The 111,282-nt window shown below is 72.9% G+C and carries 115 protein-coding genes and 1 riboswitch (2 of these 116 running past the window's edge); of the genes, 80 read left to right on the forward strand and 35 right to left on the reverse strand.

Annotated elements, in window-relative coordinates; translation table 11 throughout:
- A protein-coding gene (locus tag NYO98_RS00540; RefSeq protein WP_268109565.1) for an aldehyde dehydrogenase family protein crosses the window boundary here: on the forward strand, positions 1–440 show its 3' portion. 679 nt of this gene lie to the left of the window's left edge; only the last 440 of its 1,119 coding nucleotides appear in the window; its start codon lies off the left edge, out of view; it ends in the stop codon at positions 438–440.
- A 14-nt stretch (positions 441–454) separates the two neighbouring features.
- Here NYO98_RS00540 and NYO98_RS00545 read toward each other — a convergent pair whose 3' ends face one another.
- The 3 genes from NYO98_RS00545 to NYO98_RS00555 are packed head-to-tail and all read right to left on the reverse strand — an operon-like array spanning position 455 to position 2,504.
- Positions 455–1,123 carry a hypothetical protein gene (locus NYO98_RS00545; protein WP_268109566.1) on the reverse strand — a complete coding sequence of 223 codons (669 nt, stop codon included), beginning with the start codon at positions 1,121–1,123 and terminating at the stop codon, positions 455–457.
- 47 nt (positions 1,124–1,170) lie between these two features.
- Positions 1,171–1,608 carry a GNAT family N-acetyltransferase gene (locus tag NYO98_RS00550; protein WP_268109567.1) on the reverse strand — a complete coding sequence of 146 codons (438 nt, stop codon included), beginning with the start codon at positions 1,606–1,608 and terminating at the stop codon, positions 1,171–1,173.
- A complete protein-coding gene (locus NYO98_RS00555; protein ID WP_268109568.1) occupies positions 1,605–2,504 on the reverse strand; it encodes an alpha/beta hydrolase in 900 nt (299 codons plus the stop codon). Before NYO98_RS00555 ends, NYO98_RS00550 begins: the two co-directional genes overlap by 4 nt.
- Before the next feature lie 34 nt (positions 2,505–2,538).
- Positions 2,539–2,648: riboswitch (TPP riboswitch) on the forward strand.
- On the opposite strand from NYO98_RS00555, the gene NYO98_RS00560 reads away from it, so the two are divergent.
- The 4 genes from NYO98_RS00560 to NYO98_RS00575 all read left to right on the forward strand — a co-directional run bounded on the left by NYO98_RS00560 (position 2,639) and on the right by NYO98_RS00575 (position 7,489).
- Entirely contained in the window at positions 2,639–3,730 is a 1,092-nt protein-coding gene (locus NYO98_RS00560; RefSeq protein ID WP_268109569.1) for a thiamine ABC transporter substrate-binding protein, read from the forward strand. It overlaps the preceding riboswitch by 10 nt.
- Positions 3,727–5,418: an ABC transporter permease gene (locus NYO98_RS00565; protein ID WP_268109570.1), complete on the forward strand. Its 1,692-nt coding sequence runs from the start codon at positions 3,727–3,729 to the stop codon at positions 5,416–5,418. The genes NYO98_RS00560 and NYO98_RS00565 overlap by 4 nt, the downstream gene beginning before the upstream one ends.
- Positions 5,402–6,415, forward strand: a complete 1,014-nt coding sequence (locus tag NYO98_RS00570) for an ABC transporter ATP-binding protein (RefSeq protein ID WP_268109571.1) — start codon at positions 5,402–5,404, stop codon at positions 6,413–6,415. The genes NYO98_RS00565 and NYO98_RS00570 overlap by 17 nt, the downstream gene beginning before the upstream one ends.
- A gap of 27 nt (positions 6,416–6,442) precedes the next feature.
- Positions 6,443–7,489, forward strand: a complete 1,047-nt coding sequence (locus NYO98_RS00575; protein ID WP_268109572.1) for a phosphatase PAP2 family protein — start codon at positions 6,443–6,445, stop codon at positions 7,487–7,489.
- A gap of 113 nt (positions 7,490–7,602) precedes the next feature.
- Here NYO98_RS00575 and NYO98_RS00580 read toward each other — a convergent pair whose 3' ends face one another.
- Positions 7,603–8,565, reverse strand: a complete 963-nt coding sequence (locus NYO98_RS00580; RefSeq protein WP_268109573.1) for a hypothetical protein — start codon at positions 8,563–8,565, stop codon at positions 7,603–7,605.
- Positions 8,566–8,884: 319 nt separating this feature from the next.
- Between NYO98_RS00580 and NYO98_RS00585 the strand changes: the two genes are divergently transcribed.
- Positions 8,885–10,504 (forward strand): C40 family peptidase, encoded by a 1,620-nt coding sequence (locus NYO98_RS00585; RefSeq protein ID WP_268109574.1) that lies wholly within the window; start codon positions 8,885–8,887, stop codon positions 10,502–10,504.
- 97 nt (positions 10,505–10,601) lie between these two features.
- Here NYO98_RS00585 and NYO98_RS00590 read toward each other — a convergent pair whose 3' ends face one another.
- The gene (locus NYO98_RS00590; RefSeq protein WP_268109575.1) at positions 10,602–11,480 is read right to left on the reverse strand and encodes a sulfotransferase domain-containing protein; all 879 of its coding nucleotides are present in this window, start codon (positions 11,478–11,480) and stop codon (positions 10,602–10,604) included.
- A 36-nt stretch (positions 11,481–11,516) separates the two neighbouring features.
- On the opposite strand from NYO98_RS00590, the gene NYO98_RS00595 reads away from it, so the two are divergent.
- The 6 genes from NYO98_RS00595 (at position 11,517) to lon (ending at position 18,901) form a co-directional block, all read left to right on the forward strand.
- On the forward strand, positions 11,517–13,580 hold the full coding sequence (locus NYO98_RS00595; protein ID WP_268109576.1) for an acyl-CoA dehydrogenase family protein: 2,064 nt from the start codon (positions 11,517–11,519) through the stop codon (positions 13,578–13,580).
- Entirely contained in the window at positions 13,577–14,152 is a 576-nt protein-coding gene (locus NYO98_RS00600; RefSeq protein ID WP_268109577.1) for an alpha/beta fold hydrolase, read from the forward strand. The genes NYO98_RS00595 and NYO98_RS00600 overlap by 4 nt, the downstream gene beginning before the upstream one ends.
- 1 nt (position 14,153) lies before the next feature.
- Positions 14,154–14,840: a class I SAM-dependent methyltransferase gene (locus tag NYO98_RS00605; RefSeq protein WP_268109578.1), complete on the forward strand. Its 687-nt coding sequence runs from the start codon at positions 14,154–14,156 to the stop codon at positions 14,838–14,840.
- A gap of 86 nt (positions 14,841–14,926) precedes the next feature.
- A complete protein-coding gene (locus NYO98_RS00610) occupies positions 14,927–15,508 on the forward strand; it encodes a carboxymuconolactone decarboxylase family protein (RefSeq protein ID WP_268109579.1) in 582 nt (193 codons plus the stop codon).
- Between the two features lie 56 nt (positions 15,509–15,564).
- Complete coding sequence (locus NYO98_RS00615; RefSeq protein ID WP_407673854.1) at positions 15,565–16,374, forward strand: RNA polymerase sigma-70 factor; 810 nt, start codon at positions 15,565–15,567, stop codon at positions 16,372–16,374.
- Positions 16,375–16,516: 142 nt separating this feature from the next.
- Positions 16,517–18,901 (forward strand): endopeptidase La, encoded by a 2,385-nt coding sequence (gene lon, locus NYO98_RS00620; RefSeq protein ID WP_268109581.1) that lies wholly within the window; start codon positions 16,517–16,519, stop codon positions 18,899–18,901.
- A gap of 97 nt (positions 18,902–18,998) precedes the next feature.
- Here lon and NYO98_RS00625 read toward each other — a convergent pair whose 3' ends face one another.
- Positions 18,999–19,565: an inorganic diphosphatase gene (locus tag NYO98_RS00625; protein ID WP_456094050.1), complete on the reverse strand. Its 567-nt coding sequence runs from the start codon at positions 19,563–19,565 to the stop codon at positions 18,999–19,001.
- Positions 19,566–19,664: 99 nt separating this feature from the next.
- On the opposite strand from NYO98_RS00625, the gene dacB reads away from it, so the two are divergent.
- The 12 genes from dacB to NYO98_RS00685 all read left to right on the forward strand — a co-directional run bounded on the left by dacB (position 19,665) and on the right by NYO98_RS00685 (position 30,747).
- A complete protein-coding gene (gene dacB / locus NYO98_RS00630; protein ID WP_268109582.1) occupies positions 19,665–21,128 on the forward strand; it encodes a D-alanyl-D-alanine carboxypeptidase/D-alanyl-D-alanine endopeptidase in 1,464 nt (487 codons plus the stop codon).
- A 111-nt stretch (positions 21,129–21,239) separates the two neighbouring features.
- On the forward strand, positions 21,240–22,256 hold the full coding sequence (locus tag NYO98_RS00635) for a zinc-dependent metalloprotease (protein WP_268109583.1): 1,017 nt from the start codon (positions 21,240–21,242) through the stop codon (positions 22,254–22,256).
- The gene (gene tilS / locus NYO98_RS00640; protein ID WP_268109584.1) at positions 22,253–23,227 is read left to right on the forward strand and encodes a tRNA lysidine(34) synthetase TilS; all 975 of its coding nucleotides are present in this window, start codon (positions 22,253–22,255) and stop codon (positions 23,225–23,227) included. The genes NYO98_RS00635 and tilS overlap by 4 nt, the downstream gene beginning before the upstream one ends.
- A gap of 103 nt (positions 23,228–23,330) precedes the next feature.
- The gene (gene hpt / locus NYO98_RS00645; RefSeq protein WP_268109586.1) at positions 23,331–23,882 is read left to right on the forward strand and encodes a hypoxanthine phosphoribosyltransferase; all 552 of its coding nucleotides are present in this window, start codon (positions 23,331–23,333) and stop codon (positions 23,880–23,882) included.
- Positions 23,883–23,996: 114 nt separating this feature from the next.
- A complete protein-coding gene (ftsH, locus tag NYO98_RS00650; protein ID WP_407673838.1) occupies positions 23,997–26,054 on the forward strand; it encodes an ATP-dependent zinc metalloprotease FtsH in 2,058 nt (685 codons plus the stop codon).
- Between the two features lie 38 nt (positions 26,055–26,092).
- Positions 26,093–26,668, forward strand: coding sequence for a GTP cyclohydrolase I FolE (folE, locus tag NYO98_RS00655; protein ID WP_268110671.1), 576 nt, complete (start codon positions 26,093–26,095; stop codon positions 26,666–26,668).
- Positions 26,669–26,706: 38 nt separating this feature from the next.
- Positions 26,707–27,510 carry a dihydropteroate synthase gene (folP, locus tag NYO98_RS00660; protein ID WP_268110672.1) on the forward strand — a complete coding sequence of 268 codons (804 nt, stop codon included), beginning with the start codon at positions 26,707–26,709 and terminating at the stop codon, positions 27,508–27,510.
- The gene (gene folB / locus NYO98_RS00665; protein ID WP_268109588.1) at positions 27,507–27,881 is read left to right on the forward strand and encodes a dihydroneopterin aldolase; all 375 of its coding nucleotides are present in this window, start codon (positions 27,507–27,509) and stop codon (positions 27,879–27,881) included. Before folP ends, folB begins: the two co-directional genes overlap by 4 nt.
- Positions 27,874–28,443, forward strand: coding sequence for a 2-amino-4-hydroxy-6-hydroxymethyldihydropteridine diphosphokinase (folK, locus tag NYO98_RS00670; protein WP_268109589.1), 570 nt, complete (start codon positions 27,874–27,876; stop codon positions 28,441–28,443). Before folB ends, folK begins: the two co-directional genes overlap by 8 nt.
- 13 nt (positions 28,444–28,456) lie before the next feature.
- Positions 28,457–28,960 carry a DUF3180 domain-containing protein gene (locus NYO98_RS00675; protein ID WP_268109590.1) on the forward strand — a complete coding sequence of 168 codons (504 nt, stop codon included), beginning with the start codon at positions 28,457–28,459 and terminating at the stop codon, positions 28,958–28,960.
- A gap of 10 nt (positions 28,961–28,970) precedes the next feature.
- Positions 28,971–29,588, forward strand: coding sequence for a hypothetical protein (locus tag NYO98_RS00680; RefSeq protein ID WP_268109591.1), 618 nt, complete (start codon positions 28,971–28,973; stop codon positions 29,586–29,588).
- A gap of 61 nt (positions 29,589–29,649) precedes the next feature.
- Positions 29,650–30,747, forward strand: coding sequence for a GNAT family N-acetyltransferase (locus NYO98_RS00685; RefSeq protein WP_268109592.1), 1,098 nt, complete (start codon positions 29,650–29,652; stop codon positions 30,745–30,747).
- Positions 30,748–30,951: 204 nt separating this feature from the next.
- Here NYO98_RS00685 and NYO98_RS00690 read toward each other — a convergent pair whose 3' ends face one another.
- Entirely contained in the window at positions 30,952–31,935 is a 984-nt protein-coding gene (locus NYO98_RS00690; protein WP_407673839.1) for an ABC transporter ATP-binding protein, read from the reverse strand.
- A gap of 3 nt (positions 31,936–31,938) precedes the next feature.
- On the opposite strand from NYO98_RS00690, the gene NYO98_RS00695 reads away from it, so the two are divergent.
- The 3 genes from NYO98_RS00695 to NYO98_RS00705 are packed head-to-tail and all read left to right on the forward strand — an operon-like array spanning position 31,939 to position 34,408.
- Positions 31,939–32,637, forward strand: coding sequence for an ABC transporter permease (locus tag NYO98_RS00695; RefSeq protein ID WP_268109593.1), 699 nt, complete (start codon positions 31,939–31,941; stop codon positions 32,635–32,637).
- A complete protein-coding gene (locus tag NYO98_RS00700; protein ID WP_268109595.1) occupies positions 32,634–33,398 on the forward strand; it encodes an ABC transporter permease in 765 nt (254 codons plus the stop codon). The genes NYO98_RS00695 and NYO98_RS00700 overlap by 4 nt, the downstream gene beginning before the upstream one ends.
- A gap of 53 nt (positions 33,399–33,451) precedes the next feature.
- Positions 33,452–34,408, forward strand: a complete 957-nt coding sequence (locus NYO98_RS00705) for an ABC transporter substrate-binding protein (RefSeq protein ID WP_268109596.1) — start codon at positions 33,452–33,454, stop codon at positions 34,406–34,408.
- Positions 34,409–34,547: 139 nt separating this feature from the next.
- Here the strand turns inward: NYO98_RS00705 and NYO98_RS00710 are convergent, their stop codons facing one another.
- Entirely contained in the window at positions 34,548–35,660 is a 1,113-nt protein-coding gene (locus tag NYO98_RS00710; RefSeq protein WP_268109597.1) for a glycosyltransferase family 2 protein, read from the reverse strand.
- Positions 35,661–35,715: 55 nt separating this feature from the next.
- Between NYO98_RS00710 and NYO98_RS00715 the strand changes: the two genes are divergently transcribed.
- The 14 genes from NYO98_RS00715 to NYO98_RS00780 all read left to right on the forward strand — a co-directional run bounded on the left by NYO98_RS00715 (position 35,716) and on the right by NYO98_RS00780 (position 51,778).
- Positions 35,716–36,834 (forward strand): sulfotransferase family protein, encoded by a 1,119-nt coding sequence (locus tag NYO98_RS00715; protein WP_268109598.1) that lies wholly within the window; start codon positions 35,716–35,718, stop codon positions 36,832–36,834.
- Positions 36,831–37,781 (forward strand): glycosyltransferase, encoded by a 951-nt coding sequence (locus NYO98_RS00720; RefSeq protein ID WP_268109599.1) that lies wholly within the window; start codon positions 36,831–36,833, stop codon positions 37,779–37,781. The genes NYO98_RS00715 and NYO98_RS00720 overlap by 4 nt, the downstream gene beginning before the upstream one ends.
- A gap of 216 nt (positions 37,782–37,997) precedes the next feature.
- The gene (locus NYO98_RS00725) at positions 37,998–38,939 is read left to right on the forward strand and encodes a MetQ/NlpA family ABC transporter substrate-binding protein (protein ID WP_268109600.1); all 942 of its coding nucleotides are present in this window, start codon (positions 37,998–38,000) and stop codon (positions 38,937–38,939) included.
- Positions 38,940–38,967: 28 nt separating this feature from the next.
- Complete coding sequence (locus NYO98_RS00730) at positions 38,968–39,996, forward strand: methionine ABC transporter ATP-binding protein (protein WP_268109601.1); 1,029 nt, start codon at positions 38,968–38,970, stop codon at positions 39,994–39,996.
- Positions 39,993–40,658 (forward strand): methionine ABC transporter permease, encoded by a 666-nt coding sequence (locus tag NYO98_RS00735; protein WP_268109602.1) that lies wholly within the window; start codon positions 39,993–39,995, stop codon positions 40,656–40,658. Before NYO98_RS00730 ends, NYO98_RS00735 begins: the two co-directional genes overlap by 4 nt.
- A gap of 135 nt (positions 40,659–40,793) precedes the next feature.
- The gene (locus NYO98_RS00740) at positions 40,794–41,726 is read left to right on the forward strand and encodes a Rossmann-like and DUF2520 domain-containing protein (protein ID WP_268109603.1); all 933 of its coding nucleotides are present in this window, start codon (positions 40,794–40,796) and stop codon (positions 41,724–41,726) included.
- On the forward strand, positions 41,723–42,661 hold the full coding sequence (gene panC, locus NYO98_RS00745; protein WP_268109604.1) for a pantoate--beta-alanine ligase: 939 nt from the start codon (positions 41,723–41,725) through the stop codon (positions 42,659–42,661). Before NYO98_RS00740 ends, panC begins: the two co-directional genes overlap by 4 nt.
- Entirely contained in the window at positions 42,661–43,077 is a 417-nt protein-coding gene (panD, locus tag NYO98_RS00750; protein WP_268109605.1) for an aspartate 1-decarboxylase, read from the forward strand. The genes panC and panD overlap by 1 nt, the downstream gene beginning before the upstream one ends.
- Positions 43,078–43,086: 9 nt before the next feature.
- On the forward strand, positions 43,087–44,760 hold the full coding sequence (locus tag NYO98_RS00755) for an L-aspartate oxidase (protein WP_268109606.1): 1,674 nt from the start codon (positions 43,087–43,089) through the stop codon (positions 44,758–44,760).
- Positions 44,757–45,659 (forward strand): carboxylating nicotinate-nucleotide diphosphorylase, encoded by a 903-nt coding sequence (gene nadC / locus NYO98_RS00760; protein ID WP_268109607.1) that lies wholly within the window; start codon positions 44,757–44,759, stop codon positions 45,657–45,659. The genes NYO98_RS00755 and nadC overlap by 4 nt, the downstream gene beginning before the upstream one ends.
- Positions 45,656–46,426: a type III pantothenate kinase gene (locus tag NYO98_RS00765; protein ID WP_268109608.1), complete on the forward strand. Its 771-nt coding sequence runs from the start codon at positions 45,656–45,658 to the stop codon at positions 46,424–46,426. The genes nadC and NYO98_RS00765 overlap by 4 nt, the downstream gene beginning before the upstream one ends.
- Positions 46,427–46,500: 74 nt before the next feature.
- Entirely contained in the window at positions 46,501–48,477 is a 1,977-nt protein-coding gene (locus NYO98_RS00770; protein WP_268109609.1) for a hypothetical protein, read from the forward strand.
- Between the two features lie 230 nt (positions 48,478–48,707).
- Complete coding sequence (locus NYO98_RS00775; protein ID WP_268109610.1) at positions 48,708–49,043, forward strand: histone-like nucleoid-structuring protein Lsr2; 336 nt, start codon at positions 48,708–48,710, stop codon at positions 49,041–49,043.
- 161 nt (positions 49,044–49,204) lie between these two features.
- The gene (locus NYO98_RS00780; RefSeq protein ID WP_268109611.1) at positions 49,205–51,778 is read left to right on the forward strand and encodes an ATP-dependent Clp protease ATP-binding subunit; all 2,574 of its coding nucleotides are present in this window, start codon (positions 49,205–49,207) and stop codon (positions 51,776–51,778) included.
- A gap of 103 nt (positions 51,779–51,881) precedes the next feature.
- Here the strand turns inward: NYO98_RS00780 and NYO98_RS00785 are convergent, their stop codons facing one another.
- Positions 51,882–52,763 (reverse strand): HhH-GPD family protein, encoded by an 882-nt coding sequence (locus NYO98_RS00785; RefSeq protein ID WP_268109612.1) that lies wholly within the window; start codon positions 52,761–52,763, stop codon positions 51,882–51,884.
- Between the two features lie 67 nt (positions 52,764–52,830).
- Here NYO98_RS00785 and NYO98_RS00790 point away from each other — a divergent pair, with 67 nt between their 5' ends.
- Positions 52,831–53,640, forward strand: coding sequence for a hypothetical protein (locus tag NYO98_RS00790; protein ID WP_268109613.1), 810 nt, complete (start codon positions 52,831–52,833; stop codon positions 53,638–53,640).
- Between the two features lie 70 nt (positions 53,641–53,710).
- The gene (locus tag NYO98_RS00795) at positions 53,711–54,076 is read left to right on the forward strand and encodes a hypothetical protein (protein WP_268109614.1); all 366 of its coding nucleotides are present in this window, start codon (positions 53,711–53,713) and stop codon (positions 54,074–54,076) included.
- A 142-nt stretch (positions 54,077–54,218) separates the two neighbouring features.
- Here NYO98_RS00795 and disA read toward each other — a convergent pair whose 3' ends face one another.
- Positions 54,219–55,301 (reverse strand): DNA integrity scanning diadenylate cyclase DisA, encoded by a 1,083-nt coding sequence (disA, locus tag NYO98_RS00800; protein ID WP_268109615.1) that lies wholly within the window; start codon positions 55,299–55,301, stop codon positions 54,219–54,221.
- A 130-nt stretch (positions 55,302–55,431) separates the two neighbouring features.
- The gene (gene radA / locus NYO98_RS00805) at positions 55,432–56,829 is read right to left on the reverse strand and encodes a DNA repair protein RadA (protein WP_268109616.1); all 1,398 of its coding nucleotides are present in this window, start codon (positions 56,827–56,829) and stop codon (positions 55,432–55,434) included.
- A 146-nt stretch (positions 56,830–56,975) separates the two neighbouring features.
- On the opposite strand from radA, the gene NYO98_RS00810 reads away from it, so the two are divergent.
- The 3 genes from NYO98_RS00810 to NYO98_RS00820 all read left to right on the forward strand — a co-directional run bounded on the left by NYO98_RS00810 (position 56,976) and on the right by NYO98_RS00820 (position 59,865).
- Positions 56,976–58,019, forward strand: a complete 1,044-nt coding sequence (locus tag NYO98_RS00810) for a LacI family DNA-binding transcriptional regulator (protein WP_268109617.1) — start codon at positions 56,976–56,978, stop codon at positions 58,017–58,019.
- An 83-nt stretch (positions 58,020–58,102) separates the two neighbouring features.
- Entirely contained in the window at positions 58,103–58,612 is a 510-nt protein-coding gene (locus NYO98_RS00815; RefSeq protein ID WP_268109618.1) for a SigE family RNA polymerase sigma factor, read from the forward strand.
- Positions 58,609–59,865, forward strand: a complete 1,257-nt coding sequence (locus NYO98_RS00820; protein ID WP_268109619.1) for a hypothetical protein — start codon at positions 58,609–58,611, stop codon at positions 59,863–59,865. The genes NYO98_RS00815 and NYO98_RS00820 overlap by 4 nt, the downstream gene beginning before the upstream one ends.
- On the opposite strand, the gene NYO98_RS00825 is transcribed toward NYO98_RS00820, so the two are convergent.
- The 10 genes from NYO98_RS00825 to NYO98_RS00870 all read right to left on the reverse strand — a co-directional run bounded on the left by NYO98_RS00825 (position 59,859) and on the right by NYO98_RS00870 (position 69,203).
- The gene (locus NYO98_RS00825) at positions 59,859–60,542 is read right to left on the reverse strand and encodes a class I SAM-dependent methyltransferase (protein ID WP_268109620.1); all 684 of its coding nucleotides are present in this window, start codon (positions 60,540–60,542) and stop codon (positions 59,859–59,861) included. The genes NYO98_RS00820 and NYO98_RS00825 overlap by 7 nt on opposite strands.
- Positions 60,543–60,609: 67 nt before the next feature.
- On the reverse strand, positions 60,610–61,248 hold the full coding sequence (locus tag NYO98_RS00830; RefSeq protein WP_268109621.1) for a VOC family protein: 639 nt from the start codon (positions 61,246–61,248) through the stop codon (positions 60,610–60,612).
- Positions 61,249–61,307: 59 nt separating this feature from the next.
- Positions 61,308–62,678 (reverse strand): alkaline phosphatase family protein, encoded by a 1,371-nt coding sequence (locus NYO98_RS00835; RefSeq protein WP_268109622.1) that lies wholly within the window; start codon positions 62,676–62,678, stop codon positions 61,308–61,310.
- Between the two features lie 40 nt (positions 62,679–62,718).
- Positions 62,719–63,888 (reverse strand): metabolite traffic protein EboE, encoded by a 1,170-nt coding sequence (gene eboE, locus NYO98_RS00840; protein ID WP_268109623.1) that lies wholly within the window; start codon positions 63,886–63,888, stop codon positions 62,719–62,721.
- 2 nt (positions 63,889–63,890) lie between these two features.
- Positions 63,891–64,769 carry a TatD family hydrolase gene (locus NYO98_RS00845; protein ID WP_268109624.1) on the reverse strand — a complete coding sequence of 293 codons (879 nt, stop codon included), beginning with the start codon at positions 64,767–64,769 and terminating at the stop codon, positions 63,891–63,893.
- A complete protein-coding gene (locus NYO98_RS00850) occupies positions 64,769–65,416 on the reverse strand; it encodes an EboA domain-containing protein (protein WP_268109625.1) in 648 nt (215 codons plus the stop codon). Before NYO98_RS00850 ends, NYO98_RS00845 begins: the two co-directional genes overlap by 1 nt.
- Positions 65,413–66,300: a sugar phosphate isomerase/epimerase family protein gene (locus NYO98_RS00855; protein ID WP_268109627.1), complete on the reverse strand. Its 888-nt coding sequence runs from the start codon at positions 66,298–66,300 to the stop codon at positions 65,413–65,415. The genes NYO98_RS00850 and NYO98_RS00855 overlap by 4 nt, the downstream gene beginning before the upstream one ends.
- Positions 66,297–67,160, reverse strand: a complete 864-nt coding sequence (locus NYO98_RS00860; protein ID WP_268109628.1) for an SCO3242 family prenyltransferase — start codon at positions 67,158–67,160, stop codon at positions 66,297–66,299. The genes NYO98_RS00855 and NYO98_RS00860 overlap by 4 nt, the downstream gene beginning before the upstream one ends.
- On the reverse strand, positions 67,157–68,353 hold the full coding sequence (locus NYO98_RS00865; protein ID WP_268109629.1) for an inositol-3-phosphate synthase: 1,197 nt from the start codon (positions 68,351–68,353) through the stop codon (positions 67,157–67,159). Before NYO98_RS00865 ends, NYO98_RS00860 begins: the two co-directional genes overlap by 4 nt.
- A gap of 67 nt (positions 68,354–68,420) precedes the next feature.
- A complete protein-coding gene (locus tag NYO98_RS00870; protein ID WP_268109630.1) occupies positions 68,421–69,203 on the reverse strand; it encodes a hypothetical protein in 783 nt (260 codons plus the stop codon).
- Between the two features lie 46 nt (positions 69,204–69,249).
- Between NYO98_RS00870 and NYO98_RS00875 the strand changes: the two genes are divergently transcribed.
- The 5 genes from NYO98_RS00875 to NYO98_RS00895 are packed head-to-tail and all read left to right on the forward strand — an operon-like array spanning position 69,250 to position 73,148.
- Positions 69,250–70,194 (forward strand): Ppx/GppA phosphatase family protein, encoded by a 945-nt coding sequence (locus NYO98_RS00875; RefSeq protein WP_268109631.1) that lies wholly within the window; start codon positions 69,250–69,252, stop codon positions 70,192–70,194.
- A gap of 2 nt (positions 70,195–70,196) precedes the next feature.
- Positions 70,197–71,000 (forward strand): sugar phosphate isomerase/epimerase family protein, encoded by an 804-nt coding sequence (locus NYO98_RS00880; protein WP_268109632.1) that lies wholly within the window; start codon positions 70,197–70,199, stop codon positions 70,998–71,000.
- A 7-nt stretch (positions 71,001–71,007) separates the two neighbouring features.
- Positions 71,008–71,628: a TetR/AcrR family transcriptional regulator gene (locus NYO98_RS00885; RefSeq protein WP_268109633.1), complete on the forward strand. Its 621-nt coding sequence runs from the start codon at positions 71,008–71,010 to the stop codon at positions 71,626–71,628.
- A 51-nt stretch (positions 71,629–71,679) separates the two neighbouring features.
- Positions 71,680–72,399, forward strand: a complete 720-nt coding sequence (locus NYO98_RS00890) for an ABC transporter ATP-binding protein (RefSeq protein ID WP_268109634.1) — start codon at positions 71,680–71,682, stop codon at positions 72,397–72,399.
- Positions 72,396–73,148: an ABC transporter permease gene (locus NYO98_RS00895; RefSeq protein WP_268109635.1), complete on the forward strand. Its 753-nt coding sequence runs from the start codon at positions 72,396–72,398 to the stop codon at positions 73,146–73,148. Before NYO98_RS00890 ends, NYO98_RS00895 begins: the two co-directional genes overlap by 4 nt.
- On the opposite strand, the gene NYO98_RS00900 is transcribed toward NYO98_RS00895, so the two are convergent.
- Positions 73,129–73,515: a hypothetical protein gene (locus tag NYO98_RS00900; RefSeq protein ID WP_268109636.1), complete on the reverse strand. Its 387-nt coding sequence runs from the start codon at positions 73,513–73,515 to the stop codon at positions 73,129–73,131. The genes NYO98_RS00895 and NYO98_RS00900 overlap by 20 nt on opposite strands.
- 96 nt (positions 73,516–73,611) lie before the next feature.
- Between NYO98_RS00900 and NYO98_RS00905 the strand changes: the two genes are divergently transcribed.
- The 7 genes from NYO98_RS00905 (at position 73,612) to NYO98_RS00935 (ending at position 79,371) form a co-directional block, all read left to right on the forward strand.
- The gene (locus NYO98_RS00905) at positions 73,612–74,547 is read left to right on the forward strand and encodes a proline dehydrogenase family protein (protein ID WP_268109637.1); all 936 of its coding nucleotides are present in this window, start codon (positions 73,612–73,614) and stop codon (positions 74,545–74,547) included.
- A 31-nt stretch (positions 74,548–74,578) separates the two neighbouring features.
- Positions 74,579–75,379 carry a pyrroline-5-carboxylate reductase gene (gene proC / locus NYO98_RS00910; protein WP_268109638.1) on the forward strand — a complete coding sequence of 267 codons (801 nt, stop codon included), beginning with the start codon at positions 74,579–74,581 and terminating at the stop codon, positions 75,377–75,379.
- Positions 75,380–75,408: 29 nt separating this feature from the next.
- The gene (locus NYO98_RS00915; protein ID WP_268109639.1) at positions 75,409–76,590 is read left to right on the forward strand and encodes an acetoin utilization protein AcuC; all 1,182 of its coding nucleotides are present in this window, start codon (positions 75,409–75,411) and stop codon (positions 76,588–76,590) included.
- A 178-nt stretch (positions 76,591–76,768) separates the two neighbouring features.
- Complete coding sequence (locus NYO98_RS00920; protein ID WP_191194381.1) at positions 76,769–76,975, forward strand: helix-turn-helix domain-containing protein; 207 nt, start codon at positions 76,769–76,771, stop codon at positions 76,973–76,975.
- A gap of 118 nt (positions 76,976–77,093) precedes the next feature.
- A complete protein-coding gene (locus NYO98_RS00925; protein ID WP_008356322.1) occupies positions 77,094–77,195 on the forward strand; it encodes a 30S ribosomal protein bS22 in 102 nt (33 codons plus the stop codon).
- Positions 77,196–77,207: 12 nt separating this feature from the next.
- Positions 77,208–78,185, forward strand: coding sequence for an NAD-dependent epimerase/dehydratase family protein (locus NYO98_RS00930; protein WP_268109640.1), 978 nt, complete (start codon positions 77,208–77,210; stop codon positions 78,183–78,185).
- A complete protein-coding gene (locus tag NYO98_RS00935; RefSeq protein WP_268109641.1) occupies positions 78,178–79,371 on the forward strand; it encodes a lysophospholipid acyltransferase family protein in 1,194 nt (397 codons plus the stop codon). Before NYO98_RS00930 ends, NYO98_RS00935 begins: the two co-directional genes overlap by 8 nt.
- A 27-nt stretch (positions 79,372–79,398) precedes the next feature.
- Here NYO98_RS00935 and NYO98_RS00940 read toward each other — a convergent pair whose 3' ends face one another.
- The 3 genes from NYO98_RS00940 to NYO98_RS00950 all read right to left on the reverse strand — a co-directional run bounded on the left by NYO98_RS00940 (position 79,399) and on the right by NYO98_RS00950 (position 82,538).
- Complete coding sequence (locus tag NYO98_RS00940; protein WP_268109642.1) at positions 79,399–80,676, reverse strand: DUF5667 domain-containing protein; 1,278 nt, start codon at positions 80,674–80,676, stop codon at positions 79,399–79,401.
- 79 nt (positions 80,677–80,755) lie between these two features.
- Positions 80,756–81,565: a sigma-70 family RNA polymerase sigma factor gene (locus NYO98_RS00945; RefSeq protein ID WP_268109643.1), complete on the reverse strand. Its 810-nt coding sequence runs from the start codon at positions 81,563–81,565 to the stop codon at positions 80,756–80,758.
- Between the two features lie 85 nt (positions 81,566–81,650).
- A complete protein-coding gene (locus tag NYO98_RS00950) occupies positions 81,651–82,538 on the reverse strand; it encodes an HAD family hydrolase (RefSeq protein ID WP_268109644.1) in 888 nt (295 codons plus the stop codon).
- Between the two features lie 31 nt (positions 82,539–82,569).
- On the opposite strand from NYO98_RS00950, the gene NYO98_RS00955 reads away from it, so the two are divergent.
- The 9 genes from NYO98_RS00955 to hemB all read left to right on the forward strand — a co-directional run bounded on the left by NYO98_RS00955 (position 82,570) and on the right by hemB (position 92,109).
- Positions 82,570–84,138, forward strand: coding sequence for a class I adenylate-forming enzyme family protein (locus NYO98_RS00955; protein WP_268109645.1), 1,569 nt, complete (start codon positions 82,570–82,572; stop codon positions 84,136–84,138).
- Positions 84,135–84,374 carry a glutaredoxin family protein gene (locus tag NYO98_RS00960; RefSeq protein ID WP_268109646.1) on the forward strand — a complete coding sequence of 80 codons (240 nt, stop codon included), beginning with the start codon at positions 84,135–84,137 and terminating at the stop codon, positions 84,372–84,374. Before NYO98_RS00955 ends, NYO98_RS00960 begins: the two co-directional genes overlap by 4 nt.
- Before the next feature lie 49 nt (positions 84,375–84,423).
- The gene (locus tag NYO98_RS00965; RefSeq protein ID WP_268109647.1) at positions 84,424–85,392 is read left to right on the forward strand and encodes an MsnO8 family LLM class oxidoreductase; all 969 of its coding nucleotides are present in this window, start codon (positions 84,424–84,426) and stop codon (positions 85,390–85,392) included.
- 135 nt (positions 85,393–85,527) lie between these two features.
- Complete coding sequence (locus NYO98_RS00970) at positions 85,528–86,088, forward strand: hypothetical protein (RefSeq protein ID WP_268109648.1); 561 nt, start codon at positions 85,528–85,530, stop codon at positions 86,086–86,088.
- Between the two features lie 425 nt (positions 86,089–86,513).
- Entirely contained in the window at positions 86,514–87,188 is a 675-nt protein-coding gene (locus NYO98_RS00975; RefSeq protein ID WP_268109649.1) for a redox-sensing transcriptional repressor Rex, read from the forward strand.
- Entirely contained in the window at positions 87,185–88,474 is a 1,290-nt protein-coding gene (locus NYO98_RS00980) for a glutamyl-tRNA reductase (protein ID WP_268109650.1), read from the forward strand. Before NYO98_RS00975 ends, NYO98_RS00980 begins: the two co-directional genes overlap by 4 nt.
- Entirely contained in the window at positions 88,471–89,424 is a 954-nt protein-coding gene (gene hemC, locus NYO98_RS00985) for a hydroxymethylbilane synthase (RefSeq protein ID WP_268109652.1), read from the forward strand. The genes NYO98_RS00980 and hemC overlap by 4 nt, the downstream gene beginning before the upstream one ends.
- Positions 89,421–91,073, forward strand: coding sequence for a bifunctional uroporphyrinogen-III C-methyltransferase/uroporphyrinogen-III synthase (locus NYO98_RS00990; protein WP_268109653.1), 1,653 nt, complete (start codon positions 89,421–89,423; stop codon positions 91,071–91,073). Before hemC ends, NYO98_RS00990 begins: the two co-directional genes overlap by 4 nt.
- Before the next feature lie 52 nt (positions 91,074–91,125).
- Positions 91,126–92,109 carry a porphobilinogen synthase gene (gene hemB / locus NYO98_RS00995; RefSeq protein ID WP_268110674.1) on the forward strand — a complete coding sequence of 328 codons (984 nt, stop codon included), beginning with the start codon at positions 91,126–91,128 and terminating at the stop codon, positions 92,107–92,109.
- A 10-nt stretch (positions 92,110–92,119) separates the two neighbouring features.
- On the opposite strand, the gene NYO98_RS21850 is transcribed toward hemB, so the two are convergent.
- Positions 92,120–93,343 carry a lytic transglycosylase domain-containing protein gene (locus tag NYO98_RS21850; RefSeq protein WP_326494408.1) on the reverse strand — a complete coding sequence of 408 codons (1,224 nt, stop codon included), beginning with the start codon at positions 93,341–93,343 and terminating at the stop codon, positions 92,120–92,122.
- A 194-nt stretch (positions 93,344–93,537) separates the two neighbouring features.
- Between NYO98_RS21850 and hemL the strand changes: the two genes are divergently transcribed.
- The 6 genes from hemL (at position 93,538) to ccsB (ending at position 99,557) form a co-directional block, all read left to right on the forward strand.
- Positions 93,538–94,866 (forward strand): glutamate-1-semialdehyde 2,1-aminomutase, encoded by a 1,329-nt coding sequence (hemL, locus tag NYO98_RS01005; protein ID WP_268109654.1) that lies wholly within the window; start codon positions 93,538–93,540, stop codon positions 94,864–94,866.
- Between the two features lies 1 nt (position 94,867).
- Entirely contained in the window at positions 94,868–95,545 is a 678-nt protein-coding gene (locus NYO98_RS01010) for a histidine phosphatase family protein (protein ID WP_268109655.1), read from the forward strand.
- A 113-nt stretch (positions 95,546–95,658) separates the two neighbouring features.
- Positions 95,659–96,114, forward strand: a complete 456-nt coding sequence (locus tag NYO98_RS01015; RefSeq protein ID WP_268109656.1) for a TlpA family protein disulfide reductase — start codon at positions 95,659–95,661, stop codon at positions 96,112–96,114.
- Complete coding sequence (locus NYO98_RS01020; protein ID WP_268109657.1) at positions 96,107–96,856, forward strand: cytochrome c biogenesis CcdA family protein; 750 nt, start codon at positions 96,107–96,109, stop codon at positions 96,854–96,856. The genes NYO98_RS01015 and NYO98_RS01020 overlap by 8 nt, the downstream gene beginning before the upstream one ends.
- Entirely contained in the window at positions 96,853–98,511 is a 1,659-nt protein-coding gene (gene resB, locus NYO98_RS01025) for a cytochrome c biogenesis protein ResB (protein WP_268109658.1), read from the forward strand. Before NYO98_RS01020 ends, resB begins: the two co-directional genes overlap by 4 nt.
- Positions 98,508–99,557, forward strand: a complete 1,050-nt coding sequence (gene ccsB / locus NYO98_RS01030) for a c-type cytochrome biogenesis protein CcsB (protein WP_268109659.1) — start codon at positions 98,508–98,510, stop codon at positions 99,555–99,557. The genes resB and ccsB overlap by 4 nt, the downstream gene beginning before the upstream one ends.
- Here ccsB and NYO98_RS01035 read toward each other — a convergent pair.
- A complete protein-coding gene (locus NYO98_RS01035; protein WP_268109660.1) occupies positions 99,474–99,650 on the reverse strand; it encodes a hypothetical protein in 177 nt (58 codons plus the stop codon). The two genes, ccsB and NYO98_RS01035, sit on opposite strands and share 84 nt — an antisense overlap.
- Before the next feature lie 36 nt (positions 99,651–99,686).
- Between NYO98_RS01035 and NYO98_RS01040 the strand changes: the two genes are divergently transcribed.
- Positions 99,687–99,950 (forward strand): DUF4229 domain-containing protein, encoded by a 264-nt coding sequence (locus tag NYO98_RS01040; protein ID WP_268109661.1) that lies wholly within the window; start codon positions 99,687–99,689, stop codon positions 99,948–99,950.
- Positions 99,951–99,986: 36 nt separating this feature from the next.
- Positions 99,987–101,048 (forward strand): DNA glycosylase AlkZ-like family protein, encoded by a 1,062-nt coding sequence (locus NYO98_RS01045; RefSeq protein ID WP_268109662.1) that lies wholly within the window; start codon positions 99,987–99,989, stop codon positions 101,046–101,048.
- On the opposite strand, the gene NYO98_RS01050 is transcribed toward NYO98_RS01045, so the two are convergent.
- The gene (locus NYO98_RS01050; RefSeq protein ID WP_268109663.1) at positions 101,035–102,291 is read right to left on the reverse strand and encodes a GNAT family N-acetyltransferase; all 1,257 of its coding nucleotides are present in this window, start codon (positions 102,289–102,291) and stop codon (positions 101,035–101,037) included. The two genes, NYO98_RS01045 and NYO98_RS01050, sit on opposite strands and share 14 nt — an antisense overlap.
- A gap of 291 nt (positions 102,292–102,582) precedes the next feature.
- Between NYO98_RS01050 and NYO98_RS01055 the strand changes: the two genes are divergently transcribed.
- On the forward strand, positions 102,583–103,023 hold the full coding sequence (locus NYO98_RS01055; RefSeq protein WP_268109664.1) for a transposase: 441 nt from the start codon (positions 102,583–102,585) through the stop codon (positions 103,021–103,023).
- Positions 103,024–103,321: 298 nt separating this feature from the next.
- On the opposite strand, the gene NYO98_RS01060 is transcribed toward NYO98_RS01055, so the two are convergent.
- Positions 103,322–104,197 carry a 1,4-dihydroxy-2-naphthoate polyprenyltransferase gene (locus tag NYO98_RS01060; protein ID WP_268109665.1) on the reverse strand — a complete coding sequence of 292 codons (876 nt, stop codon included), beginning with the start codon at positions 104,195–104,197 and terminating at the stop codon, positions 103,322–103,324.
- Between the two features lie 12 nt (positions 104,198–104,209).
- Positions 104,210–105,562, reverse strand: a complete 1,353-nt coding sequence (locus NYO98_RS01065) for an MFS transporter (protein ID WP_268109666.1) — start codon at positions 105,560–105,562, stop codon at positions 104,210–104,212.
- Between the two features lie 87 nt (positions 105,563–105,649).
- Here NYO98_RS01065 and NYO98_RS01070 point away from each other — a divergent pair, with 87 nt between their 5' ends.
- Positions 105,650–105,832: a hypothetical protein gene (locus NYO98_RS01070; RefSeq protein ID WP_268109667.1), complete on the forward strand. Its 183-nt coding sequence runs from the start codon at positions 105,650–105,652 to the stop codon at positions 105,830–105,832.
- 177 nt (positions 105,833–106,009) lie between these two features.
- Here the strand turns inward: NYO98_RS01070 and NYO98_RS01075 are convergent, their stop codons facing one another.
- From NYO98_RS01075 to NYO98_RS01095, 5 genes are all read right to left on the reverse strand, one after another.
- Positions 106,010–106,375 carry a hypothetical protein gene (locus tag NYO98_RS01075; RefSeq protein WP_268109668.1) on the reverse strand — a complete coding sequence of 122 codons (366 nt, stop codon included), beginning with the start codon at positions 106,373–106,375 and terminating at the stop codon, positions 106,010–106,012.
- A 69-nt stretch (positions 106,376–106,444) separates the two neighbouring features.
- Positions 106,445–106,690 (reverse strand): hypothetical protein, encoded by a 246-nt coding sequence (locus NYO98_RS01080; protein WP_268109669.1) that lies wholly within the window; start codon positions 106,688–106,690, stop codon positions 106,445–106,447.
- A gap of 151 nt (positions 106,691–106,841) precedes the next feature.
- Positions 106,842–107,009 carry a hypothetical protein gene (locus tag NYO98_RS01085; protein WP_268109670.1) on the reverse strand — a complete coding sequence of 56 codons (168 nt, stop codon included), beginning with the start codon at positions 107,007–107,009 and terminating at the stop codon, positions 106,842–106,844.
- Between the two features lie 42 nt (positions 107,010–107,051).
- On the reverse strand, positions 107,052–107,393 hold the full coding sequence (locus tag NYO98_RS01090; protein WP_268109671.1) for a DUF1801 domain-containing protein: 342 nt from the start codon (positions 107,391–107,393) through the stop codon (positions 107,052–107,054).
- A gap of 22 nt (positions 107,394–107,415) precedes the next feature.
- Complete coding sequence (locus NYO98_RS01095; protein WP_268109672.1) at positions 107,416–107,703, reverse strand: DUF1330 domain-containing protein; 288 nt, start codon at positions 107,701–107,703, stop codon at positions 107,416–107,418.
- Positions 107,704–107,796: 93 nt separating this feature from the next.
- Here NYO98_RS01095 and NYO98_RS01100 point away from each other — a divergent pair, with 93 nt between their 5' ends.
- The 3 genes in view from NYO98_RS01100 to menD are tightly spaced (at most 11 nt apart) and all read left to right on the forward strand, a layout consistent with a single transcriptional unit that may run on beyond the window.
- Positions 107,797–108,816: an AMP-binding protein gene (locus NYO98_RS01100; protein WP_268109673.1), complete on the forward strand. Its 1,020-nt coding sequence runs from the start codon at positions 107,797–107,799 to the stop codon at positions 108,814–108,816.
- Positions 108,817–108,827: 11 nt separating this feature from the next.
- The gene (locus tag NYO98_RS01105) at positions 108,828–109,778 is read left to right on the forward strand and encodes an o-succinylbenzoate synthase (protein WP_268109674.1); all 951 of its coding nucleotides are present in this window, start codon (positions 108,828–108,830) and stop codon (positions 109,776–109,778) included.
- A protein-coding gene (menD, locus tag NYO98_RS01110) for a 2-succinyl-5-enolpyruvyl-6-hydroxy-3-cyclohexene-1-carboxylic-acid synthase (protein ID WP_268109675.1) crosses the window boundary here: on the forward strand, positions 109,775–111,282 show its 5' portion. It continues 94 nt past the right edge of the window; the window shows 1,508 of its 1,602 coding nt (coding positions 1–1,508); it begins with the start codon at positions 109,775–109,777; its stop codon lies off the right edge, out of view. The genes NYO98_RS01105 and menD overlap by 4 nt, the downstream gene beginning before the upstream one ends.

The raw sequence follows: 111,282 nt of genomic DNA on the forward strand, positions 1-111,282 counted from the left end.
TCCGCCTGGACGTCGGCGGGCCGAGCCCCGTCCGGGTCGGCGACGACGAGGACCTGGAGGCGGTCGTCTCCGCTGCGGCGTACGACGTCGCGGCCAACGCCGGCCAGGGCTGTCGGCTGCCGGCCAGCGTCGTCGTACCCGTGCACCGGCACGCCGAGGCGATGAAGGTGGCCGTCGAGGCGATGGCGGACGTCAGGGTCGGCGATCCGGGCGACCCCGCCACCCGGTGCGGGCCGCTGCGCTCGGTCGTCGCCCGCGACCGGGTGCGCCGCTACGTCGACCTCGCCCGCTCGGAGGGCGGTGACGTCGCCCTGGGCGGTCAGCCGCTCGACCGGCCCGGCTGGTGGTTCGCCCCCACGGTGGTCGGAGGCCTCGCGCCCGGCTCGCGGCTGGTCCGCGAGGAGGTGCTGGGCCCGGTGCTGATGGTCGTCCCGGGCTGAGGCGCGGATCGGCCTCACTCGTCCGCGTCGAGGTGCGGGTCGGCGAGCAGGTACTGCGTGAGCCGGCCCTGGTGGGTCCGGTCGTGGTGGCGCACCGGCTCCGGGACCATGCGGCCCTCCGCGGCGTCCCAGAAGCGGTCGACCCGTCGGGCGACGACGCGGGCCAGGTGGCCCGTCACGCCCTGGTGCGGGATCCACGGGTGCGGTCGCGTGGGCGAGGCGAGCTCGGCGTGGTGCAGCCGGGCGCCCAGGTCCTGCGGGCCGTCCCCCGTGTGGTCGTCCTCGGCGAGCAGCGCCTCGGCGAGCCGGAGCTCGAGGGCGCACACCGCCTCGAGCTCGCGGTGCACCTCCGCCCAGATCCCGGGCCAGGGCCGGCCCACGGCGTAGATCGAGCCGTAGAGCCTGGCCTTCACCAGGGCGAGGGCCTCCTCGTAGCTGCGGCTGGCGGCGAGGTACTCGTGCGCGAGGTCGTGGCCCCCGGGGAGGTCGCGCACGAGGGGGGCGATCGCGTCGACCATCGCGGCGTTGTGGCGGCTCGCGATGGCGAGGAAGGTGTCGATGGCCGTGTAGTGGTCGCGGGGACGGCCCAGGTTCGGCCGCGCGCTGCTGGCCAGGTCCAGCCGGCGCCGGAGGTCCTGGTGGGTCATGTCGAGGTCGTGGGCGAGCGTGATCACGGCGATCATCTCCTCGGAAGAGCCGTGTCCCTCCAGTCTCCCTCGCCCGGCACCGATCACAAGGTCGCGGGACGGGCCATCGGGACGTGCATGACGCCGTCCTCGTCGAACTCCGGCCCCGTCACCACGAAGCCGTAGCCCTCGTAGAAGGCGGTGAGCCCGGTCTGGGCGTCCAGCCGCACCTCGCGGTCGCCGCACAGGACCATCGCCTCGACCATCATCACGGCGGCCAGGCCGCGCCCGCGCGCGGACGGGGCGACGACCACACGGCCGATGCGCGCCCACCCGCCGTCGTCGAGCACGCGCAGGGTGCCGACCACCGTCTGCTCGTCGTCGAGCAGCACGACGTGGCGGGTGGCGTCCTCGAGGTCGCGGCCGTCGAGGTCGGGGTAGGGGCAGTCCTGCTCCACGACGAACACCTGCTGGCGCAGCCGCCACACGTCGTACGCCGTGCGCGGGGGCAGCTCGTCGAAGCCCGCGACCAGCACCTTCACCGGAGGAAGTCCGTCACCTGGCGGAGGGCGCGGGCGCCCTCGGGGACGAGGGGGAGCAGGCCGTAGACGTGGATCAGGTCGGGCTCCTCGATGGCGGTGAGGTCCCAGCCGGCCTCCGCGGCCCGGCGGGCGAGCAGGCGGCAGCCGGGCGCGAGCAGGTCGCGGGTGCCGTAGAGCATCAGCGCCCGCGGCAGCCCGGTGAGGTCGCCGAGCGCGGGCGACACCTCGGGGCGGCCGAGGTCGGCGTCGGACCCCGCCCACCACGCGGCGTACGCCTGCACCTTGCCGATGAACAGCCACGGGTCGATCGCGTCGGCGGCGAAGGTCTCCGGTGTCGAGGTGGTGAGGTCCACCCAGGGTGCGTGCAGCACGAGCGACGACGCCTGCGCGAGCCCGCGGTCGCGCATCGACAGCGCCATCGCCAGCGCGAGCCCGCCGCCTGCGGAGTCGCCGGCCAGCACCGCCCCGCCCTCCGAGGCGGCCCACCGCGCGGCGTCGTCGACGAGCGCGTCGTGGGAGTCCTTCCACGTGTGCTCGGGTGCGAGCGGGTAGTCGGGCATCACGACGCGGGCGCCGATGCCGTCGGCCAGCCGCGTGGCGTAGCGGACGTGGAACGGGTCGATCGGCGCCATGTAGCCGCCGCCGTGGACGTAGTAGAGCGTCCGCGTCACCGGGCGTCCGCGCGGGGTGAGGACGTGGCACGGGAAGCCGATGTCGCTGACCGTCGCCTCCCAGCGCCTGGTGAAGCGGGGAACGACGCGGGTGGGGAGCGTGCGGTCGAGCGTGCGGTGCCACGCCTCGACGCGCGCCCGCTCGGTCGGCTCGTCCTCCAGCTCGCGCGAGCGGCGCACGGCGGGCACGAGGCGGGCGAGGAGGTCGTGGCGGCGGCTCGGCATGGGAGGCAGCGTAGGTGGAGGGCTAGGGTGGGACCTACGAAGACAGGGGAGCACGTGCAGGCGTGCTGAGAGTGCGGACCAGCCGCAGACCCTCCGAACCTGATCCGGTTAGCACCGGCGCAAGGGAGTCACACATGTCGCACGCACGCAGCCGCGCTGCCCTCACCACCTCGACGCTCGCCGCGGCGACGGCACTGGCCCTCGCGGGCTGCAGCCTCGCCGGCGGCGACGGGTCGACCGCCACCGAGCCGTCGACGTCCTCCTCGGACACCGGGCAGGGCGGCGGCACGGTCGTCCTGGCCACCCACGAGTCGTTCCACCTGCCCAAGAAGCTGGTGAGGGCGTTCGAGGCCGAGACCGGCTACGACCTCGAGGTCCGCGCCGCCGGGGACGCCGGCACGCTGGCCACCAAGCTCAGCCTGACCGCCGACAACCCGATCGCGGACGCCGCCTTCGGCGTCGACAACACCTTCGCGTCGCGGCCGCTCGGCGAGGGCGCGTTCGCCGAGGTCACCACGACGGCGACCCCGCCCGCGGAGTACGCCCTGCCCGAGGGCGGCGACCGGCTGGTGCCGGTCGACTCGGCCAACGTGTGCGTCAACGTCGACACCGCCTGGTTCGAGCGGGAGGGCCTCACGCCGCCGACGACGCTCGAGGACCTGGCCGACGACCGCTACCGCGACCTCTTCGTCACACCGGGCGCCTCGACGAGCAGCCCCGGGATGGCGTTCTTCCTGGCCACCGTCGCGGCCTTCGGCGACTCCTGGCCGGACTACTGGACCGACCTGCTCGACAACGGCGCCAAGGTCGTCGACGGGTGGGAGGACGCCTACTACGGCGACTTCACCGCCGGCTCCGACAACGGCACCCGCCCGATCGTCGTGTCGTACGACTCGTCCCCGGCGTTCACCGTCAGCGGCGGGCGCACCACGACGGCGGCGCTGCTCGACACCTGCTTCCGCCAGGTGGAGTACGCCGGCGTGCTCGAGGGCGCCGACAACCCTGCGGGCGCCGAGGCGCTCGTCGACTGGATGCTGTCCGACGAGGTGCAGAGCGCGCTGCCGGAGTCGATGTACGTTTTCCCGGTGATGCCGGGGGCCACGGTCCCGCCGGACTGGGCGGAGTTCGCGCCGCAGCCGACCGACCCCTACGAGGTCGACCCCGCCGAGATCGACGCCAACCGCGAGCAGTGGCTGACCGAGTGGACCGACGTCATCTCGCGATGAGTCTCGATACGCCCGGGCTCGTTCCTCGCCCGGCCACTCGACCACCGAGGGCTGCGCGCCGCGTCGCCGGCCTCCTGGCCATCGCGGCCGCCCCCGTCCTGGTGCTGGGCGTGCTCTTCGTCCTGCCGGTGGCCGGCATGGTCGCCGAGGGGTTCGTGGTGGACGGGCGGTTCGCGCCCGGCGCGGTGCTCGACGTCCTCGCGCGCCCGCGCGTGCACCGCGTCGCCTGGTTCACCGTGTGGACCTCCGGGGTCGCGACGCTGCTCGCGGTCGTGCTCGGGCTGCCGGCGGCGTACGCGCTCCACCGGCTCGCGCTGCCGGGGCGAGCGGTCGTGCGGGCGGCGCTGCTCGTGCCGTTCGTGCTGCCGACGGTCGTCGTCGGCGTCGCGTTCCGCCAGCTGCTGGGCGAGGGCGGGCCGCTGGGCTTCCTCGGCCTCGACGGCACGCCCGTCGCGATCGTGTGCGGCCTGGTCTTCTTCAACGTCGCCGTCGTGGTGCGCACCGTCGGCGTGGCGTGGGAGTCGCTCGACCCGCGCCCGGGGCAGGCGGCGGCCGCGCTGGGCGCCTCGCCGTGGCAGGTGCTCCGCACCGTCACCCTGCCGGCGCTGCGGCCCGCGATCGTCGGCGCCGCGAGCATCGTCTTCCTCTTCTGCGCGACCGCGTTCGGCGTCGTGCTGACGCTCGGCGGCGTGCGCTACTCGACGGTCGAGACCGAGATCTACCTGCTCACCACCACCGTCTTCGACCTGCAGGCGGCAGCCGCGCTGTCGGTGCTGCAGATCGTGGTCGTCGTCGCGCTGCTCGCCCTCGCCGCGCGGCTGCGGGCGACCCCCGACCCGACGGCCCAGCGCGCCGTGGCGCCCGCCCGGGCCGTACGCCGCTCCGACGCACCCGTCGTCGTCGCGACGCTGCTGGTGCTGGCGGCGATGCTGCTGCCGATCGTCACGCTGGTGCTGGGGTCGCTGAGCGTCGGCGACGGCTGGGGGCTCGACAACTACCGCGCGCTCACCACCGCCGGCGACGACCAGGCCCTGCTGGTGCCCGTCACCACGGCGCTCCTCGTGAGCCTGCGCACCGCCGTCGACGCCATGTGGATGGCACTGCTCGTCGGGATCGTGGTGTCGCTGATCGTGACGCGGCGCTCGCACTCGGTCGGCGAACGTCGGGTCCGCTCGACCCTCGACGGCTTCTTCATGCTGCCCCTGGGCGTCAGCGCGGTGACGCTCGGGTTCGGCTTCCTGATCACCCTCGACCGGCCGCCGCTCGACCTGCGCGACTCGCCGCTGCTGGTGCCGATGGCCCAGGCGCTGGTCGCGCTGCCACTCGTCGTGCGCAGCCTCACCCCGGTGCTGGGCGGCATCGACGACCGGCAGCGCCAGGCCGCCGCGTCGCTGGGCGCCTCGCCGTGGCGGACGCTGCTGACCGTCGACCTGCCGGTGGTCTGGAAGCCCGTGCTCGCCGCCTGCGGCTTCGCCTTCGCGGTGTCGCTGGGGGAGTTCGGCGCGACGTCCTTCCTGGCCCGCGACACGAACCCGACCCTGCCCGTCGTGATCTTCCGGCTGATCGGGCATCCCGGTGAGGCGAACTACGGCATGGCGCTGGCGGCCTCCGTCGTCCTCGCCGTCGTCACCGCGGTGGTGGTCCTGGGCGTCGAGCGGCTACGCGTGCCGGGTGTGGGAGCGTTCTGAGGTGCTGGCCCTGCGGGACGTGACCGTGCGCTACGGCGACGCCACGGCCGTCGACGACGTCTCGCTCGACCTCGCGTCGGGACAGGTGCTGGCCGTGCTCGGTCCCTCGGGCTGCGGCAAGTCCACGCTGCTGCGCGCGGTCGCGGGCCTCGAGCCGCTCGAGTCGGGGTCGATCTGCTGGGACGGCGAGGACCTGGCCGGCACGCCCACCCACAAGCGCGGCTTCGCGCTGATGTTCCAGGACGGGCAGCTCTTCGCCCACCTCACCGTCGCCCGCAACGTCGCCTACGCGCTCCGGCTCCGGCGTACGCCGGCCGCGCGTGTCGCCGCGCGGGTGCGCGAGCTGCTCGACCTCGTGGGGCTCTCCGGGTACGACGACCGGCTGCCCGGCACCCTGTCCGGCGGCGAGCGGCAGCGCGTCGCGCTCGCGCGGGCGCTGGCCGTCGAGCCGCGGCTGATCCTCCTGGACGAGCCGCTGTCGGCGCTCGACGCCACCCTGCGCGAGCGGCTTGCCGGCGACCTGCGGTCGATCCTGCACGCGGCGGGGACGACCGCGCTGCTGGTCACCCACGACCACGAGGAGGCGTTCGCGCTGGCCGACCGGTTGGCGGTGATGCGCGGGGGCCGCGTCGTGCAGCAGGGCGCGATCGACGAGGTGTGGCGCGAACCGGTCGACGAGGAGACCGCCCTGTTCCTCGGCTACGCGCGCGTGCTGCGCGACGCCGCCGCACGCCGCGTGCTGGACGCCGCCGCGCTGCCACCGGCGTACGCCGTCGCGCTCCGCCGCTCCGCGCTGGTCGTCGACGACGAGGGCCCGCTGCGCGCCGTCGTCGAGTCGGCGCGCGTGACGCCTGAGCTGGTGCGGCTCGTCGTCGGCGCCGAGGGGGTGGGCTCGGTCGACGCGGTCGCGCCGCTGGGCGGCCGGGTGGCCCCCGGTGACGAGGTGTCGCTGCGCGTCGACGTGACACGTCTCGCGGTGCTGGCGATCACCCCCTGAGGTGGACCCGTCCCTAGACTGGCGTCCGTGTACAGACCGGCCTATGCCCTGCTCGTGGGAGTCGCCGCCACCATGGGCGCGCTGGCTGTCACGGCCGCGCTCGTGCTCGACCGGCCGCTGGTCGACCCGGAAGGCTTCCTCGGTCCGTCGTGGCTGCGGCTGCCGCTGCTGATCCTCGGTGCCTTCCTGCTCGACATCCTGCCCCGGACGCTGTGGTACTCCCGGATGAAGCCGGCGCTGATGCCCGACATCGCCCGCGAGCGCATCCGTGAGCACTGGGACCGCGAGCGGATCACCCTCGTGGTGCTCGGGCTCGTGTCCTTCTACATCACCTACGTCTGCTACCGGAACCTCAAGTCGTTCCTCCCCTTCATCATGGGCGAGGACAAGTACGACCGTGAGCTGCACCTGATCGACCGGGCGCTGATGTTCGGCCACGAGCCGGCGACCATCCTGCACACCATCTTCGGCACCGGCTTCTCCGCGCACATCCTGTCCACGATCTACCTGTGGTTCCTCCCGCTGGTGCCGCTGGCCCTCGCGGCGTGGCTGGTGTGGTCGCGCAACATCACCTTCGGCTACTGGTTCGCCACCTCGCAGTGCCTGGCCTGGTCGCTCGGCACCGCGTCCTACTACGCGCTGCCGACCCTCGGCCCCGGCTTCCAGTACAGCTACCTCTACGCCGACCTCCCCGACACCGGGTCGAGCGCGCTGATGGAGTCGTTGTTCTACGGCCGCAAGGGGGTCATCCGTGACGGCGCGGAGGGGGCCGTGCAGTCCGTGGCCGGCTTCGCCTCGCTGCATGTCGCGATCACCCTGCTGGTCGCGCTCATGGTGCAGTACACGCTCCGCAACAAGGTCCTGCACATCGTGTTCTGGACCAACTTCGCCATCACCGTCGTCGCCACCCTCTACTTCGGCTGGCACTACATCGCCGACGACCTCGCCGGCGTCGTGATCGCCCTCTTCTCCTTCTGGCTCGGCGGGCTCGCCAGCGGGCAGAAGTTCGACAGACGCGGGTTGTCGAGCCATCCGACCTCGACGACCAGCCAGGTCCCCGTCGACGCCGACTGACCGGCGTACGCCGTCTGCTGCTGCCCGCTCGCGAGTCACCGGATATCCGGTGACCGACCTGCTTACAGGTACAGATCTCTACCTGTAAGCAGGCAACTGGGGTGCACAGCAGCTCAACCGATGCTCCGACCGCGAGCCCGGAGCACTCCGCGGATTCGCGCCGCAAGCAGCTCGGGGCGGCCGAGGTCCGACCACGTGACCCGGATGCAGGTCCAGCCGGTCAGCAGGCACACGAGCTCCTCGCGCTTCTTCTCCCGCATCAGGAACTCCTCGAGAGTCTCGCCCTCGCGTCGGTGCAGCTCGTACTTGATGCGCCCGTCGAACTCGACGAACACCTCGAGCTCCGGCCATGCGAAGTCGGTGCGAGCGACGAGCCGACCGCGCTCGTCGCGGATCTCCATCTGAGGCTCGGGCACCGGCAACCCGTGCCGATGGACGACGAACCAGAATCGATCCTCGCCCACTGACTCCAGCCGGCCGTCGGCCATGCGTAGGACGAGGTTCGCGGTGAGTCTGCCGGGCCAGTAGGCATGGTCCCGCATCTGCTTACGGAAGTCGTCGATGGTCATCGCGCCCATGTGCAGGAGCCTGTTGACCGCGACGAGCCCCGCCTCGACGCCGACCACGGTCGTCAGCTCGAACGCCGCCCTGGCCGCTGTGCTGATGGGCACGCCGTTGAGCACTTCGGTGTCACCCGGCCCGATCAGGCCGCGATGGGGCACCCAGTCGTCCTGTCGGCGTCCGGCACGCTCGGGTTGTTCACGCGTGGTGTGGACGACGTCGAGGGGCACACCCCAGAGCGGAACGCCGCGCTCGACCAACGACGACACGTGGGTCAGGACAGTCGCCTCGTGGGCCCTTGCCAGCACCGCGCGCGCCCGCAGGCGGTGCTGGTCCTCGGCGCTGCAGGCCTCCCAGACGTCGTACGGCACGTAGGCGCCGTACCGGACGCGATGCAGTCGTCGCGTCCTCACCAGACAGTCGATCTGCGTGTCGGTCATGCCGTCGGAGAGCAGCTCGCGACGGAGGCGCACGACTCCTGTCAGGTCGCGGGGCTTCGCAGGCGGTCGGTTCATGCGCGACGTCTGCCCGCTGACGACGACGGTCACGCACGGTCGTCGGGATCTGTGGACAACCGTCGGTCGGGGGTGCGCACCCGAGTTTCGGGCTTCGCGTCCGAGATCCGTACCTCGAAGCAAGGCGGTCACCGGATATCCGGTGACCCCGCTGCAGCCGCACATAGAACTACATCGTTGTAGTTCGCAAGTCGACACGCCGGGCGATGGTGAAAAAGTTGAGGAAACTGTTCCTTGTGTGACCAAAGTTCACTAACGTGCCTCGAGTTGCCCGTGCGAAGGGGAAGTCGCACGGGCCCGAGACCACCAGGGGAGCCCCGTGCCCGTCGCAGCACCGCAGGACCGCGAGCCGCAGCGGCGTACGACGTCGCGCTGGGCGAGCGCGGTCGTCCTCGTCGCCGGGCTGGCCATCGGCGGCGGCCACGCGGCGTACGCCGATGGTGACCCCACACCCAGCAAGTCCGACGTCGCCGCTGCGAGGGACCGCGCCGACGCGAAGGGACGCGACGTCGCCGCGGTGCAGGCCGACCTGATCCGCGCCGACCTCGCGCTCGAGACCGCCGGCGACCGGGCCGCGCAGGCTGCGGAGGCGTGGAACGGCGCCCGGTGGCGAGCCGAGCAGGCCCGGGCCGACGCCGACGAGGCCGACGAGGCCGCGGAGACGGCCCGTGAGGACGTCGAGTCACAGCGCGAGCTCTACGCCGCCACGGTGGTGCAGTCCTACGAGGACGCCACCCAGGTGCAGGGGCTGGCAGCGGTCGTCGAGGCCGACGGCATCGAGTCGCTGGTCGACCGCACGGTGACGATGGGCAACACCTCGGACGCGCTGAACCACCAGTACGACGCCTTCCTCGCCTCGTCGGCCGTCGCCGACGTCACCGCGTCGACCGCCGCCCAGGCATCAGAGCGAGCTGCGGCGGCCGAGGCCGAGGCCGAGGCTGCGTACGACGCCGCCGCTGCCGCGGAGGCCGCCGCCGGAGCGGAGGCGCAGTCGGTGTCCGCCACCAAGGCCGACCTCATCGCCGAGCTCGCCGAGCTCGAGGGGATCAGCGTCCGCCTGGCCGAGAAGCGGCAGTCCGCACTGGAGCGTGAGGCCGCGGAGGCTGCCGCGGCAGCAGCCCAGGCCGAGGCACAGGCCCAGGCGGAGGCAGAGGCGGAGGCAGAGGCCCAGGCTCAGGCAGCGGCACAGGGCCAGCAGGAGCAGGCCGAGCAGGAGCAGCCGACGCCGACGCCGTCCGCGCCCGCGACGCCGACACCCACGGTTACGTCCACACCCACGGTCACGCCGACCCCCACGGCGGCGCCGACACCGACTCCGCCCCCGACGCCGCCCCCGACGCCGACCCCGTCGTCGACACCGACTCCGGTCGATACCCCGAGCGCGACGCCGACCCCGACGGCGGCGCCGACGCCCACACAGAGCCCCACAACGACGACGACGCCCTCGCAGAGCCCGACAGCAACGCCGACACCCACTCCCGCGCCGACCCCAGCCCCGACCCCGGAGCCCGCTCCGACGGAGCCGCCGACCCCGACGCCCACTCCGCCCCCGACGCCCACTCCGCCGCCGGTGGCGACCGGTGCCGCGGCCGCGATCTCGTTCGCCACCGCGCAGATCGGTGAGCCGTACAAGTGGGGCGCCGCGGGCCCGAGCGCCTGGGACTGCTCGGGGCTCACCTCCGGAGCCTGGGCCTCCGCCGGCAAGGCGCTGCCCCACTACTCCGTCGCGCAGTACACGCAGTCCACCAAGATCACCGCCGCCCAGCTCGCGCCGGGCGACCTCGTCTTCTGGGGATCGTCCAGCAACCCGAGCTCGATCTACCACGTCGCCCTCTACGTCGGCGACGGCCAGATCATCCATGCCCCGCGTACGGGCCGGCCGGTGAGCCGGGAGTCGATGTACTACTGGCGGGCGCCGAACTTCTTCGCCCGCCCCTGAGGTTCGCACCCGAGTTACGTGCTTACAGGTGGAGATCTCTACCTTTAAGCAGGTCGGTCACCGGATATCCGGTGACCGCGAGCCAGCGACGGCCGCCTCAGCGGACCTTCCGCGCGAAGCGGGCGGCGAGCTCGCCGGGGTCGAGCTGCCCGTCGAGGATGAGGCGGGTGGGCCAGGCGGAGGTGTCGATGTCGGAGAGCTCCTCGAAGAGCGCGAGGTCCTTGGCGTAGACCTCGGCGACGTGGGCGAGGTCGTCGGCGGTCGGCGCGGTGCCCGGGACCTGCTCGGCGCCGGCGTGCCAGTTCTGCAGCGGCGGCACGCGCTCGAAGCGGGGCAGGTCGAGGAAGTCGGTCGTGCGGTCGACGGTGGCCGGGAAGTCCGCGAGCATCGCGCGCAGCTCGAGCAGCAGCCACTGCCGGCGGTCGAAGAGCTCGAAGCCGCGCTGGAGCTGCTCGCCGTAGAACCCGCGCGCCAGGCCGGTCATGTGCCGCCACCGCATGGTGCGTACGACGGCGGGGTCGGGCACCTCGTCCGGCAGCGAGGTGTGCGGCCACTCGGTGAGGAAGTCGGGCCAGTCGGGCCAGGCGAGGTTGCGCGAGCGCAGCATCACCCAGTGCGAGAACAGTCGCTCGAGCGGATCGCGGAACACGGCGACGAGCGGCATGTCGGGCTTGTAGTCGCGCATCCGCTCGAGCGCGTGGGGCCAGTAGAGGTAGGTGGGCGAGGCGTCGCCGAGCAGCCGGTGCACGCGGGCGCGACGCGGCGCGGTGTAGTCGCGGGCGTGGTCCGGCGCCGACCAGTCGACGGTCTCGTCGTCGAAGTAGTGCCGCTCCTTGTCGGGCGCCTGGCACACGAGCCGGTGCTGGTTCAGCGTCACCGCGAGCGTCGACGTACCACCCTTCTGCACCCCGACGACGGCGAAGTTGTAGGCCATCGAGCCCAGGTCGCCCGGAGGGGTGGCATCCGACACGTTCATCGCGGTGAACCTACAGGGGTGGCTACCTTTGGCGACATGGCCACCGACCAGGTTCCGCCCATCGTCGACGAGCTGCCCACGCCCGTGCCGGAGACGGCCCCGGCCCGCGTGGAGGACGACGCGGTGCACGCCGACGACTCGGGCTACCGGCAGCCGGAGGTCGACGTCGACGCGCTGCGCACCCTCCTCGACGGCCGCTACCGCGAGGTCCGCGACCTCGTCCGCGACAACCTCGCGGAGCACGCCCAGATCCTGCTCGACCAGGAGCAGATGAGCACGGCCGACTTCCGAGAGCGCGTCAAGGACGTCGTCGTGATGATGGCCGCGACCGGGCAGACCGGCATGGGCTTCCCCGAGGAGTACGGCGGTGGCGGCGACATCGGCGCCTCCATCGCCGCGTTCGAGACCCTCGCCCTCGGCGACCTGTCGGTGCTGGTGAAGGTCGGCGTGCAGTTCGGCCTGTTCGGCGGCGCGATCCTCCAGCTCGGCACGAAGACCCACCACGACGCCTACCTCGCCGACCTCGTCAGCGGCCGCACGATGGGCTGCTTCGCGATGACCGAGAGCGGCCACGGCTCCAACGTGCAGGCCCTCGGCACCGTGGCGACGTACGACGCCGAGGCGCAGGAGTTCGTCATCACGACGCCCGACGACGCGAGCCGCAAGGACTACATCGGCAACGCGGCGGCCCACGCCGAGCTGGCCGTCGTCTTCGCGCAGCTCGAGGTCGGCGGCGAGCGCCACGGCGTGCACGCCTTCGTCGTGCCGGTCCGCGAGGACGGCCGGGTGCTCGACGGCGTCCGCATCGAGGACTGCGGTCCCAAGATGGGCCTCAACGGCGTCGACAACGGACGCATCTGGTTCGACGGCGTCCGCGTGCCGCGCACGGCCCTTCTCAACCAGTTCGCCGAGGTGACGCCCGAGGGTCGCTACCTCTCGCCGATCGACAATCCCAACAAGCGGTTCTTCACGATGCTCGGCACCCTGGTCCAGGGCCGGGTGTGCGTCGGCGGCGCCGGCATCAACGCCTCGAAGGTGGCGCTCGCGATCGCCACCCGCTACGCCGTGCGCCGCCGCCAGTTCGAGGCCACGTCGCCCGACGAGGAGCAGGTGCTCCTCGACTACGGCATGCACCAGCGCCGCCTGCTGCCGCTGGTCGCCCGGACGTACGCCCTCCACTTCGCGCAGGAGGTCGTGGCCGGGCAGCTGCACGAGGTGTTCTCCGGGCCCGGGCCGACCGAGCCGGGTAGCGACGAGCACGCCCGGCGGATGCTGGAGTCGCGCGCTGCCGGCACCAAGGCCCTCGGCACCTGGCACGCCACCCGCACCATCCAGGAGTGCCGCGAGGCGTGCGGTGGTGCGGGCTACCTCAGCGAGAACCGGTTCGCGGCGCTGAAGGCCGACACCGACGTCTTCACGACCTTCGAGGGCGACAACCACGTCCTGCTCCAGCTGGTCGCCAAGGGCCTGCTCACCGACTACGCCGGCGAGTTCGAGGAGATGGACCAGCTCGGCATGGCCCGCTTCGTCGCCGGCCTGGCCGTCGAGACCGTCGTCGAGCGGACCGCGGTGCACAAGCTCGTCCAGTCGGTGCGCGACCTGCTGCCCGGCGGCGACACCTGGGACCAGGAGGCGGGCCTCCTCGACCCCAACTACCAGCTGGCGATGCTGCGCTTCCGCGAGGAGCACATGATCGGCGGCGTCGCGCGACGGCTCAAGCGAGGCATCGACCAGGGGGCGAACCCCGGTGCGGTGTTCTCCCGCGTGCAGGACCACGTCATCGCCGCCGCCCGCGCCCACACCGAGCGGCTCGTGCTCGAGGCCTTCGTCGCGAAGACCGCCGCCCTCCCCGACGGCGACCTCAAGGTCGCGCTCAACCTGCTGTGCGACCTGCACGCCCTCAGCACGATCGAGGCCGACCGGGCCTGGTTCATGGAGCACGGACGCCTCTCCAGCGCCCGATCCAAGGCGATCAGCCGCGAGGTCAACGCGCTGTGCCGCAAGGTGCGGCCGCTGGCGGTCGACCTCGTCGACGCGTTCGGCGTGCCGGACGAGATGCTGCGCAGCCCCGAGCTCCTGACGTGGGGAGGCGGAGGATGACCGTCGGGGGCCTGCCGACCCGCTGGGAGCCCGCCGGCGACAGCCGCGGGGTGGCGCTGGTCCTGCCGGGCCGCGCCTACTCGCCGAGCGCGCCGCTGCTGGAGTTCGCCCGGAGGGCGCTGCTGCAGCACGGCTTCGCCGTCCAGCAGCTGTGGTGGGACGCGGAGTCCCGCGGCGAGGAGGACCCCGAGCAGTGGGTACGCCGCCACGTGGCAGCCGCCCACGCCGGGGAGGACGCCGACCACGTGCTCGTGGTCGGCAAGTCGCTCGGCACCCGCGCCGCGTCGTACGCCGCCGAGCGCGGCCTCGACGCGGTCTGGCTCACCCCGCTGCTGGTCGACCCGGTGGTGGCCGAGGCGATCGCGGCCAACGCCGGCCGGCAGCTGCTGGTGGGCGGCCTGGCCGACGAGCTCTGGGACCCCGCCGTCGCCCAGGAGCTCGCCGACAACGGGTGCGACGTGCTGACCGTCGCCGACGCCGACCACGCCATGGGCACCGACGACGCGGTCCGCACCGCCGAGATCCACCTCGAGGTCGCCCGCGCCGTCGACACGTTCCTCGCCGGTCTCTGAGATGCCCGGCCCGCGCCGCCTCGTCGGGGCCTGGAGCGAGGACCCGCTCTGGGCCAGGGTCTACCCGGTCCTCGTCGACCACCCCGTGCTGGGCGCCCCGCTGTGGCGGCTCGGACTGGGCACCGACATCACCCGGCTCCACGCCGCGGCAGCCGAGATCGGCGAGCTGCCCGACGGGGCGCGGGTGCTCGACGTGCCGTCCGGCAGCGGGGTCGCCCTGCGCGGCCTGCGCCCGGGCGCGCACGTCGACCTCGTCGCGGCCGACATCTCCCCGCGGATGCTCGAACGCTCGGAGGCGGCCGCACGACACCAGGGCGTGAGCGACCAGGTCACCACCGCGCTGGCCGACGTCGGGGCGCTGCCCTTCGCGGACGGCACGTTCGACCTGGTGGTCTCCTTCACCGGGCTCCACGTCTTCCCCGACCCGCACCGCGCGATCACCGAGATGGTGCGTGTGCTGGCGCCCGGGGGCGCCATCAGCGGGAGCGCGCTGTTCGCCGACGACTTCAGCGGTGTCGAGCGGCGCTACGGGCTCGTGCACGCCGCCGGCCGGCTCGCCCGTGTGCTCGGCCCGATGTGCTCCTCGGCCGACGCGGTCCGGTGGCTGGAGGAGGCGGGCGCGGTCGACGTACGCCTCGAGATGAGCGGCGGGATCGGCTGGTTCCGGGCGACGAGGCCGGAGAGCTGAGCAGGGTTGTCACAGACCCGGCCCGGCCGGTGTCTCCATGTCACCGCAGCCGCCGACACCCGGTGGCCCGACGACGAGGAGATGACATGCCCAGCACGTTCCGCATCCCGCAGGCCAGGATCGACGGTGCCTACGGAGCCGTGATGACCCGGGTGGCCAAGCGCATGTGGGGCAAGGTCCCCGACAACGCCTACGTGCTCTGGCACAACAAGCCGGTCCTCAAGGCGGTCTTCGGCTTCGAGCAGAAGGTCGGCAGGTGGTCGGCCCTCGACCCGCACCTCAAGGCGTACGCCGAGATGGCCAGCGCCGGCGCCATCGGCTGCTCCTGGTGCCTGGACTTCGGCTACTTCATGGCCCACACCAAGGGGCTCGACGAGGCCAAGGTGCGCGAGGTGCCGCGCTGGCGGGAGTCCGACGTCTTCACCGACCTCGAGCGCGACGTGATGGCGTACGCCGAGGCGATGACCGCCACGCCGCCCGAGGTCACCGACGAGATGGTCGCCGACCTCGACCGCCGGCTCGGCCATGCCGCTGTGGTCGAGCTGACGATGATGGTCGCCGTGGAGAACGAGCGGTCGCGCTTCAACTCCGCGATGGGCCTGGCCTCGCAGGGCTTCAGCGAGGTCTGCGAGCTGCCGCTCGCGCAGGCTGGGACGATCACGGCGTGAACCGGACCGAGGCCTTCTCCGCCCACCGCAACCTGCTCTTCACCGTCGCCTACGAGATGCTCGGCTCGGCCGCCGATGCCGAGGACGTGCTGCAGGAGGTCTGGCTGCGGTGGGCCGAGGTCCCGGTCGAGGAGGTGCGTGACCCGCGCGCGTACCTCGTGCGGATGACCACCCGGCTCACGCTCAACCGGCTGCGCACCCTCGCGCGCCGGCGCGAGGACTACGTCGGCACCTGGCTGCCCGAGCCGGTGCTCACCGCGCCCGACGTGGCCCAGGACGTCGAGCTCGCCGACAGCGTCTCGACCGCGATGCTGCTCGTCCTGGAGACGCTGCCGCCCACCGAGCGGGCGGTCTTCGTGCTGCGCGAGGTCTTCGACGTGCCGTACGCCGAGATCGCCGAGGCCGTGGAGAAGTCCGAGCCGGCGGTGCGGCAGATCGCCAGCCGCGCCCGGACCCACGTCGCCGAGCGCCGACCGCGCGCGTCGGTGAGCGCGGCCGAGCGTGATGCGGTGATCGAGCGCTTCCGCGCCGCCACCGAGACCGGCGACCTGCAGGCCCTGATGGACGTGCTGGCGCCCGACGTGGTGCTGATGACCGACGGCGGCGGCAAGGTGAAGGCCGCGCTCAACCCGATCCACGGCCGCGACAAGGTCTTCCGCTTCCTCACCGCCGTCACCCCCGAGGGGCTCGAGCTCGAGCCGGTCTGGCTCAACGGGTCGCCGGCGATCCAGTTCGTCGTCGCCGGCCGGCGCGACGGCGTGGGCACGATGCTCGTCGAGGACGGCGTGGTCACCCGGCTGTTCCTGGTGCGCAACCCCGACAAGCTCGGCTCGGTGGCCGGCGAGGTGGGCCTGGCCCGCTTGTAACGCCGGGTTAGTGCCTCTACCCACTCGGATATATCCCAGTGGGTACAGGCACCAACCCGGCGTTACAGCGGCCCGGCCGGGCGTTCGCGGTGGGCGAAACCGGAACCGGAACATGCCTCCGGTTCTCCGGCGTTGAGAGGGCATGACGAACAACCAGTCGCTTCCCACCAAGCTCCCGGTGGTGTTCCTCCACGACACGGTCGTGCTCCCCGGCATGGTCGTGCCCATCGAGCTCGACGACCAGGCGCGCGCGGCCATCGACGCCGCCCGCCTCGCCCACGACGCTTCCCAGGACGCTTCCCAGGACTCGGACGCCGGCGCCGACGAGCCGACCCGCGTCCTCGTCGCGCCCCGCCTCGAGGACCGCTACGCCACCCACGGCGTGGTGGCCGTGGTCGACCGGGTCGGCCGCTTCGCCGGCGGCCGGCCGGCCGCCGTGCTGCGCGCCGAGCGCCGCGTCGCCATCGGCGCCGGCGTCACCGGACCCGGCGCCGCCCTCTGGGTGGAGGCCGAGGCCGTGCCCGAGACGGCCGTCACCGACGAGCTGCGCGCCCTCGCCGAGGACTACCGCACCCTCGTCGTGTCGATCCTGGAGCGCCGCGAGGCGTGGCAGGTGATCGAGAACGTGCGCCGCATCGCCGATCCCGGCGCGCTCGCCGACACCTCGGGCTACGCGCCGTACCTCTCCGAGGACCAGAAGCGCCAGGTCCTGGAGACCCCCGACGTGGGCGACCGGCTGCGCCTGCTCGTCGAGTGGACCCGGGCGTACGACGCCGAGGACGAGGTCAACGACAAGATCAGCCAGGACGTGCGCGAGGGCCTGGAGAAGAACCAGCGCGAGTTCCTGCTGCGCCAGCAGCTCGCCGCCATCCGCAAGGAGCTCGGCGAGGGCGAGCCCGACGGCTCCGACGACTACCGCGCCCGCGTCGAGGCGGCCGACCTGCCCGACGCGGTCCGCGAGGCCGCGCTGCGCGAGGTCGACAAGCTCGAGCGCTCCAGCGAGCAGGCCCCGGAGGCCGGCTGGATCCGCACCTGGCTCGACACGGTCCTCGAGATGCCGTGGAACGAGCGCACGCAGGACTCCAACGACGTCGCCGCCGCCCGCGCGGTGCTCGACGCGGACCACCACGGCCTCGACGAGGTCAAGGACCGCATCACCGAGTACCTCGCCGTGCGCGCCCGCCGCGCCGAGCGCGGTCTGGAGGTCATCGGCGGCCGCGGCTCCGGCGCCGTCGTGCTCCTCGCCGGCCCTCCCGGCGTGGGCAAGACCTCCCTCGGCGAGTCCGTGGCCCGCGCGCTGGGCCGCAGCTTCGTCCGCGTCGCCCTCGGCGGCGTGCGTGACGAGGCCGAGATCCGCGGACACCGCCGGACGTACGTCGGCGCCCTGCCCGGCCGCATCGTGCGGGCGATCAAGGAGGCCGGCTCGATGAACCCGGTCGTCCTGCTCGACGAGGTCGACAAGGTCGGCGCGGACTACCGCGGCGACCCCGCCGCGGCGCTGCTCGAGGTGCTCGACCCGGCGCAGAACCACACGTTCCGCGACCACTACCTCGAGCTCGACCTCGACCTGTCCGACGTGCTCTTCATCGCCACCGCCAACGTGGTCGAGCAGATCCCGTCGGCCCTGCTGGACCGCATGGAGCTCGTCACCATCGACGGCTACACCGAGGACGACAAGGTCGCCATCGCGCGTGACTTCCTGGTGCCGCGCCAGCTGGAGCGGGCGGCGCTGACCCCCGACGAGGTCACTGTGTCCGACGACGCGCTCGGCGAGCTCGCGGCAAACTACACCCGCGAGGCCGGCGTACGACAGCTCGAGCGGCTGCTGGCCAAGGCGTTCCGCAAGGCCGCCACCCGGCTCGCGACGGGTGACGTCGAGCGCCTCGACATCGACCGCGACAGGCTCACCGACCTCGTCGGCCGTCCGCGCTTCACGCCCGACAGCCACGAGCGGACCGACGTGCCCGGTGTGGCCACCGGCCTGGCCGTGACCGGTCTGGGCGGCGACGTGCTCTACGTCGAGACGTCGGTGGCGGACGGCACCGCGGGGCTCACCGTCACCGGTCAGCTGGGCGACGTCATGAAGGAGTCGGCGTCCATCGCGCTGTCCTGGGTGCGCGCGCACGCGGGGGAGCTGGGGATCGACCCGTCGGCGTTCGAGCGGTCGCTCCACGTGCACTTCCCGGCCGGCGCGGTCCCCAAGGACGGCCCGTCCGCGGGCGTGACGATGGTGACCGCCCTGGTGTCGCTGCTCACCGGACGCCCCGTGCGGTCCGACGTCGGGATGACCGGCGAGGTGTCGCTGGCGGGCCGGGTGCTGCCGATCGGCGGGCTCAAGCAGAAGCTGCTCGCGGCCCAGCGCGCCGGACTGACGACGGTGTTCGTCCCGGAGCGCAACCGCCCCGACCTCGACGACGTACCCGCCGAGCTGCTCAGCGAGCTCGACGTGCGCCCGGTCGGGCGGGTGACCGAGATCCTGGCCGAGGCGCTCGAGCCGGCGGTCGGCGCCGGGGTCGAGGCGGCCTGAGATCCCGCTGTAACGCCGGGTTACGAGCTGTACCCACCCGGATATATCCAGGTGGGTACAAGCAGTAACCCGGCGTTACAGCACGGGCGGCGACCGGTCAGGCGTTCTCGCCGAGGCTGTCGTCGGCGATGTTGTCGAGGTCGTTGCCGTGGCCCTCGGTCGTGAAGCGCTCGAACGACGCCCGGACCTCGGCCTCGGCCTCGGTGCGGCCGACCCAGTCGGCGCCCTCGACGGACTTGCCGGGCTCGAGGTCCTTGTAGACCTCGAAGAAGTGCTGGATCTCGAGGCGGTCGTACTTCGAGACGTGGTTGATGTCGCGCAGGTGCTCGAGGCGGGGGTCGTGGGCCGGCACGCAGAGGACCTTGTCGTCACCGCCGGCCTCGTCGGTCATGCGGAACATGCCGATGGCGCGGCACTCGATCAGGCAGCCGGGGAAGGTCGGCGACTGCAGGATCACGAGCGCGTCGAGCGGGTCGCCGTCCTGGCCGAGCGTGTTCTCGATGAAGCCGTAGTCCGCCGGGTAGGCCGTCGAGGTGAAGAGCATGCGGTCCAGGCGGATCCGCCCGGTCTCGTGGTCGACCTCGTACTTGTTGCGCTCTCCCTTGGGGATCTCCACCAACACGTCGAACGTCAGCACGTCTTCCTCCACTCTTCGGCACGCCATCGGGCCGCTCGCTGCGCCCGGCCGCGAGCCCGACGCCTTGGTCTCGGGGCAGTGTCGCGCACAATGGCCCCGATGCGCGAAGCGAGAGGGTCGAAAAGGGTGGGACGTGACCGACGCCACTCCGGCCGGCCGTCCCGGGGCTGGTCGGTGCTGCACTGGCTGCCGGTGGTGCTCGTCCTCGCCCTCCTGGCCGCCGGGGTGGGCGCCTACCGGTTCGAGTGGGGCCAGCGCTACCTGCCCGGGCTCGCCGCCGACCCCGAGACCGAGCCGGAGCAGGTGCTGGCACCCGCCGGCCTCGACCTGCCCGACTGGTCGCCGCCGACGGACGACGCCGTCGCCCTCGACCCCGCCGGCGCCCTCGACCCGGAGCGGGTCGCCGCGGCTGTGTCCGACGACCTCTCCGACCCCGACCTCGGCAGGCACGTCGTGGGTGCGGTCGCCCCGCTCGCTCCCGGATCGCCCGAGTGGACGACCGGGGACGGGCGCTACCTGCCCGCCTCGACGACCAAGCTGCTCACCCTGGGCGCCGCCCTCGAGGTCCTCGGGCCGGACCACACCTTCACGACCCGGGTCGTGCGCGGCGAGGGCCCGCGCGACGTCGTGCTCGTCGGCGGGGGAGACCCGCTCCTGGCGAGCAGGTCGCTGACGGTCGCGGAGGCCGAGTCGACGTACCCCGCCCGCGCCGACGTGACCACGCTCGCCCTGCAGGTCGCCGAGGCGCTCGGCGGCCGGGGGAGCGTCCGCGTCCGGTTCGACGACAGCCTCTTCTCCGGTCCCACCGACAACCCGGCCTGGCGCCGCGACTACGTCCCCGACGACATCGTCAGCCCGATCACGGCGCTCATGGTCGACGGTGGCGACGAGGCCGACAGCGACCTCAAGTCCGACGAGCCGTCGCTGGCGGCCGCCCGGGTCTTCGCCGACGGCCTCCGCGCCGCCGGGCTGCGCGTGAGCGGCCAGCCGCGGCGGGTCGTCGCGCCGGCCGGTGCCGAGGAGCTGGCCTCGGTCGAGAGCGCCCCGCTGTCGCAGGTCGTCGAGCGGATCCTCGACGTCAGCGACAACGAGGGCGCCGAGGTGGTGGGCCACCAGGTCGGCCTCGCGACCTCCGGCACCGGGTCGTTCGAGGCCGGCGCCGCCGGCGTGCTCGCCACCCTCGGCGGGCTCGGCATCGACGTCACCGGCGCCGAGGTGTACGACGGCTCCGGCCTGTCGCGGCGCAACCGGGTCTCGACCTCCCTGCTGATCGACCTCGTCCAGCACGCGGCCGGCCCGGACGGCGAGGGGATGCGCAGCCTCGTCACCGGCATGCCGGTCGCCGGGTTCACCGGGTCGCTCACCTACCGCTTCGCCGAGGGCCCCGCCGTGGCCCGCGGCCTGGTGCGCGCCAAGACCGGCACCCTCACCGGCGTGCACGCCCTCGCCGGCATCGCCGTCGACCGCGACGGTCACCCGCTCGCCTTCGTCTTCGGGGCCGACAAGTCCCCGCCGCTCGAGCGCTACGACTCGCAGGAGGCCCTCGACCGCGCGGCCGCCTCCCTCGCCGCCTGCCGTTGCGCTGCGTAATGGCTCGCTCCGCTCGCGTGAGCCGCTGCAGCGCGTGATGGCTCGCTCCGCTCGCGTGTCCCGCGCGTGCGAGCAGGCGAACGGCGCACATCCCCCGGCTAGTGTCGCGGTATGAACCTCGTCGACTGGGACTTCGCCGTCACCGTGGGAACCCGGGTCGCCGGGCCGGGACCGGACGTGTCGCCCGACGAGGCCGCCGCCGCCGTCGTCGAACTCCGGGAGGGCGCGGTCCGCTCGAGCCCGCTGGTGCGCGAGTTCACCGGGCTGCACACCGAGGCGGGCACCGCGCCCGTGCTGGTGGTGGACCGCAAGGGCTGGCTGCGCGCCAACGCCGACGGCTTCGCCAAGCTCCTCACCCCGGTCGTCGACAAGCTGATCGAGAAGAAGGGTCCGCCGTCCGCCTTCGCCGAGGCCGTCGGCACCCGCGTCACCGGCGCCGAGGTCGGCCTGATGCTGGGCTTCCTCAGCAGCAAGGTGCTGGGCCAGTTCGACCCGTTCCACGACCCCTACGGGCGGCTGCTCCTCGTGGCGCCCAACATCGTCCACGTCGAGCGCGAGATCGGCGCCGACCCCACCGACTTCCGGCTGTGGGTGTGCCTGCACGAGGAGACCCACCGGGTGCAGTTCACGGCCAACCCGTGGCTCGGCCAGCACCTGATGACCCAGATGCACGCGGTCGCCGACACGCTCGAGCCGAGCGCGCTGCTCGACGGGCTCCGCCGCGGCGCCGACGTGCTTCGCGGGGGCAACGGCAGCATCATCGACCTCGTCTCCTCGCCCGAGCAGAAGGAAATCCTCGACCGGGTCACCGGTGTCATGTCGCTGCTCGAGGGCCACGCCGACGTCGTGATGGACGGGGTCGGCCCCACCGTCATCCCGTCGGTCGCCGAGATCCGCCGCAAGTTCAACCAGCGTCGCAAGGGCGTCGGCGGCGTCGACAAGCTGCTGCGGCGCCTGCTCGGGCTCGACGCCAAGATGGCGCAGTACCGCGACGGAGCGGTGTTCGTGCGCCACGTCGTCGACAAGGTCGGCATGGAGGAGTTCAACGCCGTGTGGACCGGTCCCGAGACCCTGCCGTCCAAGGCCGAGATCACCGACCCCGACGCCTGGGTCGCCCGCGTTCTGTGACGCTCCACCCGTCGGTCGCGGCGGTCCGGCTGCCGGTGCGCCGGACGCTCGCGGCGCTCGGCGGGCCCGCGACCGTCGCGGTGGCGTGCAGCGGTGGTGCGGACTCCCTCGCCCTCGCCTCCGCGGCCGTGTTCGAGGGGCACAAGCTCGGCCTGCGGGTGGTCGGGGTGACCGTCGACCACGGCCTGCAGCCCGGCTCGGCCGACCAGGCCGACCGCGTCGTCTCGCAGCTCGCGGCGATGGGCGTCGACGAGACGCTCACGGCACGCGTGGAAGTCGACGCCGTGTCCGGGCTGGGGCCGGAGGCCGCCGCCCGCGAGGCGAGGTACGCCGTCCTCGAACAGGTCGCCGCGCACCTGTCAGCCCCGCTCGTGCTGCTCGGCCACACCCTCGACGACCAGGCCGAGACGGTGCTGCTCGGCCTCACGCGGGGCTCGGGCGGCCGGTCGCTCCAGGGCATGCGGCCGTCCTTCGGGGTGTTCGCGCGCCCGCTGCTCGGCGTACGCCGCGCGGACACGGTCACGGCCTGCCTCGTCGAGGGGCTCGAGGCCTGGGACGACCCGCACAACTCCGACCCGGGCTACACCCGCGTACGCGTCCGCGACCGGGTGCTGCCCGTCCTCGAGTCCGAGCTCGGCCCCGGGATCGCCGAGGCCCTGGCTCGCACCGCCGACCAGCTGCGCGAGGACACCGCGCTGCTCGACGCCCTGGCCGCCGACGTCCTGGCCGACGCGCACCGCGACGGCGGCCTCGACGTGACGGTCCTCGCCGCCGCGCCCCCGTCGCTGCGCCACCGCGCCGTCCACCGCGCCGCCCTCGACGCCGGCTCGCCGCCCTCCGAGCTGACCCGCGACCACGTCCTCGGCGTCGACGAGCTCCTCGTGGGGTGGCGGGGCCAGAAGTGGATCGACCTCCCCGGCCCGCTCCGCGCCCTCCGCCGCGACGGGCTGCTGGTCATCGAGGCACCGTGAAGGCAGTCCGCGGCACCGGTCGCCGGGGTCACGCTCGCCCTCGACCGCCGGCGGGGCGAACTGCCTGCATGGTGTTCGTCGATCGCCCCCTAGGCTGACGCCCATGGACTCGTCCCACGTGGAGAACGACCTGGTCAACATCCTCTTCACCGAGGAGCAGATCCAGCAGCGGCTGGCCGAGATGGCCCTCCAGATCACCGAGGACTACGAGGGGCGCGACCTGCTCGTCGTCGGCGTCCTGCGTGGCGCCGTCATGGTGATGGCCGACCTCGCGCGATCGATGCCGCGGCACCTGGAGATGGACTGGATGGCCGTCAGCTCCTACGGGTCGGGCACCAAGTCGAGCGGCGTCGTGCGGATCCTCAAGGACCTCGACACCGACATCAGCGGCCGCGACGTGCTGATCGTCGACGAGATCATCGACACCGGGCTGACCCTCAGCTGGCTGGTGAACAACCTCTCCAGCCGCAACCCCGCCAGCGTCGAGATCGCCACCCTGCTGCGCAAGCCCGAGGCGCTGTCGATGCCCGTCGAGCCGAAGTACGTCGGCTGGGACATCCCGAACGAGTTCGTCGTCGGCTACGGCCTCGACTACCGCGAGCGCTACCGCAACCTGCGCGACATCGGCACCCTCGCGCCCCACGTCTACTCCTGATCGGCCGCACCGTCGTCGGCGAACGGGTCGCCCCGCTTCACCCCGCCTGAAAGAATGAGTGCCCCGGCGGCGTGTAGCGTCGCCTCCTCACCTCCGAACCGCTGAAAGTTGCCTGTGAAGCGCATATTCAAGGGTCCCTGGCTGTGGATCGTCCTGTCCGCCTTCGCGGTGCTGCTGGCGATCCAGTTCCTCGCGCCCAGCGACGGCTACGACGAGGTCAACACCTCGACCCTCGCCTCCTACATCGACGACGGCAAGGTCAAGGAGATCGAGTTCAACGGAGCGGACTTCGAGATCCAGGCGACGCTCGACGACGGCACCCGCAAGGACGGCGACAAGGTCGTCGCCCAGTACATCGACGGCCAGCAGGAGCAGCTGCTGAGCGCGGTGGAGGAGCAGAAGGCCGCCGGCACGATCGAGAAGTACAACTCGACCGTCCCGCAGCCCAGCTTCCTCGGCTCGCTGCTCGCCACCCTGCTGCCCTTCGCGCTCATCATCCTGCTGTTCATCTTCCTGATGAACCAGGCCCAGGGCGGCGGTGGCCGTGGCGTCATGCAGTTCGCCAAGTCCAAGGCCAAGCTGATCACCAAGGACATGCCGAAGACCACGTTCAGCGACGTCGCCGGCTGCGAGGAGGCGATCGAGGAGCTCGGCGAGATCAAGGAGTTCCTCACCGACCCGGCCAAGTTCCAGGCCGTCGGCGCGAAGATCCCGAAGGGCGTGCTGCTCTACGGCCCGCCCGGCACCGGCAAGACCCTCCTCGCGCGCGCCGTCGCCGGCGAGGCGGGCGTGCCGTTCTACTCGATCTCCGGCTCCGACTTCGTCGAGATGTTCGTCGGTGTCGGTGCCAGCCGCGTGCGCGACCTCTTCGAGCAGGCCAAGGAGAACCCGCCCGCCATCGTCTTCATCGACGAGATCGACGCCGTCGGCCGCCACCGCGGCGCCGGCATGGGCGGCGGCCACGACGAGCGCGAGCAGACCCTCAACCAGCTGCTCGTCGAGATGGACGGCTTCGACGTGCGCGGCGGGGTCATCCTCATCGCCGCGACCAACCGCCCCGACGTGCTCGACCCGGCGCTGCTGCGTCCGGGCCGCTTCGACCGCCAGATCCAGGTCGACGCCCCCGACCTCAACGGCCGCCACCAGATCCTCAAGGTCCACTCGCGCGGCAAGCCGATCGCGCAGGACATCGACCTGCTCAGCATCGCCCGCCGCACGCCCGGCTTCACCGGTGCCGACCTGGCCAACGTGCTCAACGAGGCCGCGCTGCTCACCGCGCGCAGCAACGCCAAGATGATCACCGACGCGTCCCTCGACGAGGCGATCGACCGCGTCATCGCCGGTCCCCAGCGTCGTACGCGCCTGATGAGCGAGCGCGAGAAGCTCATCACCGCCTACCACGAGGGCGGCCACGCCCTGGTGGCCGCCGCCCTGCCCGGCACCGACCCGGTGCACAAGGTGACGATCCTGCCGCGCGGTCGCGCGCTGGGCTACACGATGGTGCTGCCCGACCGCGACAAGTACTCCCAGACGCGCAGCGAGATGCTCGACTCGCTCGCCTACATGCTCGGTGGCATGGCCGCGGAGGCGCTGATCTTCCACGACGTCACCTCCGGTGCCGGCAACGACATCGAGAAGGCCACCAACCTGGCCCGCGCGATGGTGACCCAGTACGGCATGACCGAGCGCCTCGGTGCGGTCAAGCTGGGCGACAGCAACTCCGAGCCCTTCCTGGGCCGAGACATGGGGCACACCCGCAACTACTCCGAGGAGACGGCCGCCGCGGTCGACGAGGAGGTCAAGACCCTGCTGGGCCACGCCCACCAGGAGGCCTTCGAGATCCTCGAGACCAACCGCGACGTCCTCGACGCGCTGGTGCTGGCGCTGCTCGACAAGGAGACGCTCGACAAGGCGGAGATCGCCACCATCTTCGAGCCGCTGACCAAGCGCCCGTCGCGTCCGGCGTGGACCGGCTCGCCCGAGCGGCTGCCGTCCACCATCCCGCCCGTCGACATCCCGCAGGAGATCCGGGAGCGCGCGCTCGCCGGCGCGGTTGCCGACGACTCGGAGTCCGGGACGATCCTGACCCCGCCCGGTGCGGGTGGTGACATGCACGGCGCTCCGCAGCCCGGGATCGACACGCCGACGCCGCCCCACCCGGACGCACCGTGACCGACCCCGTCACCGTGCCGGAGCGCGCACCGGAGGACGTGCCCGCCTTCGACCATGCTCGGGCGGAGGCCGCCGTCCGCGAGCTCCTCGCTGCGATCGGCGAGGACCCCGAGCGTGAGGGGCTGCGCGACACCCCCGCCCGGGTCGCGCGCGCCTACGCCGAGCTCACCCAGGGCCTGCGCCAGCGGCCCGAGGACGTCCTGACCACCACGTTCGACCTCGGTCACGACGAGATGGTGCTGGTGCGCGACATCGAGCTGTGGTCGATGTGCGAGCACCACCTCGTGCCCTTCACCGGGGTCGCCCACGTGGGCTACATCCCGGCCGAGACCGGCAAGATCACCGGCCTGTCCAAGCTCGCGCGGCTCGTCGACGTCTTCGCCAAGCGGCCGCAGGTCCAGGAGCGCCTGACCACCCAGGTCGCCGACGCGCTGATGGAGATCCTCGAGGCGCGCGGCGTCATCGTGGTCATCGAGGCCGAGCACCTCTGCATGACCATGCGCGGCGTCCGCAAGGCGGGGGCGCGCACCATCACGTCCGCCGTGCGCGGCCAGATGCACAACGCCGCCACCCGTGCCGAGGCCATGGCCCTCATCCGCTCGGGCACCAGGTGAGCGAGGGCGTGCCTCCCGCCTCCCGGTCCGCCCGGGTGATGGGGATCGTCAACGTCACGCCCGACTCGTTCTCCGACGGCGGCCGCTGGGCCACCACCGAGGCTGCCGTGGCCCACGGCCGGCACCTCGTGGAGCAGGGCGCCGACGTCCTCGACATCGGCGGCGAGTCGACCCGCCCGGGCGCCACGCGTCCCCTGGTCGCCGAGGAGCTCGACCGCGTCGTCCCGGTCATCCGCGAGCTGACGGCCGACGGCGCCGTCGTGTCGGTCGACACCATGCGCTCGGAGGTCGCGGCGGCGGCACTCGGCGCCGGCGCGACGATCGTCAACGACGTCTCGGGCGGGCTGGCCGACCCGCGGATCCTCGACGTCGTCGCCGACAGCGACGCCTCCTACGTCGCCATGCACTGGCGCGCCCACGCCGACCGCATGCGCGACTTCTCCGACTACTCGCCCGACGGCGTCGTGGCGTCCGTACGCCGCGAGCTGGGCGAGCGGCTCGACGCGGTCCTGGCCGCCGGCGTCCCGCGCGACCGGGTGGTCCTCGACCCCGGCCTGGGGTTCGCCAAGAAGCCCCGCCACAACTGGGAGCTCCTGGCCGCGCTCGACACGCTGCGCGACCTTGGCTGCCCGCTGCTCGTGGGCGCCAGCCGCAAGTCGTTCCTCGGGTCGCTGCTGGCCGTCGACGGATCGCCGAGGCCGGTGGGGGAGCGCGAGCACGCCCACGTCGCCCTGGTCACGCTGCTGGCCGTCCGCGGGGTCGACCTCCTGCGCGTGCACGACGTACGGGCCACGCGCGACGCGCTCGCGGTCGTGGCCGCGATGGAAGGAGGCCGGACATGAGCGACGAGCTGTCCGTGACGGGCATCGAGTGCTTCGCCCACCACGGTGTCTTCGACTTCGAGAGGCGCGAGGGCCAGGTCTTCCTGGTCGACCTGGTGCTCGGCATCGACACCCGGCGCGCAGCCGCCTCCGACGACCTCGCGGAGACCGTGAACTACGGCACGTTGGTGGCGGACGTGAAGGCTGCCGTCGAGCGCGACCCGGTCGACCTGATAGAAACCGTCGCTCAACGCATCACCGATGTGTGCCTGTTGGACACTCGTGTTGAATGGGCGCGAGTCACGCTGCACAAACCTGATGCCCCCATCGACGCGACGTACTCGGACGTCGCGCTGACGATCACCAGAACGCGAGGCAACGCTCATGACTGAGACTCCCAACCCCCACATCGTGGATGCCGACTCCCTCACCGGGGAGATGCACCCGATCCGTCGGGTGGTGCTCGGGCTGGGCTCGAACCTCGGCGAGCGCCTGGCCTCCCTCCAGGGGGCGGTCAACGCCCTCGCGGACACCCCGGACTTCTTCGTCACCGGCGTCTCGCCCGTCTACGAGACGGAGCCGGTTGACTCGCCCGAGGGCTCGCGTCCCTACCTGAACGCCGTCCTGCTGGCCGACACCACGCTCCCCGCCGCCCGCCTGATGGAGCGCGCGCTGGCGATCGAGGACGCCTTCGACCGCGAGCGCAGCGACATTCGCAACGCCCCGCGCACGCTCGACGTCGACCTGATCGTCGTCGGTGACCGCCGTTCCAACGAGGACTTCCTCCGCCTGCCGCACCCGCGCGCCCACGAGCGCGCCTTCGTCCTGCAGCCGTGGCACGACCTGGAGCCCGACGCGGTCTTCCCGGACCGCGGCCCGATCGCCGAGCTGCTCGACGCCTCCGACTCCTCGGGCGTCAAGAGGCGCGAGGACCTCACGCTCGAGGTCGAGTGAGCAGGGACCCCGAGTGAGCGGGGCCGGTCCGGACGCGCCCGACGAGGAGCCCGACGAGCCGCGGGGCACCCTTCACCCGACCTCGGCGCGCGCCCTGACGGCGTGCATCGTCGTCGGGCTGGCCCTCGGGTGGGCGCTCCACCCCGTCGTGAGCGCCGTGTCCGGCGGCCCGCCGCTGGTGTCGTGGGTGCAGGCGCTGGTGCTCGTGATGGTCGCCGCGATCATGGGCTTCCTCGCCTGGAGCACCTGGCAGACCGTCCACGTGCGTGGGCAGCGGCTCGAGCCGCAGCAGGCCGTCAACCGGCTCGTGCTCGCCCGTGCGTGCGCCCTCGCCGGTGCCGCGGTGACCGCCGGCTACCTCGGCTACGCCGTCAGCTGGCTCGGTGACGAGTCGCGCTACGCCGACCGCTGGATCCTCCGCTCACTGGTCGCGGCCGCCGGAGCGGCGGGCGTGACGCTCGCCTCGCTCGCGCTCGAGCGTGCGTGTCGCACGGACGGCGGGCGGCCGCGCCCCTAGTCTGGGCGCCATGCCTTCCCAGCAGCCCCAGCCGTCACAGGCGTCCCGTACGCCTGCTCGTCGCCGCCAGCGCAGCACGCGCCTGGCCGTGGCCGTCGCGCTCCTCGCCGTCGGCGCGGCGCTCGTGATCGGCGCGCTCGCGTCCTCGTCGGCCGGCCTGACGGCTGTCGCCGCCGTCGTGGCGGTGCTGGCCGGGGCGGCCGCCACCCGCATCACCCACTCCGAGCTCATGCAGGCGCGCCGCGACGCCGCGCGCGACCGGGCCGTGCAGGCGCAGGAGTACCGCGCCCTCACCGAGCGTCGTACCGCCGAGTCCGCTGCCTTCGCCGCCGACATGCGCCGCAAGATCGCCGAGCGCGAGGAGGCCATCGACGTCCTCGAGCGCGCCCTCTCCAGCGCCCAGAAGAACGCTGCCGAGCAGACCCTCAAGCGCGGCCAGGAGGCCCGCCGCGCCGACGCCGCCGAGCGGGGTCGCGACGAGGCCGAGCGTGGCCGCGAGGACGCCGAGGGCCGCGCCGCCGAGGCGATCGTGGTCGTCGCCGAGCTCGAGGCCGAGATCGACGTCCTCCGCGCCGAGCTGGACTCCCTGCGCGCCGCCGCCGCGCGCCGCAACCACAAGAGCGCCTGAGGCGCCACCTGACCCACCGCCCCGGGGGCACGGGAGGGGGCGTACGGAACAATGGCCGTTCGTGATCCCCGAGGACAACCGGTTCGAGAGCGACCCCGCCGACGCCCTTCCCGACGACCCGGGGCTCCCGGCGGGCTGGGTCGCCGAGACGCCCGACGGTGACGACCCCGCGACCGTCGAGCGGCTGACCGAGCTGCTGCGCGAGCACGAGCGGGCCGGTCGCGGCTGGGCCGGATCGGGCGAGGACGAGGTCCGGGTCGAGGTCTCCGAGCGCGGCGTGGCGATGCGCGAGAACATCGTCGTACGCGACCCAGCCGGCACGATCCAGGCCTGGGGGAGCGTGCACGACCGCGCCGAGGGGCGGATGCTCTTCGTCCACATCGTCGGCCGCGACGTCGACGAGCGGGCCGCCGACCGGTGCAGCGAGGTGCTGTTCGAGTGGGCCGAGGCGCAGGCGCGGGCCGTGGGCGCGGCGCGGGGCCTGGCCGAGCAGCAGATCGACACCGGCTCCTTCGCCGACGACGAGCGGCAGCACACCTGGCTGGCCGACGCCGGCTTCGAGCGGGTGCGCACCTGGTGGCAGATGAGCCGCTCGGTGGAGGCCGCGGAGGCCGAGCTCGTGCCCGACCCGGCGCGGTGGGAGCGCAAGGGCGTCGTGTTCCGACTCGTCGAGCGGCAGGGCGGACAGGACTCCGACGGGATGCCCGACGAGGGCGACCTGCGCGCGGTCCACGACGTGCTCGAGGGGGCGTTCACCGACCACTTCAACTCGGCGGAGGAGACCTTCGACGAGTTCATCCACCGGCTCCGCGAGGACCCGGGCCACCGGTGGGACCACTGGTGGCTGGCCGAGATCGTCGACGGGGAGGGCGGTGAGCCGGAGGCGGCCGGCGCCCTGGTCGGCTCGGTGAGCGAGTCCGGCACCGGCCCCGACGGGTCGTACGTCGCCTACCTCGGCGTGCTCGAGTCCGCGCGCGGCCGCGGCGTGGCCACCGGCCTGCTCCGCACGATCATCGCCGACGCGGCGTCCCGTGGCCGCGACCGCGTCGGCCTCGAGGTCGACGCCGACTCGCCGACCGGTGCGGACGGCCTCTACACGGCGATGGGCTGGGGGACGAAGTACGTCACGGAGTCCTGGCACCGCACCGTCGCGGTCTGACCGTCCAGGCGCACCGCTCGGCGCCGCCGCGCCGGACGTGACACACCCCCGCCCACGTCCTGCGCCGGATCGGTCCCGGTTCTGACACGGTGCGTGCCACTACCGCCGGATCGTGTCGGCGGGTTGCGGCACGGTGTGTGTCGGAACAGCCGGCGCGCCGCCGTGGGTCGCGGCGCCCCCCGTGACAGAAACGGGGCGGCAGCGCTACCGGAGCGACTCGCGGAGCGCGCGGTGCACGCCGGCGGGCGTGAGCACGCCGAGGAACGTCGGCCCGCGGCGCACCCCGACCACCGGCTTGTCGTCGCGCAGCATCGCGGCGAGGGCGTCCTCGAGCGAGGAGTCGATGTCGATCGCCGACCCGAGGTCACCGGTGGAGACGCCGTCGATCGGCTCGAGGTGCTCCTCGCGGAGCCGGGTCACGGTGAGGGTGCGGAGGCCGCCCGAGCCCACGAAGTCGGCCACCTGGTCGTCGGCCGGGTGGGCGAGCAGCTCGCCGGGGGTGGCGTACTGGGCGAGCCGGCCGCCCGCGGCGAACACGGCGACGCGGTCGCCCATGCGGATGGCCTCGTCGATGTCGTGGGTCACGAGCACCACGGTCTTGCCGAGCTCGTCCTGGAGTCGGCGGAACTCGTCCTGGAGGCGGCCGCGCACGATCGGGTCGACGGCGCCGAAGGGCTCGTCCATGAGCAGCACGGGCGGGTTGGCCGCGAGCGCGCGGGCGACGCCGACGCGCTGCCGCTGACCGCCGGACAGCTCGTGGGGGTACTTGCGGGCGTACTGCGCCGGCTCGAGGCCCACGGTGTCGAGCAGCTCGTGGGCGCGCTCGCGCGCGACGGCCTTCGACTCGCCGTAGAGCAGCGGCACGGTCATGACGTTCTGCTCGATGCGCTGGTGGGGGAACAGGCCGATCTGCTGGATGACGTAGCCGATGCCGCGGCGCAGCTGGACCGGGTCGGCGTCGGTGACGTCCTGCCCGTCGAGCCAGATGCGACCGGTGGTCGGCTCGATCAGCCGGTTGATCATCTTCAGCGTCGTCGACTTGCCGCACCCGGAGGGGCCGACGAGGCAGACCATCTCCCCGCGCGCGACCTCGAGGTCGAGCTCGTGGACGGCCACGGTCCCGTCGGGATAGGTCTTGCCCACGCCCTCGAGCCGGATCATCGGCTCGGCGCCCCGTGTAGCGTCCATGCCGTGACCTTACTGGGGGCGGCCGAGGAGCCCAGTTGCTACAGCCGGCTCGTCAACGACTGGGTCTGCGCCGACTACGTGTCCGACCGCCAGCAGGAGATCGTCGACGCGACGCTCCAGCACATCGGGATCACGGTCGTGTCGGTGCTGCTGGGGCTCGTCATCGCGTTCCCGCTCGCCTTGCTGGCCCGCCGGCTGCCGCGGCTGGAGTCGGCGATCCTCGCGATCACCACCGGCATCTACACCGTGCCGTCGCTCGCGCTCTTCCCGCTGCTGGTGCCGTTCACCGGCCTGTCGGCGACGACGGTCGTGATCGGGCTCGCCCTCTACGCGCTGACGATCCTGGTGCGCAGCCTGCTCGAGGGCCTCCGGGCCGTGCCCGACGACGTACGCGAGTCGGCCACGGGTCTCGGCTACGGCCCCGGTGGCCTGCTGATGCGGATCGAGCTGCCGCTGGCGCTGCCGGTCCTGGTGGCCGGCCTGCGGGTGGCCACGGTCTCGACGGTCGCCCTGACGACGGTCGGCTCGCTGGTGGCGTACGGCGGGCTGGGCAACCTGATCAAGGACGGGGTGCTCACCAACTTCCGCGCCGAGCTGTTCACGGCGTCCGTGCTGTGCGTCGTGCTCGCCGTGCTGCTCGACCTCCTCCTGGTGCTGCTGCAACGGGTGCTGACGCCGTGGACGAAGGGAGCCGCAGCATGACGGTCTTCAACGACATGTGGGCCTACCTCACCAACGGCGCCAACTGGACCGGCGGCGACGGCATCGCGGCACTCCTCGCCCAGCAGCTGCTGCTCACGGTCACGGCACTGCTGATGGCGATGGTGGTCGGCCTGCCGATCGCGCTGTGGCTGGGGCACCTCGGCCGCGGCGGCTTCCTGGCGATCAACATCTCCAACGTCGGCCGGGCGATCCCGACCTTCGCGCTGCTGGCGCTGCTGGTGGTGGCGCCCTGGCCCGGCACGGGGGAGCTGGGTCCCTACGGCCGCGCCGGTCTCGCCACCCTCATCGCGCTCACGCTCTTCGCGCTCCCGCCGATCATCACGAACTCCTACGTCGCCATGCGCGAGGTCCCGTCCGACGTGCGCGAGGCGGCCCGCGGCATGGGCATGACCGGCGCGCAGCGCTTCTGGCGCGTCGAGCTCCCACTCGGGATGCCGCTCGTCATGTCGGGTCTCCGGCTGGCACTCGTGCAGGTGTGGGCGACGGCGACCATCGCTGCCCTGGTGGCCGGGCCCGGGCTCGGGCAGGTCATCACCGACGGCTTCTTCCGGTCCAACTACGGCAAGGGCATCGCGGGGGCCCTGGTCGTCGCCGCCGTCGCGCTCGTGCTCGAGCTGCTGGCCGCGCTGGCGCAGAGGTCCGTCGACCCCACCCGGAGGGGTGCGCGCGTGGGTGGTCGGGCGGACGCGCTGTCGGTCCAGCCCGCTACCGTGGATCAGCCTGCCGAATCCGTCGGCTGACGACGCACCTCCGGACACGCGCAGCCGATGCTGCGGGACACAGAAGGAACACCATGCACATCGCACGCTCGCTGGCCGCGGTCCTCGCCGCCGGCGCCCTGGCGCTCACCGGCTGTGCCGGTGACGACCTGTCCAACGACAACGCCTCCGACGACGCCAGCTCCTCCGGGGGCGGTGGCGACAAGGGCTCGGTGACCATCGCCGGCCAGAACTTCCCCGAGGCGACGCTCGTCGCCTCGATGTACGAGCAGCTCCTCGAGGACGCCGGCTACACGGTCGACACCAAGCTGGTCGACTCGCGCGACGCCTACATGCCCACCTTCCCGGGGGACGTCGACATCGTCCCGGAGTACGTCGGCGGCATCGTCAACTTCCTCAACACCCAGGCCAACGGCGACCAGGCCAAGCCCTTCGAGGCCGGTGACGGCCAGCAGCTCGCCGACGACGGGGCCGACCTGCTCGAGGAGGCCGGCATCGAGCTCCTCGACCTCTCCCCGGCCACCGACACCAACGCCTTCTTCGTCACCCAGGACTACTCCGAGTCCGAGGGCGTGACCACGCTGTCCGACCTCGAGGGCAAGAGCGTCGTGCTGGCCGCGGCGCCCGACTGCGAGGGTCGCCTCGACTGCGAGGGCGGGCTGTCCGACGAGTACGGCATCGACGTCACCAAGGTGCTCGAGCTCGGCTACGCCTCGGACCAGACCTACCAGTCCGTGATCAGCGGCGAGTCCCAGCTCGGCGAGACCTCGACCACCGACGGCACGCTCGAGTCGCAGGGCCTGGTGGTCCTCGAGGACGACAAGCAGATCCAGCCGGCCCAGAACCTCGTGCCGGCCGTGTCCGCCGACTTCCTCGCCGACCACGAGGACGTCGCCGACATCCTCAACCCGCTGATGGCGGCGCTGACCACGGAGAACCTCACCGAGATGAACGGCCAGATGGCCGTCGACCGCGCCAAGCCGGAGGACGTCGCCAAGGAGTTCCTGGAGTCCGAGGGGCTGCTCGGCTGACGAGCCCACGTCCCGGTTGCTCCACCACGGGACCTCGAGAACACCTGCACGTCCCTCACGCCGTTGCGTGGGGGACGTGCGGCATCCCGGGACCTCCTGCGGTGGAGCGGCCCCGCCGACATCAGCGGCCCGAGCCGGGTCAGGCCTCGTGGTCCCGCAGCGCCAGGGCCTCCGGCGCCACGGTGGCCTCGTCGAGCACCGAGGGCGGCACGGACAGCCGCCAGGCGCCCGTCGCGATGTCCTGCACCCGGGGGGCGGGGCCGTCGAGCGCGGCCGCCCACTCCATGAGCGCGGTGACGTCGGCGCGCCGGTCCTGCTCCACGAGCCAGCCGGCGAGCCGGTGGACCGGCGGGAGGCCGCTGTGCACGAGCGAGCGCCGGCCCCAGAGCTCGAGCACGCCCGACCGCAGTAGCCGCCACCACTCCGGCGTGCAACCCGGCACCAGCAGGAAGTAGCGCCACAGGTCGCCGGCCAGCACGCGGTCCACGAAGACCGACTCGACCTCGGCCGACCCGTGCGCGCGCACCGAGGCGAGCGACATCCGCTTGGTCTCCCAGCGGTCGGCGAGGTCCTGCAGCGACGAGGCCCGCGTCTGGGTGATCGAGCCCTCGCGGATCCGCCAGCGGTAGACGACCTCGTCGAGCACGTCGAACCGGCCCTCGAGGAACGCCCGCGTCGTCGTGGGCTGGTCCTCGTAGCGCACGCCCTCGGGCCACGAGAGCCCGCGCGCGTCCCACCAGGACCGCCGGAACACCTTGTTCCAGGCGAAGACGTCGCCGAGGAGCTCCGGCCGGTCCTCGACGCGTGCGCCCCGCAGCGGCCGGTGGAGCCGCCGCATCCACGGCGGCTCGACCATCCGGTCGTCCTCCCAGCGCACGATCGAGCCGGTCGCGAAGTCGGAGCCCGAGGTGTCGAGCGCGCCCACCAGGTCGGCGTACGCCGTGGGCGGCAGCACGTCGTCGGAGTCGAGGAACGCGAGGTAGTCGCCCCGCACGTGCGCGAGGCCGAGGTTGCGGGCGGCGCCGAGGCCCCCGTTGACGGAGTGGACCACGCTGATCCGGTCGTCGCGCCGCGCCCACGCGTCGGCGATCTCGCCGCTGCGGTCGGTCGCCCCGTCGTCGACGATCACGGCCTCCCAGCGCCGGTGCGTCTGGGCGAGCAGCGACCGGACGCAGTCGTCGAGGTAGTCCTCCACGCCCCACGCCGGGATCACCACCCCGAGGAGCGGTGCCCGGGAGAAGAGGCGCCTCATGGGCGACGACCCTAGGACACGGGCCGTCAGGCAGGACGCCGGTAGGCTGCCCGCCGTGACCGAGCAGCCGAGAGCCATCGACGAGATGAACCCCGACGGAGTGCCGCGGAAGGTCCTCTTCGTCGCCGGCGCCGGCCGCAGCGGCACCAGCACCCTGGCCGGGATCGTGTCGCGCCTCGGCATGCACGTGCCGCTGCCCGAGGTCCCGCCGGACGACTCGAACCCGCGCGGGTTCAGCGAGCCGCAGTGGGTCGTCGACGTGCACGACGAGTGGCTGCGCGAGGCGCTGGTGCAGGTCAGCGACAGCCGGCCGGAGGCGTGGTTCGACACCGGGCGCATCTGCAGCCGGGAGCCCGCCCGGATCCGGGTCAGCGAGTGGCTCGAGCCGCACTTCGCCGAGCACCCCGAGCTCGTCGTCAAGGACCCGCGGCTGAGCTGGTTCCTCGGCCTGTGGCGGGTCGCCGCGATCCGCACCGGCGCGACGCCGGTCTTCGCCACCATGCTGCGCCCGCCCGCCGAGGTGGTGGGCTCGAAGCAGAAGTACTACGCCAACAAGCTCGGCTCGGCGCACCTCGCGGCCAGCTGGGTCAACATGCTCCTGCACACCGAGCGCGCCACTCGCAGCGTTGAGGGCGTGGGCGAGGCCGACGCCGGCCAGGGTCGCGTCTTCGTGCGCTACGAGGACCTGCTCACCGACTGGGTGCGGACCACGACCGCCCTCGGCCACGCCCTCGACCTGCAGACGATCATCCACACCCGCAGCGACCAGATCCGCGAGGTGCACCGCTTCATCGACCCCAACCTGCGCCGGGTCACCGCCACGCTCGACGACCTCGCGCTGCCCAAGCGGCTCCACGACCTGACCGGCCAGACGTGGGAGGAGCTCAACAGGCTGGCCGACGAGGGGGGCGACACCGCGGCCGCGCACGAGACCTTCGACCAGCTCCGCGACGAGTACGTCGACCTCTACGAGGAGGCGGCGGCGATCAGCCGCTCGACCGCCGAGCACGCCCGCCACCAGGCCCGCAGGCGGGCGCTGCACGAGGCCGCGACCGAGGGATCGTCCAGGTCGCTCGCCGACCGGGTCCCCCACGACGTGCGCGCCGCGATCCCGCCGTCGGTGCGCCGCGGCGTGCGCAAGGCCCTCGGGCGGGAGCGGGACGCCCAGCCGTGAGCATCCCGATCGGCTCCGGCCACGGGCTGACCAACCTCGAGGGCCGCGAGGACTTCGACATCGTCTGGCCGTGGAACCAGCCCGGAGGGCTGCGGCGCGGTGCGACCGCGGTGCTGCGCGTCAAGAACGAGGCCCCCGGCCTGCGCTTCGTGCTGCCGCCGCTGCTGCGCGCGTGCGACCACGTGCTGCTCGTCGACAACGGGTCGGACGACGGCACGGGTGAGGAGGCGCTGCGGGTCGCCACCGAGCACGGCCTGTCCGACCGGTTCACCCTGAAGGAGTACCCCTTCGAGGTGGCCCGCGCCGGCGCCGAGCACCTCGCGGTCAACGAGCGGTCGGTGCACTCGCTCGCCTACTTCTACAACTGGTGCTTCTCGCACGTCCGCACCCGCTACTCGTGGAAGTGGGACGGCGACATGGTCCTCACCACCGAGGGCGAGGTCTCCATGGCCGACCTCTCCTGGCAGGTCGGGATGGCCGAGGCCGTCATCCGCTTCCCCCGCCACGGGCTCTACATCGAGTCGGACCGGAAGGCCTACCTCGACCTCGGCCTGCGCAACATCGAGGAGTGGGGCTTCCCGATGAGTCCCGACTACGTCTACGCCAAGGCGCCGGAGTGGGAGATCCGCACGACGCCCGAGCGCATCGAGATGTTCGCGCTGCCGCAGGGCCTCTGCGTGGAGCTGAAGTGGCTCGACGGCGACGAGTTCGCTCACTGGACCAACCCCGAGTCGTTCGCCACCTCCATCCGCAACCGGCGCAAGCGCCGCGAGTGGCTGGTCTGGAACGCCCTCCACGACGGTCAGGTGCCCGAGGGCGTCGTGGAGATCGAGTCCCCCGAGGGCGTGCACGTGGTCGACCACGTCACCCACGCCTGGCTGCCCCGCGCGCCGCGTCCGTTCGTCGTCGACGACCCCGACCACGCCAAGCTGCACCTGCGCGCCTGAGCGCTCGGACGACGTCTGCGACCAGGGTCGTGAGGCGGTTCACACCGGCTCGGGGCATATCGGTTTGGTGTCGCGAGGTTCCACCGGCATAAGGTCGTCGCAGGCTTTGTCATGCTTGTTGATCAACTTTGTGTGATTGAACAGGACGGCGGCCAGTGGGGGTGTCGCCAGCGCGCGCGTCCCCGCGCTCCACGACGTACGACGAAAGGCTCCGCCATGTCCGAGAACCACCCGCAGATCGCACCCCCCGCCCAGCGACGTACGCCGCTGCTGGTCGGCATCGCCGTCCTGGCGGTCCTCGCCGTGGTGGGCGGTTTCCTCTGGTCCCGGGGCGGCGACGACGCCGGCGCCGCCGGCGGCGAGGAGCGGGAGAAGGTCGTCCTCGGCACCGTCGGCGCCAGCGACCCCTACTGGCAGGTCCTGGTCGACGCCGCCGCCGACGAGGGCATCGACCTCGAGGTCAAGGACTTCGCCGACTACACCCAGCCCAACCCCGCGCTGAGCGAGGGTGAGCTCGACATCAACCAGTTCCAGCACATCGTCTACCTCGCGGAGTACAACGTCGCGAACGACGACGACATCGTCCCGCTCGGCTCGACCGCGATCTACCCGCTCGGGCTCTACTCGCAGAAGGTCGACTCCGTCGAGGAGATCCAGGACGGCGACACCGTCGTCGTCCCCGACGACGACAGCAACCAGGCCCGCGCCCTGCTGATCCTCCAGTCGGCCGGCCTCATCACGCTGGAGGACGGCGGCTCGATCTACTCCACGCTGGCCGACATCGACGAGTCGGCCTCGAAGGTGGAGGTCAAGGCGATCAAGGCCGACCTCACGCCCACCTCGCTGCCCGATGTGGCCGCCGCGGTCATCAACAACGACTTCGTGGAGAAGGCCGGGCTGTCCTTCGAGGACGCGCTGGCCACCGACGACGTCGACGACCCCAACGCCCTGCCGTACGTCAACGTCTTCGCCGTGCGCGCCGAGGACCGTGACGACCCGACGCTGCTCAAGCTCGTCGAGATCTACCAGGACACGCAGGCCGTCCTCGACGGCGTGCAGGACGTCTCCGGCGGCACCGCCGAGCTCGTGCAGATCCCGCAGGACGAGCTGCAGGCCTCGCTCGACGACGTCGAGGCCGACACCGCGGCGCAGAAGTGACCCGACGCTGACAGGGGAGGAGCCCACGATGCCGCTCGTCGAGCTGACCGACGTGCACAAGACCTTCCCGGCCGCACGCGGCCGGACGCCCGTCGAGGCGATCCGCGGCGTCGACCTGGCGGTCGAGGCCGGCGAGATCGTCGGCATCGTGGGCTACTCCGGCGCCGGGAAGTCCACCCTGGTGCGGCTGATCAACGCGCTCGAGACCACCACCTCGGGCAGCGTCCGCGTCGGGGGCCGCGAGATCACCGGGCTGAAGGAGCGCGAGCTCCGCGAGGTGCGGCTGGGGATCGGGATGGTCTTCCAGCAGTTCAACCTGTTCCGCTCGCGCACCGTGTGGGGCAACATCGCCTACCCCCTGGAGGTGGCGCGTGTCCCGAAGGCCGAGCAGAACCAGCGGATCTCCGACCTGCTCCACTTCGTCGGGCTCGCCGACAAGGCCCACAGCCACGTGGAGGAGCTCTCGGGTGGCCAGAAGCAGCGCGTCGGCATCGCCCGTGCGCTCGCCACCAACCCGCAGCTCCTGCTCGCCGACGAGTCGACCAGTGCCCTCGACCCCGAGACCACCCAGGAGGTCCTCGCGCTCCTGCGCCGCGTCAACAGCGAGCTCGGCATCACCATCGTGGTCATCACCCACGAGATGGACGTCGTGCGCAGCCTCGCGCACCGCGTCGTGGTGATGGAGGCCGGCCGCATCGTCGAGGAGGGCCCGGTCGTGCGGGTGCTCTCCGACCCCCAGCAGCCCGTGACCCGCCGGTTCGTCGCGACCATCGTCGACGACGAGCCCGATGCCGAGGCGCTTGCCGCCCTGCACGCCCGCCACGCCGGGCGTTTCGTCAAGCTCGCCTTCCGCGGCGACGACGTGCGCCAGAGCGATGTCTTCGCGCTGCTGCTCGAGCACGGGGTGCGCTTCGAGCTCGTCTTCGGCGGCATCGAGGAGGTGCAGGGGGAGACCTTCGGCAACCTCACGCTCTCGCTCGACGGCGACCCCGCGGCCGTGGACGCCGCTCTCGACGCCGTACGCGCGCTCGTCCCCGCGAAGGAGCTGCCCCGATGACCGACACCAACATGGACCAGCTCTGGCCGCTCTTCTGGGACGCGGCGTGGGAGACGCTCTACATCGTCGCCATCACGCTGACGCTCGGCGGCCTCCTCGGCCTGGTGCTGGGCCTCGGGCTGTACGTCACCCGCGGCGGCGGCCTCTACGCCAGCCGCCCGGTCAACCTCGTGCTCAACGTGCTGGTCAACTTCTTCCGGCCGATCCCGTTCGTCATCTTCATCGCGGCCGTCCAGCCGTTCGCCCGGCTGGTCGTGGGCACGGGCATCGGCAACCCGGCGATCATCTTCGCCCTCACGCTCGCCGCCGCCTTCGGCATCAGCCGCATCGTCGAGCAGAACCTCGTGACGGTCGACCCCGGCGTCATCGAGGCCGCGCGGTCGGTCGGCGCCAGCCGGGCACGCATCGTCCGCACCGTCGTGCTGCCCGAGGCGCTCGGGCCGCTCGTGCTCGGCTACACCTTCGCCTTCGTCGCGCTGGTCGACATGACCGCCGTCGCCGGCGTCATCGGCGGTGGCGGCCTGGGCAACTTCGCCCTGCAGTACGGCTTCCGGCAGTTCGACACGGTCGTCACCTGGACCGCGGTCATCGCGATCGTGGTGCTGGTGCAGGTCGTCCAGCTGGCCGGCAACACGGCGGCCCGCCGGATCCTGCGCCGCTGACCCCCGGCCAGCGCGCGGCGAGTGGCGTTCGTCACGCCGCCGTTGCGTTCCCACCGCGGAATCCGCGGGCGTAGGCTCGATGTTGATCGCAGTAGATCGGTACCCACCACGGGACTGAAACGAAGAGGTCATCACATGACGCACGACCCCGTCCTCCGCACGGCGTCGCACCCGACGTTCGGTGTCGGCGTGATCGGCGCCGGCCGGGTCGGTGCCGTCCTGGCCGCCGCGCTCCGCGCCGCGGGCCACGACGTCGTCGCCGCCGCCGGCGAGTCCGACGCCTCCCGCGGTCGCATCGACGAGCTGCTGCCCGGCGTCCGGGCCGCCAAGCCGACCGACGTGGCGCGCGCCAGCGACCTGCTGCTGCTCACCGTCCCCGACGACATGCTGTCCAACGTCGTCACGATGCTCAGCGCGAGCGGTGCGATCCACGAGGGACAGGTGGTCGCGCACACGAGCGGCCGGCACGGCCTGGCGGTGCTCGAGCCGGCCCGCGAGGTCGGCGCGCGGACGATCGCGCTGCACCCCGCGATGACCTTCACCGGCACGGCGGTCGACCTGCCCCGGCTCGCCGGCTGCGTGTTCGGCGTGACCGCCGCCGACGCCGACCGCGAGCTCACCGAGTCGCTCGTCGCCGACCTCGGCGGCCGCGCGATGTGGGTCCCCGAGGAGCGTCGCACGCTCTACCACGCCGGCCTGGCCCACGGCGCCAACCACCTCGTCACCCTCGTCGCCGAGGCGATGGAGATCCTGTCCGCCGCCGGTGCCGAGGACCCTGCCGCCACGCTGCGCCCGCTGCTCACCGCTGCCCTCGACAACGCGCTGGAGGACGGCGACGCCGCCCTCACCGGCCCGATCGTGCGCGGAGACGTGGAGACCGTCCGCGCGCACGTGGCCGATCTCCGGGCGACGGCGCCGCAGACGCTGCCGTCCTACCTCGCGATGGCCCGCGCCACCCTGGGCCGCGCGGTGACCGACGGCCGCCTGCTGCCCATCCGCGCCACCAAGATGCTCGGCGTCCTCGACGCCGCGGCCGCCCCGACCCCCCTCGACCGGCAGGCTCGATGACCACCACCCCCGCCCTCGCGTCGACCCGCGAGGAGCTGGCCGGCCTGCTCGCCGGCGCCCGCCGGACGGGCGAGCGGGTCGCCTTCGTCCCCACCATGGGCGCCCTGCACGACGGCCACGCCAGCCTGGTGCGGGCGGCGCGTGCGGCCACCACCGGACCGGTGGTGGTCAGCATCTTCGTCAACCCGATGCAGTTCGCCCCGACCGAGGACCTCGACCGCTACCCCCGCACCCTCGACGCCGACCTCGAGGTCTGCGCCGCCGAAGGTGTCGACGTCGTCTTCGCCCCCAGCGTCGCGGAGATGTACCCCGGCGGCTTCAGCCACGAGTCCGTCCACGACGGCGTCACCGTGGCTCCCGGGGCGCTGGCGACGATCCTCGACGGCGCGTCGCGGCCCGGCCACTTCGACGGGGTGCTGACCGTCGTCGCCAAGCTCTTCGGCCTGGTCCGCCCGGACGTGGCGGTGTTCGGGCAGAAGGACTACCAGCAGCTCGTCCTCGTCCGCCGCATGGTCCGCGACCTCTGCATGGGCGTCGAGGTCGTCGGCGCCGAGACGGTCCGCGAGCCCGACGGCCTGGCCCTGTCCAGCCGCAACCGCTACCTCGACGACGGCCAGCGGGAGGTCGCGGTGGCCCTCAGCCGGGCGCTCCGCGCCGCGCAGGAACGGGCGCCGTACGGCGTACCTGCCGCGCGCTGGGCCGCGATGTCGGTCCTCAAGGCCGAGGCCGGCCTCGAGCTCGACTACCTCGCGCTCACGTCGCCCGACCTCGGTGAGCCGCCCGAGACGGGAGAGGGCCGCATCCTCGTGGCCGCGCGGGTCGGCACCACGCGGCTGATCGACAACATGCCCCTCACGTTCGACCGCATCGCCCCCGATGCGACACCGGCGGGGACCGCGTCCGCGGCCTCGACCACCTCTGGAAGGAGCAGCTGATGCTGCGCACGATGATGAAGTCCAAGATCCACCGGGCCACCGTGACCCAGGCCGACCTGCACTACGTCGGGTCGGTCACCGTCGACGAGGACCTGCTCGACGCCGCGGACCTGCTGGCGGGCGAGCTCGTCCACATCGTCGACGTCACCAACGGGGCCCGCCTCGAGACGTACACGATCGCCGGCGAGCGCGGCTCGGGCGTCATCGGCATCAACGGCGCCGCCGCCCGGCTGGTGCACCCCGGCGACACGGTGATCCTGATCGGCTACGGCCAGATGGACACCGCCGAGGCCAGGGAGCTGGTGCCGCACGTCGTCTTCGTCGACGCCGACAACAAGATCATGGGCACCGGCTCCGACCCCGCCGACACCTTCGACGACGAGACGCTGTCCCGCGGCGACCTCGTCGCTCGATAGCCTGCGCGGATGACCTCCCACCGGCCGGTCCCGGGCCGCCTCCGTGCCCCGGCGCCCGGCTGGACCACCCGCGCCGACGTCGTGGTGGTGGGCTCGGGCATCGCCGGGCTCACCGCGGCGCTGCGCATCCACGCCGCCGACCCCGCCCTGCACCTGCTCGTCGTCACCAAGGACGTCCTCGCGGCCGGCTCGACGCAGTGGGCCCAGGGCGGCATCGCCGCCGCGCTCGGGCCCGGTGACACCCCCGAGCAGCACGAGCGGGACACGCTCGTGGCCGGCGCAGGGGCGTGCGACGTGGACGCCGTGCGCGTGCTGGTGACGGAGGGCCCGGAGGCGGTGCACGAGCTGATCGCCCTCGGCACGCAGTTCGACCACCACCCCGACGGCGAGCTGTCGCTGACCCGCGAGGGCGGCCACCACCGCGACCGCATCGCGCACGCCGGCGGCGACGCCACCGGCGCGGAGATCCAGCGCGCGCTCATCGCCGCGGTCGAGCGGGCGCCGGAGATCGAGGTCGTCGAGCACGCACTGGCCGTCGACCTGCTCCGTGCCGCCGACGGCGGCGTCGCCGGCCTGACGCTGCACGTGCTCGGCGAGGGCCAGCGCGACGGCGTGGGCGCCGTGCACTGCCGGGCGGTCGTCCTCGCCTCGGGCGGGCTCGGCCAGGTCTTCAGCCAGTCCACCAACCCCAGCGTGTCCACCGGCGACGGGATGGCCGTCGCGATCCGGGCAGGCGCCCGGCTCCGCGACCTCGAGTTCGTCCAGTTCCACCCGACCGTCATGTGGCTCGGCCCCGACTCCCAGGGCCAGCAACCGCTCATCTCCGAGGCGGTGCGCGGCGAGGGCGCGTTCCTCGTCGACTTCGACGGCACCCGCTTCATGCAGGGCCAGCACCCGCTCGCCGACCTCGCCCCGCGCGACGTCGTCGCCAAGGCGATCACCCGCCGGATGATCGAGACCGGTCGCCCGCACATGTGGCTCGACGCCCGGCACCTGGGCTCCGCATTCTGGGAACGTCGCTTCCCGACCATCCTCCGCGTCTGCCGCGAGCACGGCGTCGACCCGGTGACCGAGCTCGTGCCGGTCGCGCCGGCCCAGCACTACGCGTCCGGCGGCGTGGCGACCGACCTCTGGGGGCGTACGACGGTGCCCGGCCTCTACGCCACCGGCGAGGTCGCCTGCTCCGGGGTCCACGGCGCCAACCGGCTGGCGTCCAACTCGCTGCTCGAGGGCCTGGTCTTCTCCCGACGCATCGCGGACGTGCTGCCCGGTGAGCTCCGCGACTGGGCCGACCCCGTCCCGGACGAGCGGCCCGAGGGCCTCGTGCCGGGCGAGCACCGCCGGCCGATGCAGGAGACGATGACCAGCCGTGTCGGGGTGCTCCGCCACGCGGCCGGCCTCGCCGAGGCGCTGGCGTTCCTCGGCTCGCTCGACCACGGCGCCGCCGAGGTCGGCCCCGACGCCTGGGAGACCACCAACCTGGTCACCGTCAGCACCGCCCTCGCCGAGGCCGCGGCGCTGCGCACGGAGACCCGGGGCTCCCACTGGCGCGAGGACCACCCCGAGCGCGACGAGACCCGGGCCGGGCACGTCGACTCGTGGCTCGACGCCCACGGTCGCGTCGCCGTCGAGTGGACCTACGCCCCCTCGACGGATCCCTCGACCCAGGAAGTGCCCGCATGACGAGCCTGCGCGACGTGCCCACCGAGGTGGTCGACGACCTCACCGCGGCCGGCCTCGACCCGGACCACGTCTGGGACGTGGTCGCGCGCGCGCTGGCGGAGGACCTCCCCGAGCGGCCCCACGTGGACCCGACGAGCGAGTCGACGATCCCGGCCGATGCCCGCGCCGAGGCGGTCTTCGCCGCTCGCGAGCCCGGGGTGGTCGCCGGCCTCGCGGTCGGTGCCGTCGCGTTCTCCGCGGTCGGTGCCCACGCCACGATCACCGAGCGGCTGCCCGACGGCACCCGTGTCGCGAAGGGCGACGTCGTGATGCGCGTCGAGGGACTGACGCAGCGGATGCTCGTCGCCGAGCGCACCGCGCTCAACCTCGCGTGCCACCTCTCCGGCATCGCGACGGCCACGTCCCGCTGGGTCGAGGCGCTGGCCGGCTCCCCGACCCGGGTGCTCGACACCCGCAAGACCCTCCCCGGCCTGCGCGCCCTGCAGAAGTACGCCGTGCGCTGCGGCGGCGGGGTGAACCACCGCGCCAGCCTCCAGGACATGGCGATGGTCAAGGACAACCACGTCCTCGCCGCCGGAGGAGTGCTCCCGGCGCTCGAGGCGATCCGTGGCCGGCACCCGGGGCTGCCGGTCGAGGTGGAGGTGACGACGCTCGACCAGCTCGACGACCTGCTCGCCCTGCCCGAGCCGCCGGAGCGGATCCTGCTCGACAACATGACCGACGAGCTGATGGCGGACGCCGTACGACGTACGGCCGGGCGGGTGCCGCTGGAGGCCAGCGGCGGGATCACCCTCGAGCGGGCCGCGCGCATCGGTGCCACGGGCGTCGACTTCGTCTCGGTCGGCGCGCTCACCCACTCCGTGACGGTCTTCGACATCGGCATGGATCTCCTTCCATGAGCCTGCTCGCCGCCGACATCGGCAACAGCCACACCTTCCTCGGCCTGCTCGACGGCGAGGAGGTCACCGCTCACTGGCGCGTCAACACCGACGAGCGCCGGACCGCCGACGAGTGGTCGGTGCTGCTGCACGGGCTGCTCGACGAGCGGCTCGACGACGTGGACGGCATCGTCGTGTGCGCCACGGTCCCGGCTGTGCTGCACGAGTGGCGCGAGATGCTCGAGCGCCACTTCCACGACGTCACCGCGATCGTCGTCGAGCCGGGCGTGCGCACCGGCATCCCGGTGCTGATGGACAACCCGCGCGAGGTGGGCACCGACCGCATCGTCAACTCGCTGGCCGCGGCGACGATCTACGGCGGACCCGCGATCGTCGTCGACTTCGGCACCGCGACGACGTTCGACGTCGTCAACGGCAAGGGCCAGTACGTCGGCGGTGCGATCTCGCCCGGCATCGAGATCTCCCTCGAGGCGCTGGGGCGTCGCGGCGCGCAGCTGCGCAAGGTCGAGCTCGCGCGCCCGCGCTCGGTGATCGCCAAGAACACGGTCGAGGCGCTCCAGAGCGGGATGGTGTTCGGCGTCGCGGCGCAGGTGGAGGGCCTGGTGGCGCGGATGATCGCCGAGCTCGGGGTCCCGGCCGACGACGTCACCGTCATCTCGACGGGCCACCTCGCAGCGCTCCTCGTCGACGACTGCTCGTGCTTCACCGAGCACTCCCCGTGGCTGACCCTCCAGGGGCTGCGGCTGGTGTTCGAGCGCAACTCCTAGGACCTCGGCCGGGGGCCGCTCGGCCGGCACGTAGCATCACGGGGTCCTGACCATGATCCACGGGGGTGCTCGAGGTGACGTCACGCGTCGCGGGAGCTGCGCAGCCACACGTCGGCGAAAAGGGCGACCCCTCGCGGACGTCCGACGACCCCGGGGCCCCGGACGGGCGGAACGCGCGGCACGGCCTGGTCGTGGGCGCCCTGGTGGCCGCGCTGGTCGGTGCGTGCGCCGTCGTCGTCGCGGGCGGCAGCCCTGCCGCGCTGCTGATCGTCGCCGTGGCCTCGACGACGATCGCCCTGCGCCCGTGGCTCACGACGACCCTCGCCCTCGCAGCGGTCCTGTCGGGGGCGTTCGCGCTGCTCGCGGTGGGCATGCGGCTGTGGCCCGCGCTCGGAGCCCCGCTCACCGCGTTGCTGGCCGTCCCGGCCGTCGTCGCCGCCGCGAGCCTGGTCGTGGTGTGGCGACGTCGTACGACAGCACTCGCGATGTCGCGCGGCGAGCTGGGGCTCGGAGCGGCACTGGCGATGGTCTCGGTGCTGCAGGTCGTCACGGTGCCGCTGTCGCGGTGGCTCTCGGACAGCCCGAAGCTCGCCTGGATGATGCGCAACGACAACACCTGGAACCTGGTCTCCTCCCGGTTCATCGTCGAGGACGGGGGTCTCGACCCGGCCTCCCACCGCAACCCGGCGCCCCTCGCCAACGAGGTCGTGGCGCTCGTCGCCGCACCCGGGCGATCGGCGGTCGCCCGGGGCGACCTGCTCGCCCACGACCTCTACCGCGCGTCCGAGGCGCTGTTGCTGCTGGTGGGTGCCACCAGCCTGCTGGCGGGTCTCCTCGTGGCCGCGGCCTTCCCGGCGGCGAGGGTCTGGAGCCGTGCCGTCCTCGGCCTGCTCGCCGCGGTGATCCCCTGGACGTGGTCGCTGGCCGGCCTCGTGTTCGTCTACGGCTTCTGGAACTCCATGCCCTCCGCGATCCTGGTCCTGGCGGCGTGGGCGGCGTGGACCTCCTCCGAGCGCCGTCCCGTGGTCTCCTCCGGTGTCCTCGCGCTCGTCGGCACCGGGCTGCTGGCCGCCTGGGCGCCCCTGGTCCTGCTGCCCGCCTGCCTCGGTGTCGCTGTGGTGGTGTGGCGGCGACGCGCTCACCTCGACCTCCGCGGGCCGGCGCTCGTCGCCTGGCTCACGCCGCTGGTCGTCCTCTTCGCCTACGTCGCGCTCGTCACGCGCGGCGACATCACGGCCGCATCCGACGCGCTCGCGGCGGAGGGCCTGTTCCCCGCGTACGGCGAGAACCTGCCGCCCGTGTTCTGGCTGGTCCCCCTGGGACTGCTGCTCGTGCTGTCGGTCTGGACGTCGGTGCGCCTGGACCTCGTGGGCGTCGCGGTGGTCGGGCTGGCGGGGGCCATCGGGATCCTCTACCTGATGCACCAGAGGGCGGGATCGGAGGGAGGGCCCTGGGGCTACTACCCCCAGAAGTTCGCGTGGACCCTCTCGTTCCTCGCGCCGATGGTCCTGCTCATGTCGGCCCGGGGCGCGTTCGCCGTCCCGGGGTTGCGGCGCGCCCAGCGCGCCAGCCTGGTCGCCGGACCGGCCATGCTCGCGGGCGTGCTCCTCTGGCAGATCCCGCCCGCCGACCCCCGGCCGGTGAGCTCCATCGACTACCCGGTCGCGCACCGCACGCCCGACTACCGGTTGTCCTCGGTCCTGCCCGCGGTGTCGATCGCGCTCCCGGACCGGTCCAGCGCGCTCGACCCGGCGGTCACCGACCTCCTGCGCCTGGAGGACCCGGCGCGGAAGGTCATCGTGTCGCGGTGGTTCGAGGACCCCGGCGACAACGCCTTCGCCAACTTCTGGCTGCTGCAGCTCCCGGTCGACAAGGACGACGAGCTGCCGCGGCCCTACGCGTACGGCCTCGACAGCTTCGACCCGGTCGGACTGTGCGCCCTGGTGCGTGACTGGGGTGGAGGTGTCGAGCTGTACACCCACAGCGAGACCCTCGAGCAGGAGATGAGGGCCGAGTGCCCGCGACTGGAATTCGACGTCCTGCTGCGGTGAGGCCGCCGGCATTCTCGCGGGCCGAATGAATGGCGGTCGGGAATGATCCGACTTCCCTTCACCGCCCATTCGCCGGGTCGTATTCCGACCCGTTTGCCGAGGCGACATGGATGGAATTTTACGCAGAATATGTCAGGGAATTCCTGACTCCTTTGTGCGAATGCAGCACTGCTGCCACACTGCCTGCGACGCGTTTAGCCCCGAGCGCGCGAAAAGCAAAGGAATTCACGATGGCACAAAAGGTCAACATCGTTCTCGTCGACGACCTCGACGGTACCGAGGCCACCGAGACCGTGTCCTTCGGCCTTGACGGCACCACCTACGAGATCGACCTCAACGACGCGAACGCCGCCTCCCTCCGTGAGGCGCTGAGCGGCTACGTCGGCCACGCGCGCAAGGTCACCGGTGGTGGCCGCCGCGCCCGCCGCTCGTCCGGCAGCTCCTCCTCCGCGTCGTCCTCGAACACCAAGGACGTGCGCGAGTGGGCCAAGGCCCAGGGCATGGAGGTCTCCGAGCGCGGCCGGATCTCCGCCGACGTCCAGCAGGCCTACGACGCCGCCCACTGACGTACGCCGTCCCGGTGGAGGCTGCCGAGCCCGTTCGCTGATAGCGGACGGGCTCGTCTGTGCCCCGGGAACACGTAGGCTGATGTCGGGCGTTGAGCCCAGTGTCCGCAACCCGGCGCCCGCGCCGGACCCGTGGACCACGCAGACGTAGAGGAGCGCACATGTTCGAGCGGTTCACCGACCGAGCCCGGCGAGTTGTCGTGCTGGCCCAGGAAGAGGCCCGCATGCTCTCCCACAACTACATCGGGACCGAGCACATCCTGCTCGGGCTCATCCACGAGGGCGAGGGCGTCGCAGCCAAGGCCCTCGAGTCCCTCGACATCTCCCTGGAGGCCGTGCGCGCCCAGGTCGAGGAGATCATCGGCCAGGGCCAGCAGGCCCCGTCCGGCCACATCCCGTTCACGCCGCGCGCCAAGAAGGTGCTCGAGCTCTCGTTGCGCGAGGCGCTCCAGCTCGGCCACTCCTACATCGGCACCGAGCACATCCTGCTCGGCCTGATCCGGGAGGGCGAGGGCGTCGCGGCCCAGGTCCTGCAGAAGCTCGGCGCCGACCTCAACCGGGTCCGCCAGCAGGTCATCCAGCTGCTCAGCGGCTTCCAGGGCAAGGAGTCGGCCACCGCCGGCGCCCAGACCTCCGGCTCCGGTGGCGAGGCACCCTCGAGCTCGCTGGTCCTCGACCAGTTCGGCCAGAACCTCACCCAGGCCGCGCGCGAGGGCAAGCTCGACCCCGTCATCGGGCGCGAGCAGGAGATCGAGCGCGTGATGCAGATCCTGTCGCGCCGCACGAAGAACAACCCGGTCCTCATCGGCGAGCCCGGCGTCGGCAAGACCACGATCGTGGCCGGCCTCGCGCAGGACATCGTCAAGGGCAACGTGCCCGAGACGCTGAAGGACAAGCAGATCTACACGCTCGACCTCGGCGCCCTGGTCGCCGGCTCGCGCTACCGCGGTGACTTCGAGGAGCGCCTCAAGAAGGTGCTCAAGGAGATCCGCACCCGCGGCGACATCGTGCTGTTCATCGACGAGATCCACACCCTCGTCGGCGCCGGCGCGGCCGAGGGCGCGATCGACGCCGCCAGCATCCTCAAGCCGATGCTGGCCCGCGGTGAGCTGCAGACCATCGGCGCCACCACGCTCGACGAGTACCGCAAGTACCTCGAGAAGGACGCCGCGCTCGAGCGCCGCTTCCAGCCGATCCAGGTGCAGGAGCCCTCGATCGCGCACACCATCGAGATGCTCAAGGGTCTCCGCGACCGCTACGAGGCCCACCACCGCGTCACCATCACCGACGAGGCCCTGGTCTCGGCGGCGACGCTGGCCGACCGCTACATCTCCGACCGGTTCCTGCCGGACAAGGCCATCGACCTCATCGACGAGGCCGGTTCGCGACTGCGCATCCGCCGGATGACCGCGCCGCCGGACCTGCGCGAGTACGACGAGAAGATCGGCGACGTGCGCCAGCGCAAGGAGGCCGCGATCGACGGGCAGGACTTCGAGGCCGCGGCCCGCCTGCGCGACGAGGAGAAGCAGCTCTCCGCCCGCCGTGCCGAGCGCGAGAAGCAGTGGCGCGCCGGTGACCTCGACGAGATCGCCGAGGTCGACGAGGAGCTCATCGCCGAGGTCCTGGCCGTGGCCACGGGCATCCCGATCGTGAAGCTCTCGGAGGAGGAGTCCACCCGTCTGCTCAAGATGGAGGACGAGCTGCACAAGCGCGTCATCGGGCAGGAGGAGGCCGTCAAGGCGCTCTCCCGCGCGATCCGTCGTACGCGTGCCGGGCTCAAGGACCCCAAGCGTCCCGGCGGGTCGTTCATCTTCGCCGGCCCCTCCGGTGTCGGAAAGACCTGGCTGTCCAAGACGCTCGCGGAGTTCCTCTTCGGCGACGAGGACGCGCTCATCCAGCTCGACATGAGCGAGTTCTCCGAGAAGCACACCGTGTCGCGTCTGTTCGGTTCGCCTCCCGGCTACGTCGGTTACGAGGAGGGCGGCCAGCTCACCGAGAAGGTGCGCCGCAAGCCGTTCTCCGTCGTCCTCTTCGACGAGGTCGAAAAGGCCCACCCCGACATCTTCAACAGCCTGTTGCAGATTCTCGAGGAGGGTCGCCTGACGGATTCGCAGGGTCGCGTCGTCGACTTCAAGAACACCGTCATCATCATGACCACCAACCTCGGCACGCGCGACATCTCCAAGAGCGTGAACCTCGGCTTCGGGCAGACCGGCGACGCCGCCGGCTCCTACGAGCGGATGAAGGGCAAGGTGTCGGAGGAGCTCAAGCAGCACTTCCGCCCCGAGTTCCTCAACCGTGTCGACGAGATCGTGGTCTTCCCGCCGCTGTCGCGCGAGCAGATCATCGCGATGGTCGACAACATGATCGACGCGGTCGAGCTGCGGCTCAAGGACCGTGACATGTCCCTCGAGCTCACGCAGCCCGCCAAGGACCTGCTGGCCGAGCGTGGCTTCGACCCGGTCCTCGGTGCCCGACCGCTGCGCCGCACGGTGCAGCGCGAGATCGAGGACGTGCTCGCCGAGAAGATGCTCTTCGGCGAGGTCGGTCCCGGCCAGATCGTCCTGGTCGGCGTGGAGGGCGAGGGCACGGAGGCGACGTTCACCTTCCGCGGCCAGAAGAACTCCACCGTCCCCGACATGCCTCCGCTGGAGACGGTCGTGGAGGGCTCGGCGGGCGACGGTCCCGACGACTCCGCCGGCCCGACGGACATCCCGAAGTCCGCGGAGTCCTGACCGGGCACTTCCTCGCGGTAGAAGCAGCCTGACCGGGCGGTTCCTCGCGCACCAGCGCGAGGAACCGCCCGGTCAGTGCATTTCAGCGCGAGGAACTGCCCGGTCAGCCGGGGAGCGACCAGCGGTCCGCAGCGACCCGGGTGAGCAGCCCGTCGGCGACCAGCGCGTCGAGGCAGCGCTCGCGCTGCTCCCGCTCCGGCCAGGCCGCCTCGACCTGGGCGCGGCCGACCGAGTCGGCCTCCCGGGCGAGGGCGAGGATCCGGCCGCGGCACTGCCGGTCGGTGCCCGCCCACGCCTGTCCGCGGCGGGGCGGTCCGTCGTACGCCGGGAAGCCGGCGCCGCGCCACGTGCACGCCGCCGCGATCGGGCAGGCGTCGCACGACGGCTGGCGTGCGGTGCACACCAGCGCCCCGAGCTCCATCGTGGCGACCGCCCATGTCGCGGCGGTCGCGGGGTCGTCGGGCAGCAGCGTCGTCGCGACGTCCCGCTCCGCCCGGGTGACCGCCGGCGCGGGGAGCTCGCGTCCGGTGACCGCGCGCGTGAGGACCCGGCGGACGTTGGTGTCGAGCACGACGTGCCGCTGGCCGAAGGCGAAGCTGGCGATGGCGGCGGCGGTGTAGTCACCGATGCCCGGCAGCGCGAGCAGGTCGTCGTACGACGCCGGCACCTCGCCGTCGTGGCGCTCCACGATGGCCGTCGCGGCCGCGTGGAGGCGCAGCGCTCGTCGGGGGTAGCCGAGCCGGCCCCACATCCGCACGGCCTCACCGGTCGACTCGCCCGAGAGCGCGGCGGGGGTCGGCCAGCGCTCGAGCCAGGCTGCGTGGACCGGCAGGACGCGCGCCACGGGCGTCTGCTGCAGCATGAACTCGCTGACCATCACCGACCACGGCGTGGCGGAAAGCCCCCGCCACGGCAGCTCGCGTGCGTGGTCGTCGTACCAGTCGAGCACGGCGTCGTGCAGCGTGCCGGGTGCGAGTGCGTCCATCGCGGCGATCGTAGGTGAGCCGGTGCGCCTCCGCCGAGACGGGCCCGCGGCTACCTAACCTGAGCGCATGCCGACGACCGTACGACCTCGTGGGCCGCTGCCGGCCCGGGTCTACTGGACCCGACGGCTCGTCGTGCTCGCCGTCCCGGTGCTGCTCGTCGTCGTGCTCGCCCGCGTGCTGGGCGGCTCGGCCGACGGCAAGGACCCCGGCACGGCTCGGGCCACGCAGGCCGGCGCCACCACGGCCGCTACCGTGGCGCCCACCGCCGGCCCGACCGCCGAGGTGGCGCCGGGCACCGGCAGGAAGGGCAAGAAGGGCAAGAAGGACCGCACGGTCGAGACCGCGCCGCCGGAGCCGGTCCTCGCCGAGCCGACCGGACCCTGCACCGAGTCGGACATCGTCGCGACGCCCGCGCTCACCTCCGCACCCGGTGGCGCCGACGTCCCGATCACCGTCAACCTCCGCACGATCGCCACCGAGGCCTGCACGTGGCAGGCATCCCCAGAGACGATGACCGTCACGATCACCTCCGGCAGCGACTACATCTGGAGCAGCCGCGAGTGCCCGGCGTCGATCCCGCCGCAGGACGTGGTGGTCCGCCAGGCGGTCGACGCACCGGTCGTCGTCACGTGGTCGGCCAGGCGCTCGGACGAGGGCTGCACCAAGTGGACCGACTGGGCGATGCCCGGCTTCTACCACGTCGAGGCGGCTGCCCTCGGCGGCGACGGCACCGACGTGCAGTTCGAGCTCACGGGGGGTGTCCCCGCGGTGGTCACCACCACCGCCGACCCGCAGCCGCAGGGCGGCGGGAAGAACAAGAGCGGCGACACCTCGCACACGCCCGGCGAGGACGGCGGCGGCAACAGCGACGGCTGACTCGGGCCCTTCGGCCCTGCCGGAGCCCCCGGCCCTGCGGGAGGCTTGAGGTGTCGCAGGAGGCAGACCGATGACCGCCGTCCACCCACGCATCGACACCGACGCCACGACCAGCCTGCACCGGGCATGGTGGTCCCTGCTCGGCTTCTTCGTGACCTTCGTGCTCGCGTTCGTGGTCGGGGAGGGCCTGGCGTCGGCGCTCGCCCACCCATCGGGCGGTGACCAGCCTGCCGAGCTGTGGGTCATGGTGGTCGCGACGGTGCCGGCGCTCGTGGTCTTCGCCCTGCCGGCCGTCCCCGCCGTGCTCTACGCGCGCCGGGCCGTGCGGCTCGGCGAGCCCCGCGGGCGGACCCCCGCGGTCGTCGCGGTCGTCGTGGCTGCGACCTTCGTGGTCCTCAACCTCGTCTCGGCGGTCGGGGTGCTGCTGGGGGGCTGAGTCGTCGTACGCCCCGCGCGCGGTTGTCGACGTCGGATCGACGTGCGGGCTCCTGCGTCATACGAAGTCGAACGTATGGGTGCGGGTTCGCATGACGCAGCAGGGGTTGCGGGGGATGGCGCACCGCTCCGGGAGCCGCGCCTCAGATGTAGCGCTCGGTGATGCTCGACTCCGCGAGGCGGGAGAGACCCTCGCGCACGCTGCGGGCGCGGAGCTCGCCGACGCCCTCGACGGCCTGGAGGTCGTCGATGCCGGCAGAGAGCAGCTGCTGGAGGCCGCCGAAGTGGTCGACGAGGCGGTCGACGACGGCGGCGGGCAGGCGGGGGACCTTGGCGAGGAGGCGGTAGCCGCGCGGCGCGACCGCCGCGTCGAGGTGCTCGGCACCGCCGAGGCCGATGGCGCGGGCCACCGAGGCCGGGTCGACCAGCTCGGTCGGCAAGAGCGCCGCGAGCTCGGCGACGTGGGACGACGGGTCGGCCTGCCGGCGACGGCCGCCCGGCAGGTAGTCGCGCACCACGAGATCCCGCTCGGCGTCGACGCCCGTCACGAGCTCCTCGAGCTGGAGCGAGAGCAGGCGTCCGTCGGTGCCGAGCTCGAGGACGTAGTCCTCGATCTCGCTGGCGATGCGGATGACCATCTCGAGCCGCTGGGCGACGACGGCGACGTCGCGCACCGTCACGAGGTCCTCGATCTCGAGGGCGGAGAGGGTGGCCGAGACCTCGTCGAGGCGGAGCTTGTAGCGCTCGAGCGTGGCGAGGGCCTGGTTGGCGCGGGAGAGGATCTTGCCGGAGTCCTCGAGGACGTGGCGGATGTCGCCGACGTAGGCCGCGATGATCTGCATCGACTGCGACACCGAGACGACCGGGTGGCCCGTCTGCTTGGCGACCCGCTCCGCGGTGCGGTGGCGGGTGCCGGTCTCCTCGGACGGGATCGTGTGGTCGGGCATCAGGTGGACGGCCGCCCGGTGGATGCGGGTGATGTCCTTGTCGATGACGATGGCGCCGTCCATCTTGGCCAGCTCGCGCAGGCCGGTGGCGGTGAAGGGGACGTCGAGGGTGAACCCACCGGTCGAGATCGACTCGACGGTCCGGTCGAGGCCCATGACGATCAGCGCGCCGGTGCGGCCCCGGAGGATGCGCTCGAGGCCGTCGCGCAGGGGCGTGCCGGGCGCGATCGAGGCCAGGGTCGCGCGCAGCCTCAGCTGCTCGTCGATGCGCTCTGCCACCGGTCCTCCACGTGCTCTCTCCTCGGGCGCCCCCGTGCGCCATCGGGTGAAGTGTAGGGGTGGGAGCCCCTCGTCCACCGATCGTTCCGGCCCAGCGGCAGCCCGCCGGCGCTCCGGCGGCCCCCGGGCGTCAGAGGGGTGGGGTCAGGTCGAGGGTCAGCAGGGCGCCCACGACGTCGTCCACCTCCACCACGCGGAGGCCGTCGACCATCCGGCGCGAGGGGATCCCGCGCTCGCTCGGCAGCGCCCGCCCGCGGGGGACCACCGCCACCTTGAAGCCGAGGCGCGCCGCCTCGGCGATGCGCTGCGGCAGGTCGCGCACCCGGCGCAGCTCGCCGGCCAGGCCGATCTCGCCGATGGCCACGGCGCCACGCGGCGGCGGCACGCCGAGGTGGGAGCTGGCGACGGCGACCGCGATGGCCAGGTCGGCCGCCGGGTCGTGCAGCTTGGCCCCGCCGACGGTCGCCACGAACGTGTCGCTCCCAGCGATCCGCAGCCGGGCGTGGCGCTGGAGGACGGCGAGCACCATGTCGACCCGCGACGACTCCACGCCCGAGACCGTCCGTCGCGGCCGCTCGAGCGGGGACGGCGTCAACAGCGCCTGCACCTCGGCCAGCAGCGGCCGGCGTCCTTCCATGGTCACGGCCACGCAGGTGCCGGAGACGTCCTGGGTGTGGTGCTCGACGAACAGCCCGGTCGGGTCGGTGACGGCCGCGATGCCCTCGGAGGAGAGGTCGAAGCAGCCCACCTCGTCGACGGGGCCGTAGCGGTTCTTCATGGCGCGCACCATGCGGAAGCGGGAGTTGCGGTCGCCCTCGAAGTGGAGCACCACGTCGACGAGGTGCTCGAGCACACGCGGTCCGGCGATCGACCCGTCCTTGGTGACGTGGCCGACGAGCACGGTCGTGATGTTGCGGGTCTTGGCGACGCGGATCAGCGCGGCGGCGACCTCCTTGACCTGGGTGACCCCGCCGGGGACGCCGTCGATGCCCGACGCGCCGATCGTCTGGACCGAGTCGACGACCAGCAGCGTCGGGCGGACCGCCTCGATGTGGGTGAGGACCGCCCCGAGGTCGGTCTCCGCGGCGAGGAACAACTCGTCGTGCACGCCGCCGGTGCGGTCGGCGCGCAGCCGCACCTGGGCGGCCGACTCCTCGCCGGTGACGTAGAGGGTGCGCTGCCGGGTGCGGGCGGTCTGCGCCGCCACCTCCAGCAGCAGCGTGCTCTTGCCGACGCCCGGCTCGCCGGCCAGCAGGATCGCCGCGCCCGGCACCAGCCCGCCGCCGAGGACGCGGTCGAGCTCCGGCACGCCGCTGGTGCGCGCGACCGACTCCGTGATCGCAACCTGGCCGATGGGCACCGCAGGGGTGGAGACCGGCCCGGCCGCGGCGCGCAGGGTCGGCGCGCCCGCCTCGGCGACGGAGCCCCAGGCCTGGCACTCGCCACAGCGGCCGACCCACTTGGCGGTCTCCCAGCCGCACTCGGAGCACCGGTAGGAGGAGCGCACGCGGGCGGTCTTCGTCGACATGGGCCACACGCTAGGCGAGCCCACCGACACCGCGACGTCCGCCGCGCACGCGACCGCTCACCCGTCGGGCGGGCGTGCGCGACCGGGGCCGGGGCTTATGCTCACCTCGATTGGATCGATCTAGGGCGATCGCACAGGGGGGACCGATGGCGCGCAACGAGCACCGGACGGCAAGCACGCTGCCGGTCACGCCGCCGACCCTCGCCGACGTCGCCGAGCGCGCCGGAGTGTCACGCCAGACGGTGTCCAACGCGGTCAACAACCCTGACCTGCTCCGCCCCGACACCCTCGAGCGCGTGCGCCAGACGATCGCCGAGCTCGGCTACTCGCCCAACCGAGCCGCGCGCAACCTCCGCACCCGGACCTCCTCCCTCATCGGCCTGCGCTTCGCCCCCGCCCAAGAGGGCACCGCCAACGCAGCGATGGACCGGTTCGTGCACTCCCTCGTCGAGGCCAGCGAGGGGGTGGGCTACCACGTCCTGCTGTTCCCGGGCGACGACGAGGACCCGATCGGCGGCTACGACAACCTGCTGCGCTCGACCGCCGTCGACGCCTTCGTCGTCACCGACACCTACCTCGGCAACCCGCAGGCCGCGTGGCTGAGCCAGCAGCGTGCGCCCTTCGTGGCCTTCGGACGGCCGTGGCACGACGACGAGGCCCGCCACGTGTGGGTCGACGTCGACGGCGCCGCGGGCATCGCGCTCGCCACCCAGCACCTCATCGACCGCGGCCACACCCGGATCGCCTGGATCGGCTGGCGCAAGGACTCCCCGATCGGCGAGGACCGCCGCTCGGGCTGGGTCCGCACCATGCACCAGAACGGCCTCTCAACCACCGGCCTGGCCTCCCGCGTCGAGGACGTCGTGCACAGCGGCGCCGAGGCGGCCGCCGTACTGCTCGACGAGTCCGCCCCGACGGCGTTCGTCTGCGCGTCCGACACCCTCGCGATGGGCGTCCTCCACACGCTCTGGATCCGTCAGCTCGCTCCCGGCCGCGACATCGCGGTGGTCGGCTTCGACGACTCCCAGGTGGCCCAGGTCTACCCGGTGGGGCTCACGTCCGTACGCCAGCCGCTGGAGGACGTGGCGGTCGAGATCATCCGCACCCTGCGTGCCCTGCTCACCCACCAGCCGGTGGAGACCCGGGGCATCCTCCTCGAGCCGACGCTGGCCATCCGCGAGTCGAGCTGAGAACGGCCCCAGCGCCGGTCAACCGCACGGGCCTCGCCGTCGTCCTCACAGGCAGAGCACCCACCGACCAGGAGGAGAGGGCCGTGGCCCGTCGAGACGACGACTTCGTCGCCTTCGTGGACGCCCGCTCCGCAGCCCTGCTGCGGACGGCACGACTGTTGACGGCCGGCGACCGGCACGCCGCCGAGGACCTGGTGCAGACCGCGCTGGAGAAGGCCTACGTCGCGTGGCCGCGGATCCGGCGCAAGGGGGCCGAGGAGTCGTACGTCCGCTCGATCATGACCCGGTCGGCCATCGACCGGACCCGCCAGCGCACCCGCCGCGGCGAGGTCGTCACCGACGACGTGCCCGACCTGCCGGTGGACCCGGTGGGCCCCGAGGACCGCGACCACGTCCTCGCGCTGCTGGGCGCGCTGCCGCCGCGGCAGCGGGCGGTCATGGTGCTCCGTTACTACGACGACCTCAGCGAGGCGCAGATCGCCGAGGCGCTCGGCTGCAGCGCCGGCACGGTGAAGGCCCACGCGTCCCGGGCGCTCGCCACGATGCGGCGCCTGTCCGTCGACCCCGCCCCTCTGTCAGGAGTGCAGCGATGACGCCCGACACCCAGCTGCGCATGCGGCTCACCGCCGCCGTCGCGGACACCACGACTCCTCCCGGCCTCGCCCGCGCCGCCCTGGGCGGCGGGCGTCGCCGGCGCCGCCGTCGTACGGCGAGTGCGCTGGCGCTCGCAACCGCGGCCGTCATCGGGGGAGTGCTGCTCCTCCCCGACGGTGGCCCGACGGCGGTCGAGGGACGAGTGGCCGCCGGCGGCGACGACGGGCGGGTCGCTGGGCTGTCGTGGGCCCGGTCGCTTCCGATGGGCGCCGATCCGGCGCTGCCCTTCTTCGGCGCGGAGGACGCCCTGTGGAGCAACGGCGAGCGCTACGGCGTACCGGACGAGGTGAACCGGTCGATGCCACCCCGCGCGGTCGACGGCGGCTGGTTGGTCTTCCTCGGAGAGGACTATCCCGACATGCGGCTGGCGGTGCTCGGCACGGACGGTGCGCTCACGCCCCTGCCGCCCGCGCCGGGCGGGCTGGACAATGCGGAGGCAGTCGCCGTCTCCGCCGACGGCCGCCAGGTGGCCTACGACAGCCTGCTTGTCGACCTTCCCACCCTTGACGCGACCGAGCTGCCGCACGGCCCGGAGGCCGAGGAGGCAAACGGCTACTACACCGGCGTCCGCGTCATCGGCTTCGGCGAGGAGGGGCTGGTCTACGAGGGGGCGCCGTTCGACCGGGGCATCGGCACCCTGTGGGTGCTCCACCCCGATGGCACCTCGGTCGAGGTACCGCTGCCGGACGGCACGCACGTGCCTCAGGGAGGCGGGGCGGACATCGCGGTGGCCTACGACTACGCGCGCGACGACTCCGACACGTGCGTGACCTCCTGGCACCTGCGCGACGGCGCGTGGCAACAGGAGCAGACCGGGTGCATGGGCCACTCCCTCGGCGAGGCACTCTCCGTCTCCCCCCGGGGGGACTGGTTGCTGACCGACGACGTGCCGGACGTGTGGAACCTGTCCCGCGGGCGATGGGAGCGGATCGACATGCCCGAGGGCATCGGTGCCGAGCAGATGCTGGCGCAGGGTGGCGGCGCGGTCTGGGAGACAGACGACGCCTTCCTCCTGCCCGTCGCCGACCGGTGGACGGGCCCCGCGACGCCGGAGCCGACCTTCGACCAGGTGGTCCAGGTGGTGCGCTGCTCGATCCTGAGTGGCCGGTGCGAGCGCGCCGGCGCGGCGCAGGAGGTCCGCGTCACCTCGACGATGTGGGACAGCACGGCGTTGGGGTTCGTCGATCAGTAGGTGCGCCACCAGAGGTTGACCGCGTAGTCGACCTCGGTCCCCGCGTGGGACGCGAGGGCCTCCTCGGCCGCCTCGGGCGGCAGCTCGATGCGGACGACCGACTCGAGGTCGTCGCGCGAGGCGAAGGACCAGCCCATGTCGATGGGCCGGCGCTGCCAGCCGTGCATCGACCAGAAGCGCTCGACCGCGTCGGGGTCGACGTCGGGGAAGCCGCGCCGGAACCATCGCCCGAAGGTGGACCGGGTCGGGTCGTTGTCCACCACGAACGCCGTGCCCCCGCGGCGTACGACCCGGTCGAGCTCGCGCAGACCGGGCTCCGAGCCGGGCCCGAAGAAGTACGCCCAGCGCGCGTGGGCCACGTCGACGGACGCGTCGGGCAGGGGGAGGGTCTGTGCGCCGCCCTCGAGGACGCGGACGTGGGCCAGCGAGCGCGTACGACGGCGGGCGAGCGCGACGAGCGGTGGGTACGGCTCGACGCCGACCACCTGCGCGGCGGAGGCGGCGAACAGCGGGAGGTGGTAGCCGCTGCCGCAGCCGACGTCGAGGACTGTGCGCCCCGCCCAGTCGCCGATCTCGCGCATCGCGGTGGCGACGCGGTCGTGCGGATCGGCCGCGCGGTTCTCGAGCTCGTAGAGCTCGGGGGTGTTCCAGATGTTGGGGCTCGGCCTGGGTTCCATCGTCTCCCCCCACCGTCCCGTCGTCAGGAATCCCCGGTCATCCGGGGATCCAGGGAGGACCCCGGGATCAGATCCGGACGAGGCCGTTCGGGGTCTGCAGCTGGACCGCGACGATGCCGGGGGTGCCGTTGGGGGCGACCCACTCGACCTTCACGTCCTCCAGGGGCGCCTCGACGGTCTCGCCGAGCCACTCGCTGACGCGCTGGGGGTCGCCGGCGATCTCGAGGCAGGCGAGGGAGTACTCGCCGGTCGCGCCGGTGCTGGGGTGCAGCTCCGCGGAGGACTGCCACTGGATGAAGAACGGCAGCTGCGGGTCGGAGATCAGGCCGTTGACGCCGATCTGCTGCCACAGCAGCTCGGTGCCGTCCGGGCGGCGACGGTTGCCCTTGACCGCCTCGCGGCCGAGGCGGGCCTCGATGGGGGCGATGTCGGCCACCGACACGACCCAGCCCATCCAGCCGCCGCCCAGGGCGGAGCGGGCGCGGACGGCCTGGCCGAACGGTGCCTTGTCGCTGGCCGGGTGGTCGAGGACCTCGACGATCTCCATGTAGATGTCGCCGGCCAGCGGCAGGGTCATGTTGCGGGTGCCGAAACGGGGATGGATCCCACCGTCGACGAAGTCGGTGCCGAGCAGCCCCCCGATGCGCTGGGCGGTGCTGGCAAGTCCATCAGGTCCGGCGGCGAAGCTGACGTGGTCCAGGCGCATGACCAGATTCTGGTCCGAGCGCATGGCGGTCTTGACACCGGGGTCCTGTTCTCTTGATGTCAAGACGTGCCGGCGAGCCTCAGCATCAGGTCGCGCACGTCCGTGGCGGCCACCGAGCCGGCGATCGCGTCCGGGTCGCTGCACACGAGCATGGGTCCCATCGTCGGGTCCTTCGGGAGCCGGCCGTGCGTGCCGCGCACCGGGGAGGGGTCGAGCGGCACGACCTTCATCGCGTAGCGCAGTCCCGCCATCTTCCTGGCGAGCGTGAGCCCGGCCTTGAGCTTGACCGCCCGGTCCTCCGGGTCGAAGAACAGCTCGGCGGGGTCGTAGCCGGGCTTGCGGTGGATCTCCACGCCCCTGGCGAAGTCGGGGGCGCGGGCGTCGTCGAGCCAGTAGTAGTAGGTGAACCAGGCGGTCTCGTCGGCGACGAGCACCAGGTCCCCGGAGCGCTCGTGGTCGAGGCCGTACGCCGTCTGCGCGGCGCGGTCGAGCACCTGGTCGACGCCCGGCAGCTCGGCGCACAGCCCGCGGACCGTCTCGAGGTCGGCGGGGTCGTCGACGTAGACGTGTGCGACCTGGTGGTCGGCGACCGCGAAGGCCCGCGAGGTCCACGGGTCGAGGTACTCCATGCCGTCCTGGGTGTAGACCTCGAGGAGGCCGCTGCGGCGCAGCATCCGGTTGACGTCGACGGGCTGGTCGGCGTCGGTGATGCCGTACTCCGAGAGCACCAGCGTGGTGACGCCGGTCCGCTCGGCGTCGTCGAGCAGCGGCGCCAGCGCGGCGTCGACCTCGCGCGCGGCGCGCACGGCCTCGTCCGAGTCGGGACCGAAGCGCTGGAGGTCGTAGTCGAGGTGCGGGACGTAGCAGAGGGTGAGGTCGCTGCGCGGCATCAGCCGGCGGGTGGCCGCGATGATCCACTGGCTCGAGGCGATCGCGGCGGTCGGGCCCCAGTAGGTGAACAGCGGGAACTCGCCGAGCTCGCCGACCAGCTCGTCGTGGAGCTCGGGCGGGCGGGTGTAGCAGTCGGGCGCCTTCTTGCCGTCGGCGTAGTAGATCGGCCGCGGCGTGACGGTGTAGTCGGTGGTCGCGCCCATGGCGTACCACCAGCACACGTTGGCGACGGTGTAGTCGGGCCGCTCGCGCCGGATCGTCTCCCACACCTTCTCGCCGTCGACGAGCTTGTTGTGCTGGCGCCACAGGAAGACCTCGCCCAGCTCGCGGAAGTACCAGCCGTTGCCGACGGCGCCGTGACCCGACGGCGGCAGGCCGGTGAGGAACGTCGACTGCACCGAGCAGGTCACGGCCGGGAGGACCGGCTCGAGGGTCGCCTGCGATCCCGCGTCGGCGAGGCGGCGCAGTCGCGGCATGTGCCGGAGCAGGTCGGGGGTCAGGCCGACGAGGTCGACGACGAGCAGCTTGGGGTGGGCCACGGTGGCGTCCTGTCTGGGTGTGGGGGAGGGGCGGAGGTCTTCAGTCGAGCGGGGTGAGGCCGAGGCCGACGAGCTCGTCGCGGACCCAGGCGAGCTCGGCGGCGAGGCCGGCGGCCAGGGCGTCGTCGTCGGCCGGGGCGCCGTCGGGGAGCACGGACCAGGTGTAGGTCTCGACCTCGAGGTGGTCGGTGCGCGCGGTGTCACCACCGAGGAGGGCGGCGAGCGAGGCGCGCAGGTCGTCGCGGCTGTTGCGCAGCGGCGGGGCGGGGTCGGCGTGGACCGGCACGTGGAAGTGCACCCGCCACGGCGAGCGGTCGTCGAGCGGCCGGCGGCCGTCGAGGGCGTCGGGGAGGTCGTCGCGGGACGCGAGCCGCTGGCCCACGCGCTGGCGCACCTGGTGCAGGAAGCGGTCCTCGGAGTACGACGTCAGCGCGGCGCGCGCCTCCGGGTCGGCCGGGTCGTCCACGACGAGGGCGGCGGCGGGCTGCACCTTGACGACGTCGAGACCGGCGGCGTCGAGCCGGGCGAGGGCGTCGGTCGCGTCCTCGAAGCCGACGGCGAGGTGGCAGAGGTCGAGGCACACGCCGATCCGCTCGCGGTCGACGGCGTCGAGCCGCTCCACCGCCTCGGCGATGGTCTCGATGACGCAGCCGGGCTCGGGCTCGAAGGCCACCCGCACGGTGCGGCCGGTCTCGGCCTCGACCTCGGCCAGTCCCTCGGCGAGCGCCTTGAGGTGCAGCTCGGCGTGGGACTGGCGGTCGGCCAGCCACGGTGCGCGCCAGGCCAGCGGCAGGGTCGAGATGCTGCCCCGGACGGCGTCTGCCGGCATCAGCGCGGCCAGCACGCGCGCCACGTCGAGGGTGTAGTCGAGGCGCGAGCGCTCGGCCCACGTCGGGTGGTAGACGCGCTTCTTGACGACCTCGTCCTGGAAGGCGGCGTAGGGGAAGGCGTTGAGGGTGACGATCTCGACGCCGTGCTCGTCGATCGCGTCGCGCAGCCGGCTGACGGCGTCGAGGTCGGAGGCGAGGCGGCGCGCGGCCGCGGCGGGGAGCCACATCCCGAGGCCGACCCGGTCGGTGCCGAGGTGCTCGCGCAACCGGTCGCCGTACGTGCCGACCTGGGCGACGATCCCGTCGACGTCCTCGGCGGGCAGGACGTTGGTGCCGTAGCCGAGGTGGACGACGGTGCCGTCGGGGTGCTGCAGCCTCATCGTCAGTCCCGCGAGCCGCGCAGGATCGAGTTGCCCTCGAAGGTCGCCGACGCGTCGGCGCCCGTGGCCGCGTCGTCGGCGAGGTCCGGGTCGACCAGCAGCCGGCCGCTCTGCCCGAAGAACTCGACCGGGTTGCGCCAGAGCACGCGGTCGACGTCGTCGGCGGAGAAGCCCGCCTCGAGCATCGCCGCGCCGGTCTTCGCGGTCTTGAGCGGGTCGCTGCGGCCCCAGTCGGCGGCGGAGTTGACGAGCACCCGGTCGAGCCCGCGGCGCTGCAGGATGGCCACCATCCGGTGCTCGTCCATCTTGGTGTCGGGGTAGATCGAGAAGCCCATCCAGCACCCGGCCTCGTCGACCTGGTCGACGGTGACCTCGTTGAGGTGGTCGACGACGACCATGCCGGGGGCGAGCCCCGACTCGGTGACGAGCTCGAGGGTGCGGCGGGTGCCCTGCTCCTTGTCGCGGTGGGGCGTGTGGACCATCGCCGGCAGCTCGAACTCCACGGCGAGCTCCAGCTGCCGCACGAACGCCTTCTCCTCCTCGACGGTCATCGAGTCGAAGCCGACCTCACCCACGGCGACCACCCCGTCCTTGGCGAGGTAGCGCGGGAGCACGTCGAGGACCTCGGCGCACCGCGGGTCGTTGGCCTCCTTGGGGTTCAACGCGATCGTGCAGTGGTGGGCGATCCCGAACTGAGAGGCACGGAACCGCTCCCAGCCCACGAGGGCGTCGAAGTAGTCGGTGAACGAGCCGACGCTGGTGCGCGGCTGGCCCAGCCAGAACGCCGGCTCGACGAGCGCGCGGACGCCGGCGGCGTGCATCGCCTCGTAGTCGTCGGTGGTGCGCGACGTCATGTGGATGTGCGGGTCGAAGATGCGCATCAGGAGTCCTTCGGCTTCTCGGGTGAGGCGGCGCAGGCGTCGAGGACGACCTGCACGTCGGGGGGTACGTCGCGGCCGGCGGCCTCGCGCTCGCGCCGGTAGCGCTGCACCATCTCGGCCAGCTCGCGGTCGGCGCGGCGCGTGAGCCCGGTGACCGCGGCGACGGGCACGCCGGTGAAGAGGCACTTGAGGACGCCCTGGCGCCAGGCGTCATCGTCGAGCCGGTCGCTGTGCGGGCCCATGGCGGCCGCGACGAGGCGGGTGTCGTTGGTGCGCAGCGCGTCGAGCAGGAGGTCGGTCCCGTCCACCTCGTCGGGGGCGCCGGACAGGGCGTGCAGCACCGCGCGCTTCTCGTCGCTGTCGCCGTAGCGGTAGACCTCGCGCAGCTCGGCCAGCAGCGGCTCGGGGTCGAGGGAGCGGCCGGCGGTGCGTACGAGGGCGACGCGCACCGCGTCCTCCAGCAGTACGCCGTCGGCGCCGGCGAGCGGGCCGCGCCCGGTCCTCCGTGCCGCGGCGGGGAAGGCCCGGCCCAGCCGGGTCGGGTCCTCGGCCACCTCGGCCGTGAGCGCGTCGAGCTGCGCCCGAGAGCGCTCGTCGAGCGCGCCGCGGAGGGTGTCGTCGTCGGCCAGCGGCCGGATCTCGGTCACGGGGTGGCTCCTTCCGTGTCGGTGTGGACCAGGCGGGCAAGGGAGGCACGCAGCGCGCCGATCTGCCGCGCGGCGACCTTGGGCGCCGCGTGGGAGTGGCGGGGGAGCTCGACGCTCGCGAGCCCGGCGAAGCCCGTGTCGAGCAGCGCGCCCAGGACCGCGTCCAGGTCGAGGGTGCCGGCGCCGAGCTCGAGGTGCTCGTGGACGTCGCGCACCATGTCGTCGACCTGCACGTTGCCGATGAGCGGGCCGGCCAGGGCGACCGACGCCTTCGGGCTGCGGGGCTCGTTGCACACGAGGTGCCCCAGGTCGAGGGTCAGGCGAAGGTGGTCGGGCTCGCCTAGCCGGCGGCGCAGCTCGAGGGCCTCGTCGACCGTGTCGACGTGCATGCCGGGCTCGGGCTCGACGCAGACGGTCACGCCGAGCTCGTGCGCGAGGTCGAGCACCGGGCCGAGGCCGTCGGTGAGCCGGCGCCAGCCGTCCTGGGCACTGGCCCCCTCGGGCAGGACGCCCGACCAGCACGACATCGCCTCGGCGCCCAGCTCGGCGGCGATGCGCACGGCACGGGTCAGCAGCTCGACCCGCGGGCCGCGGTCGCCGTCGCTGACCAGCGTGGGCTCGTGCTTGTGCCACGGGTCGAGGACGTAGCGCGAGCCGGTCTCGATCACGACGGCCAGCCCGTGGTCGGCCAGGGACTTCGCGGCGCGTGCGGTCTGGGCGACCGCGTCGCTGGCGAACGGGTCGAGGTGCGGCTGGTCCAGGGTGAGCGCGACCCCGTCGTAGCCGAGCCCCGCGATCACCGCGCAGGCGTCGGGGAACCGGTGGCCGGAGAAGCCGTTGCTGCCGTAGCCCAGGCGGAGCCGGCGCTGCTCCGGGGCGCTCACGTCGGGCTCCAGCGGCGCGAGAGGGCGCGGTAGGCGGGGCCGGCTCCGACGACGGTCGCCGCGGCAGCCAGCCTGCCGCGGCGCGCGAGCCAGGCACCCTGGAGCAGGGAGAACCCGCCGATCCCGGTGCGGGTGGCGGCGCGTGCCGCCTCGGCGGTGGGCTGCCGGGCGGCCCGGGCCTGGGCGCGGCCGACCACGACGGCGTACGCCGCCGACAGGCCGACGCCGACCGCGCGGGCGAGGCGGCCGGCGTGCGGGTCGTGGAACGCCGCGTGGGCGGTGGCGGCCGCGACCGTGACGGTGCCTGCGGTCACCGCGGCGGCGACCTCGGGCCGGGTGCCGTGCACCTCGCCGCGGCTGAGCCAGGTGAGCCCCGCCGTGTGCGTCGTCATCGCGAGGGCGGGCTGCCAGGCGCTGGTCGGGGAGGCGTGGGCGCCGAGGAGCACGTCGAGCCCGCGCGTCGAGGCCATCGCGAGCGGCCCGACGGCGGCGTCCTTCGCGACGGCGTCGTAGGCCACCACCATGAGGGCGAGCGGCGCCGCGACGGCGACGGCCGAGCGACCGCCGACCAGGGCGGCCACGCCGAGTCCGGCAGCACCGAGCCCGGCGGCCACGGCGAGGGCGGCGTCGGGGCTGATCCGGCCCGAGGGGATCGGCCGTTCGGGCCGCTCCTCGGCATCCACGTGGCGGTCGCACCAGTCGTTGAAGGCCATCCCGGACCAGTAGAGGCAGGTGGAGGCGATCGGCATCGCCCAGCCCCGCCCGGTCGACGCCGCATGGGCGGCGCCGGACCACGCGTCCCCGGGGATGGAGAACGCGGCGGGGGTCCGGGTCAGCTCGACGAGGTCGGCGACCCTCACGTCGTCACCCGGTCGGCGCACTCCGTCGACCAGGCGAGCAGGGCGTCCCACTGCTGCGCGAGTCGGTGCTCCTGCGAGCCGATCGGCTGCTTGAAGAAGAACCCGAGGGCGGCCAACGGGCCGGTCTCGCCGACGGCCATCGCCCGCGCGGTGAGGCGGGCGAGGTCGAGCACCAGCGGCGCCGCGAGGGCCGAGTCGCAGCCCTCCCAGGTGAACTGCATCGTCATCCGGGTGCCGAGGAAGCCGTCGAAGCGGACGTGGTCCCAGGCCGTCTTCCAGTCGCCGAGGTCCTCGACGTAGTCGATGTGCATCGGGCCGGGCACCGGGTGGCCGAGCATCGACTCCAGCCCCGAGCGCTTGGTGCTGGTCTTGCTCTCCCGCGCGGCGGGGTCGGACAGGGTGGACCCGTCGCCGCCGCCGAGCAGGTTGATCGAGGTCCACGACCGCACCGCGAGCGAACGGGTCGCGAACATCGGCGCCAGCGCCGACTTCACCAGGGTCTCGCCCGTCTTGCCGTCGCTGCCGGCGTAGGGGAGTCCACGGTCCGCGGCGAGCTCGACCAGGGCGGGGACGTCGATTCCGGGGCTCGGGGTGAAGGCGACGTAGCCCGCTCCGGCCAGGACGGCGGCGCAGGCGTAGACCGAGCTCGGCGACAGCGGTGCGCGCCCGGCCGCCCAGGCCGCCTCGAGGCCGGCCCAGCTGGCGGCATCGGAGCCGGCGTCGTGCGGCGGCTCGGTGCTCGACACGTCGACCACCACCACCCGGTCGACGGCGGAGGCGAACTCGCGGATGTCGTGGGCGAGCCGTTCCACGTCCGCGCGCTGGTCGGTGGAGTCGCCGTGGCGCACACCCGGGCGCAGCCGGGCCTCGGTCGCCTCCAGCTCGGCAGCGACCTGGCGCGCGAGGATCCCGGGCACCACGCCGCCCGCCACCAGCCGCTCGGCCTGCTTGACGAGCGGGAGGGTGTCGACGTCGTGGCCGCCCACGACGATGTCGGCGTACGCCGGCAGGCCGCGCGCGTCGAGGTCGGGGTGGGCGCAGACGCAGCCGGTCTCGTCGGTCAGGTGGGCGGCGAGCGCGCTCAGGCCGATCGTCGCGGTGGTCGCGAGGGAGCCGCGGGCGCCGATGAACCAGATGCCGAGAGTGCCGCCTTGACCGTGATCTCCGGTCCGGGGGTTGGGGGAGGGTGCCACCTGTCGAAGGTAATGCACGTCACAACCACTTTCAACGGAGGGTCCAGCACTTTTGCGCGGCGTTCACTCAAAAGTGCTGCGGTGACGCGGGGTGCAGGGCGAGCGCCGAGCGAGAAACCACGTGGGCCTCGCAGTGCCGCACCAGCTCGGCGTACGCCTGGGCGCCCATCAGCTCGACCAGCTCGGGCTCGTTCGTGACGTAGAGCGGCTCGGGCGCCACGTGCGCCTCGGTGTTGCCGGAGCAGTACCAGTCGAGGTCGTGCCCACCCGGACCCCAGCCGCGGCGGTCGTACTCCCCGATGGAGACCTCCGTGTAGGAGGTGCCGTCCTGCCGCTCGACCTCGCGGAACTGGCGGCGGATCGGCAGCTGCCAGCACACGTCGGGCTTGGTCTCCAGCGGGTTGCGGCCCTGGCGCAGTGCGAGCCCGTGGAGGGCGCAGCCGGCGCCGACGTGGCCGGCGCTGCTGGTGAAGTCGGTGCGGTTGTGGAAGACGCACGCCTGCTGGCCGTCGACCTCGACGACCCGCGTCTTGCGCTCGCCGTCCTCGTCGGTCTCGATCCAGTCGGCCTTGCGGACCCCCCGGCCCGGGTGGAGCTGCCAGTCGTCCGGGGTGAGCTCGGCGACGAACGCCGCGACCCGCTTCTCGTCGTCCCGGTCGGCGAAGTGCGCGCCCAGGGTGCAGCAGCCCACGTCGGGCGCGTCGGCGTAGATGCCCTGGCACCCCTGGCCGAAGATGCAGGTGTAGGCCGACGTCAGCCACGTCAGGTCGCAGCGGAACACCTGGGAGTCGTCGGCGGGGTCGGCGAACTCGACGAACGCGCGGGGGAAGACCAGGTCGACTTCGGGCACGCACGCCAGCCTAGTGGCGACACCCCGGCCTAGTAGCGTGGCAGGCATGCGCCTGGGCGTCCTCGACATCGGATCCAACACCGGCCACCTGCTGGTGGTCGACGCGCACGGCGGAGCCGCCCCGCTCCCGGCGTCCTCGCACAAGCAGCCGCTGCGGCTGGCCGAGCACCTCGACGAGGACGGCGCGGTCACCAAGAAGGGCATCAAGGCCCTCACGGACTTCTGCGCCTCCGCGACGCAGATCGCCGAGGACAAGGGCTGCGAGGAGATGCTCGGCTTCGCCACCTCCGCCGTGCGCGACTCGGTCAATTCCGACGAGGTCCTCGCCCACGTCGAGAAGCACAGCGGCGTGGCGCTCGAGGTGCTGTCGGGGGAGGACGAGGCCCGCCTGACGTTCCTGGCCGTGCGCCGCTGGTTCGGCTGGTCGGCCGGTCGCCTCGCGGTCTTCGACATCGGCGGCGGGTCGCTGGAGATCGCCGGTGGCACCGACGAGGCCCCCGACGTCGCCTGGTCGCTCCCGCTGGGTGCTGCCCGGATCGCGCGCGCCTGGTTCGGCGGCGGCCCGCCCTCCGAGGACGACGTGCGCGAGCTGCGCAAGCAGGTGCGCGCCGAGATCGCCCGCGACGCCGGCCACCTGCTGCGCGGCGGCGTGCCCGACCGGGCGGCCGCGACCTCGAAGACCTTCCGCTCGCTGGCGCGGATCTGCGGCGCGGCGCCGAGCGGCGACGGCCCGCTCGTGCCGCGGGCGATCGAGCTCGAGACGCTGACGAGCTGGATCCCCAAGCTGATGGACATGTCCGCCGACGAGCTCGCCGAGCTGCCCGGGGTCTCGCCCAGCCGCACGCACCAGATCGTGCCCGGGGCGCTCGTCGCCGAGGCCTGCATGGACATCTTCGACCTGACGGAGCTCGAGATCTGCCCGTGGGCGCTGCGCGAGGGCGTGATCCTCGAGCGGCTCGACCAGATCTCGGTCATCACCCGGGTGCGCTGACCATGTCCACGCCCTCCGTCCCGCTGATCGGACTGTCCTCCGCGTCGGTCTACCCCGAGTCCACGGCGCACGCCTTCGGGTGGGCGGCGCAGCTCGGCTACGACGCCGTGGAGGTGATGGTCGGCATCGACTCGCTGAGCCAGCAGGTCGACGCGGTGAAGAAGCTCAGTGACCACCACCAGGTCCCGATCTGCGCCGTCCACTCGCCCTGCCTGCTCTTCACCCAGCGGGTCTGGGGCACGGACCCGTGGGTCAAGCTCGAGCGGTCGGCCGAGATGGCCGAGGCGGTCGGGGCCGACGTGGTCGTGGTGCACCCACCGTTCCGGTGGCAGAAGGACTACGCCGCGGGCTTCGTCGAGGGCATCGCCTCGCTCGAGGCGCGCACGGGCATCGCCTTCGCGGTGGAGAACATGTATCCGTGGCGGGCGTCCTCGCGCCGGGCGATGGAGATGTACCTGCCCGGCTGGGACCCCAGCTCGGAGGACTACGCCAACACCACGATCGACCTCTCCCACGCGGCCATCGCCCGCAGCGACGTCATCGCGATGGCCGACCGGATGGGCGACAGCCTCCGCCACATCCACCTCACCGACGGCACCGGCTCGGCCAAGGACGAGCACCTCGTGCCCGGTCGCGGCGTGATGAAGGCCGAGGCGTTCCTGCGCCACCTCGCCGGCCGCAGCTTCTCCGGCCACGTCGTGCTCGAGATCAACACCCGGCGGGCCGCCGACCGGGCCGAGCGCGAGGCCGACCTGGCCGAGTCGCTCGAGTTCGCCCGCGCGCACCTCGCCGTCCCGACGCCGTGAGCCCCCGGTGACGCCCCCAGCGAGCCAGCGCACGTCCCGCGGCCGTCGCCCCGGAGCTCCCGACACCCGGGCCGAGGTCCTCGCCGCAGCCCGGGCGTCGTTCGCCGAGAAGGGGTTCCGGGCCACGACGATCCGCGCCGTCGCGGCCTCCGCCGGTGTCGACCCGGCGCTCGTGCACCACTACTTCGGCAGCAAGGACGACCTCTTCCTCGCCGCCCTGCAGATGCCCGTCGACCCGCGCGAGGTGCTGGGGCCCGTGGTCGCCCTGGGGCCGGACGGTGCCGGCGAGCGGCTGCTGCGCACGTTCCTGTCGGTCTGGGACGACCCCGAGACCCAGGTGCAGCTGCTCGCGGTCGTCCGCTCGGTGATCGCCGCCGACGGCGCGACGCTGCTCCAGGAGGGCTTCATCCCGGTCGTCGTCGGACCAGTGCTGGCCCAGCTCGTCGCCGACCGGCCCGAGGAGCGGATCCCGCTCGTCGCCAGCCAGGTCATCGGCCTGATCGTGACCCGCTACGTCCTCGCGCTCCCGCCCATGGCCCAGATGCCCGCCGAGGACGTGGTGGCGCGGGTGGGCCCGGTGATCCAGCACTACCTGACCGGCGACCTGCCCCAGTCGCGCAGCACGTAGCGCTCGCCACGGCCTTGACGACCGCCGAGCCCTGCGCGCACAATTCAACACATGATGAAAAACGTCGTGGAGGTGCGCGACCTCGTCGTCGTACGCGGTGAGCGGGAGGTGCTGCCCGGCATCTCGCTGGACGTCCAGGCGGGCGTCACCGGCCTGCTCGGTCCGAGCGGGTGCGGCAAGACGACGCTGATGCGGTGCCTGGTCGGCGCGCAGCAGCTGCGGTCCGGGACGGTGGAGGTGCTGGGGGAGCCGGCGGGCAGCGCGCCGCTGCGCACCCGGGTCGGCTACGTCACCCAGGCCGCCAGCGTCTACGACGACCTCACCGTCGCGGAGAACCTCGCGTTCTTCGCCCGCGTGCTCGGCGTGGACCGCGCCCAGGTCGACGAGGCCGTCGACGCGGTGGGCCTCGACGACCACCGCGACCAGGTCGTGGGCCGGCTCTCGGGGGGCCAGCGCAGCCGCGCCAGCCTCGCCGTCGCCCTGCTGGGTACGCCGGACCTGCTGGTGCTGGACGAGCCGACCGTCGGGCTCGACCCGGTGCTGCGCCGCGACCTGTGGGACCTGTTCCACCGGATCGCCGACCGCGGGGCCGCCGTGCTGGTCTCGAGCCACGTCATGGACGAGGCCGAGCGCTGCCACCGGTTGCTCCTGATGCGCGAGGGCCGGATCATCGCCGACGGCTCGCCGGACGAGATCCGCCGCACCACCGGCGCCCGTGACGTCGAGCAGGCGTTCCTCCACCTCGTCGAGGGCCGGGGTGACGCGGCATGAGCACCGTCCCGATGAGCCCCCAGATCACGATGGCCGTGGCCGGCCGCGTGCTCACGCAGGTCCGCCGCGACCACCGCACGGTGGCGATGCTCCTGGTCGTCCCCTGCGTGCTGATCACCCTGCTGTGGTGGATGTTCCTGGACCTCCCCGGCGACCTCTTCGACCGCTTCGGGCCCGGCCTGCTGGCGATGTTCCCCTTCATCGTGATGTTCCTGGTGACGAGCGTGACGACGCTGCGCGAGCGGTCGTCCGGAACCCTCGAGCGGCTGCTCACGATGCCCCTCGGCAAGCTCGACTTCCTGCTCGGCTACGCGATCGCCTTCGGCCTGCTGGCCGCGGTGCAGTCGACGCTCGCGGTGGCGGTGAGCGTCGGACTCCTGGGCCTCGAGGTCACCGGCCCGGTCTGGCTGCTCGGCGTCGTGGCGGTCGCCGACGCCGTCCTCGGCGCGGCGCTCGGGCTGCTGGTCAGCGCCTTCGCGACGACGGAGTTCCAGGCCGTGCAGTTCATGCCGGCCTTCGTGCTGCCCCAGATCCTGCTGTGCGGGCTCTTCGTGCCGCGCGAGGCGATGCCCGCCGTGCTCGAGGCGATCAGCAACGTCCTGCCGATGTCGTACGCCGTCGACGCCATGCAGGAGCTCGTCGGGGCGGCCGACACGGCCGAGGTGTGGCGCGACGTGCTGGTCGTCGCCGCGTTCGCGCTGGGTGCGCTCGCGCTCGGCGCCGCCACCCTCAGGCGCCGGACGCCCTGACCGGGACCCGGCTGAACAGCCACGCCGCCGCCGCGAACAGGCCGGCGTACATCACCGTCAGCATGACGACGTCGCCGATCGAGGCGGTCGCCGCGTCGGCGGCCACCATCGCGACCGCGACGACCCCTGCCACCACCGTGGTCGCGGCGGCGGCGCCGAGGGCGAGGACCATGCCGCTCGCCCGGAACCGGGTCGCCGCAGCCACGACGAGCAGGACGGCCGGGGCCGCCAGGTAGAGCCAGTCCCGGTCGCCGTCGCCGACGATGCCGAGGGCGCCGATGCCGAGCAGCAGGAACAGCACGGTGCCCACCGACACGGCCAGCGCGAGGGCGTAGCGCGAGGTGGGGGAGGCGAGGGTCGGAGTCATGCCACCGACGCTAGGAGACCACCCGCCCGGAGTGGGTGGAGGAGGTGTGAAGGTTCGGTGCAGGTCCGGGGAGGGTGTCGGCGTAGCCTTGCCGCCATGTCGTTGCTCCGCCAGCCGATCCTCCTCCTCGCCCGCAGCCAGGGCGTCAAGAAGCTCGTCTCGACGATGCCCGTCTCGAGCTCCATCGTGACCGGCTACGTGCCGGGCGAGACGACCGCCGACGCGGTGTCGGCGACGTCCGCACTGGTCGACGACGGCCTGCGGGTGACGCTCGACTACCTCGGCGAGGACACCACCGACGCCGCCCAGGCCGACGCCACGGTCGCGGCCTACAAGGAGCTGCTCGCCGACCTGGCGGCCAAGGGCCTCGCGCCGCACGCCGAGGTCTCGGTCAAGCTCAGCGCGATCGGCCAGTTCCTCCCGGACAACGGCCACAAGGTCGCCCTCGAGAACGCCCGCGACATCTGCCGCGCCGCCCGCAACGCCGGCACCACGGTGACCCTCGACATGGAGGACCACACCACCACCGACTCGACCCTCTCGATCCTGCGCGAGCTCCGCAAGGACTTCCCCGAGACGGGCGCCGTGCTCCAGGCGATGCTGCGCCGCACGGAGGCCGACTGCCACGCCCTCGCCTACGAGGGCTCACGCGTGCGGCTGTGCAAGGGCGCCTACATGGAGCCCGAGCAGGTCGCCTTCCAGGACCGGCTCGAGGTCGACAAGTCCTACGTGCGCTGCCTCAAGGTGCTGCTCGGTGGCCAGGGCTACCCGATGATCGCCACCCACGACCCGCGGATGGTGCAGATCGCCTCCTCCCTCGCCAGCCGCTTCGGCCGGCGGCCCGGCACCTACGAGTTCCAGATGCTCTACGGCATCCGGCCCGAGGAGCAGAAGCGGCTCGCGGCGGCCGGCGAGACCGTGCGCGTCTACATCCCCTACGGCACCGAGTGGTACGGCTACCTGATGCGCCGCCTCGCGGAGAAGCCGCAGAACCTCGGGTTCTTCGTCCGCTCCCTGGTCTCCAAGCGGTAGCCCCGCCGGCGCTGCGCAGTAGATTGGCGGCATGAGCACAGCGATCATCGGGGCCGGCGTCATGGGCGAGACCCTGCTGTCCGGGCTCGTGCGTGCCGGGCGCCGCGTCGACCAGCTGATGGTCGGCGAGAAGCGCCCGGAGCGGGCGCACGAGCTCGAGGAGCGCTACGGCGTGGCCGTCGTCTCCAACCGCGAGGCCGCCGCCAAGGCCGACACCGTCGCGCTGGTGGTCAAGCCGCAGGACATGGGCGACGTGCTCGACGAGATCGCCCCCGACCTGCGCCCCGGCCAGCTGCTCGTGTCGCTGGCCGCCGGCATCACGACGTCCTACATCGAGTCGCGCGTGCCCGAGGGTGTGGCCGTCGTCCGGGTCATGCCCAACACCCCGGCGCTCGTCGACGAGGGCATGGCCGCCATCTCGCCCGGCTCGCACTGCGACGAGTCGCACCTGACCGAGGCCGAGTCGCTGATGGCCTCGACCGGCAAGGTGCTGCGCATCCCCGAGAAGCAGATGGACGCCGTCACCGCGATCTCCGGCTCCGGTCCGGCCTACATCTTCTTCGTCGTCGAGTCGATGATCGAGGCGGGCGTCCACCTCGGGCTGCCCCGGGCGACGTCGACCGAGCTGGTCGTGCAGACCCTCGTCGGGTCGGCCGCGATGCTCCGCGAGACCGGCACCCACCCCGTCGTCCTGCGCGAGCAGGTCACCTCGCCCAGCGGCACGACCGCCTCCGCCCTCCGCGAGCTCGAGATCCACAGGGTCCGGGCGGCCTTCCTCGCCGCCATGGAGGCTGCTCGCAACCGCTCTCGCGAGCTGGCCGAGGGCAACTGACCGCCGAGGGTGGGAGTAACGTCCGCCACATGGAGTGTGCGGGGCCCGCGTCGGTCGTCTTCGACCAGACGCTCTGTCAGTACGACTTCGGGCCCACGCACCCGATGTCGCCGGTACGTGTCGACCTGACGATGCGCCTGGCCGACGAGCTCGGTGTCCTCGACGGCATCAATCGCGTCGACGCCCCGGTGGCCACCGTCGAGCAGATCGCGACCGTCCACGACCAGGGCCTCATCGACGCCGTCACCCGGGCCGGGGCCACCCCCGGCTTCGAGGACGCCGCGCGCGGCCTCGGCACGGAGGACGACCCGGTGTTCGCCGACATGCACCGGGCCAGCGCCCACGTCGTGGGTGCCACGCTGGAGGCGATGCGCCAGGTCTGGAGCGGGGAGTCGCTGCACTCCGTCAACATCGCCGGCGGCCTGCACCACGCGATGCCCGACAAGGCGAGCGGCTTCTGCATCTACAACGACGTGGCGGTGGGCATCAGGCAGCTGCTCGCCGACGGCGCCGAGCGGGTCGCCTACGTCGACATCGACGTCCACCACGGTGACGGCGTCGAGAAGGTCTTCTGGGACGACCCGCGGGTCCTCACCGTCTCCCTGCACGAGACCGGGCAGATGCTCTTCCCCGGCACCGGCTTCCCGAGCGACACCGGCGGCCCCGGCGCCGAGGGCACGGCGGTCAACGTCGCGCTGCCGCCCGGCACCGCCGACGCAGGCTGGTTGCGCGCCTTCCACGCCGTCGTACCCCCGCTCCTGCGCGAGTTCGCCCCCCAGGTGCTGGTCACCCAGCACGGCTGCGACTCCCACATGAACGACCCGCTCGCCCACATGATGCTCAGCGTCGACGGCCAGCGGGCGGCCTACCTCGCCCTGCACGAGCTCGCCCACGAGGTCGCCGGCGGCCGGTGGGTCGTCACCGGCGGTGGCGGCTACTCCGTCGTCGACGTCGTGCCGCGTGCCTGGACGCACCTGCTGGCCGTCGTCGCCGGGTCCCCGATCGACCCCACGCAGCCGACGCCTCCGGCGTGGCGGGCCTACGTCGAGGAGGTGCTCGGGGCGACCGCGCCGCACCGGATGACCGACGGCCGCACGCCGGCCTATCGCGACTGGTCGGGCGGCTACGACCCCGAGACCTGGCTGGACCGCGCCATCAACGCCACCCGCACCGAGGTCTTCCCGCTCCACGGGCTCGACCCCCTGCCCTGAGGCACCGGTCCACGCCCGGACAACTGGGAAGCAACCCGACACGCCGTAGTCACACAAGTTTCTCTGGCGTTCCTCTTCCCCACGCGTCACGCGAGCCCTATTGTCAGCGAGAGCGGCACGCCTGTGACGCCGGTGCGGAAGCCGGCGCCGTCGCCGCGCAGAAGGATCGGTGCACACCATGGCTGAGAACACCCCTGGCGACATGTCCGAGGCGCAGTTCCTGACCATCGCCGAGGTCGCGGCCAGGATGCGCGTCTCGAAGATGACGGTCTACCGGCTCGTGCACGGTGGCGAGCTGCCCGCCGTCCGCGTCGGCCGGTCCTTCCGGGTCCGCGAGGACGACGTCAACGAGTACCTCCGCAAGAGCTTCTACAACGCCGGCTGACGACGCTCGTCCCCGGCGGGGATCCACGGGTCCGACTCGATTCCGCGCTGCCCGCACCCGGCAAGTAGGGTGAGCGGGTCCGACCGACGAACGTCGGTCGCAAGGAAAGGTCTGATTCGTGGGTTCTGTCATCAAGAAGCGGCGCAAGCGCATGGCCAAGAAGAAGCACCGCAAGCTTCTCAAGAAGACGCGCGTGCAGCGCCGCAAGCTCGGCAAGTAGCACCCCTCGACCATGGGGCGGGTCGTGCTGGTCACCGGGATCTCCCGGGACATCGGCCGACGATTCGCGCGCGCCGCGACCGACGACCCGTCCATCGACCGGGTCATCGGCGTGGACGCGGTCCCACCGCGCGGTGACATCGGCGACGTCTCCTTCGTCCGCGCCGACATCCGCACCCCGGTCATCGCGAAGGTCATCGCGAAGGAGGACGTCGACACCGTCGTCCACATGAGCGTGATCGCGACCCCCGGCTCCGCCGGCGGTCGCGGGACGATGAAGGAGCTCAACGTCATCGGCTCCATGCAGCTGCTCGCTGCGTGCCAGAAGTCGACGACCGTCGACCGGCTGGTCGTGAAGTCGACCACCACCGTCTACGGCTCCGGGCCTCGTGATCCTGCGATGTTCACCGAGGACATGGGCCCCAAGCGCCTGCCCTCCTCGGGCTACGCCAAGGACGTCTACGAGATCGAGGGCTACGTCCGCGGGTTCGCCCGCCGGCGACCCGATGTCGACGTCACGATGATCCGGGCGGCCAACGTGGTCGGCCCCCACGTGTCGAGCCCGCTGACCAACTACTTCCGCCTCCCGGTCATCCCGCGGGTCCTCGGCTTCGACCCGCGGCTGCAGCTCCTCCACGAGGACGACCTGATGCGGGTGCTGCGCCACGCCGCCACGACCGGGGTGCCCGGCACCTTCAACGTCGCCGGCGACGGGGTGATGACGCTGAGCCAGGCCGTACGACGCCTCGGCACGCCGTCGGTCTCGCTCCCGCGCTTCGCGGTCGGCCGGCTGGGTGCGACCATGCGCCAGGCCCGCGTGTCGGACTTCTCGCCCGAGCAGCTGGGGTTCCTGACCTACGGTCGAGGGGTGGACACCACCCGGATGCGCACCGTGCTCGGCTTCGAGCCGCAGTTCACCACGGCGGAGGCGTTCGCCGACTTCTGCCAGTCCGTCGCGCCCGCCGTGCGTGAGGGGGCCGGTCGTGCGTGAGGAAGCCCGCCGCCCCCGGGGCGACGACGCCGTCGTCATCCCGATCGGCACCGGCGGCCGTCCCGGCCGCGGCACCGGCAGCGCCCGGCCGTCGTCGGCCGCGCGCAACCTCGCCCCGTCGGCCCGCAAGGCGTCGGCCCGCAAGGCGTCGGCCGGGAAGGCGGGGGCCCGCAAGGCCGGGAGCAAGCCACGCGACGCCGCCGGACCCACGGCCGCTCCGTCCGGCGAGGAGTCCGCGCCGCCACCCCCCGACGAGACGTCGACCGACGGCTCCGCGCAGGCGCCCACCACCGGCATCCCGGTCGGCGAGTGGCTGGCGGCCGCGCAGGACGCCGCGCAGGAGGTCTTCGGGGCCGACTGGGAGCGGCGTGTCGCCGAGCTGATGGCGTTCGTCCGCCGCCGCCTCGAGGGCCACTACGAGGTCGACGACTACGGCTTCGACCGCGAGCTGACCGAGCGCTTCTTCATGACCGCGCTGCGGCCGATCGCGGAGAAGTGGTTCCGGCTCGAGGTCCGCGGCCTCGAGAACATCCCTGCCGAGGGCGGTGCCCTCGTGGTCTCGAACCACTCCGGGACGGTCCCGGTCGACGGCCTGATGACGATGCTGACGGTGCACGACCACGCGGGCCGCTCCCTGCGCCCGCTCGGCGCCGACCTGGTCTTCAAGCTGCCCCTGGTCAGCTCCCTCGCCCGCAAGAGCGGCGCCACCCTGGCCTGCACCGAGGACGCGGAGCGGATGCTGTCGGGCGGTGAGCTCGTCGGCGTCTGGCCGGAGGGCTTCAAGGGCATCGGCAAGCCGTTCAGCGAGCGCTACAAGCTGCAGCGGTTCGGGCGCGGCGGCTTCGTCTCGGCCGCGCTGCGCACCGGCGTACCCATCATCCCGCTCTCCGTCGTGGGGGCCGAGGAGATCTACCCGCTCGTCGGCAACGTCCCGTCGCTGGCGCGGCTGCTCGGGGTGCCCTACATCCCGATCACGCCGTTCTTCCCGTGGCTCGGCCCCCTCGGCCTGGTCCCGCTGCCCTCGAAGTGGATCCTCGAGTTCGGCGAGCCGATCCGCACCGACACCTACGAGCCCGGCGAGGCCGAGGACCCGATGCTGGTCTTCAACGTGACCGACCAGGTGCGCGAGACCATCCAGCACACGCTGTTCGACCTGCTGCGCGAGCGCGGCGGCGTCTTCGGCTGACCCCCTGCAGAGCGGGCGGGACAGCGGTCAGGGCAGGAGGCCGCCGGTGGCGTCGTCGAGCGTGCCGCCCGTGATCCCGTCGAGGGTGCCGGTGACCTCGCCGATGAGCCCGCCGGTCGCGTCGTCGGCGCCCGACGTGAGGCCGCCGAGCGCACCGCCGGTGACGTCGTCGAGCTGGCCGGTCACGGAGCCGGTGGTGTCGGTGACGCCCTCGGTGACGTCGTCGGTCGTGCTGGTCACCGTGTCGGTGAGGTTCTTGGTGATGTCCTTGACCGGCTTGGTCGGGTCGGCCTTCCCGGGATCGGTGCCGGTCGGGACGGGCGCCACGGAGCCCGGGCCGAGGGCCGTGCTCGTCTGCGTGGTCGGCACGACCTGCTGCGGGTCGAGGGCCTCGGGGACCTCGATCCCGGTCAGGTCCTGCCCGGAGATCGGCGCGCCCTCCAGCGTGAGCTGGTCGGTGTCGAGCCCGCTCACGAGGTCGGCGGGCTCGGCCTCGGCACTGGACAGCAGGAAGTCCGGCACCGCGGTGATCCCGCCGGTGCAGGACCGGCAGACGTTGCTGACCTCGAGGTCGAGGTCAGCGAGGGTCCGGCCGGCGGCCAGCAGGTCGTCACGCGCGCTGTCCGGCAGCTCGCCCTGGAGGCGCTCGAGGCGGTCCATGCTGGTGGCGGTGAAGTCACGCGCGTCCTGCGCGTCGTCCACGCTCCCGGTGGCCTCGTAGGAGGCGAGCAGGGTGCGCACGCCGTCGCTCGACTGACGGGTGAAGGTGTCGAGCGTCTCGGGCACGCGCTGGTCGTCGCCCCCGTCCTCGGCGGCCAGCTCCTCCAGCTCGGTGAGGCGGGTCCCGGCCTGGGCGAGCAGGGTGCGACCGCGGTCTGCGTCGTCGGTGGCGAGGCGCACCTGGGCGGACTCGATGCCACGCTTGACGCCGTACAGGGACTCGCCGGGCAGCGCGGTCTGCGCCGCGACCGCCATCGTGGCGGCCGAGCCCACGAGCGCGACGCCGCCGAGGACGGCGCCGATGCGGCGCTGGCGGGTGCGCGACGAGGCGGGCATCGCCAGTCGCGACGGCGCGGGCGGCTGCCGGACCAGGGCCGTGTCGGCCTCGGCCATCAACCGCTCGCGCAGCGACGCCACGAACTCGGGCCTCGCCTCGACGGGTGGCACCGCCCGCAGGCCGGCGACGACCTCGAGCAGGTCGGCGTACGGCTCGGCGTCTCGCTCCGAGGGCGCGGCCGTGGGGTCACGGGAGAGGAGTGCCTCGAGCTCGTCGGCACGTCGTCGTGCCGAGAAGGGGGCTGTCATCGCGGTCGTCCTGTCTCACAGCGGGCGGGTCCTCCCACTGGGACGAACGAGCCAGACGAGGCAGGGGTTACGGGGTGTGTCACGTGTCTCTCAACCCCTCCGGCAACAGCTTGGCGAGATTGCGCACGCCCCGCAGCTGGAGCTGCTTGACCGCGCCGTCGGAGCGGTCGAGGGCCTTCGCCGTCTCCGCGATCGACAGGCCCTGGAGGAACCGCATGACGAGGCAGTCGCGCTGCTCGACCGGCAGCTCGGTGAGCGCCGTGAGCAGCACCTCGTTGGTGAGGCCGGCGATGACCGTGTTCTCGGGCCCCTCGGTGGTGTCGTCGTGCGCGGTCATGTCCTCGGTGGTCATCTCGAGGCGGGTGCGGCCGGCCTTGAAGTGGTCCATGGTGAGGTTGCGCGCGATCGTCATGAGCCAGGCGCCGAAGTCCTTGCCCTGCCACCGGAAGTTGTTCATGCTGCGCAGCGCCCGGAAGAAGGTCTCCGAGGTGAGGTCCTCGGCGAGCGTCTGCGAGCGGGTGCGGTAGTACAGGAAGCGGTAGACCGAGGCCTGGTAGTGGTCGTAGAGGAGGCCGAACGCCTCCTTGTCGCCGGCACGGGCGAGCTCGACGAGGGCGATCAGCCGCTCGCGCTCGGCCTCGTCGACCTCGGAGGACGTCGCACGGTCCTCGTCGCCGACGGGGCCGGAGCCGTGGCGTCCGTCGGGTCCGCCGACGGAGGCCGCACCGGGCGTGGCGGTCTCGGCGAGCAGGACGTGGCCCACGGGCTGGAGGGCGGGCAGCAGGACGGCCCGCACGGACGGGCGGGGGGACAGGGCAGCGAGGACGGCGCGCCGGAGCGCGTCCATGCCTGCCTCGAAGGCACGATCGAGGTCGTTCGTCGACCGCATGCGGTGTCCCCTCCCGGTTGCAGCATCATTCACCATAAGGGCCGCCGGGGGTCTTGTGAACCCGTGAGTAACTACGAGTTACAGCTCAGGCGGAGCGGTCTCGCCCGCGCAGGCTGACGCCGGCGGCGACGGCCCCCGTCACCGCGCCGGCGACGGCCGCGCCGAGGAGGCCCACGCGTGCCGCCTTGCGGCCCGTGCGGTAGTCGTGGATGCGCCAGCCGTGGGCGCGGGCGTGGGCCCGCAGGCGGGCGTCGGGGTTGATGGCGCAGGGGTCGCCGACGAGGGAGAGCATCGGCAGGTCGTTGCTGGAGTCGGAGTACGCCGAGCAGCGGGCGAGGTCGAGGCCCTCGCGGGCGGCCAGCGCCTTGATCGCCTCCGCCTTGGCGGGGCCGTGGAGGAGGTCGCCGACGAGCCGGCCGGTGTAGACCCCGTCGACGTGCTCGGCGACGGTGCCCATGGCGCCGGTCAGGCCGAGCCTCCGCGCGATGATGGTGGCGATCTCGATCGGCGCGGCGGTCACCAGCCACACCCGCTGCCCCTCGTCGAGGTGGATCTGGGCCAGGGCCCGGGTGCCGGGCCACACGCGGTGGGCCATCGCCTCGTCGAAGATCTCCTCGCCGAGCTCCTCGAGCTCGGTGGTGGTGTGACCGGCGATGAACGACAGGGCGGAGTTGCGCGCGTCGGCCACGTGCTCGGGGTCCTCGACGCCGGCGATCCGGAAGTAGGCCTGCTTCCACGCGGCGGAGGCGATCTCGCGCGTGGTGAAGAACCGGCGGCGGTAGAGCCCCCGCGCGAAGTGGAAGATGCTGGCGCCCTGCATGACGGTGTTGTCCACGTCGAAGAAGGCGGCCGCGGTCGGGTCGCTCGGCCAGGCGAGGGCGTTCTCGACGTCCGCCGACGCCGCCGCGGCCTCGCCTGCGAGTGCCGACCGCTGTTGCAGGTTGAGGCGCCTGGGTCGCTCCGACGGAGTCACCCGGCCAGCGTAGCTGTGGAAGGATCGACGCATGCCGCGCCACGACATCTCCGCGTTGGTGGCCGAGGCTGCCGACGACGTGCCCGACCGGCAGGCCCTCGTCGAGAGCGGCGGACGCTCGCTCACCTGGGCCGGGCTGGAGGACGAGGTCGCCCGCCTGGCGACCGGCCTCGGTAGCCACGGCATCCGTGCCGGGCAGCGCGTGATGATCGCCGTCGGCAACCGCATCGAGTTCGTCACGACCTACCTCGGCGTCCTCCGGGCCCAGGTCGTCGCCGTGCCGGTCAACCCCCGGTCCGCCCCCGGCGAGCTCGCCCGGATGGTCGCCGACTCCGGCAGCCGGATGGTGGTCGCCGACGAGACCGCCGTCGACGTCGTACGGGCCGCGCTGGCCGAGCTGGCGCCCGACGTCGCCCGGCCGGTGGTGGTCGTCACCGGGGCCGCGCCCGGCGAGGGGGAGCTGGCCCTCGACGACCTCCGCGCGGACGTCGTACGCCCCGTGCCGCCGCTGCCGGACCCGGAGAAGCTCGCCGCCCTCCTCTACACCAGCGGGACGTCGGGCCTGCCCCGCGCGGCGATGCTCAGCCACCGCGCGCTGCTGGCCAACATCGAGCAGGTCGCGGCGGTCGAGCCGCCGATGATGCACGGCGACGACGTGGTGCTCGGGGTGCTGCCGCTGTTCCACGTCTACGGCCTGAACGCCGTGCTCGGCGGGGTCCTGCGCCACCGCGCGCGGCTGCTCCTGGTCGAGCGCTTCGAGCCCCAGGCCGTGCTCGACCTCATCGACGACGAGGCGTGCAGCGTCGTACCGATCGCGCCGCCCGTCTTCGCCCACTGGCTGCCCGACGAGCACCTGCGCGAGCGGCTCGGGCCCGTCCGGCTCGTGCTGTCGGGGTCGGCGCCGCTCGAAGCCGCGGTGATCGAGGAGTTCACGTCGATCACCGGCATCCCCGTGCACCAGGGCTACGGGCTCACCGAGGCGTCGCCGGTGGTGACGAGCACGCTGTGCAGCCGCGAGCCGCGACCGGGCTCGGTGGGATCGGCGCTGCCCGGCATCGAGCTGCGGCTGGTCGACGAGACGTGGGGCCAGGTCGAGGGCGAGGACCCGGGTCAGATCCAGGTGCGCGGCGACAACCTGTTCAGCGGCTACTGGCCCGACGGGGCCGACGGCCCGGACGACGAGGGCTGGTACGCCACGGGCGACGTGGGCTTCCTCGACGCGAGCGGCGACCTGTTCCTGGTCGACCGGGTCAAGGACCTGGTGATCGTGAGCGGCTTCAACGTCTACCCGACCGAGGTGGAGGACGTGCTCCGCGAGGTCGACGGGGTCGCCGACGCGGCCGTGATCGGGGTGCCCGACGAGGTGACCGGCGAGGCGGTCGTGGCGTACGTCGTCGCGTCGGCGGACGGTCCCCATGCGGGCCGCCCCGCCGACCTGGCGGACGCCCTCCGGGCCCACGCCGAGGAGCGGCTCGCGCGCTTCAAGCAGCCCTCGCGCATCGAGGTCGTGGAGGCGCTGCCCCTCACCGTCACGGGCAAGGTCCAGAAGGGTCGGCTGCGGGGCATCGAGCGCCGCCGGGTGCAGGGGCTGCTCGAGTGAGCACCCCGCGCATCACCCTCTACACCCGCCCGGGCTGCCACCTGTGCGACGACGCCCGCGTGGTCGTCCAGGCCGTCTGCGCCGACCTGGGGGAGTCGTTCGAGGAGGTCGACATCACCGCCGACGACGAGCTCGAGGACCGCTTCGGCGAGGACGTCCCGGTGACCTTCGTCGACGGCAGGCAGCACGACTTCTGGCGGGTCGACCCGACCCGCCTCCGGGCAGCACTGGGCTGACGTCGTCCCGACCGGGATGCCGATGGCTCCGTGACGTGTTGAGGACGGCGTGAGGCTCTCCCTGCTCGACCGCTCCCGCACCCGTGTCGGCACCCCCGACGCCGAGGCGCTCGACGCGACCGTCGCCCGGGCGGTGCACGCCGAGCAGGTCGGCTACGACCGGTTCTGGGTCGCCGAGCACCACGCGGTGCCCGGCATCGCGTCCGGGACGCCCGCGGTCCTGCTGGCGGCGATCGGTGCCCGCACCGACAGGATCCGGCTCGGGTCGGGCGGCGTGATGCTGCCGCTGCACCAGCCGCTGGTGGTGGCCGAGCAGTTCCTCGTGCTCGCGGCCCTGCACCCCGGCCGGGTCGACCTCGGGCTGGGCCGCTCGCTCGGCTTCACGCCTCCGGTACGCCGCGCGCTGCGCCGCGACCACGAGGACGGCGACACCTTCGAGGGCGACCTCGTCGAGCTGCGCGGCTACCTCGAGGGCACCGCCGAGGTGACGGCGCGGCCCGCGACCGGCACGTCGGTGCCGATGCACGTGCTGGCCACCGGCCGCGGGCTGGAGGTCGCCGCACGGCTGGGGCTGCCCGTGGTCGTGGGCGGCCCCCTGCTGGGGTCGGCCGAGCTGGCCGGCGCGCTGGCGGCGTACCGCCGTGGGTTCCGCCCGCACCGCGGCAGCGAGCCACGGGTGACGGTGTCGCTGGACGTGCTCGTGGCGGACGACGACGCGACCGCCCGCGAGCTCGCCCTGCCCGAGGCGTGGGCGATGGCGCGCTCGCGCCAGACCGGCGAGTTCCCGCCGCTCGAGCCCACCGACGCCATCCGTGCGATCTCCTGGCCCGCCCAGGTGCAGCGACGGGTGGAGGCCTCGCTGGACCGCGCCGTGGCCGGGAGCGCCCCGACCGTGCGCCGGCGACTCGAGGCGCTGGTCGACGCCACGGGAGCCGACGAGCTGCTGGTGAGCGGGTCGACGTACGACCGGGAGGCCCTCCTCGCCTCGGACCGGATGCTGCGCGAGCTGCTGTCCTGAGCGGGTGTGGCGCTGGGCGCGCAGACGTACCCACTTTGCCCGATGTCCCACCGAGCGCGGTCTGGTTGAGTTCCGAGGACCAAGGGACGCGCCACAGCGCCCTGCCGCGATCGTGACCGTCTCGAGGCTTCGACCATGAACAGACACACACTCGCGGCGCTCGGCGCCGTGCCCTTCCTGGTCCTCGGGCTGACGACGCCCGCGCGGTCGACTCCCCCGGAGCGGATCCCGATCGACGAGGTCGCCGAGTTCGACTTCCCCCTCTGTGGCATCGACACCCACGTGCGTCTCACGGAGCAGGGAACCCTCACGGTGCGCTCCCGCGGCGAGGACGGGATCGCCTACTTCGCCGAGCGACTGGAGCGGGACGCGTACAACACCAACCTGGAGACCGGGCTGACAGTGCACGTCTCCCAGAGGATCCGTCCGCGAGACCAGCGCGTCGTCGACAACGGCGACGGGACGCTCACCATCCATTGGCAAGCCACCCTCACCCAGACCGACTACGCGCCCGACGGGTCCGTCGCCTTCCGGACGGCAGGGCGCCAGACGGGCATCATCGTGGTGGAGGACGGCGGCACACCCTCCGACCCGGACGACGACGAGGTCATCTCCGAGGAGTACTCCGACCTGTACGGCCATGACGGTCGGGAGGGCACGGACTTCTGCGAGTGGTACGCCGCGGTCACCGGCTGAGCCCTGGGCACAGTCGCGCCTCCGCGTGCTCGCGGGGATGCCGGGCGGGTCGGGTGGCTCGGCTGGGTTGATCGGGTCGTCCTGTCAGCCACCAGGCGGGCCCGCCGCGCCGGCACCCGGCCGGCCCGGACCAGCGCCGCCGGGTCACGCGAGCGTCTCGATCATGTGCTCGATTGCATCGGTTGCCGCCGACGTCGACCTCGCCCTGGACGACCCTCGGACGCCATGCCGAGCCGGTGTCCGGAGTGGCACCCGAGTCGCGTTGCGTTAGTCGCTCGTCACCCTCCGCGCAAGTCGAGGGACCCCCGCTTCGGGTGGGTCTTCTCACATGTGCTAGCCGCCCGTTCCGTCGTTTTGTTCAACCGTTCACAAACTCCTACAGTGGCCGGGTCACGCGAGGTTCGCGGGACTGGAAAGAAGCAGCTGTGACCGCACGGACCCCCGACTCTGCCCGGGACATCCCCGAGGCGACCGTCGCCAGGCTTCCCGTGTACCTGCGTGCCCTGACCGGCCTCGCCGAGAGCGGCACCACCACCTGCTCCAGCGAGGAGCTCGCCGCGTCTGCGGGGGTCAACAGCGCCAAGCTCCGCAAGGACCTGTCCTACCTCGGCAGCTACGGCACCCGCGGCGTGGGCTACGACGTGGAGTACCTCCGCTACCAGATCGCGCGCGAGATCGGCGTGACGCAGGACTGGCCCGTCGTCATCGTCGGCATCGGAAACCTCGGTCACGCGCTCGCGAACTACTCCGGCTTCCGCAGCCGCGGCTTCCGGGTGGTCGCGCTCCTCGACGCCGACCCCGCGCGCCACGACGAGGTGGTCGCCGGGCTCGACGTCCGCTCGTTCGAGGACCTCGAGTCGATCGTCACCGAGGACGCGGTCTCCATCGGCGTGATCGCCACGCCGGCGGTCGCCGCCCAGTCCGTCGCCGACCGCATGGTCGCCGCCGGCATCACCAGCATCCTCAACTTCGCCCCGACCGTCCTGACGGTGCCGCCGGGCGTCGACGTACGGAAGGTGGATCTGTCCATCGAGCTGCAGATCCTCGCCTACCACGAGCAGCGCAAGTCGGTCGCTCCCGGATCGGAGGTCGTGTCGTGAGCGTCCTCGTCGTCGGCATCTCCCACAAGTCAGCCCCGGTCGAGCTGCTCGAGAAGCTCGCGCTCGACGCGGACGGCGCCACCAAGCTCATCCACGACGTGATGGGCGGTGACCACGTCTCCGAGGCGACGGCGATCGTGACCTGCAACCGCCTCGAGGTCTACGCCGAGGTCGACCGCTTCCACGGCAGCGTCGAGGACCTCTCCGGCCTCCTCGTCGCGCGTGCCGAGAAGTCCACCGAGGCGCTGCTCCCGCACCTCTACGTCCATTACGACGAGGGCGCCGTCTCGCACCTCTTCCAGGTGGCCGCCGGCCTCGACTCGATGGTCGTGGGCGAGGGCCAGATCCTCGGCCAGACCCGCGAGGCGCTGCGCGTCGGCCAGGAGCACGGCACCGTCGGCCCGGCGCTCAACACCCTCTTCCAGCAGGCGCTGCGCGTCGGCAAGCGCGCGCACGCCGAGACCGACATCGACCGCGCCGCCCCGTCGCTGGTCACCGCCGCGCTCGGGCGCAGCTCGGTGCCGGTCGCCGGCGCCAGGGCGCTCGTGATCGGCGCCGGTGCGATGGCGTCCCTCGCGGTGGCCCACCTGTCGCGCAGCGGCGCGGCCAGCATCTCGGTGCTCAACCGCACCGCAGCCCGTGCCGAGCGGCTCGCCGAGGAGTACGCCGCCACCTCGGTGCCGATGGAGCGGCTGACGGAGGAGCTCGCCACCGCCGACATCGTCATCTCCTGCACCGGCGCACCCGAGCCGCTGGTCCGCCTCGCCGACGTGGTCACCGCGCGCGGCAGGAGCGACCGGCCGCTGTGCGTGATCGACCTCGCGCTGCCGCACGACGTCGATCCGTCGCTGGCCGACCTGCCGGGCGTGGAGCTGATCAACCTCGCGGGTCTCGCCGACGAGCTGCGCGGCCTCGAGGCCACCGCGGGCGTCGACGACGTACGCACCATCGTCGGCCAGGAGATCAGCGCCTTCCTGGCCGTACGCCGCCAGGCGAGCGTGACGCCCACCGTCGTCGCCCTGCGCTCCATGGCCACCTCGGTCGTCGACGCGGAGATGGAGCGCCTGTCCGCGCGCGTGCCCGACCTCGACGACGCCACCCGCGCGGAGGTGCTCCACACCGTCCGCCGGGTCGCCGACAAGCTCCTCCACGAGCCGACCGTCCGGGTCAAGGAGCTGGCCGACGCCGAGCCGGCCGCGTCCTACACCGCGGCCCTGGCCGAGCTCTTCCGGCTCGACACCGACGCGGTCGACGCGATCTCCCGCGCCGAGGGGGGCCAGACATGACCGCTCCCACGACCGCGCTGCGGCTCGGCACGCGTGCGTCCGCCCTCGCCACCACCCAGTCCGCGCTCGTCGCCGACCTCGTCCGCGAGCGCCTCGGCCGTGAGGTCGAGCTCGTCGAGGTCTCGACCGAGGGCGACCGCAGCGCCGCTCCGCTCGCCCAGATGGGTGGCACCGGGGTCTTCGTCAGCGCCCTGCGCGACGCGCTGCTCGACGGCCACGTCGACTTCGCGGTGCACTCGCTGAAGGACCTCCCGACGACGCCCGCCGACGGCATCGCGCTGGCCGCGGTCCCGGTCCGCGAGGACCCACGCGACGTCGTGGTGGCCCGCGACGGCCTGACGCTCGGTGAGCTGCCCGTGGGCAGCCGCCTCGGCACCGGGTCGCCGCGCCGTGTCAGCCAGCTCGCGGCGCTCGGCCTGGGCCTGGAGCTGCAGGGGATTCGCGGCAACGTCGACACCCGCATCCGCAAGGTCCGCGACGGCGAGGTCGACGCGATCGTCCTCGCCCGCGCCGGGCTCGCGCGCCTGGGCCGGCTCGACGAGGCCACCGAGGTCCTCGACCCGCTCCAGATGCTCCCCGCGCCCGGCCAGGGTGCGCTCGCCATCGAGTGCCGCTCCGACGACACCGAGCTGGTGGCGGCGCTGGCCCTGCTCGACGACCCCGCCACCCGCGCCGCGGTCACGGCCGAGCGCGCGGTGCTGTCCACCCTCGAGGCCGGCTGCTCGGCGCCGCTGGGTGCCCTGGCCGACGTCGTCGAGGGCGACGACGGCGAGGAGCTGTGGCTGCGCGCGGTGGTCCTGTCGGAGGACGGCGGCCTCTCGGTGCGGATGAGCGCCACCGGCCCCGTCACCGAGGCGGCCCGGATCGGAACACGCCTCGCGAGCGACATGCTCGACGAGGGAGCAGCAGACCTGATGGAAGCACCACCAGTGAGGAATCAGCACGCATGACGCGAGTACAGACCCCCCACGCCACCAGCGCGCCCACCCCGGCCCAGGGCTGGGTGTCGTTCGTCGGCAGCGGACCCGGTGACCCGGGCCTGCTGACGGTGCGAGCCGTGGAGCTCCTCCAGGGTGCCGAGGTGATCGTGACCGAGGCCCCCGAGCACGTCGAGCTGGTCCGGCAGGTCCTCGGCCTCGTCGAGGGCCCCGACGGCCTCGTCGGCGGCCCGGAGATCGTCGACGGCGGCTTCGGCGAGGACGGCCAGCCCCTCACCCACGCCGCGCGCGCCAAGGTCGTCGTACGCCACGGCAAGAAGCAGCGCGTCGTCCGCCTGATGACCGGCGACCCGTTCCTCTACGCCTCGGGTCCCGAGGAGGCGCAGGCCTGCGTCAAGGCCGGCGTCGGCTTCGAGGTCGTCCCCGGCGTCTCCTCGGTGAGCGCTGTCCCGGCCTACGCCGGCATCCCGCTGACCACCAAGCGCCACAAGGAGATGGCCGTCGTCACGTGCGGCGACAAGATCGACTGGAGCGTCTACGGCGACGACCGCACGCTGGTCCTGCTCTCGGGGGTCGGCAGCATCGCCGAGACCGCCGCCGCGCTCGTCGAGGCCGGTCGCTCGCCCGAGACGCCGGTCGCGATGACCCGCGTGGGCACCACGACCGAGCAGCACACGCTCGTCTCCACGCTGGCCGACATCGCCGCCGACGCCCGCGCCGCGCGCATCGCCCCGCCGGCGATCACCGTCATCGGCGACGTCGTCGACCTGCGCCAGACGCTGTCGTGGTTCGAGACCAAGCCGCTGTTCGGCTGGCGTGCGCTGGTGCCCCGCACCAAGGAGCAGGCCGGCTCGCTGTCGCGCCGTCTGCGCGAGTACGGCGCCGTGCCCGAGGAGGTGCCGACCATCTCGGTCGAGCCGCCGCGCAACCCGCTCCAGATGGACAAGGCCGTCCGCGGCCTCGTCGAGGGCCGCTACGAGTGGATCGCCTTCACCTCGGTCAACGCGGTCAAGGCCGTGCGCGAGAAGTTCGAGGAGTACGGCCTCGACGCCCGCGCGTTCTCCGGGCTGAAGATCGCCGCGGTGGGTGACAAGACCGCCCAGGCGATCGCCGGCTGGGGCCTGCGCGCCGACCTCGTCCCGTCCGGCGAGCAGTCCGCCGCCGGCCTGCTCGAGGAGTGGCCGCCCTACGACGAGGTGCTCGACCCGATCAACCGGGTCTTCCTGCCCCGCGCCGACATCGCGACCGAGAACCTCGTCGCCGGCCTGGTGGACCTCGGCTGGGAGTGCGACGACGTCACCGCCTACCGCACCGTGCGCGCCACCCCGCCGCCGGCGCCGGTCCGCGACGCGATCAAGACGGGCAAGTTCGACACGGTCGTGTTCACCTCGTCCTCGACGGTCCGCAACCTCGTCGGCATCGCCGGCAAGCCGCACCCCTCGACGATCATCGCGGTGATCGGCCCCCAGACGGCCAAGACCGCCGAGGAGCACGGCCTGCGGGTCGACGTGCTGGCCCCGACGCCCGACGTCGAGGTCCTCGTCGACGCGCTCGCCGACTTCGGTGCGGCGCGACGCCTCGCGATGCTCGAGGCCGGCGAGCCGGTCACGCGCCCGAGCGAGCGCACCGCGTCGGGTCGCCGCAAGGCCCGCGCCAAGTAGCCCGCACCCGCCGCCGCACCCGCTGGGGAAGGATGGAGAAGTGACCGAGGAGATGCACGTCCAGGGCCCGACCATCCGACCCCGGCGGCTGCGGCGCACCCCTGCGCTGCGCCGCATGGTCGCCGAGACCCACGTCGTGCCCAGCTCGCTGGTCCTGCCGGTCTTCATCCGCGAGGGCCTCGCCGAGCCGCACCCGATCTCGTCGATGCCGGGCGTCGTCCAGCACTCCCGCGACTCGCTCAAGCGGGCGGTCGCCGAGGCGGCCGAGCTCGGCCTCGGCGGCGTGATGCTCTTCGGCATCCCCGAGCACAAGGACGCGAGGGGCTCGGGCGCGCTCGACCCGGCCGGCGTGCTCAACCTCGCGATCACCGACGTGGTCGCCGAGGTGGGCGACCAGCTCACGGTCATGTCGGACCTGTGCCTCGACGAGTTCACCGACCACGGCCACTGCGGGCTGCTCACGCCCGACGGCGAGGTCGACAACGACCAGACGCTGGCGGCGTACGCCGAGATGGCCCTCGCGCAGGCCGCTGCCGGCGTCGACATGGTCGGCCCCAGCGGGATGATGGACGGCCAGGTCGCCGTGGTCCGCGAGGCGCTCGACGCCGCCGGGCACACCCACGTGTCCGTGCTCGCCTACTCGGCGAAGTACGCCTCCGCCTTCTTCGGGCCCTTCCGCGAGGCCGTCGACTCCTCGCTCGTCGGCGACCGCCGCACCTACCAGCAGAACCCCGCCAACGCCCTCGAGGGCGTGCGGGAGGTGCTCCTCGACGTCGCCGAGGGCGCCGACCTGGTGATGGTGAAGCCGGCCCTGCCCTACCTCGACGTCGTACGCCGCGTGCGCGACGCCGTCGACGTCCCGGTCGCCGCCTACAACGTCTCCGGCGAGTACGCCATGCTCGAGGCCGCCGCGGCCAACGGGTGGATCGACCGTGAGGCCGCCATCATGGAGACCCTGACGTCGATCCGCCGTGCCGGCGCCGACGTCATCCTCACCTACTGGGCCTCCGAGGCCGCCCGCCTGCTCCGCGCCTGACGGCGTCCGGCTAGGGGTTCATCAGCCCGTCGATGCAGGCGTTGAGCGCCGGCACGTCGAGGGCGGAGATCCCGCTGGCGAGGCACTGCGCCTGGGCCTCGGCCCACGTCAGCGTGGCGGTGATGGTGTTGGTCGGGAGCGGCGGCAACGTCGGCGTCGTCGTCGGCAGCGAGGTCGTGGGGTCGACCGTGGGCACGACCGTCGGATCCTTGGTGGGGTCCTTGGTCGGCGACTGCGTCGGGTTCGACGTGGGGCTGGGCGACTGCGACTGCGTCTGCGTCGGGCTCTGGGTCGGGGCCTGCGTGGGGGTGGGGCCCTTGGTGGGGGAGGGGTCGTCGCCCGTGTCGCCGTCGTCGCCCTTCCCGCCCTTGTCGCCGTCCTTGTCGCCGCCGTTGCCGCCCCGGCCGCCGCCGTCTCCGCCCGTCGACGCGGTGGCGTCGGGGGTGATCACGCCGGAGGTCAGGGTCGAGGTCGGGACCGCGCTGAAGTCGCCGTCCAGGTAGGCCTGCATGATCCCGAGCACCAGGTCGACGTAGTCGTTGGAGTGGTTGTAGCGGTAGACCGAGGCCCGCTGGCCCTGCTCGGACGAGAGGTCGTCGTCGCCGGAGCACAGGTAGACGGCCGTCGCGAGGGCCGCGTCGTCGATGTCCTGCGGGTCGCGGGTGCCGTCGCTGTCCCCGTCGACGCCGACGACCGCCCAGGTCGAGGGGATGAACTGCATCGGACCGACGGCCCGGTCGTAGCGGGTGTCGTCGTCGTACTGCCCGGCGTCGGTGTCGAGGATGCGCTGGGTGTCGTGCTTGCCGTTGAGCGCGACACCGAAGATCCCGGGGCGGGCGACGCCGCGCCCGTCGAGGGCGTTGCCGCCGAAGCGGCCGTGGTCGGACTCGACGCGGCCGATGGCGGCGATGAGCTCCCACGGCAGGTTGCAGCCCTTGTCGGCCTCGTTGATCACGGCCTCGGCGCGCTGGTAGGCCGACAGCGCGGCCTGGGGGATGTCGCTGGCGGTGCCGGGGGTGAGCGAGGCGGCGCGGGAGACCGGGTCGCCCACGCTGGCGGGCGCCTCGATCGCGGCGCTCGGCAGGACGGTGCCGTCGGGGAGGGTGTGCGAGCCGTCGGGGTCGGCGCTCGCCGGGTCGACGCCGACGCCTGCGAGGTTGGCCGTCCACGCGGCGGAGAGCACGGCCAGCGGCACGATGGCGATCGCTCGGTGCAGTCGGGTGGAACTCGACATGTCGCGCGCACTCCCCTTGGTCGTCCCGTGGTCGTCGTGGAGTCCTCGTACCCCCTCCGGGCACGTCCACACCTCGTCAACGACGATTCGTCACACCAAGTTACGCGCGAGTCGCCTGTGCGCCAACCCACATCCGAGGGACGCCCACGCGCACCGAATGGGGATCCCTTGCGCCCCTGCGTGACAATGACCCGGTGACCTCCGCGACCATCCCCTCGACGACCGCGGCCAGCGAGGCCTGGTTCGAGCGCGCCCGGGCCGTGACGCCCGGCGGCGTGAACTCGCCCGTCCGCGCCTTCACCGCCGTCGGCGGGACGCCGCGCTTCATCACCTCGGCCTCGGGTGCCTGGCTCACCGACGCCGACGGCAACGACTACGTCGACCTGATCTGCTCGTGGGGCCCGATGCTGCTCGGCCACGCGCACCCCGACGTGCAGGCGGCCGTCGCCGGCGCGGTGGCCCGCGGCACGTCGTACGGCACCCCCACCGAGCCGGAGGTCGAGCTCGCCGAGGAGATCGTGGCGCGCACGCCGGTCGAGCGGGTCCGCTTCGTCTCCTCCGGCACCGAGGCCACCATGTCGGCGATCCGGCTGGCGCGCGGCGCGACCGGCCGCGACGTCGTCGTGAAGTTCGCCGGCTGCTACCACGGCCACGTCGACCCGCTCCTCGCCGAGGCCGGGTCGGGCGTCGCGACGCTGGCGGTGCCCGGCACCAGCGGCGTGCCCGCCACGGCGGCGGCCGAGACCCTCGTCCTGCCCTACAACGACCGGGACGCAGTCCGGGCCGCGTTCGAGGCCCACGGGCCGCGCATCGCGTGCCTGATCACCGAGGCGTCGCCGGGCAACATGGGTGTCGTGCCGCCGGCGCCGGGCTTCAACGCCTTCCTCGCCGAGACCTGCCGCGCCCACGGCGCGCTGTTCATCAGCGACGAGGTGATGACCGGCTTCCGGGCGACCGAGCAGGGCGGGTGGGGCCTCGACGGCGCCATCGAGGGCTGGACGCCCGACCTGATGACCTTCGGCAAGGTGATGGGCGGCGGCTTCCCGGCGGCGGCCTTCGGCGGACGTGCCGACCTGATGGCCCACCTCGCGCCCGAGGGGCCGGTCTACCAGGCCGGGACGCTCTCGGGGAACCCGGTCGCGACGACCGCGGGCCTGGCCACGCTGCGGCTCGCGACCCCCGACGTCTACACGCAGCTCGACGCCACCGCGCAGACCATCCGCGCGGCCGCCGCCGAGCACCTTCGGTCGGCCGGCGTGCCGCACGTCGTCCAGACCGCCGGCACCATGTTCTCGGTGTTCTTCCGCGACGGCGCGGTCCGCGACTTCGCGGAGGCGAGCCAGCAGGACACCGGCGCCTACGCCGCGTTCTTCCACTCGATGCTCGACCAGGGCGTCTACCTGCCCCCGTCGGCGTACGAGGCGTGGTTCGTGTCCGCCGCGCACGACGACCGGGCCGTGTCCACCATCATCGACGCGCTGCCGGCCGCCGCCTCCGCGGCCGCAACGGCGGGAGGCTACTGACATGGGAGTCCAGACCATCGTCCACCTGCTCCGGCACGGGGAGGTCCACAACCCCGAGGGCGTCCTCTACGGCCGGATGGACGGGTTCCACCTGTCCGACCTCGGGCACCAGATGGCGCAGCGGATCGCGGACACCATCGGCGACCGCGACATCGTCCACCTCCGGACCTCGCCCCTCGAGCGGGCACAGGAGACGCTCGCCCCGCTGTCGGCTCGGCTCGGGATGACGCCGCAGGTCGACCCGCGGGTGATCGAGTCGGGCAACAAGTTCCAGGGCGTCGACTTCGGCGCCGGAGCGAGGACGTTCCTCAAGCGCCCCGACCTGCTGCGCCACATGTACAACCCGTTCAAGCCGTCGTGGGGCGAGCCCTACGACGAGATCGCCGGCCGCATGATGGCCGCGGTCCACGACGCCCGCGATGCCGCCGAGGGCCACGAGGCCGTCGTCGTGTCGCACCAGCTGCCCATCTGGACGACGCGGCTGTTCCTGGAGAGGCGCAGCTACCTCCACCACCCGAAGACCCGCCAGTGCACGCTGTGCTCGCTGACGAGCGTCGTCTTCGACGACGACCGGGTGACGCAGGTCCGCTACTCGGAGCCGGCCGGCGACCTCATCCCGGTGGGCGACCGCTCCGCCCCGTTCTCCGCCGGTGGGGCCCCGCGGGAGGACCGGCCCTGAAGCTCGTCCGCCTGCTCCTCGGCCCGCTCCTCGGCCTCGCCTGCCTGCTCGCGCTGGCGGGTTGCTCGGGCCTGTCCGGGACCGGTGAAAAGGGCTACATCTCCGGCACCGGCGTGCCCACCGAGGTGGCGCCGGCCGATCGCGGCGAGCCCGTCGACCTGACCGGCACCGACCTCGACGGCGGCGAGGTCGACCTGGCCGACCTGCGCGGCGGCCCGGTGGTCGTGAACGTGTGGGCGTCGTGGTGCCCGCCGTGCATCAAGGAGCAGCCCGACCTCAACGAGGCGGCGGCCGCGCTGGGCGACGACGTGGAGTTCCTCGGCCTCAACATCCGCGACGCCTCACGGGACGATGCGGCGGCCTACGTCCGCGACCTCGGTGTGCCCTACGGCTCGATCTACTCCGCCGATGGCTCGGCACTGCTGCCGTTCGCCGGCACGCTGACCCCGCGGTCCATCCCCAGCACGGTGGTCCTCGACGCCGAGGGTCGCGTCGCGGCGTCGGTCAACGGCCGGATCCCGACCACCCAGACCCTGGTCTCGCTCGTGGAGACGGTGCGCGATGAGTGACTGGTTCCAGGAGACGGCCCTGTCCGGGTCGATGGTGCTGGCCCTGCCGGTCGCCCTCGCCGCCGGCCTGATCTCGTTCTTCAGCCCCTGCGTCATCCCGCTGCTGCCGGGCTACCTGTCCTACGCGACCGGCATCTCCGGGGGCGACCTCGACCAGGCGCGGCGCAGCCGGATGGTGCTCGGCGCGACCCTCTTCGTGCTCGGCTTCTCGGTCGTCTTCGTGCTGCTCGGGAGCCTCACCGGCGCGGCCGGCGCTTGGCTGTTCACCCACACCCGGCAGCTCAACGTCGTCCTCGGCGTCATCACGATCCTGCTCGGGGTCGCGTTCCTCGGGGCGTTCGGCTTCCTCCAGCGCGACTGGCGCATCCACAAGGTGCCCGCGGTCGGGCTGGCGGCGGCGCCGCTGCTCGGCTTCCTCTTCGGTGTCGGCTGGACGCCGTGCGTCGGGCCGACCCTGGCGGCGATCAACGTGCTGTCGGTCAACGAGGCCACCGCCGGCCGCGGAGCGCTGCTGTCCGCCGTCTTCGCGCTGGGCCTCGGGCTGCCGTTCATCGCCGCGGCGTTCGCCTACCGGCGGATGCTGGGCGCGTTCGGCGTGATCCGCCGCCACCAGCTGCTCGTCGTACGCCTCGGCGGCGTGATGATGATCCTGGTCGGCGTGCTGCTCGTGACCGGCTGGTGGGACCGCATCGTGCAGTGGCTCCAGCTGCAGGTCGTCCAGGGATTCACGGTGCCGGTGTGACCGACCTCCAGCCCGACCTGCGCCAGCGGCCGTCCGACGACCGCCAGGCCACCGCCCTGCCCACCGACCTGACGGCCCGCGAGCTGGGCCGGTGGACGTGGCGCCAGCTGACGTCGATGCGCACCGCGCTGGTGCTGCTGCTGCTCCTGGCGCTCGCCGCGATCCCGGGCTCGGTCATCCCGCAGGAGAACATCGACTCCCTGGCCGTCAGCCAGTGGCGCGACGACCACCCCAGGCTCGCCCCGATCTGGGACCGGCTGGACCTGTTCTCGGTCTACGGGTCGGTGTGGTTCTCCGCGATCTACATCCTGCTGATGGTCTCCCTCGTCGGCTGCATCATCCCGCGCCTGTTCGTCTACGCCCGCGCCCTCCGTGCGCGGCCGCCGAGGGCGCCCCGCCACCTGACCCGCCTGCCCGAGAGCGCGTCGTACACCACCGACGACGCCCCCGAGGTCGTGCTCGCGCGCGCCGCCGAGGAGCTGAAGGGCAGGCGCTTCCGGGTCGCCCGCGCGGACGACTCGGTCGACGCCGAGCGCGGCTACCTCCGCGAGGCCGGCAACCTGGTGTTCCACCTCGCCGTGATCGTCGTGCTCGTGGGTGTCGCCGCCGGTAGCCTGCTCGGCTACAAGGGCGGCGTCATCCTGCTCAACGGCGAGGACTACGGCTTCTCGAACAACCTGACGCAGTACGACGACTTCGCGCCCGGCGCGCTCTTCGACCCCGACGTGATGGAGCCGTTCTCCTTCAGCATCACCGACTTCGACGTCGACTGGATCACGGAGGGCGAGCGGGCGGGGATGGCACGCGAGTTCGTCGCCGAGCTCGACTACCGGACCGAGCCGGGCGGCGAGGACAAGACCTACGACCTCAGGGTCAACCACCCGCTGTCGATCGGCGGCACCGACGTCTTCCTCATCGGCCACGGCTACGCGCCCGTGATCACCATCCGTGACGGCGAGGGCAACATCGCCAAGCGGGGGCCGGTGGTCTTCCTGCCGACCAACGCCCAGACCTTCGAGTCCTTCGGCGTGGTCAAGGCGCCGTTCGCCCGGCCGGGCCAGATCGGCCTCGAGGGCACGTTCTACCCGACGTTCGCGATGGGCCAGGACGCCGACGGCAACCTCACGATGCCGGCCTCGGTCTTCGGCGAGGCGCTGGACCCGCTGGTGTCCCTCAGCGTCTGGACCGGCAACATCGGCGTGGACGACGGCAGCGCCCAGTCCGTCTACGTCCTCGACAAGGCCGATGCCACGCAGGTGACGAGGAAGGACGGCCGGCCGTTCCGCATGGACCTGCGGCCCGGTGAGACCGCGACGCTGCCCGACGGCCTCGGCACGGTGACCTTCGACGGCCTGCAGCGGTGGAACAAGATCCAGGTCAGCCGCAGCCCGGGCTCGCTGGTCGCGCTGAGCGGCGTGGTCGTCGCCCTCATCGGCCTGCTGGGCTCGCTCTTCGTGCGCCCACGCCGGATGTGGGTGCGCGCGCGCCGCCGGGACGACGGCACGACGGTGGTCGAGGTCGCCCGCCTCGACCGATCGTCGGGCGGGGACCCGGAGGACGGCGCCGACGAGCTCGCGGACGTCGTGGCAGCCTTGCAGGGAGAGCAGGGGCAGACCGGCTCGAGGACGAACAGCAACGAGGAGGAGCAGTCGTGACCGACAACCAGTGGGAGGTGTTCAGCTACGAGGCCGTCATCACCGCCGCGGTGCTCTACTTCCTCGCCATGCTCGCCTACTTCTTCGAGCTGGCGGTCCTCCGCACGGCCACCAAGGAGTCCGAGCTCGCCACCGTCGGCGCGACCGCCGGAGGCGTGAGCGGCGCCCCCGCCGCGGGTGAGCCACCCGCGCCCACCCGTCGCGGCGTGGTGGCCGGCCGCCTCGGCCTCGTCCTGACCATCTTCGCCGTCGTCATCCACTTCGTGGCGCTCGTCGCGCGCGGGCTCGCGGCCGACCCCAACCGGGTGCCGTGGGGCAACATGTACGAGTTCACGATCTCCGGCACCTTCGTGGTGGCGCTGATCTTCGTGCTCGCCACCACCCGCATCGACATCGAGTGGCTGGGCCCGCTCGTCACCACCTTCGTGGTCGCCGCCCTGATGGCCGCCTTCCTCGGCCTCGACGACACGGTGCTGCCCCTGCCGGACGCGCTGAACTCGCCGTGGCTGGTGATCCACGTGGTCGCGGCGGTCATCAGCACCGGCGCCTTCACGATCGGAGCGCTGCTCTCCGCGCTCTACCTGGTCAAGTCGCGCTCCGACGCCCCCACCGGCTACCTTGCGCGGGTGCCCGACCTCAAGGTGCTCGACCGGCTGTCCTACCGGATGCACGCGTTCGGCTTCCCCGTGTGGACCTTCGCCGTCCTCATCACCGGACCCATCTGGGCCCACCAGGCCTGGGGTGCCTACTGGAACTGGGACCCCAAGGAGGTGTGGGCCTTCATCACGTGGGTGGTCTACGCCGCCTACCTGCACGCCCGCGCGACCGCGGGCTGGCGTGGACGCAACGCGGCGATCCTGGCGCTGGTCGGTGCCGCGACGCTGTGGTTCAACTTCATCGGCATCAACTTCTTCAGCTCGAGCAGCCAGCACTCCTACGCCGAGAGCGTCGCGCCGGAGATGTCAGTCGTCGTCGGACTTCCTGGGCCGGTCGAGGCCGCGCAGGAAGTCGGGGTCGTCGTCGGGGCCGATCACCCGCGGGCGTGACGGTCCGCCCCCGTCGAGGCGGCGCAGCGTCAGCCTGACGAGGAACCACACGACGACCGCGATCAGGGCGACGACGAGCAGGACCTTCAGCATTCCTCCAATGTAGTCGGCACGACCTAGGCTGGGGGCGTGAAGGAGTTCGTTGTCTACACCGCCATGCGGCTCGCGCTGTTCCTGGCGTCGTTCGGTGTCGTCGTGGGTGTGATGGCCCTGGCCTTCGACGGTCGCTACAACCTCTTCTGGGCCGTGATCCTGGCGTTCCTGGTCTCCGGCATCGCCTCCTACTTCATCCTCAACCGGCAGCGCGAGGCCTTCGCGCAGCGCGTCGAGTCGCGCGCGTCCCGGGCGTCGGCTGCCTTCGAGCAGCGCAAGGCGCGCGAGGACCAGGACTGACGCAGGGCCGAGCCGGTGCCGCCACGGGTGACGCGGGTGCAGGCACTCGCCTGGCGGATGCGCCGCCAGCACCTGCTCGCGGGCGCCGCCGATCCGACGGAGGTCGTCCGGACCCTCGCGGCCGTGTCCGTCTTCGGCTCCGACCCCGACCTGTCCGTACGTCGACGGCTGGCGGCACCGGGCACGCCCGGGGAGGTGCAGCGCGCCCTCGCCGACGGCCGGCTGCTGCGGACGTTCTCGTTCCGCGGCTCGGTGCAGCTCATGGCGCCCGAGACCGCCGGCGTCTACCTCGCGCTCCGGTCGGCGGGACGCCAGTGGGCGCTGAGGAGCTGGGTCGACCACTACCGGCTCGCCCCCGACGAGTGGCCCGACCTGCGGGCGATCGTCCGTGAGGTCGTCGCGTCGGGCCCGGTGCCGCCGCAGGCCGTCGCCGACGTCCTCGCCCGGCACGAGCGCTTCACCCACCTGGCGAAGGAGTTCGCCGAGCCCAACCACACGTTCCTCAAGCCCTTCGCGTGGCAGGGGGACATCGCGCTCGGACCGGACCTGTCCGGGCCGCTGGTGCTGCAGAGCCCCGCTGCGGCGCGCGGCTGGGGCGGCGTGCCGGACCTCGGCGTGGCAGGTCCACGCGCCGTGCTCGACTACGTCGACGCCTACGGCCCCACGACGCTCGAGCACGTCGAGCACTGGCTCGGCGGCGGGCTGAGCGCCGGCCGGAAGCGGCTGCTGCGGTGGTGGGCCGAGGTCGCCGACGACCTGGTCGAGGTCGACGTCGACGGCGAGGAGCGGTGGCACCTCGCCTCGCGTCTCGACGACCTCGTGGCCACCCGGTCCGAGCCGACGGTCGTGCTGCTGCCGGGCAAGGACGACTGGGTGATGGGTCCGGGCACCCACGACACCTGGGTCGTGCCGGCCGGCCACCGCACCGCGATGACGCGCGGGGCGAACCCGGTGCTGGTCGACGCTGTCGTCGCGGGCACGTGGCGGGTCCGGGGTGACACGCTGGAGGTCGACGTGCCGGCGTCGGACGAGCTGGCGGCGGAGGCGGCCCGGCTGGGGTCGCTCCTCGGCACCGACCTCGACCTCAGAACCCCGTGAGGTTGTACGCCGGCTCGCGGAGGTCGGCCATCGCGGCGAAGCGTCGTACGGCGTCGTCCGCGCCGTCGACGCGCTCGGCCCGGTGCAGCTGCGCGACCGGCACATTGCCCAGGTAGAGCGAGCCGAGGGTCTCGGCCGTGACCCGGACGTCGGGCTCGTGCTCGGTGCGGGACACGGTCGCGACGCCGTCGGTCGCGGTCACCTCGTACCGTCCGGCCGCATGCCCCTGCGGGTCGTCGACCTCTAGCACGACCGTGCCGTCGGCAGCCCAGGGGCGCGCCTCGAGCGCCCGCGGGACGTCGAGGACGCGCAGCCAGAGGAACTCCTCGATCTCGGTGGTCTTGACGCGGTTGAGGTCGGTCAGCGCCCACATGAGCGGGTCGTCGGGATGGACGATGTTGAAGGTCACCGTCCTGACGCGGTCCAGCGACGCCAGGAACGACCACAGCCCGAGCTGCGCCTGCGGCGTGAGCGCGGCCATCTCGTCGACCTTCACCGAGTCCTTCTCCTCGTGCTTGAAGATCGCGAAGCCGTCGACGCGGCCGCCCTCGTCGAGGTGGACCGCGGTGCGGATCTTGCGGTGGGCGCCGCTGCCGCTGAAGTCGTAGGCGCCGGTGTGCATGTCCTCGTACTGCGCCGGCCAGTCGACCGACCCGCGCTGACGGGCGTGGAAGGTGTCGAAGACGCCCTTCACGTGGGGCCAGGCGTCAGCCGGCTCGAGGAGCTCGACACGACCGGGGTCGGTGAACGAGCGGAACGCGAAGCCGGCGGTGGTGTCGACGTCCGCACCCAGCCGGAACGTCGCCGGCCCGAAGCCCCACCGGCCGTAGATCGTCGCCTCGGACGCCGTCAACGCGGCGATCGGGATGCCCTGCGCCACGGCGTCGGCGAGGTCGTCCTCGATCATCCGGCGCAGCAGTCCGCGGCGCCGGTGCGCGGCGCTGGTCGTGACGTCGGTGACCATCCGCAGCGGCAGCAGCTCGCGGCCGGCGTTCAGCGTCTTGTCGAGGCTGGCGTACGTCGCGACCGGCATCGGCCCGGCGCCGAACTCACCCTCCGGCAGCCACGCGCCGCGGACGACGACCCGGTCCGCGCGATAGTGGCCGACCCAGCGGTCGATGAGCTCGTCCTCGGGGCGCGGATCCCGGAAGCCGCGCAGGACGGCGCCGACCCAGCCGCGGCGCCGGGCCACCGCCTCGTCGGACTCGTCGGAGAAGTCGAGGATCGCGAAGTCGTAGTCCACCCGGCCACGCTAGTGAGCGCGCGGCACGCGAGCCACGCATTTGATCCTCGGTGGTCGAGTGCCGAGGGACGAGCGAGGTGTGTCGGGACTCAGACGCTATGGCGTGACCGCCTCGGGGTGAGGGGGTTGCAGGCCGGGGCCTCTCGCATGCATGTACGTGGGTTGTCGGGCAGGAGCGGCCTGCTCGACCTATCCACAGGCATAGGAGGCCCCGGTGTTCACTGAGCGTACGAGCGTGACCGGCTCGACGCGCTCATCACCCAGCTCGCGGCGGACAGCGAGTTCACCGACGTGACCCGCCGCTTGTGCTGCCTGCGGGGAATCTCGACCCTGACCGGATTCGCGCTGGCCGTCGAGCTGGGCGACTGGCACCGGTTCAACGGGCACGGCATCGGCGCCTACCTCGGCCTGGTGCCGTCCGAGCACTCAAGCGGCCAGTCCCGCCGACAAGGCTCGATCACGAAGACCGGCAACAGCCACGCCCGTCGGCTGCTGATCGAGGCAGCCTGGCACCACAAGGCCCGCTACACCGTCGGCCCGGTCCTGCGCGCCCGCTGGGAACAAGCTCCCGAGGCCGCGCGCGTGCGCGCCCATGCTGGCAACACCCGGCTCAACCAGCGCTGGGCGACCTACACCCGACGGCACAAGACACACACGGTCGCGAACACCGCGATCGCGCGCGAGCTTGCCGGCTGGTGCTGGTCCCTGGCCACCCTCGAGCCAGCCGTGTAGACCCGCAACGAGACTTGGCTGGCCCGTCGAGGACCTGACGAGCAGCGCGAGGAGAACCGGTCCGCGATTCGGCTGTGAGCCACGAGCACGCTCGTGACGCTCGACCTCAGACAAGCAGACCACTCCAGCCGCACGCCGTCCTGCGGTACCCAACCCGCGAATATCAGCATTGACCGCGCGTCGAGAACGACACGCTGCGACAGGCCCTACGACATCCACCACGCCAAGAGAGGCGCCGCCAACACACCCAGTGTCGGCGGCGCCTCACCACGCCCTCTTGACACCCGAGGGCTACATATCAGCCGAGCACCAGCAGCGGCACCGCGACGAGGACCGACCAGATCAGCTCCGAGGCGCCCGTGGCGGCCAGGACCGGGACCAGCGCCGGGCCCGTCGCGCCGCCGAGGACCGCCCGCGTGGGGGACAGCGCCCGGGCGAGGAAGGCCAGGCCGACGAGCACCCACCACGTCGTCGAGGCGGCGACGGCGACCACCGCGGCGGCGGCGACCAGCACGAGGAACGCGTACAGGTAGCGGGTGCGCTCGTCACCCAGCCGCACGGCGAGGGTGCGCTTGCCCGCGACCGTGTCGGTGGGGATGTCACGCAGGTTGTTGGCGACGAGGATCGCACACGCGAGCGCCCCGATGCCCACGCCGGCGTAGAGGGCCGGCCACTCCCACGTCTCGGTCTGCACGTAGGTCGTGCCGACGACGGCGACCAGGCCGAAGAAGACGAAGACCATCACCTCGCCGAGGCCGAGGTAGCCGTAGGGCTTCTCGCCGCCGGTGTAGAACCACGCGGCCACCACGCAGACCAGGCCCACCGCGACGAGCCACCACGCGGTGGTGGCGGCCAGGACGAGGCCGGCCACGGCCGCCACGCCGAAGGCGGCGAAGGCGGCGCCCCGCACGGCACGCGGCGACGCCGCCCCCGAGCCGACGAGACGCATCGGGCCGACCCGGTCGGCGTCGGTGCCGCGAACGCCGTCGGAGTAGTCGTTGGCATAGTTGACGCCGACCTGCAGCGCGAGGCTGACGAGGAGGGCGAGCAGGGCCTTCCACCACACCGCGTGGTCGACGTACGCCGCCACGCCGGTGCCGGCGAGCACGGGCGCGACCGCGGCCGGGAGGGTGCGCGGTCGGGCGCCGGCGAGCCAGTCAGCGGAGGAGGTCACCGCCGGATTGTGTCAGGAGCCGAGCGGGCTCATGCCGCCAGGCTCCGCGGGCTGCTCCACCGTCGGCGGGCCCACCGGCGCGGCGTCTGCGGCCTTCGCCGAGGACGTGGCGTCGGCCAGGACGTCGGCCGGCACGTGCTGCTCGAGGAAGCGGCGGGCGAGGCGTACGGACGGGTGCAGACCGGCGGCGGCCGCGGTGACGAGCGCGGCGATGACGAGCCAGCCCAGGGAGCTCCAGTCCATCACGAGGAACGTGTAGAGGGCGGGCGCCCACACGCGCCCCAGCGTGCCCATCAGCTCGGCCGCGCCCTGGTACTCGCCGCGGCGGCGCGGGTCCATCAGCTCGGCCTCGAAGGTCCAGCTGGCCGCGGACAGGAACAGCTCGGCGCCGGTGAGGGTGACGTGGCCGAGGAAGAACAGCACGATCGTCAGGAGGCCCACCGTGTGGTGGGTCGACAGCGTGATGACGCACGACACGATGAAGAAGAAGGTCGAGATCCGGATCGCGCGCAGGCCGGTCGAGAGGTCGCGGATCCCCCGCGCGGCGGCCAGCGGCAGCAGGATGCACATGACGGTGTTGGTGCCGAAGAGGAAGGCCAGCACCACCCACGGGGCGTCGGTCTTCTGCACGAGCCACAGCGGGATGACGAGGTTGAGGATGACCTGGTTGGTCCACAGCACGCCGTCGCAGAACGACGCGGACAGCCAACCGACGTTCTTCATCGGGCCGGGGCCCTCGATCCGGACCTTGCGCTCCTCCGTGGTCTTGAGGTCGTGGGAGGCCGGTGGCAGGCGGGTGACGTTGATGGCGTTGAGGGCGAAGACGACCGCGGTGAACCACGGCAGCGACGAGATGACCGTCAGCGACTCGGTGGCGAGCGCGATGCCACCGGCCAGCGCGCCGAGGGTGAAGCCGACGTTGAGTGCGGAGTACATGTAGGCGCGGGACTCCACGCGCTCTGCGGCCGGCAGCACGTCGATCGTGTAGGCGCCGTGAGCCGCGCCGCCCAGCGACCCGACGACCTCGAGCGCCACGGCCAGGGCGACGTAGCCGGCGAAGCTGTCGATGAACGGCCAGCTGCACACCAGCGCCGCCTGGCCGGCGGAGCTGATCGCCCAGCAGCGCTTGGGCCCGAAGCGGTCGACCACCTTGCCCATCGGGTAGGCCGCGATGAATGCCGCGATGCCGGCGATGGTGAGGCCCAGGCCGACCTGGGGCCCGGTGAGGCCCACCACCTCGGTGAAGAACACCGCCGACCCTGCCATGAACGTGCCCTCGCCGAGCGCGAACAGCAGCGACTGCGTCGAGAGGCGACCGGCGAGCCGAGAGGGTGGGGTGAGGTATGCGATCAGCGCGGTGAACATCGCCGGCCATTCTGGCCCCCCGCACCGACAGCCGTCCTGCCATTTTCGGACGCGACCGTCATGCAGCCCCGCCCGTAGCATGTCGCCATGAACTTCTTCCGGCGGCGGGCCAGGGCCAGCTCGAAGGAGGAAGCCCTGGCCGAGGCGCGGAAGGCGACTGCGCGGCTACGTCGCGACAAGGAGGATCTCGAGCGCTACCGGGCGACGAAGCAGGCGAACCCCGCTGACCGGATGACGCCCAACCAGTGGCTCGGGAGCGGCGGGACCTAGCCGCAAGCGCCCCACACGACGGTGCGCGGCGGACGCATGCAGCCCGCACTGGCGCGGTGGGCCTCAGATCTGGCCAAGGCCTCGTCGGCGGCAGTGGCGACTGCTTACTGGGTGTGTCCCTGTTGGCGAGGCCAGTCACCGAATCCGCCGAGATGCGCGCTTCGTCGCGAGGGATGCTCAGCGTGTACCCGACGGGTTTCGCCACCGGAGGGTGACCACCCCGTCGTCCGCGACGGTCCGCTCGGCCGTTTCCACCATGCGGGTGTTCAGCTCTTCATCGAGAACCCAGTCAACCTCTTGCGCCCAGTCATCGAGGGACTCGCACACCTCGCCGGTCTGTGGTCCCTCAGGCATACGGCCAAGCGAGAAGCGGACGGCGAACACGTCGGCATGCCCGTCGTAGCGGAACCGCACCACAAGGTCGCTCCCGTCTGTAGTGACCTCCACGGGGCGGTAGGCCACCACCCGCGCCTGCCAGTTCGTCCGGTCGAAGCGCGAGCGGACGACAGATGCCGCGTCGTCGGCCGGCCAGAAGAAGTCCACGGCTGATGGTCGCTTCCACGCATGTCGTCCGCAACTGCCGATACGCGCGAGCGTGTCCGGACGGGCCCGCTACCGCTTGCGCACCACGGTGGCGCGGTAGCCGAAGCTATCCTGACCCGGCGCTTCCCACTCCAGATCAACCACATCGCCCTCGCTGAGCGACTTGTACTCGTAGACCTCGCTTTCGTGGCTGCTTGCCACGCGACGAGTCTCGATCACCGCGCAATGGGTCCAGCACCCACCCGGCGTCTCGGGGCTGTCCAGCACGCCCCACCCAAGGTCCTCATGCCACTCACGCACTTCAGCCCGAACCATGCGGTGAGGCTACGCCGACCACCGGGCGTTCAGGTTCGCGTCCGCATGCGTGCGGGCGCGCCGCCTTGTCGCCGCGGCGGCCACCGGGTGGAGCCGCATCTGTCGAAGAGCCGCCGCAACCGAGGCCGGTTCCGCACCGGCCGGGGCGCCGCTACCGAGGCCGGCCGTCCTCGTGGTCGCCGTCCGAATCGGGGCGGCCCTGGGCCATCCGCCCGGTGTCGCGCCGGATGCCCTCGGCCCGGCGTCGCTCGAAGAGCAGGATGGCCACGACGACGCCCACCATCACGACGACGGTGGCAACGAGCCGGAAGGCGTCCACCCCTCCACGATGGCACGCGGGGGCGAATCCGGTGTCGCGGCGTCAGTCGCGGTTGACCGCGATCGCCTCGCGGACGAGTGCGACGAAGGCGTCCTCGTCGACCCGGTCGTCCTCGTGGAGGTCGATCGCGCGTCGCGTGCCGGCGTCGAGGCTGGCGTTGAAGAGCCCGGCCGGGTCGTCGAGCGAGGCGCCCTTCGCGAAGGTGACCTTGACCTTGTCCCGGTAGGTCTCGACCGTGCAGAGGAGGCCGTCGCGGGAGAAGGTGGGCACGCCGTCGGGGTTGGACGCCTTGCGCCACTTCGCCTCCTCGGTGACGTCCGGATCGGCCTCGAGGACGAGCGAGCGGATCGTGGTGACGAGGCTCCCGCGCCAGTCGGTGGTCATGACGGCGACTGTATGCCCGCGCTCAGGCGCCGGGCACCACGCGCATGTCGCGGTCGGCGCCGCCGTCGAGGGCCCGGAGCGCCTCCTGGTAGGCCTCGCTCTCGTGTGCGGCGACGGCGGCCTCGACGGACGGGAACTCGATGACGATCGTGCGGGTGGCCGCACCCTTCTCGAAGGTCACCTCCGGCACGCCCCGCACGAGGAACCGCCCGCCCGCCCCGGTCAGCGCCGGACCCGCCAGCGCGGCGTACGCCGCCACCTTCTCGGGGTCGTGGACGGCCTGGTAGGTGGTGATCCAGTACGCGGTCATGGGGGCGACCCTACGGCGTGGTCGGGGCGCCGCCGCGGGCGTCTCGGCGGCGTACGTCGTGCTCCCGGTCGCGCAGCCACTAGCGTTCGTCGTGTGAGCTTCCTGCGGCCCTCGGACGAGCCCTCCGTCGTCATCCGGCAGCTGTCGCGGTGGCTGGAGGCCGACGCCCCGCCACCGCTGCTGATCGAGACCTCCGGGTCCACGGGCCGGCCCAAGGGCGTCGTCCTCCCGCGCCGCGCCGTGCTGGCCAGCGTCGAGGCGTCCGCGCGCCGGCTCGGCGGGACCGGCCGGTGGCTGCTGGCGCTGCCGTCGTCGTACGTCGCCGGGGTGCAGGTGATCGTCCGCTCGCTGGTCGCCGGCCACGAGCCCGTCGTCGTCGACGGCCTCGACGTCGGCCGGGCGGTCGCGGCCGACCACGCGGGGACCGCGACGTACGCCTCGCTGGTGCCGACCCAGCTCCACCGCATCGTGCGCAACCCCGAGCAGGTCGCCGCGCTCGCCCGCTGCGACGCCGTCCTGGTCGGTGGCGGCGGGCTCGACCCGGAGGTGCGCCGCGCGGCCGAGGAGCAGGGCGTCCGCGTCGTCGCCACCTACGGCTCGTCCGAGACCGCTGGCGGGTGCGTCTACGACGGCGTCCCGCTCGACGGTGTCGGGGTGACGATCGGCGCCGAGGGCAGGGTGCGCATCGCCGGGCCCACCCTCTTCAGCCACTACGCCGACGACCCCGAGCTGACCGCCGAGACCGTCGTCGACGGCTGGTTCCTCACCTCCGACGCCGGCCGCTTCGACGAGGACGGGCGCCTGCAGGTCATCGGCCGCATCGACGACGTGGTCGTCAGCGGGGGCGTGAAGGTGCCGGTGACCGCCGTCGCCCAGCGGCTGCGCGAGCACCTCCTCGTCACCGACGTCGAGGTCCTCGGCGTCCCCGACCCCGAGTGGGGCCAGCGGGTCGTCGCGGTGGTCGTCGGCAACGTCCACGAGGCCGAGCTGCGCGACTGGGTCAGCCTCGAGCACCCGCGGTCGTGGGCGCCCCGCGAGTTCAGGTGGGTGGACCGCCTGCCGCTGCTGCCCAACGGCAAGGTCGACCGGCAGGCGATCCGGGCCGCGCTGTGACGGCCCTGCCCATGGACGTGCTGCACGTCTTCTCCATCCCGCTGCGCACCAGGTTCCGCGGCATCACCGTGCGCGAGGGGGTGCTCCTGCGCGGCGACGCCGGGTGGGGGGAGTGGTCGCCGTTCCTGGAGTACGACGACGCGACCGCGCGCCCGTGGCTCGCCTGCGCCCGCGAGGCCGCCGACGTGGGGTGGCCGGAGCCGCTCCGGGACGCCGTGCCCGTCAACGTCACCGTCCCGGCCACCGACCCCGAGCGCGCGCACGCCATCGTCACCGCCGGGGGCTGCCGCACGGCCAAGGTCAAGGTCGCCGAGCCCGGCCAGGTGCTGGCCGACGACCTGGACCGCGTCGAGGCCGTGCGCGACGCGCTCGGGCCCGACGGCCTGGTGCGGGTCGACGCCAACGGGGCGTGGGACGTCGACGAGGCGGTCCGCGCGATCGCCGCGATCGACCGCGCCGCAGGCGGTCTGGAGTACGTCGAGCAGCCGGTGTGGGACGTCGAGGACCTCGCCGTCGTACGCCGTCGGGTGGACGTCCCGGTGGCCGCCGACGAGTCGATCCGCCGGGCCGAGGACCCCTACCGGGTCCGCGACCTCGAGGCCGCCGACGTCGCCGTCCTGAAGGTGCAGCCGCTCGGCGGGGTGCGCGCGTGCCTGCGCATCGCCGAGGACATCGGCCTGCCCGTCGTGGTCTCCAGCGCCGTCGAGTCGAGCGTCGGCATCGCCGCGGGGGTCGCCCTCGCGGCCGCGCTGCCCGAGCTCCCCCACGCGTGTGGGCTCGCGACCGTGCAGCTGCTGAGCGACGACGTGGTCGCCGATCCGCTGCTGCCGGTCGACGGCATGCTGCGCGTGGGCCGGCCCGACGTGGACGACGCAGCCCTGGCGCGGCTGGCGGCCGACGCCGACCGGGTCGCCCACTGGCGCGACCGGCTCGCGTCGGTAGGGCAGGATCGGCCCTCGTGAACCCGTCCACCCGGCTGGCCAGGGACGTCGTCACGGCACTGCGCGGCTCCCGGGTCCGCGAGGTCGTGGTGGCCCCCGGGTCGCGCAATGCCCCGCTGTCCTTCGCGCTCTACGACGCCGCGCTGGCGGGAGGGCTCCGGCTGCACACCCGCATGGACGAGCGGACCGCCGCCTTCCTCGCCCTGGGCCTGGCCAAGGTGTCCGGCGAGCCGGCGGCCGTCGTGTGCACGTCGGGGACGGCGGTGGCCAACCTCGTCCCCGCGGTGATGGAGGCGGCCCACGCGGGGGTGCCCCTGGTCGTCGTCACCGCCGACCGGCCGGCGCGCCTGCGCGGCACCGGCGCCAACCAGACCACCGACCAGGCCGGGATCTTCGGCCCCTTCGCCCGGACGCTCGACGTCGCCGCGGCCGACCTCGGCGAGCTGCTGGCGTTCGTGCGCACCCACCGCCACACCCGGCCGGTGCACCTCAACGTCCAGCTCGACGAGCCCCTGCTCCCCGACGACGGCTGGGACGGGGGAGAGGTCCCGGACTGGACCGACACCGACCCCGGTCCGGTGCAGTCGAGCGAGCTGCTCGACCACGGTCCGCGCACCGTCGTCGTCGCGGGCGACGACGCAGGCCCGATCGCTCGGGTGATCGCCGAGCGGGCGGCCTGGCCGCTGCTCGCCGAGCCGTCGAGCGGCTGCCGCACCGGTGACAACGCGATCCGCACCTACCGGCTGCTCCTCGGTGGTGAGCTCGGCCGGCAGGTCGAGCGGGTCGTCGTCCTGGGCCACCCGACGCTCTCGCGCCCGGTCGCGCGGCTGCTCGCCCGCGACGACGTCGAGGTCGTCTCCGCCCGGCACCGCGGCCTGTGGACCGACCGTCCCTTCGCCGTCGACGCCGAGTGCGACCACGTGCTGGTGCACGACGCCGTGGACCGCTCCTGGTTCGAGGCCTGGAAGGAGGCGGACCGCGCCACGTCGCGCGGCCTCGACCGCCTCCTCGCCGCGGAGGCCGACCTCACGCCGTACGAGGTGGCCGGCGCGGTCAGCCGCGCGCTCCCGGCGGGCGGCCTGCTCGTCGTCGGCGCGTCGAACCCCGTGCGCGACCTCGACCTCATGGTCGCCCGCTACGAGGTGGGTGGCCGCCGCAAGGTCATCGCCAACCGTGGCCTGGCCGGGATCGACGGCACCATCAGCTCCGCGATCGGCGCCGCGCTGGGACGGCCGCGGTCCACGCGCGCGCTGGCCCTGATGGGTGACGTGACGTTCCTGCACGACACCACCGGTCTCTTTCTCGGCCCGCGCGAGGAGCGTCCCGACCTGACGATCGTGGTGGTCAACGACGACGGCGGGTCGATCTTCGCGACGCTCGAGCAGGGCGCGCCGGAGCACGCCGACCGCTTCGACACGCTGTTCGGCACTCCGCACGGTGTCGACCTCGCGAGCCTGTGCGCGGCCGCGCGGGTGCCGCACCTGCGGGTCACCGGCCTGCCCGAGCTGGAGCAGGCCCTCGCGAC

Origin of the sequence: Nocardioides pini (assembly GCF_026712185.1) — a bacterium.
Taxonomy (GTDB): Bacteria; Actinomycetota; Actinomycetes; order Propionibacteriales; family Nocardioidaceae; genus Nocardioides; species Nocardioides pini.

Excerpts from the sequence above, each read along its gene's own strand:
- lon (WP_268109581.1), top strand. The coding sequence starts at position 16,517 with ATGACGAACAACCAGTCGCTTCCCACCAAGCTCCCGGTGGTGTTCCTC.
- NYO98_RS00875 (WP_268109631.1), top strand. The coding sequence starts at position 69,250 with ATGCGCCTGGGCGTCCTCGACATCGGATCCAACACCGGCCACCTGCTG.
- panD (WP_268109605.1), top strand. The coding sequence starts at position 42,661 with ATGCTGCGCACGATGATGAAGTCCAAGATCCACCGGGCCACCGTGACC.
- NYO98_RS00725 (WP_268109600.1), top strand. The coding sequence starts at position 37,998 with ATGTCCGAGAACCACCCGCAGATCGCACCCCCCGCCCAGCGACGTACG.
- NYO98_RS00605 (WP_268109578.1), top strand. The coding sequence starts at position 14,154 with ATGCCCGGCCCGCGCCGCCTCGTCGGGGCCTGGAGCGAGGACCCGCTC.
- proC (WP_268109638.1), top strand. The coding sequence starts at position 74,579 with ATGAGCACAGCGATCATCGGGGCCGGCGTCATGGGCGAGACCCTGCTG.
- NYO98_RS00590 (WP_268109575.1), bottom strand. The coding sequence starts at position 11,480 with ATGAACGTGTCGGATGCCACCCCTCCGGGCGACCTGGGCTCGATGGCC.
- NYO98_RS01020 (WP_268109657.1), top strand. The coding sequence starts at position 96,107 with ATGAGTGACTGGTTCCAGGAGACGGCCCTGTCCGGGTCGATGGTGCTG.
- NYO98_RS01070 (WP_268109667.1), top strand. The coding sequence starts at position 105,650 with ATGAACTTCTTCCGGCGGCGGGCCAGGGCCAGCTCGAAGGAGGAAGCC.
- NYO98_RS01010 (WP_268109655.1), top strand. The coding sequence starts at position 94,868 with ATGGGAGTCCAGACCATCGTCCACCTGCTCCGGCACGGGGAGGTCCAC.
- NYO98_RS00820 (WP_268109619.1), top strand. The coding sequence starts at position 58,609 with ATGACGCCCGACACCCAGCTGCGCATGCGGCTCACCGCCGCCGTCGCG.
- NYO98_RS00775 (WP_268109610.1), top strand. The coding sequence starts at position 48,708 with ATGGCACAAAAGGTCAACATCGTTCTCGTCGACGACCTCGACGGTACC.
- NYO98_RS00970 (WP_268109648.1), top strand. The coding sequence starts at position 85,528 with ATGAACAGACACACACTCGCGGCGCTCGGCGCCGTGCCCTTCCTGGTC.
- NYO98_RS00845 (WP_268109624.1), bottom strand. The coding sequence starts at position 64,769 with ATGCGCATCTTCGACCCGCACATCCACATGACGTCGCGCACCACCGAC.
- folK (WP_268109589.1), top strand. The coding sequence starts at position 27,874 with ATGACTGAGACTCCCAACCCCCACATCGTGGATGCCGACTCCCTCACC.
- hemC (WP_268109652.1), top strand. The coding sequence starts at position 88,471 with ATGACCGCTCCCACGACCGCGCTGCGGCTCGGCACGCGTGCGTCCGCC.
- NYO98_RS00680 (WP_268109591.1), top strand. The coding sequence starts at position 28,971 with ATGCCTTCCCAGCAGCCCCAGCCGTCACAGGCGTCCCGTACGCCTGCT.
- NYO98_RS00900 (WP_268109636.1), bottom strand. The coding sequence starts at position 73,515 with ATGACTCCGACCCTCGCCTCCCCCACCTCGCGCTACGCCCTCGCGCTG.
- NYO98_RS00810 (WP_268109617.1), top strand. The coding sequence starts at position 56,976 with ATGGCGCGCAACGAGCACCGGACGGCAAGCACGCTGCCGGTCACGCCG.
- NYO98_RS00765 (WP_268109608.1), top strand. The coding sequence starts at position 45,656 with ATGAGCCTGCTCGCCGCCGACATCGGCAACAGCCACACCTTCCTCGGC.
- hpt (WP_268109586.1), top strand. The coding sequence starts at position 23,331 with ATGGACTCGTCCCACGTGGAGAACGACCTGGTCAACATCCTCTTCACC.
- NYO98_RS00625 (WP_456094050.1), bottom strand. The coding sequence starts at position 19,565 with ATGGCGTGCCGAAGAGTGGAGGAAGACGTGCTGACGTTCGACGTGTTG.
- NYO98_RS00880 (WP_268109632.1), top strand. The coding sequence starts at position 70,197 with ATGTCCACGCCCTCCGTCCCGCTGATCGGACTGTCCTCCGCGTCGGTC.
- radA (WP_268109616.1), bottom strand. The coding sequence starts at position 56,829 with ATGTCGACGAAGACCGCCCGCGTGCGCTCCTCCTACCGGTGCTCCGAG.
- NYO98_RS00730 (WP_268109601.1), top strand. The coding sequence starts at position 38,968 with ATGCCGCTCGTCGAGCTGACCGACGTGCACAAGACCTTCCCGGCCGCA.
- NYO98_RS00920 (WP_191194381.1), top strand. The coding sequence starts at position 76,769 with ATGGCTGAGAACACCCCTGGCGACATGTCCGAGGCGCAGTTCCTGACC.
- NYO98_RS00560 (WP_268109569.1), top strand. The coding sequence starts at position 2,639 with ATGTCGCACGCACGCAGCCGCGCTGCCCTCACCACCTCGACGCTCGCC.
- folP (WP_268110672.1), top strand. The coding sequence starts at position 26,707 with ATGGGGATCGTCAACGTCACGCCCGACTCGTTCTCCGACGGCGGCCGC.
- NYO98_RS21850 (WP_326494408.1), bottom strand. The coding sequence starts at position 93,343 with ATGTCGAGTTCCACCCGACTGCACCGAGCGATCGCCATCGTGCCGCTG.
- eboE (WP_268109623.1), bottom strand. The coding sequence starts at position 63,888 with ATGAGGCTGCAGCACCCCGACGGCACCGTCGTCCACCTCGGCTACGGC.
- NYO98_RS00940 (WP_268109642.1), bottom strand. The coding sequence starts at position 80,676 with ATGACAGCCCCCTTCTCGGCACGACGACGTGCCGACGAGCTCGAGGCA.
- NYO98_RS00545 (WP_268109566.1), bottom strand. The coding sequence starts at position 1,123 with ATGATCGCCGTGATCACGCTCGCCCACGACCTCGACATGACCCACCAG.
- NYO98_RS00705 (WP_268109596.1), top strand. The coding sequence starts at position 33,452 with ATGCACATCGCACGCTCGCTGGCCGCGGTCCTCGCCGCCGGCGCCCTG.
- NYO98_RS00905 (WP_268109637.1), top strand. The coding sequence starts at position 73,612 with ATGTCGTTGCTCCGCCAGCCGATCCTCCTCCTCGCCCGCAGCCAGGGC.
- NYO98_RS01105 (WP_268109674.1), top strand. The coding sequence starts at position 108,828 with ATGGACGTGCTGCACGTCTTCTCCATCCCGCTGCGCACCAGGTTCCGC.
- NYO98_RS00915 (WP_268109639.1), top strand. The coding sequence starts at position 75,409 with ATGGAGTGTGCGGGGCCCGCGTCGGTCGTCTTCGACCAGACGCTCTGT.
- NYO98_RS00890 (WP_268109634.1), top strand. The coding sequence starts at position 71,680 with ATGATGAAAAACGTCGTGGAGGTGCGCGACCTCGTCGTCGTACGCGGT.
- panC (WP_268109604.1), top strand. The coding sequence starts at position 41,723 with ATGACCACCACCCCCGCCCTCGCGTCGACCCGCGAGGAGCTGGCCGGC.
- NYO98_RS00955 (WP_268109645.1), top strand. The coding sequence starts at position 82,570 with ATGCCGCGCCACGACATCTCCGCGTTGGTGGCCGAGGCTGCCGACGAC.
- NYO98_RS00895 (WP_268109635.1), top strand. The coding sequence starts at position 72,396 with ATGAGCACCGTCCCGATGAGCCCCCAGATCACGATGGCCGTGGCCGGC.
- NYO98_RS00610 (WP_268109579.1), top strand. The coding sequence starts at position 14,927 with ATGCCCAGCACGTTCCGCATCCCGCAGGCCAGGATCGACGGTGCCTAC.
- NYO98_RS01090 (WP_268109671.1), bottom strand. The coding sequence starts at position 107,393 with ATGACCACCGACTGGCGCGGGAGCCTCGTCACCACGATCCGCTCGCTC.
- NYO98_RS00595 (WP_268109576.1), top strand. The coding sequence starts at position 11,517 with ATGGCCACCGACCAGGTTCCGCCCATCGTCGACGAGCTGCCCACGCCC.
- NYO98_RS01095 (WP_268109672.1), bottom strand. The coding sequence starts at position 107,703 with ATGACCGCGTACTGGATCACCACCTACCAGGCCGTCCACGACCCCGAG.
- NYO98_RS00755 (WP_268109606.1), top strand. The coding sequence starts at position 43,087 with ATGACCTCCCACCGGCCGGTCCCGGGCCGCCTCCGTGCCCCGGCGCCC.
- NYO98_RS00735 (WP_268109602.1), top strand. The coding sequence starts at position 39,993 with ATGACCGACACCAACATGGACCAGCTCTGGCCGCTCTTCTGGGACGCG.
- NYO98_RS00945 (WP_268109643.1), bottom strand. The coding sequence starts at position 81,565 with ATGCGGTCGACGAACGACCTCGATCGTGCCTTCGAGGCAGGCATGGAC.
- NYO98_RS00780 (WP_268109611.1), top strand. The coding sequence starts at position 49,205 with ATGTTCGAGCGGTTCACCGACCGAGCCCGGCGAGTTGTCGTGCTGGCC.
- nadC (WP_268109607.1), top strand. The coding sequence starts at position 44,757 with ATGACGAGCCTGCGCGACGTGCCCACCGAGGTGGTCGACGACCTCACC.
- NYO98_RS00615 (WP_407673854.1), top strand. The coding sequence starts at position 15,565 with ATGCTCGGCTCGGCCGCCGATGCCGAGGACGTGCTGCAGGAGGTCTGG.
- hemB (WP_268110674.1), top strand. The coding sequence starts at position 91,126 with ATGCACGTCCAGGGCCCGACCATCCGACCCCGGCGGCTGCGGCGCACC.
- NYO98_RS00700 (WP_268109595.1), top strand. The coding sequence starts at position 32,634 with ATGACGGTCTTCAACGACATGTGGGCCTACCTCACCAACGGCGCCAAC.
- NYO98_RS00785 (WP_268109612.1), bottom strand. The coding sequence starts at position 52,763 with ATGGACGCACTCGCACCCGGCACGCTGCACGACGCCGTGCTCGACTGG.
- folB (WP_268109588.1), top strand. The coding sequence starts at position 27,507 with ATGAGCGACGAGCTGTCCGTGACGGGCATCGAGTGCTTCGCCCACCAC.
- NYO98_RS00795 (WP_268109614.1), top strand. The coding sequence starts at position 53,711 with ATGACCGCCGTCCACCCACGCATCGACACCGACGCCACGACCAGCCTG.
- NYO98_RS00930 (WP_268109640.1), top strand. The coding sequence starts at position 77,208 with ATGGGGCGGGTCGTGCTGGTCACCGGGATCTCCCGGGACATCGGCCGA.
- NYO98_RS00555 (WP_268109568.1), bottom strand. The coding sequence starts at position 2,504 with ATGCCGAGCCGCCGCCACGACCTCCTCGCCCGCCTCGTGCCCGCCGTG.
- NYO98_RS01080 (WP_268109669.1), bottom strand. The coding sequence starts at position 106,690 with ATGGTTCGGGCTGAAGTGCGTGAGTGGCATGAGGACCTTGGGTGGGGC.
- NYO98_RS00580 (WP_268109573.1), bottom strand. The coding sequence starts at position 8,565 with ATGAACCGACCGCCTGCGAAGCCCCGCGACCTGACAGGAGTCGTGCGC.
- NYO98_RS00565 (WP_268109570.1), top strand. The coding sequence starts at position 3,727 with ATGAGTCTCGATACGCCCGGGCTCGTTCCTCGCCCGGCCACTCGACCA.
- NYO98_RS01035 (WP_268109660.1), bottom strand. The coding sequence starts at position 99,650 with ATGCTGAAGGTCCTGCTCGTCGTCGCCCTGATCGCGGTCGTCGTGTGG.
- NYO98_RS01065 (WP_268109666.1), bottom strand. The coding sequence starts at position 105,562 with ATGTTCACCGCGCTGATCGCATACCTCACCCCACCCTCTCGGCTCGCC.
- NYO98_RS00600 (WP_268109577.1), top strand. The coding sequence starts at position 13,577 with ATGACCGTCGGGGGCCTGCCGACCCGCTGGGAGCCCGCCGGCGACAGC.
- NYO98_RS00635 (WP_268109583.1), top strand. The coding sequence starts at position 21,240 with ATGAACCTCGTCGACTGGGACTTCGCCGTCACCGTGGGAACCCGGGTC.
- NYO98_RS00830 (WP_268109621.1), bottom strand. The coding sequence starts at position 61,248 with ATGCGCCTGGACCACGTCAGCTTCGCCGCCGGACCTGATGGACTTGCC.
- NYO98_RS00990 (WP_268109653.1), top strand. The coding sequence starts at position 89,421 with ATGACGCGAGTACAGACCCCCCACGCCACCAGCGCGCCCACCCCGGCC.
- NYO98_RS00740 (WP_268109603.1), top strand. The coding sequence starts at position 40,794 with ATGACGCACGACCCCGTCCTCCGCACGGCGTCGCACCCGACGTTCGGT.
- NYO98_RS00710 (WP_268109597.1), bottom strand. The coding sequence starts at position 35,660 with ATGAGGCGCCTCTTCTCCCGGGCACCGCTCCTCGGGGTGGTGATCCCG.
- NYO98_RS00690 (WP_407673839.1), bottom strand. The coding sequence starts at position 31,935 with ATGGACGCTACACGGGGCGCCGAGCCGATGATCCGGCTCGAGGGCGTG.
- NYO98_RS00790 (WP_268109613.1), top strand. The coding sequence starts at position 52,831 with ATGCCGACGACCGTACGACCTCGTGGGCCGCTGCCGGCCCGGGTCTAC.
- NYO98_RS00825 (WP_268109620.1), bottom strand. The coding sequence starts at position 60,542 with ATGGAACCCAGGCCGAGCCCCAACATCTGGAACACCCCCGAGCTCTAC.